Source organism: Pseudomonas sivasensis (assembly GCF_021391435.1).
Lineage (GTDB): Bacteria > Pseudomonadota > Gammaproteobacteria > Pseudomonadales > Pseudomonadaceae > Aquipseudomonas > Aquipseudomonas sivasensis.
Genome location: NZ_CP090029.1, coordinates 6,017,771 through 6,101,651, shown reverse-complemented (window position 1 = coordinate 6,101,651; position 83,881 = coordinate 6,017,771). Strand labels below are relative to the sequence as shown.

Below are 83,881 nucleotides of genomic sequence, written 5' to 3'. Positions count from 1 at the left end.
CAGAATTCAGGGAGTCGTTGTTCAAAAGGGCGGGCATTTTAACAGGCTGGCAAGATTCTGCTGCTCTGGATCGACGGTGTGACGTACCACTCGATCTAAATTTGCCGGTTTTGCTACTTTGCCGCAGGATGTCGAGGCTTTTTGCGGTTAAAACAGCGACAAATGCTTACACCTGCGTATTTGATAACCCCTATCATTGGTCATTATCAGGCCGCACGTCATAATGCCCGCCGCCAACGAAACTTTGCAGAGTCTAGGGAGCTAGCTTGTCTACGCCTGTCGAACCCTTGCGTTTGCTGCTACTGGCCGATACGCCTGAGTGGGCAGCGTTGTTGCGCGAGTGCCTGGCGCCGATGGGCGATGGGGCTGTGCTGATCAGCGCGCCAAACTGGGACTCGGTAAGTCGTCTGTTCGAAGATGACACCAGCGCCGTGCTGTTGACCACGCCCAGCCTGCAACCCGGCCCTGGCCGTTGCAGCTTGTCGTGCGTGGTGTTGTTGGAGCAGGAACCGTTGGTTTCTCCGCTTGGCGTGAGTGATTGGCTGATCCGTGATGCATTGGACGCCGACACACTGCGCCGCTGCCTGCGCCATGTTCGTGAGCGCGGCTTGCTGGAAAACACCCTGCAACGCCTGGCCGAACAAGATCCGCTTACCGGTATCGCCAACCGCCAGGGCTTCCAGACCCTGCTGGCGGCGCGGCTGGCCGAGAACGAGGGCCGTGGCCTGGCCCTCGGTCACCTGGACCTCGACAACTTCCGCCACGCCAACGATGCCCTCGGCCACCAGGCTGGCGACCGTTTGATCCTGCAAGTGGTCTCGCGGCTCAAGAGCCAGCTCGAAATCGGCGACCAATTGGCACGCCTGGGCAGCGACGAGTTCGCTTTGCTGATTGATACCCGCCGCGCACCCCAGCGTGCAGAGTGGATGGCCGAGCGCATCACCGAAGCCATGGCCGAACCGTATTGGGTGGATGGCGAAAGCCTGCTGATCGGTTGCAGCCTGGGCGTGGCCCATGCCCGCGCCCGCGCTGGCGCCGACCCATTGATGTGGCACGCCCATATCGCCATGCAGCAAGCCAAGAGCACTCAAGGCTGCACCTTCCATATCTTCAACGAGCGCATCAACCGCAACGCGCGCAGCCTGGCCGACCTGGAAAGTGAACTGCGCCGCGCCTTGCGCCGGGATGAGTTGGAGCTGCACTACCAGCCGCGCCTGGACCTGGATGACGGCCACATTGTCGGCCTCGAAGCTCTGGTGCGCTGGCGCCACGGCGAGCGCGGCCTATTGCCGCCCAGCGAATTCGTCCCCCTGGCCGAACAGAGCGGTCTGATCGTGCCGTTGGGCTACTGGGTGATCTCCCGCGCCCTACGCGATATGCAGGACCTACGCGAGCGCGGCCTGCCGCCGTTGCACATGGCGGTCAACCTGTCGTTCCGCCAGTTTCAGGACAGTCAGTTGCTCTCTACCCTCAGCCGGCTGATTGCCGAGCGCGGTGTGGAAGCGCAATGGCTGGAGTTCGAGCTGACCGAAACTGCCGTGATGCGCCGCAGCGATCTGGTCAAACAGACCATGGATGCCCTCGGGCGGCTGGGTGTGCGGTTTTCTTTGGATGACTTCGGCACCGGTTTCTCGTCGTTCGTGCACCTCAACAGCTTGCCGATTGCCTTGTTGAAAATCGATAAGAGCTTTGTCGGTGGCATGGAAGAGCGCGAAGAGAATCGCAAGCTGGTGCACGCGATGATCAACCTGGCGCACAACCTGAATCTGGAAGTGGTGGCTGAGGGCGTGGAGACTCCGGAGCAGTTGGCGCTGCTGAGGCTGTTTGGCTGCGATCAGGCTCAGGGTTACTTGATCAGCAAGCCGCTGCCGTTGCCGGAGTTGGTGGAATACCTGACATTCGGCAAGGGCCAGCAGACGCTCGCTGGCGAAGTGTTCTAATCCGGCTGAGTGGCCCGGAACCCTTGGCGGGTTTCGGGTACTGCACCTTCCAGACCAATCATGCGCTTCATCTTCGCTTCAAACGCCCAAGTCAGGCTTACAGCCGCACACGCCAGCCCCAGCGCCAATCCCCACCACACGCCGGTCGGCCCCCAGCCTAGGGTGAAAGCCATCAACCACGCCGAAGGCGCGCCGATTAACCAGTAGCAACCCAGGCCCACCAGGAAGGTGGTCTTGGCATCCTTGAGCCCACGGATGCAGCCCATGGCGATGGTCTGGACGCCATCAAACAGCTCGAACCAGGCCGCGACGGCCAGCAGGCTGACGGCAAGCACGATCACCTCGTGGAATGCCGGGTCGTCATGGTCGAGGAACAGGCCGATCAGCGGGTCGGAAAACAGCCACAACACTAAGGCAAATCCCAACATCACCGCCGCGCCAAAACTGATGCCGACACGACCGGCCATGCGCGCTTGCAGCAACTGCCCGGCGCCATAGTGCTGGCCGATGCGCATGGTCACTGCATAGGACATGCCCGCCGGCACCATGAACGCCACCGAGACGATTTGCAGGGCAATCTGATGCGCCGCCAATTGCGTACTCCCCATGGTGCCCATGCACAGCGCGGCAAAGGCAAACAGCCCGACTTCTACTGCATAGGTGCCGCCAATCGGCAGGCCCAGACGCCACAACTCGCGCAAGTACTGGGTGTTGAGGCGCAGCAGGCCGGCGCTCAGCGGGTAAGCGGCGTAAGCGCGGTTGCTGCGGATGTACCACATCAGCGTCAGGGCCATGCCATTGGCGACGATGGCAGTGACCAAGCCAATGCCCATCAATCCGAGCTTCGGCAGGCCGAACATACCTTCGATCAAGGCGTGGTTGAGCAGGTAGTTCAGCACCGTGCCGCCGAGGCTGATCACCATCACCGGAGTGGCTTTGCCAATGGCGCTGGTGAATCCGCGCAAGGCCATGAAACTCAGGTAGCCGGGCAGGGCGAACGGCAGCATGGTCAGGAATTGCCCCGCCGACTGCACGTTGGTATCGGTCTGGCCGAACATCAGCAGCACCGGCTTCAAGTTCCATAACAGCAGTGCCGCCGCCAAGGCCATCAGCCAGGCGAGCCAGAGCCCGGCCTGGGTTAGGCGAGTGGCACCTTCGATGTCGCCAGCGCCGTGACGGATTGCCACCAAGGTGCCCACGGCGGCAATCACTCCGATGCAGAAGATCGACACGAACGAATAGCTCGCTGCGCCCAGGCCACCACCGGCCAGCGCTTCAGGGCTCAGGCGAGCCATCATCAAAGTGTCGGTCAGCACCATCAGCATGTGCGCCAACTGTGAGGCAATCAACGGCCCAGACAGCCGCAGAATGGCCCAGAGTTCGTTACGCGCTGGATGCTGCATGATCATCACACTCAGAAAGTCAGAGGGTTGGAGAGGGTTGGATTCTCGGCCCTCTCAGCTCATTGCACAAAGGGATAAAAGCGATCATCTACATGATTAAAACTCATGCCTGACTGATTCTGGTACGGTTTCGGCATCCTGCTGTCGGAGCTTTCCTCATGTCTCGTCGTCTTCCTCCTCTTTATGCCTTGCGTGCATTTGAAGCGGCCTCCCGGCATAACTCCTTTACCCGCGCCGCCGAGGAACTGTCGATTACCCAAAGTGCGGTGAGCCGACATATCCGCACGCTGGAAGAGCATTTCGCCTGTCGCCTCTTCCAGCGCAGCGGCCGTAACCTACAGCTCACGGAAGCGGCGCGCCTGCTGTTGCCCGGTGTGCGCGAGGGGTTCGCGGCGCTGGAGCGGGCCTGCCATACCCTGAACGCCGAAGATGACATCCTGCGCATGAAAGCGCCGTCGACCCTGACTATGCGGTGGTTGTTGGCGCGCCTCAGTCGCTTCCGCGCATTACAGCCAGGCAATGAAGTGCAATTGACCAGCGCCTGGATGAATGTGGATGAAGTGGATTTCAACCAGGAGCCGTTCGACTGTGCGGTGCTGTTGAGCTACGGGCACTTTCCGGCGGATTGGGAGGCCAGCTATTTGTTTCCTGAGCTGTTGATACCGGTGGGCGCGCCGAATCTGTTGGACGATGGCCCATGGGATGTAAATCGACTCGCCGGTGCCGAGTTGCTGCACCCCACGCCCGACCGCAGGGACTGGCGCAATTGGCTGGAGCGCATGGGGCTTTCGAATCAGGTTTCGCTCAAGGGTGGGCAGGTGTTCGATACCCTGGAGCTGGGCATGATCGCCGCCGCTCGCGGTTATGGCGTCTCCATGGGCGATCTGCTGATGGTGGCCGAGGATGTGGCGCAGGGACGTTTAAGCTTGCCGTTGCCGACGGCGGTAGCGAGCAGGGAAAATTACTATTTGGTGTGGCCGAAAACCCGTCCGGGCGGCGAGCGCTTGCGACGCTTGGCGGATTTCCTCCAGAGCGAAGTGCAGGCCATGGTTTTGCCCGATGTCGAACGGCTTGATTGAATAATTCTGGCTCTATCACGCAACCGTTTGCGTGATACCCCTGCGATTCGCTCAAGTATTGCAAAGCGCCGCCGAAGTAGGGGTGTTGGAACCATCGTGCACCAACGTTTCCCACCAGATAATTTGCCGAGCAGCGCTATGAGATCAGGATGATCCTGGCCTCGGCCAGGAGCTTTCATGTCTCAACCTCGCGCCCGGATCGCCTCGCAGTTAGGTCTTGCATTAGCCGTGATTTTGGCTGTCGTCATCAGCGGCAGTACTGTTTTCGCCTTGCGTTCCCTTGACTCCGCCAACCTCGATACCCGCGAGGAACACTTGGCCAGCGAGGCACGACTGCTGGCCGACCAACTCAATACCTTCCACAGCACGCTGCGCGAGAGCACCCAGCGTCTGACCGGATTGTTTGAAAAGCGCTTCAGCGCCGGGTTGCGTGTGCAGGCTGATCAAATGGTCGCGGTGGCTGGGGTCCAGACGCCGAGCCTGTTGCTGGGCAGCGAAGTGCTCAACAACAACTTCACTGAAGTCGATGAGTTCAAGCAGATGTCCGGCGGCGTGGCCACGGTGTTCGTGCGCAGCGGCGACGACTTTGTTCGCGTCAGCACTTCCCTGACCAAGCAGGACGGCAGCCGCGCCATCGGCACCGTGCTTGACCGCCAGGGTCCGGCTTACCAGCGCGTGCTCGGTGGTCAGGCGTATATCGGCCGCGCGGTGTTGTTCGATCGCTCCTACATGACCCAGTACAGCCCCGTACGAGACAGCAGCGGCAAAGTGATCGCTGTGTTGTTCATCGGCTTTGACTACACCGACGCCCAGGCCGCGCAGTTTGAGAACCTCAAGCGCTTCCGCATCGGTCAGACCGGCTCCTTGGCGTTGCTCGACGAGCAGAAGCGTTGGCTGGTACCGCCCGCGGGTGTGCAGGCCTTGGACCAGTCGGTTGCGGTGATGCTGGACCTGGCCAAGACCCCAGGCAAAGGCCGCTTCTGGAGCGATAAGAACGAAGACTTCTACAGTGTTTCGGTACCGTTCGACGGCGGTCCTTGGGCCGTCGTCGCGAGCATGCCGAAAGCTGAAATCCGTGCAGTGACCTGGGCGGTCGGTATTCGCCTGGTGATCGGCAGCATACTGGCGATGTTGCTGGCGGTAGGCGCCACGGTCTGGTTGCTGCGCAGCAAACTGCAGCCGCTGAGTGATCTGGTGCGCCAGGCCGAAGCCTTGGGCGCGGGGGACTTGAGTGCGCGCCTCAACGTGTCCAGCCATGATGAAATCGGCCAACTAGCCCGTAGCTTCAACCAGATGGGTGAAGCGCTTTCGACCATGGTTTCCCATATCCGCAAGGCGGCCGAAGAGGTCAACAGCCGTGCACAGGCACTGTCCGGGTTATCCGGCGGGGCCTATGACGGCATGGAGCAGCAGTCTGGCGAAATCACCAGCATGGCTGGTGCGGTGGAAGAGTTCAGCGCCACTTCGCTGAATATCGCCGACAACATGGGCAACACCGAGCGTCTGGCTCAAGAGAATGCCCAGCAAACCCGCATCGGCCGCACCTCGATGCAGGAGGCGTCGTCGTCGCTGGAACATATCGCGACCGCGCTGAATAGCACGGCCACGGTGATCAATACCCTGGGCCAGCGCTCTCAGGAAATCGGCGGCATCGTCGGTGTGATCACCTCCATCGCCGAACAGACCAACCTGCTGGCGCTGAACGCCGCCATCGAGGCTGCTCGCGCAGGTGAACAGGGCCGTGGGTTTGCCGTGGTTGCTGACGAAGTGCGTAACCTGGCCTCGCGTACCCGCGAAGCCACCGATGAAATTTCCGGGATGATCCAGAGCATTCAGCGGGAAACCGGCAACGCCATCAGCACCATGGAGCACGGCAACACGTTGATGCAGGAAGGCCTGTCGCGCAACGCCGACGTGGCGTCGGCCCTGGCACGTATCGACGAGCAGAGCCGTTCGGCCGGTCAGCAGTTCGCGGCGATTACCACGGCGACTCAGGAGCAGAGCAGCACCGCGACATTGCTCAGCAGCAACTTGCAGAGCATCGCACTGGCCAACAGCGAGCAGCGGGAAGTGGTGTCGAACCTGGCGATTACGGCTAAGGAGCTCGAGACGTTGGCGGCGGGCTTGCGTCATGAGGTGGATCGCTTTCGCTGAGGCTCAATTGAGGGAGGCCGGGCGGTACTGCAAGGCCTCCTTCAAGTGGTCCCGCGTGATGGCATCCACCTGATCCAGGTCCGCCAACGTGCGTGACACTTTGAGCAGCCGATGAGCCGCACGCAGCGACAATGTCAGTCGCTCGCAGGCGCTTTCCAGCCAGCCTTCGTCGGCTTTCAAAAGTTGGCAGTGCTCACGCAGCCTCGGCAGATCAAGAAAGGCGTTGGCACAGCCTTGGCGCTGTTGCTGGCGCTCCCGAGCCTCGGCCACCTGGGCTGAGGCCGTTGCCGTCGTATCTCCAACCTGCTGGGTTGGATTCAGCGCAGTTGTTTCCCGCGCCACGGTGAGGTGCAAGTCAATCCGATCCAGTAACGGTCCAGACAGTTTATTGCGATACCGCTGGACCTGCTCCGGTGTACAGCGACAACGCCCAGTGGGTTCGCCCATATACCCGCAAGGGCAGGGGTTCATCGCTGCCACCAGTTGAAAACGCGCTGGGAAACTCACACGGTCGCGGGCGCGGGAAATCACGATATGCCCTGACTCCAATGGCTCACGCAAAACCTCCAGCACCTTGCGATCAAACTCCGGTAACTCATCCAGGAAAAGCACGCCATGATGAGCCATGGTGATTTCCCCAGGCTGCGGTTTCGATCCACCACCCACCAACGCGGGCCCTGACGCAGAGTGGTGCGGCTGGCGAAACGGCCGGTGCGGCCAATGGCTCAGCGGTGCGAGGCTGACCACCGACTGAATTGCCGCCACTTCCAGGGCCTCCTGCTCGCTCAGCGGAGGCAGCAAACCGGGCAAGCGGCTGGCAAGCAAGGTCTTGCCGGTGCCCGGTGGCCCGCTGAACAGAAGGTTATGTGCGCCCGCTGCTGCAATCAACAACGCCCGCTTGGCGGAGAGTTGGCCTTGCACTTCGCTCAAATCCGGGTAGGGCTTGTTCAGGTACAACAAACCATCGGATTTATAGGGCTCAATCGGCACTTGTCCGTTGAGGTGCGCCACGACCTGCAGCAAGTGATCCACGGCAATCACCTTCAGCCCCGACGCCAGGCAAGCTTCCTCTGCATTCGCCCGCGGCACTATCACGGTGCGCCCAGCCTTGCGCGCCGCCAAAGCGGCTGGCAACACACCTTTGACCGCACGCACTTCGCCGGACAACGCCAACTCACCCAGGCATTCAATGTCATCGAGCATCAACGCTGGCACCTGCACACTGGCGGCGAGGATCCCTAAGGCAATCGCCAAATCAAAACGCCCGCCGTCCTTGGGCAGGTCGGCGGGCGCGAGGTTGAGCGTGATGCGGCGGGAGGGGTATTGCAGGGCGGAGTTGAGGATGGCGCTGCGTACTCGGTCCTTGCTTTCCTTGACGGCGGTTTCGGGAAGGCCCACCAGCGTGAGGGACGGGAGACCGTTGGCCATGTGCACTTCGACGGTGACGGCTGGGGCTTCTACGCCGATCTGGGCGCGGCTGTGGACGATGGCGAGGGACATGCTCGTTCCTTGAAAGAGAGGCCGCTTCCTGCGGGTTTTTCAAGGGTAGACGAGCGGTGGGGCTAGCGAGGGAGGGAGGTTTTACAGAACGTATCCAGAGAACGACGCAGAACAAATGTGGGAGGGGGCTTGCCCCCGATAGCAGTGGGTCAGTTGATAAATATGTCACTGACCCATCGCCATCGGGAGCAAGCCCCCTCCCACATTTTGGCCTCGTTGCGTCAGTTACTCGGCCGTTGGGGTTAGCCGCGCTTCCAGTTCAGCCACCTTCGCCTCCAGGCTCTCCAGCCGCGCACGCGTGCGGGCCAGCACCACCATTTGGCTATCAAACTCTTCCCGGCTCACCAGGTCGAGCTTGCTGAAACCGCTTTGCAGCAAGGCCTTGAACTGGCTTTCGATTTCATTGCGGGGCAGAGGGGTTTCGCCGCTGAACAGGCGAGAGGCGTGGCCGCTCAGGGCGTCGAGTAGGTCTTTGGGCGCGAGCATGGGAAATATTCCGGAAACTGTTGGCGGGCAGTGTATCACGCAGCGTCTATAGTCTTTTTCGCGGCCTGCAGCGCACGCTTTTCGCGCATCGGGCTGTGCGACGGCGCACTGTTTTCGTGCGCATTGCAGCTGCCAAATAGTCCTGTGGGTGAGGTTAAGTGGGCAAAGGACTGATTTCAGTGATTTTTACGGAGCTGGCAAGGTTTCTGCTTAGACGATCATGACCCATGCACTGATGCAGTCGCTGTGACGAATGCAGTGCGCCGACGGATCAGGGGTACAGGTTTCGTCACCAGTGGTTCGCTGGCGTCGCGAAGGCAACTGCCCTTGCGACGATGCGTTACAAAGCCAGGCACTGCGCTTAGACTTGAGACGGGTTTGTTTTCCTGGGGCAAGTCCACCAATTCGGGAGAGAGTTTTCATGAAGCTAGTCACTGCCATCATCAAGCCGTTCAAGTTGGACGATGTACGCGAGTCGCTGTCCGAGATCGGCGTGCAGGGCATTACCGTTACTGAGGTCAAGGGCTTCGGTCGGCAGAAGGGTCACACCGAGCTGTATCGCGGCGCGGAATACGTAGTCGATTTCCTGCCGAAGGTGAAGATTGATGTCGCCATTGACGACAAGGATCTTGACCGGGTTATCGAAGCGATAACCAAGGCCGCCAACACCGGCAAGATCGGTGACGGCAAGATCTTCGTGGTCAATCTGGAACAGGCTATTCGCATCCGTACCGGCGAAACCGATACCGACGCAATCTAAGCCGCCAAACCCCAACGCCCCAGGAGAAAACAATATGACTCTGCGTAAATTCGCAGGGCTCGGAGCCCTGTTGTCCATCGTAATGCCAAGCCTGGCCATGGCGGCAGACGAAGTGGCTGCTCCAGTCCTCAACTCTGGCGACACCGCCTGGATGCTGACCGCCACCGCACTGGTGCTGTTCATGACCATTCCCGGCCTGGCGCTGTTCTACGGCGGCATGGTCCGCTCCAAAAATATTCTGTCGGTGATGATGCAGTGCTTCGCCATCACTGGCCTGATCAGCATCCTGTGGGTCGTCTACGGCTACAGCATTGCGTTCGATACCACCGGTATGGAACAGGGTGTGGTCAACTTCAATTCCTTCTTCGGCGGCATGGGCAAGGCGTTCCTGGCGGGTGTGACCCCAGCCAGCATCACCGGGCCTGCGGCGTTGTTCCCGGAAGCGGTGTTCATCACCTTCCAGATGACCTTCGCCATCATCACCCCGGCGCTGATCGTCGGTGCCTTCGCTGAGCGTATGAAGTTCTCTGCGATGCTGATCTTCATGGGCATCTGGTTCACCCTGGTTTATGCGCCAATCGCGCACATGGTCTGGAGCGGCAACGGCGGCCTGATGTGGGACTGGGGCGTGCTGGACTTTGCCGGCGGCACCGTGGTGCACATCAACGCCGGTGTGGCTGGGCTGGTGGCGTGCATCGTGCTCGGCAAGCGTAAAGGCTTCCCTACCACCCCGATGGCACCGCACAACTTGGGTTACACCCTGGTGGGCGCGGCAATGCTGTGGATCGGTTGGTTCGGCTTCAACGCCGGCTCCGCTGCTGCGGCCAACGGCACTGCTGGCATGGCGATGCTGGTCACTCAGATCGCTACCGCTGCTGCGGCGTTGGGCTGGATGTTCGCCGAGTGGATCACTCACGGCAAGCCAAGTGCACTGGGCATCGCCTCGGGCGTAGTCGCTGGTCTGGTAGCTGTAACACCAGCCGCCGGCACCGTTGGCCCGATGGGCGCTCTGGTAATCGGCCTGGTGGCCGGTGTGGTCTGCTTCTTCTGCGCGACCAGCCTCAAGCGTAAGCTGGGCTACGACGACTCCCTGGACGCATTCGGCGTGCACGGTATCGGCGGCATCGTCGGTGCGATCCTCACAGGTGTATTCGCAGCCCCTGCTTTGGGCGGCTTCGGCACCGTCACTGACATCGCGGCTCAAGTCTGGATCCAGTGCAAGGGTGTTGGCTTCACCGTGATCTACACGGCGATCGTCACCTACGTCATCCTCAAGGTGCTCGATATGGTCATTGGCCTGCGTGTTACCGAAGAGGAAGAGGCTGTCGGCCTCGACCTGGCGCAACACAACGAACGCGGCTACAACTTGTAAGTGCGCGTAAAAAAAATGCCCGGCTTGCCGGGCATTTTTTTGCCTGGCGTTTGTCAGTCGTAAGACGCTGTGCCGGTTTTTGCGCAAAGTTTGTGATCGGCCGCACACGGCACTTTTCAGTGTGCGAATGTCTTACAGGCACGTAGGCGTATTCGGCACTTTGTTTTTTCCCAGAGCGCGCTAGAATGCGCGCCGATGGGCGGAGAACTCTATGTGGCAACAGACCCTGATTACCCTGCGGGCCAAGCCCCGGGGCTTTCACTTGGTGACCGATGAGTTGCTTGCCGGCTTGCCTGAATTGAAGGCGTGTCGTGTGGGCCTGTTACACCTGTGGTTGCAGCACACCTCGGCTTCTCTGACCGTCAACGAGAATGCCGATCCGGCGGTTCGCCGTGACTTCGAACGTTTTTTCAACTTGCTGGTGCCGCAAGGCCGTGCCGGGTTCGAACACAATGACGAAGGTCCGGATGATCTGCCGGCGCACTTCAAGGCCAGTCTCCTGGGCTGCCAGCTGAGTTTGCCGGTCAAGGCCGGCCGCTTGGCGATGGGTACCTGGCAAGGTGTTTATCTGGGCGAGCACCGTGATCATGGCGGTGCTCGTAAAGTCCTCGCCACCTTGCACGGTGACGGGGCGTAAGCCACTGGTTATCCAGTGGATGTTGATTTTTCCCTGGCGACCTCGACAGAGGGCGAAGCTGGGCTATAACTAATCTGCTTTTCGCAAGTCATGAGGTAGAACATGAGCGACGATGATCTGGAAAACGACGAACTCGAAGTAGGTGACGAAGACGACACCGAAGAAGGTCTTGAAGCAGCAGCGGAAGACGTTGCGGACGACGATGGTGGCGATGATGCGCCTGCCCCTGCGGCCAAAGGCAAAGCCAAGGCAGCTGTTTCGGTAGATGAATTGCCGAGCGTTGAGGCCAAGAACAAAGAGCGCGATGCTCTGGCCCGTGCGATGGAAGAATTCCTCGCTAAAGGCGGCAGAGTGCAGGAAGTCGAGGCTAACGTGGTGGCAGACCCACCCAAGAAGCCGGATAACAAGTACGGCAGCCGACCTATCTGAGGTCAGTCACCTGCTTGTAAGAAAAAGCCCGCCGTCGCTGCGGGCTTTTTCATGCTTGCTGATTTATTTGAGCTTCGTGGTGATCCCCATATTGGGATCTCTAGTACTACTGCCACTTGCGGAGTAATTCCGGCAGCTCCGTAAGGCTACGAATCTCCGCGTCGGGGCGTTTATCCCCCTCCCACACCTTGGCGCTGGGGTTAAACCACACGGCCCGCAGCCCCGCCTGCTGCGCCCCCGCAATGTCGTCCCCGGGATGGTCGCCAACATGCACCGCTGCGCTGGCATCCACTCCGCCGCGTTGCAGCGCTTCCTGGAACAGCCGCGCATCTGGCTTGGCAATACCAATATCTTCAGCGCGCAGCGCAAAGTGAAAGTAGTCAGCCAGGCCCACACGCTGCACATCGGCATTGCCATTGGTGATCACGCCCAGCAGAAAGTGCTGGCGCAGCGCTTGCAACATCGGCTCGGCTTCAGGGAAGGGCGTGAGCTGATGACGGGCGTGAATGAACGCGTCGAAGCACACGTCTGCCATTTCCGTGGCTTGCGGCTGTGGATATCCGGCCTCCTCGAAGGCGTGCATCAGCACCCGGTGGCGCAACACGCTGATGCGGTGTTTGAGCTCCGGATGACGCTGCAGCACCTGTTGGCGCAGGCTGGCGAAATGCTCCAGTGGCAGGTCGCCGACGTTGGGGGCATGCACGACCAGCCATTCGCGCATCGACGCCTCGGCGCTGATGATGACGGGTACGTTGTCCCAGAGTGTGTCGTCCAGGTCGAAGGTGATCAGCTTGATACTCATGAGTCGCCGCCCTTGATGCGTTTGGCCCGTGGATGGGCGCTGTCGTACACCGTTGCCAGGTGTTGGAAGTCCAGATGGGTGTAGATCTGCGTGGTCTTGATATCGGAGTGGCCCAGCAACTCCTGCACGGCGCGCAGATCCTGGGACGATTCCAGCATATGGCTGGCAAAGGAGTGCCGCAGCATATGCGGGTGCAGGTTTTGACCCAGTTCGCGCTCCCCGGCGGCTTTGACCCGCACCTGAATAGCCCGCGGCCCCAGTCGCCGGCCTTGCTGGCTGATAAACACGGCGTCGTCCGCCGGGTTGGCCAACGCCCGCAGCGGAAGCCAGAGTTGCAGGGCTTCGCGGGCCTTCCTGCCCACCGGCAGCACGCGGGTTTTGCTGCCCTTGCCGAGTACTTGCACCAGGCCGTCTGCCAGGTCCAATTGGTCTAGGTTCAGGCCAGTGAGTTCCGACAGGCGCAGGCCCGAGGAATAGAACAGCTCCAGGATCGCCTGGTCGCGGTGGGCCAGGAAGTCATCCTCTACGGCGCCATCAAGCAATTGCAAAGCGCGGTCGGTATCCAGGGTCTTGGGCAGGCGCCGTTCGCCCTTGGGCGGAGACAGGCCGTTGGCTGGGTCGTGGTCGCACAGGCCTTCGCGGTTGAGGTAGTGATAGAGCCCGCGCACAGCCGACAGCAGGCGAGCCAGGCTGCGCGAGGATTGGCCCGTCTGGTGCAAGCGCGCGATCAGGCTGCGCAGGCTTTGGATATCCAAGGCCTTCCAACTGGTGACCTGCTGTTTTTCGCAGTAGGCCAGGACCTTGTTCAAGTCCCGCCGGTAGGCTTCCAGTGTGTGGGGCGACACCTGGCGCTCGTTGCGCAGGTGAGCGCAGTAAGCGTCCAGTTGCCGTTCCATGGCTAGCGCACCGCGCGCAGGGCAGTGGTGAAGCGCGGCAGGACGCGGCCCAACACTTCGGCGATATAGGTCAGGAACAGCGTGCCCACCGAGCTTTTGTAGTGCGCAGGATCACGGCTGGCGATAGCCAGCACGCCATGCAAGCCTTGATGGCTGAGGGCGACCACGGCTGTGGAGCCGATCTCCTTGAGCTGTTCGGGACCAAACAGGAAGTCCAGCTCATGCTCGCGCAAGGTGCCGCTGATGGTCTTGCCCTCGGACAACAGGCCGCCAATCGCGGTCTGTGCGTCGCTGCCGCTGACCCAACGGCCTACAGGCATCGGGTTATCGCTGAATAGGATCAGGCTGACAAATGGCACTTGGAAGTCCTGGCGCAGGCTGTCTTCCACGGCGATCACGGTTTCTTCCAGGCTGGTGGCGTCCATCAGCGCAAGGATCAGGCGACGGGTTTTGTCGAACAGGCGGTCGTTGTCGCGGGCGACGTCCATCAAGTGCGAGAGCTTATGACGCATCTCGATATTGCGCTCGCGCAGGATCTTCATCTGTCGCTCCACCAGCGACACGGTGTCGCCGCGTTGGTGGGGGATGCGCAGCGCCGGCAGCAGTTCTTCGTGCTCGACGAAGAAATCCGGATTCGCCTCAAGGTACGCCGCGACAGCAGCGGCCTCCAGACTTTCGCTCGGGGTTGCGGGTGCGGGTACTTGAGGCTTATCGGTCATTAGCTTGGCTCACTCATAGACGGACCTGTCCTTCGTATACACGCGAGGCCGGCCCGGTCATTAGCACCGGGTGGCCAGGTCCTGCCCATTCGATGGACAGGCGTCCACCGGGCAGGTCGATCAGCAGCGGCGAATCCATCCACCCCTGGCTGATCGCGGCCACGGCAGCGGCGCAAGCACCGGTGCCGCAGGCCTGGGTTTCGCCGGCGCCGCGTTCCCACACACGCAATTGCGCGCGGGAACGGTCGATCACCTGCAGGAAACCCACGTTGACCCGTGCCGGAAAGCGCGGGTGGTGTTCGATCTTCGGCCCCAGTTCATGTACGGGGGCATTATTGATGTCGTTGACCCGCAACACGGCATGGGGGTTGCCCATGGAGACGGCCGCCAAGTCGACGATCTTGCCGTCGACATCGACTGCGTAGCTGGTGGCCTGCTCGCTGGCCTGGAACGGAATATCCGCTGGCACCAAGCGCGGCGCGCCCATGTTGACGCTGATTTGGCCGTCGCTGCGAATATCCAGCTCGATCACGCCGCTCTTGGTCTCGACGCGGATCTGGCGCTTGGCGGTCAGGCGCTTATCCAGCACGAAACGCGCGAAACAGCGCGCACCGTTGCCGCACTGTTCCACTTCGGAACCGTCGGAGTTGAAGATCCGATAACGGAAATCCACCTCCGGGTTGCTTGGCGCCTCGACGATCAGCAATTGGTCGAAGCCAATCCCTGTATGCCGGTCGCCCCACTGTTTAGCGTGCTTGGGCAGGATGTGCGCGTGCTGGCTGACCAGGTCGAGGACCATGAAATCATTGCCGAGCCCGTGCATCTTGGTAAAACGCAGCAGCATGGCTTACTCCGGCAGCAGGCTTTCGCCAGCATACAACTCGGCTACCGTCTCGCGGCGACGCACTTCAAACGCTTGATCACCGTCCACCAGTACCTCGGCGGTACGGCCGCGGGTGTTGTAGTTGGAACTCATGACAAACCCGTAGGCACCGGCCGAATGCACGGCCAGCAGATCGCCTTCCTCCAGCGCAAGCTGACGATCCTTGGCGAGGAAGTCGCCGGTTTCGCAGATCGGGCCGACGATGTCATAGGCGCGAGCTTCGCTGTCGCGAGGCGTCACAGCGGTGACATTCATCCAGGCCTGGTACAGCGCCGGGCGGATCAGGTCGTTCATCGCCGCGTCGACGATGGCGAAATCCTTGTGCTCGGTGTGCTTGAGGTACTCGACCTGGGTCAGCAGCACGCCGGCGTTGGCGACGATGTAGCGGCCCGGCTCGAACATCAGCGTCAGGTCGCGGCCTTCGATGCGCTCGCGCACGGCCTGGATATAGTCGGCAATCAGCGGCGGCTCTTCATCGCGATACCGCACGCCCACGCCGCCACCGAGGTCGATGTGGTGCAGGTAGATGCCGCATTCGCCCAGGCGATCAATCAGCGCCAGCAGGCGGTCGAGGGCATCTAGGAACGGCGGCAGAGTGGTCAGTTGCGAACCGATGTGGCAGTCGACGCCCAGCACTTCCAGGTTCGGCAACTGCGCGGCGCGGATATACACGTCCTCGGCGTCAGCAATGGCGATGCCGAACTTGTTCTCTTTGAGACCGGTGGAAATGTACGGGTGGGTGCCAGCATCGACGTCCGGGTTGACGCGCAGGGAGATCGGCGCGCGTACGCCCATTTCGGCGGCTACGACCTGCAGGCGCTCCAGCTCGTCGGTGGATTCGATGTTGAAGCAATGCACACCGACTTCCAGGGCACGGCGCATGTCTTCGCGGCTCTTGCCGACGCCGGAGAACACGATCTTGTCAGCCTGGCCACCAGCTGCCAGTACTCGCTCCAGCTCGCCACGGGAGACGATGTCAAAACCAGCGCCCATACGCGCCAGGACATTCAGTACACCCAGATTGGAGTTTGCCTTGACCGCGTAGCACACCAAGTGCGGTACGCCGTCCAGTGCGTCGGTGAAGGAGCGGTATTGAGCTTCGATGTGAGCGCGTGAGTACACGTACGTCGGGGTACCAAAGCGCTGGGCAATCGCGGACAGCGCCACGCCTTCCGCGAACAGCTCGCCGTCCCGGTAGTTAAAAGCGTCCATGGAGCTCCCTTATTCGTAGGTGTCGTGCTTATGCGCTTTGGATGGCTTTTGCGACGATTGCGCCTGTTCATTCGGGTCTTTGCTGTCATCGGGCAGGTACAGCGGGCCTTTTTGACCACAGGCACTAACGAGGCAAGCGACCGCGACGAGCGCAGCAAGGGAAGAGATCAGGCGCTTCATGGCGAAATCCTTGAATATGCATTAATTGCGCCCGAGTATACCGACCACCCGCCAGCTTGCCTATGCGCCGAAATACCCGTCCGGCGGGGGTTTGCCGACATGAAGGTGAAGCGGGCTACGCTGGCAGAGGATATTTCATACCGTCATCGGTAATGAAATCGGTATCCTTTGCAATCGGCGAGGCTCGCCCGTATCGTGCGGCGCTTGAGCAAAACCAGACACTTTTGAGGTTGCCACAATGAGTTTGACCGAAGCCCGTTTTCACGACCTGGTGGATGCGACCCAGCAGGCGCTGGAAGATATTTTTGACGACAGCGGCCTGGATGTGGACCTGGAAAACTCGGCCGGCGTGCTGACCGTCAAGTTCGAGAGTGGCCAGCAACTGATCTTCAGTCGCCAGGAACCCCTGCGTCAGCTGTGGCTGGCGGCGCGCTCCGGTGGCGTTCACTTCGACTACGACGAAGAAAGCTGCAAATGGCAGTGCGATAAGAGTGAAGAGTTGTTGGGCGAGATGCTCACGCGCCTGGTCCACGAATATACCGGCGCCGAGCTGGATTTCGACGAGATTTGACCGTGACTCAGCCTGCGCCCGTACGTCCGCCAAAGCCGCTGTTCAGTAATGTCAGCCCGGCGGTGCCGTCACCTTGTATCAGTTTGTGTCGTCTGGACGAGCAAAAAGTCTGCCTCGGCTGCTTTCGTCACGTTGAAGACATCCGCGAATGGCGCTCCGCCGACGATGCCCGGCGCAGGGTGATCTGCGCCGAGGCCGAGCAGCGCAGGGCGCACGCCTGAGGCTGTCTTGTTTATTTGTGACGCTGTGGTAGTGTCCGGGTACGCCTCAACTCATCGAGGCCCGCGAGAACCCCGCCTTTTTTTGGCGGGGTTTTGCTTTTTTGTGCAGAAAAAAGGAGTCTGCCTGAATCATGACCACCGCACCGTCCATCATCCTCACCCGTCTTGACGTGCAGCGTCTGGAGCAACTGATCGACCGCTTGGGCGACGAAACTCCCGGCGTCGAAGCGTTGCAAGCCGAACTCGATCGCGCCGAAGAAGTGGTTGGCCACGATGAAGTGCCTGCGGGTGTCGTGACCATGAACTCCAGCGTACATTGCCGTGAGCAAGGCAGCGGCAAGGACTACCACCTGACGCTGGTCTATCCGAAAGATGCCAATGCAGACGCCGGCAAGATCTCGATCCTGGCACCCGTGGGCAGCGCGTTGTTAGGCCTGAAAGTGGGCCAGCATATCGACTGGCCGGCACCTGGCGGCAAGACCCTCAAGCTTGAATTGCTCAGTGTTGAAGGCCAGCCAAAAGACGGCGGCGCCTTCACTCTCTAAATCTGGCTCAGCGCCTCGTTGAGCGACAGCTCCAGCTCGGCCTTGTAACGCAGGTAAAGGTTGCTCGGGCTCTGCACATCACCGAGCAGGCCCGATAGATCCAGGTCGGTGATGTAGCAACGGTAGCGCTCGGTTTCCCGGCGCTGTCCAACGATCTCCTGGGCGACCACGGCAAATAGCTGGTCGCCGAATTCCAATTCGGAAAACTCCCGCTGATTGCAGTACAGGGTAATGCCCACCTTGCCGTGTGCTGCTTTGCCGATAATCGCCTGCACGTCGTAAAACGGTTTGTTCGTTGGATTGTGCGGCGCCGGCCGAGGTTCGATCCCGCGGGCGCGTCCGCTTCCTGTCGGCAATAGTTGGTAATACAAGGTCTGCACCGCGCCCAGGGGTTGTTGCGTGTCCAGCGGCGACAACGCATCCCGCCGATAGATGATGGATTGCAGAAAGCGCTGCAAAGGCGCCAGCAGGCTCTGCTCATCATGAAACGGCAGGCGCTGCTGCCAGAACGCGTTGAACTCATCCAGCACATACAGCTCGGCGAAATCCTCATTGACCCGGTAGAACACTTGCACGCAATAAGCCATGCCCATGGGCAGCAGCAGCGCCAGGTCGTGGTCTTCCAGGGCCATCGTGTCCAGATGCAGCGGGCTGTAGCTGGCCAGCTCTTCGCTGAGGTAGGCGATCAGCGCGTCCTGGGTTGCCAGTGACACATGGGTGGCTTGGCCCGGCATCAACTCCATTACGTGGTAGTGCTGCTGAACTTGCAGCAAGTAGCGGTGGTTGGACTGACCCAGCAGCAGGTTCTGCGCGGTGTCGAAGATTTCCTCCACGCGTTGGGCAATGAACTGCGCACGGTTATGACAGAAGCAGCGTACCCGCAGACGCGGCAGGCGGTCCGATGGCAGTTGGTTGAGGTAGTCGCGCAGGCAATCGAGCAAAGCGTGCGGGCCGTCGTAACGGCTGACCATCACCTCGTTCCAGCTGTTGAGCGTGACTTGGTCCAGGGTCAGCACCAGGTTATCGCGAACACCGGCATAACTCAGGGAGTCGGTGCGCTCGGTGGTCATCAGGATGTTCAGGTCGCGGTGATGCTTGAGCGGGTCGACGCCGACGTTGATCAGCAGCAACACTTCCTCGGGCACCGCCGATCGCAGCAGGCTTATTTCATCGACGCTGGTCAGGGGCAGGGCGACCGTTTGTTGCAGGCTGCCCAGCAGGTTGAACAACTCGAATTCGGTCATGTCGCTGGTGCCGGGGTGCAGCGCCAGGCGCGTGCTGCTGTCGATTACACCGTTGCGATGGCACCACGTCAGCATTTCCAGCAGGTCGCGGCTGCGCTTGATGGGCGCAAAGTGTTCCCACTCCAGGGCTGTGAGGTTGCCGTTGTACAACCCCCAGTGATGCTGGCCCGGTTCCTTGCGGTTGGGCGACTGCACCAGGGTCAAGGTGTCTTCAGCCAGGTCCGGTGCGATGCCGGGGTTGATGAATTCGACCTTGCCGGCCTTGCGCTCAAAAGCGGCATACAGGCGCCGGCCCAGCACGTTAAGGTCGCGCTTGTTGATCAGGCTGACGGTTTGTTCGGTCCGGGCAAACTGGGTCAGGAAGCGATAGCTGTAGTTCAGCTCGCTGACCAGGGCGCGGCGTTCGGAGGCCACCTGACGCACTTTCCACTGGCTGCGGCTGTCCAGCAGGGCGAGTTGACGCTGGTCCCAGCTCCATTCGCGTGCCAGGCGCTCCAGCAACAGTCGCTGCCAACTGCTGGTGCGTTGGCCGGCGGTGAGCTTGCGATTGACCTTCAGGTACAGCGCGCGGCGTACCAATTCCAGGCGTTCGGGCTCGTTGCGTGCCTTGAGGTATTCCTCGATGCGGCGGTACACCACGATGTACGGGTCCAGCTCATCCAGGTCCATCTGGTTCGCGAACACCGCGCGCTTGAAGCGCAGGCTCAGGCAATGCACGTTAGGGTGTTCGCTGGCGTAGACCTCAGTCAGCAGCAGTTTGAGCACCGATTTGTAAGGTGACTCGATGCCTTTGAACAACTGCCATAGACCGGCTCCGATGAATTCGCCGGGTGGAATATGTGCCAGGTGGCCGAGGTCAAGGGTTTCATCGGCGCGGATAAACCGCTTGGAGAGCAGTGTGTGGGTGAATTCGGCGTAACGGGTCTCTTCGTATACCGGCACCAGCCACCAAATCGGCGTGCGCCCGGCCAACCAGATGGCTGTGCGGTAGAACTCGTCCAGCAGCAGGTAATGCTGGGTGGTACCGCAGTCGTCGGAGCTCAGTTGGGTGTCGCGCTCGCCGAGTACGAAGCGCGTTGGCTCGATCAGGAAGAAGTGTGCCTCGGCACCCATGGTGAGGGCCCAGGCTTCTAGCAGTTGGCATTTCTTGCGCAGTTCGGCCAGCTCGTTTTCGCCCAGGTCGGGGGCGTGGCACACCCATACGTCCATATCGCTCTGATCCGCTTGGGCGAGGGTGCCAAGGCTGCCCATCAGAAATAGGCCATGGATAGGCTTGGGCTGATTGACCGGGCGCGGCTTGTAAGAGAACGAGCGGGTCAGGCGTTGGGCTTCGGCCAAGGCCTGAGCGTCGGGCTCGAAATTCGAAAGCCCGGCTGGCGTGCTGCCCGAAACATAACCGGGCAACAGCGGATGATTAACGTGAAAAAACAGTGGCAGGAGGGTCAGCACGCTTTGCTGGCGCGGCGTCAGCCCCTCGACGGCACGCGCCATGCGCCCCTCATTGAGGGCCATGAAGCGCGCGCGCAATTGGGCCAGCACCTTGCGGTCGATGCCTTCGTCCAAGTCAGGGCGGATTTCATGGGTGCGGGTCATGTCGAACTCGGTGGCTCGCAGGGCCCGACGTGGGCGGCCGTGTAGGAGTTTACAGCCAGTGGCGTAGGAGGTTTAGGGGGAAATGGTCTTTGACGCCAGAATTTTAACTGGCCCACAGCAACGCCCTTGGAATCCGCAGTGAGCGGACTCCATGGGCGGTATCGGGTATCAGGCTGCTTCTTTGGTGCTGGCAGTGGTCAGAATAGTCAGCAGGGTTTGGGCCTGCTCTGCGGCGTCCCGACCGAGGCTGGTCAGATAGCCCCCGTCTGGCTGGTCGATAAGTCCTTTGGCATGGAGGCGCTTGGCAGCGGCGATGGCAGTAGGAGCGGCGGTCTGATGGACCTTCAGACCTTCCTTGGTGCTGTCCAAGGGGAAGAGTACAAGGATTTCCAGTTCGGCAACCAATTCAGGGGTATACGACATAAGGACTCCAGACTTTCTAAAATTTATTAGAGGCTAGCAGGCCATAAGGTGAACGCACTTTGCCGAACTGTCCAGCGTGTTGCTGCGTGCCGGGATTATTCCTTTTCAGGCGGCAACTCAGGCAACGCCCGCAGCGCGGTTTCATACCATTCGGTATTGAAGGCGCGGTCCTCGTCCAGCATCGCGTCGATCTCGAACGCCAGCACGTGGGCCATAAGATTCAGGATGTCTTCGCGTTCATAACCCACCAGGGTCAGTTTGTTGAAGGTCGCTTTGGCGGCGGGGGGATTGTCGCTTTCGATCTGGTTCTCGATCGCTTCGATCAGGGTGTTTTCGGTGAATTCTTCTTCGTCACTGTCGATATCGGTCGGCTCGCTCATGGCAGGCTCCTCAAGGAAAGGGCGCCAGTCTACCTCCATTCAGGCAGGTGATGCTGCTGGTCAGGCTGGGCGCCAAGATCTATAACTCTTGCAGCCAACCCCGCACACGGCCTGGAGGCTTTGCGATGCTCAAGCTCTACGGATTTTCGGTCAGCAACTACTACAACATGGTGAAACTGGCGCTGTTGGAGAAAGGGCTCCTGTTTGAAGAGGTACCTTTCTATGCCGGTCAAACCCCGGAAGCCCTGGCAATCAGTCCGCGCGGCAAGGTACCGGCGCTTGGCGTAAAGCAGGGGTTTATCAACGAAACCAGCGTGATACTCGAATACATCGAGCAAACCCAGGAAGGCCCTTCGCTGTTGCCGGCAGACCCATTCCAGCGTGCCCAAGTGCTGGCGCTGTGCCGGGAAATCGAGCTGTACATCGAATTGCCCGCCCGCGCGTGTTTTGCCGAGGCGTTTTTCGGTATGCCGGTGCCGGAGGCGATCAAGGAAAAATCCAAGGCTGAGTTGCTGCTGGGGATCGGTTCTTTAGGTCGGCACGGCAAGTTCGCGCCTTACGTGGCGGGGGAGAGTTTTACGATTGCGGATCTGTATTTCATGTACAGCGTGAACCTCGCCTATGGCGTGGGCGAGAAGCTGTTTGGATTGGATTTGCTGGCTGAGTTGCCAAAGGCGAAAGCGTTGTTGGAGCGATTGCATGCCATGCCCAACGCCCAAAAGGTGGCAGCGGACCGGGAGGCGGCGATGCCTGCGTTTATGGCGATGATTGCGGCCAAAAAGTGATCAAGTGTGGGAGGGGGCAAGCCCCTCCCACATTTTTTAGCGGCTGGCGAGCAACGCCTGGCCGCGTACGACCGCTGCCTTCACCTGCGCGGGCGCAGTGCCGCCGATGTGATTACGCGCATTCACCGAACCTTCCAGGGTCAGTACGGCGAACACATCCTGCTCGATCTGGTCGCTGAACTGGCGCAGTTCTTCCAGACTCATTTCTGCCAGGTCTTTGCCGGTTTCCACGCCGTATTTCACTGCGTGGCCGACGATTTCGTGGCAGTCACGGAACGGCAGGCCACGGCGTACCAGGTAGTCCGCCAGGTCCGTTGCCGTGGAGAAACCGCGCAAGGCCGCTTCACGCATGATCGCGTGTTTTGGCTTGATCGCCGGGATCATGTCGGCAAAGGCACGCAGCGAGTCGCGCAGGGTGTCGGCGGCGTCGAACAGCGGTTCCTTGTCTTCCTGATTGTCCTTGTTGTAGGCCAACGGCTGGCCTTTCATCAGGGTCAGCAGGCCCATCAGTGCGCCGAATACGCGGCCGCTCTTGCCGCGGACCAGCTCTGGCACGTCGGGGTTTTTCTTTTGCGGCATGATCGAGCTGCCGGTGCAGAAGCGATCCGGCAGGTCGATGAACTGGAATTGCGCGCTGGTCCACAGCACCAACTCTTCGGAGAAGCGTGACAGGTGCATCATCGCAATGCTGGCGGCGGCGCAGAATTCGATGGCGAAGTCACGGTCCGAGACGCCGTCCAGGGAGTTGCCGCCCACAGCGTCGAAGCCCAGCAGTTGTGCGGTGTACTCGCGGTCGATCGGGTAAGTGGTGCCAGCCAGCGCGGCGCTACCCAATGGCATACGGTTGGCGCGCTTGCGGCAATCGACCAGGCGCTCGTAGTCGCGGCTGAGCATTTCGAACCAGGCCAGCAGGTGGTGACCGAACGTCACAGGCTGGGCGGTTTGCAGGTGAGTGAAGCCGGGCATGATGGTGTCCGATTCGCGTTCGGCCTGCTCCAGCAGGCCTTTTTGCAGGCGAGTTATTTCGGACAGGATCAGGTCGATTTCATCGCGCAGCCACAGGCGGATATCGGTGGCCACTTGGTCGTTACGGCTACGACCGGTGTGCAGTTTCTTGCCGGTCACACCGATACGGTCGGTGAGGCGGGCCTCGATATTCATGTGCACGTCTTCCAGGTCGACGCGCCAGTCGAACGTACCGGCTTCGATCTCACCGCGGATGGTGGTCAGGCCGTCAATGATGCTGTCGCGCTCGGCGTCGGTCAGCACGCCGACTTTGGCCAGCATCGTCGCGTGGGCGATGGAGCCCATGATGTCGTGGCGGTACAGGCGCTGGTCGAAGGTGACGGAGGCGGTGAAGCGGGCGACGAAGGCGTCGACGGGTTCACTGAAGCGGCCGCCCCAGGACTGGTTGGTCTTGTCGGTGCTCATGGATTCGCTCGTGGTCTGCTTAATAAAGAGGCGTGGAAGTCTGCCGGCGATAATAACAGGGTTGCCCGTGGAGGCGGTGCTGCGGGTCGTCGGCATTTTTATTTGTGCAAAGGATGGCTAAGTGCCTTGCCGCCGAACGCGTCCGGGAAGAGACTGGAGGTAGATGTTTATCGAAACGATATTTGACGATTGCGCAATATCGTTCCGGTGAGCGTCTACAGTTGGACTGATAGTGTGTGAATGCACCAAAGTCGGGTATTGCGGTCAGAGCCTGACTATCCATTTAAAAGGGGGGTATTCGGATTGTGTATCAGCAAACCCTACGACGATGCCCGATGGCAGCAGGTCTTGGGCGCTATTGAACAGGTCCGGGTAAATATGGGTGCCGCTGTCAGGGCACTTTTTGCCGCTCGCGCTAGTCTTAGCGTGGATCGCTGTGACGCAAGTCACCGCACCTGTCTACGCTATCCTTGTGCGAGACTCACGCAGGAATCCAGCGCTATATGAATGTCCTGATCGTTGATGACGAACCCCAAGCCCGCGAGCGACTGACCCGCTTGGTCAGTGAACTTGAGGGTTATACAGTCCTTGAGCCGAGTGCCACCAACGGGGAGGAGGCGTTGACGCTGATCGACAGCCTCAAGCCCGACCTGGTGTTGCTCGATATCCGCATGCCGGGCCTTGATGGCCTGCAAGTCGCCGCCCGGCTGAGCGAGCGAGAATCGCCACCCGCCCTGGTGTTATGCGCCGCGCAAGAAGAGTTTGCTGAGCAGACGCTGGAAGCCAGTGGCGTCAGCTTTGTGATTAAACCAGTGACTGCCGAAGCCTTGCTCAAGGCCATGAAGAAAGCCGAGCGCCCCAACCGCGCCCAACTGGCAGCCTTGACCCAGCCTGCCGCCCAAAGTGGTAACGGGCCGCGCAGCCACATCAGCGCACGTACGCGCAAAGGGATTGAGCTGATCCCACTGAGCCAGGTTGTTTATTTTATTGCCGATCACAAGTACGTGACCCTGCGACATGAGGCTGGCGAAGTGTTGCTCGATGAGCCGCTCAAGGCCCTTGAGGATGAGTTCGGCGAACGCTTCGTGCGTATCCACCGCAATGCGTTGGTGGCCCGCGAGCGGATCGAACGTCTTCAACGCACACCTCTGGGACACTTCCAGTTGTTCCTTAAAGGGCTTAACGGCGATGCTTTGATCGTCAGTCGACGCCATGTCGCGGGCGTGCGCAAAATGATGCAGCAGCTTTAGTTCGAGGGCTGTAGCGAGGCCTGAATTCCTTATCCCGGTGCGACGTGGCCAGGGAGGCCCCGCACTTGCTGATTCAAATCAAAGCGCATTTGCCTGAGCTGTTATTATCTGCCGTATCTATTCAGTACGGATTGATCCATGTCCTCTCGCGAAATCCGCATCGCCACCCGTAAAAGTGCTCTGGCCTTATGGCAGGCCGAATACGTCAAAGCACGCCTTGAACAGGCCCATCCCGGCCTCACGGTGTCCCTGGTGCCCATGGTCAGTCGCGGCGACAAGCTGCTTGACTCGCCACTGTCGAAAATCGGGGGCAAGGGCCTGTTCGTCAAGGAACTGGAAACTGCGCTGCTGGAAAACGAAGCCGACATCGCCGTGCACTCGATGAAAGACGTGCCCATGGACTTTCCCGAAGGCCTGGGCCTTTTTTGCATCTGCGAGCGCGAAGACCCGCGTGATGCCTTCGTTTCCAACACCTATGCATCCCTGGATGAGCTGCCGCTGGGCAGCATCGTCGGCACCTCCAGCTTACGTCGTCAGGCCCAGCTGCTGACCCGCCGTCCAGACCTGCAGATCCGCTTTCTACGTGGCAACGTCAACACTCGCCTGGCTAAGCTGGATGCTGGCGAATATGACGCGATCATCCTGGCTGCCGCTGGTTTGATCCGTCTGGGTTTCGAAGATCGCATCACCTCCGCCATCAGCGTCGAAGACAGCTTGCCAGCGGGTGGGCAGGGCGCCGTGGGCATCGAATGTCGCACCGCCGACAGCCAAATCCACGAACTTCTCAAGCCGCTCGATCACCACGATACCGAAGTGCGTGTCACAGCCGAGCGAGCTCTGAACAAGCACCTCAATGGCGGCTGCCAAGTGCCGATTGCTTGCTACGCCGTGCTCGAAGGTGAAGACCTGTGGCTGCGTGGCCTGGTCGGCGACCCTGACGGCGGCACTTTGTTGACGGCAGAAGTGCGCGGGCCGCAGCGTGATGCCACGGCGTTGGGTATCCAGGTCGCTGAAGAGCTACTGGATAAAGGCGCTGGTGCCATTCTGCAAAAAGTCTACGGTGAGGCCGGTCCGCAGTGAGTGGGTGGCGAGTGCTGCTGACGCGGCCTGCAGAGGAATCGACCGCCCTGGCGGCGTCGTTATCTGAAGCCGGCATTTTCAGCAGCAGTTTGCCCCTGCTGGACACTGAGCCTTTACCCATCACGCCCGAGCAACAGGCTGTCTTCCGTGACCTGCATCGCTATTGCGCGGTGATCGTGGTGAGCAAGCCCGCTGCGCGCCTTGCCCTGCAGCAGTTGGCTCATCATCCCAAGCCACAAATGCCTTGGTTCAGCGTCGGCGCGGCAACAGCGCAGGTACTGTCCGATCAGGGCCTGAACATTCATTATCCCCAAAGCGGCGACGACAGCGAGGCCTTGCTTCAATTACCGGCGTTGCGCGAGGCTATCGCGTGCCGCGATTCGCGGGTGTTGATTCTGCGTGGCGAGGGCGGTCGAGAGTTGCTGGCGGAGCGTTTGCGCGAGCAAGGTGCTAGTGTCGACTATCTGGAGTTGTACCGCCGTTTCCTGCCGACCTATGACGCCGGTGTGCTGGTGCAACGCATCCAGTTGGAACGCTTGAACGGCCTGGTGGTCAGCAGTGGGCAGGGTTTTTTGCACCTGCAAGCCTTGGCCGGCCCCGATTGGCCACAGGTGGCACAGCTGCCGTTGTTCGTGCCCAGCCCACGAGTCGCCGAGATGGCACGGACTGCTGGCGCAGAAAAAGTTGTGGATTGTCGCGGCGCGAGTGCCGCGGCTTTGTTAGTGGCGTTACGGAGTCATCCCGTTCCCACTCTCTGATACGCAAAGGACGGATACGTGAGCGAAACAGCCTTGCCTAAAGATGAAACCCAACCCGCACTCGATGCGCCGGTTGAGTCACCGGTCACCACGCCGCGCCGTGGCAATGGCCTGGCAGTTGTCGCCTTGCTGCTTGGCGCCGTGGGTGTTGCTGCCGGAGGTTGGGGGATCTGGCAGGTCCGCGCCCTGCAAGCCAGCAGCCAGCAGCAGCTGGGTCAGGTGCAGACCCTGGATGACCAATCCCAGTCCCTCAAGCAAAGTCAGCAGCAACTGGCTGCGCGCTTGGCCCAGTTGCCGGGCGCTGACGAGTTGGAAGAGCGCCGCCGTCTGGTCGCCCAGTTGCAAGGTGATCAGCAGCGCCTTAACCAGCGTCTGGAAACCGTGCTGGGGGCCAGCCGTAAAGACTGGCGCCTGGCCGAGGCCGAGCACCTGATCCGTCTGGCGAGTTTGCGGCTGTCCGCCCTGCAAGATATCAACAGTGCCCAGGCGCTGGTGCAGGGTGCCGACGAGATTCTTCGCGAGCAGAGCGATCCAGGTTCCTACGCTGCGCGAGAACAATTGGCCAAGAGCCTGGCCGCGTTGCGCAGTACCGAGCAGCCGGACCGTACCGGGCTCTATCTGCAATTGGCAGCCTTGCGTGACCAGGTTGTGCAGTTGGCAGCCATTGCCCCTGAATATCAACTCACCGAGCCCTCTGGGCAGGGGCGTCCAAGCACTGATACGGATAGCCGCTGGAGACAGTGGTGGGAGCAGATTTCCCGTTACTTCCGCATCGACTTCAATCCCGACGATAACATTCGACCACTGCTCGCCGGTCAGGGGCTGAACCAAGTTCGCCTGGCCCTGAGCCTGGCGCTGGAGCAGGCGCAATGGGCGGCGCTCAATGGAGAGTCGGCGGTGTACAGCCGTTCGCTGGGCGAGGCGCGCAGCGTGTTGCAGGACAACTTCAACCAGGACAATCCGCAGAGCAAGGCGATGCTGGCGCGTATCGCCGAGCTTGAGCCAAAAGCCGTGTCGGTAGTGACACCGGACCTAGCGGCGAGTCTGGCTGCGGTGCAGGCGTACCTAGAACGTCGTCATGTGTCTGCTGACGAAGCTAAGGCGGCGGCTGGCAAGCCGGCGATCCAGGAGTAGAGCCGATGAAGCGTTTCTATGTGATCCTGGTGCTGGTGGTTGCGATCGCCCTGGCACTCGCTGTGGGCATTTCGAAACACACCGGCTATGTGCTGATTACCTATCCTCATGTGCTGCATTACGAGTCGAGCCTATGGGCGACCGTGGTAGCAGTGTTTGCCATCGGCCTCGCCATTTACCTGATTCGCGTGTTGCTGAGCCTGTTGACCACCTCCGGTGGCGTGGTCAACCCGTGGTCTCGGCGTAACCGCAGTCGCCGTGTGCAGATCGCCATCGAACAGGGCCAGATGGACCTCGCTGAGGGCCGCTGGGCCAGCGCTGAGCGTCATCTGCATCGTGCAGCTGAAGCTGAGCGCCAGCCTTTGTTGTACTACCTGGGCGCGGCCCGTGCGGCGAATGAGCAGGGCCGTTATGAGGAGTCCGACGGTTTGCTGGCGCGTGCGCTGGAGCGTCAGCCCCAAGCGGAGTTGGCGGTCGCGTTGAGCCATGCGCAATTGCAGTTGGACCGTGGTGATACTGACGGCGCGTTGACGACCTTGCAGGTCATGCACGAGCGTCATCCCCATAACGCCCAGGTATTGCGCCAATTGCAGCGTTTGCACCAGCAGCGAGGCGACTGGTCTTCGGTCATTCGACTGCTGCCGGAGCTGCGCAAGGACAAAGTGCTGCCTGCCAGCGAACTGGCCGAGTTGGAGCGCCGTGCCTGGGGCGAGAACCTGAGCCTGGCTGCTCAGCGCGAAGAGCAGGGCGAAGCAGGTTTGCAGTCCCTTGAGCGGGCCTGGCAGCAACTCACTTCGGCTCAGCGTCAGGAGCCTCAGTTGGTGCTGGCTTACGCCGAGCAACTGCGCCAGCTGGGCGCCGATGCCAAGGCGGAGGAGGCGTTGCGCGGTGCTATCAAACGCGGCTATGACAGCCACCTGATTCGTCTGTACGGCCTGCTGCGCGGCGGTGACCAGGCCCGGCAATTGAAGTTTGCCGAGGGGTGGCTCAAGGATCATCCGGGTGATGCCAGCCTGCTGCTGACGTTGGGTCGTCTGTGCTTGCAAAACAGCCTATGGGGCAAGGCACGGGATTATCTGGAAAGTAGCCTTCAAGTGCAGCGTAATCCTGAGGCGTGTGCCGAGCTGGCGCGGTTATTGGCCCAGTTGGGTGATACCGAGCGCAGCAACCAACTGTTCCAAGAAGGTTTGGGTCTGCTGGATAACCGCTTACTGGCCTCTCCGCTGCCAGTTCCTACCCGGTCTTGATGTAGGAAAGGAATGGAGGGTTTGCTCAGATACGTCTGAGAGTTAGCCCTTCAATGCCCAGCAGATGCTGGGTTTTAAGCGCTCTACTGCAAACTCCTACACTGGGATGCTCGAAGTCTTTCATGCTTATGCGGGATATCCCTGCGATCTCACAGAACTGTCTGCTCTGTCGCGTATTGAAAGGGGTCGGGCCTTTCCTCTACCGTAACGACCTATCTCTCGCTGTGCGGATAAAGCATGTCTTTGGCCCCTTCACGCTCCTTGTTTTTTCTTGCGTTCATGGCGGGTGCGCTGACGTTGGGCGCGTCCTTCTATCTTGAGTTCGGTGCATCGTTACGCCCGTGCTTCCTGTGCCAGATACAACGGGCCTTTCTGGCCGCATTCACGCTCATCAATCTGCTTGCCGCTATCCATTCATCCAGTCGATCCACTTACTACCTGTACGGGCTGACGAGCATGGGATGTGCATTGTTGGGTGCCGTTACCGCTGTGCGTCAGGTGCTGCTGCAAAATGCCGCACCGGATCAGGCCGCCGATTGCTGGCCCAGCCTGAGCCACATGATCGATAACCTCTCGGTGTGGCAGGCCTTACGATTGGTGGTCGAGGGTACCGTCGATTGTGTGGAAATAAGCTGGACGCTGTTCGACTTGAGCCTTCCCGAATGGAGCCTGTTGTTCTTCCTGGGCATGCTAGTCCTCGGTGTCATACAGTTTTCACGGCTGTATTTGAGCCGTCCCCTGCGTCCGGTAGGGCGCTGAACGAAGGTCGCGGTTTGTAGGATGGGATTAAACACTTGTATGAACTTTCTCTCCTGCGTACCTTGAAGCCATAGTCGTGCGGGCATAATCTGGCCCGCACGCGTTATTAAAACCGTTTGCTTGTCAGATGCGGCCTTGTCCCGCTGCGGCTTACTCCTTGAAGTGTTGCGCGGGCATCAGGCGGCAGCGCCCCTATAGGGAAGAGAGATCATCATGCTGGAAAGTTGTCAGAATGCTCAGGAACGCTGGGGTGGGGTGCACAAGCTGATCGACAGCTGGTTGAAGGCACGTCACGAACTGGTTCGGGCCTTTGATGCTCTCGGCGCCAAGCCTGAGGCACTGGGTGAGAATCGCGAGCCGTTGCAGGATTTCTGTGGTGTCTTGGTGGACTACGTGTCGGCCGGCCACTTCGGCGTCTACGAGCAGCTGACCAAGGAGGCCGAAGCCTTCGACGATCAACGTGGTCTCGACTTGGCCGAAACCATTTACCCACGCATTGATGTCATCACCGAGAAGCTGCTGGCGTTCACCGACCTGTGTGATGCCGGAAACTGCGTTGCCGAAAAATTCAAGGAGTTGGGCGCGCTGTTGCATGAGCGCTTCGAACTGGAAGATTGCTTGATCGAAGTGCTGCACAATGCCCACAAGGATGAGCCAGCCACTCAGGCTTGATCCTCAACGGTGATTTAAAAAAACGGTGCGCATGGCGCACCGTTTTTTATTGGATCATTGGCGAGTGCCGAGTAACTCGATCTCGAATACCAGTGGCGTGTAAGGCGGGATCAACTCGCCCGCGCCGTCGGCACCGTAAGCTTGGGCTGATGGAATCACCAGGCGCCATTTCGCTCCCACCGGCATCTGTTGTAACGCACTGCTCCAGCCGCTGATCACACTGTCCAGGCGAAACCACTGGGGCTGTGTGCTCTGATCGAAGACTGTGCCATCGGGTAACCGCCCAATGTATTTCACTTGAACCTGATCATTAGCTCCAGGTTTGCTGCCGCTGCCGGGTGTCAGTTCCGTGAGCAGGATTCCGTCAGCTAATTCGCGCACCCCTTTTGCCGTTTTTTCCTTGGCTAGAAACTGCTGTTCAGCTGCGAGCGACTTTTCACTTTTGGGTGCTTGGGCGTCGGCTTCGGCCTGCGCTTCATGCTGGGCAAGAATCTGTTCGATGCGCTTGTTATCCAACGCCAGCGGCTTGCCTTGATAGGCTTGATTGAGGCCCTCGATCAACGCCTGGATCTGCAGGTCCGGCACTTCCTGGCGCAGGCGTTCACCGAGGCTGGCGCCCAGGCTGTAGGCAAGGTCGTGCTGCTCTTGGTCTGCCGTTTTGGAGGGTGATTGCTCGCCCGCATTGGCTACGGAAATTGCCAAGCCCAGAACAAGAAAAAGGTAACGCGACATGGGCATTCTCCCGCCGAAAGTGCGACGGATTATGCCAGTGTGAAAGGGTAAAAAGTGTCGCGTGTTTTCGATATATCGATAAGAATTTTCGTACCGTGCAACGCAAGGCAAACGATACTGTCAACATGCCCTAGCGGCGGTAAGAGCAGAGGGCTAGTATGAGCCGCACCCACGTCAGCCAGGAGGTAAACCATGTCGGCCAAACAGAAGCCTGTTAATACCCCGTTGCACTTACTCCAACAACTGTCGAGCAGCCTGCTCGAACATCTGGAAAGCGCGTGTTCCCAAGCGTTGGCCGATGCAGAAAAACTGCTCGCCAAGTTGGAAAAACAACGCGGTAAGGCGCAAGAAAAGCTGCATAAATCCCGTACCAAACTGCAAGACGCCGCCACCGCCGGCAAGGCCAAGGCACAAGCCAAAGCCAAAGACGCTGTCAAAGAACTTGAGGACCTGCTGGACGCCCTCAAGGATCGCCAAGCTGAAACGCGCGCGTACATTTCCCAACTCAAGAAAGATGCTCAGGAAAGCCTGAAATTGGCCCAGGGCGTTGGTCGTGTTAAAGAAGCCGTGGCGAAAGTGCTGGGCGCTCGTACACCTGCAAAAGCAGTTGCAGCGAAGGCACCCGCCAAAGCCGCCGCCAAGCCAGCTGCTAAGGCTGCTGCTGCAAAACCAGCCGCTAAGCCAGCTGCTAAGACTGCTGCTGCAAAACCAGCCGCCAAGCCAGCTGCTAAGACCGCTGCTGCAAAACCAGCCGCCAAGCCAGCTGCTAAGACTGCTGCAAAACCAGCCGCCAAGCCAGCTGCTAAGACTGCTGCTGCAAAACCAGCCGCCAAGCCAGTTGCTAAGACTGCTGCTGCAAAACCAGCCGCCAAGCCAGCTGCTAAGACTGCTGCTGCAAAACCAGCCGCCAAGCCAGTTGCTAAGACTGCTGCTGCAAAACCAGCCGCCAAGCCAGCTGCTAAGACTGCTGCTGCAAAGCCAGCCGCCAAGCCAGTTGCTAAGACTGCTGCTGCAAAACCAGCCGCCAAGCCAGTTGCTAAGACTGCTGCTGCAAAACCAGCCGCCAAGCCAGCTGCCAAGACTGCTGCTGCAAAACCAGCCGCCAAGCCAGCTGCCAAGACTGCTGCTGCAAAGCCAGCCGCCAAACCAGCTGCTAAGCCTGCCGCTGCAAAACCAGCTGCAAAACCAGCTGTTAACCCTGCTGCTGCAAAACCAGCAACAACTGCAACCGCCCCGACAGCCTCCACCGCTCCAACAGCACCGGCCAGCAGCACTCCTGCACCGGCAGCATCGAACACCACCCCAACCAGCGCTTCCTAAGTGCCGGTGGCCACGGCGCGCAAGTGTTGCAGCGCGTCGTGGTCAAGGTTGTTGGCCGCCTCAGCCCCCAGTCCTTCAAGCCATTTCTGACCCCCGCTCACCTCTGCGCTCATCCAGTTCTGCGCCAGCGCCTCCAGGCGTGTCAGTAGCCCGCGCTCCGCCTCCAACTCCAGGGCTTTGACCCGCTCCCGTAACGCCGCCAGCTGTTCGTCCTGCTGTGCCAACGTCCGCCATTGCACGCGCACTTGTCGCAAGGGCTCGATGACTTGCTTCTGCCACGGCCCGGCTATCTGTGTTAACGCTTGAATGCGCTCGCAGGTCAGCGCCACGCCACGATGTTCCAGCCATGCCCCACACAGCAGCAGGCACACATCCGCTCCTTGTTCCTGCAAGCGCAGACAAGCGGCTTCCACGCCCGGACGGGCGTAAGTCGAGAGGGCAAAGCTCCACAGGTCAGCGCACATATTCACACCCAAGCCAGCGGGCAACGAAGCTGGTAGACTCCGCCGCCATTATGATCCGACTTCAAAGCCTAACATTACAGCGTGGCCCGCAACGTCTTCTCGAAGACGCCGAGCTGACCCTGCACGCCGGTCACAAAGCCGGCCTGATCGGTGCCAACGGCGCCGGCAAATCCACGTTGTTTGCCCTGTTGCTGGGTGAGCTGACCCCGGATTCCGGGGACTGCTTGCTGCCCGCCGACTGGCGCATCGCCCATATGCGCCAGGAGATCGACACCCTGGACCGCATCGCGATCGACTACGTGCTCGATGGCGACCTGCGTCTGCGCCAGGTGCAACACGACCTGGCCGAGGCCGAGAAAGCCCAGGATGGCGCCGCACAGGCCCGCCTGCACGCGGAACTCGACAGCGCCGACGGCTACACCGCCGACGCCCGCGCCCGCAAGATGCTTGCCGGCCTTGGCTTCACCAACGAGCAGATGGACCGGCCGGTCGCCGACTTTTCCGGTGGCTGGCGCATGCGCCTTAACTTGGCCCAGGCGCTGATGTGCCCCTCGGACCTGTTGCTGCTCGACGAACCAACCAACCACTTGGACCTCGATGCGATCCTGTGGCTGGAAGACTTCCTCAAGAGCTACCAGGGCACCTTGCTGCTGATTTCCCACGACCGGGATTTCCTCGATGCTGTGGTCGACAACATCGCCCACGTCGAACAGAAGAAGATCACCCTCTACCGTGGCGGCTACACCGCGTTCGAACGTGCGCGTGCCGAGCGCCTGGCCCAGCAGCAGCAGGCGTTCGAGAAACAGCAGGCGCAGCGTGCGCACATGGAAAGCTACATCGCACGGTTCAAGGCCCAGGCCACCAAGGCCCGTCAGGCCCAAAGCCGGATCAAGGCGTTGGAGCGCATGGAAGAACTGTCGGCGGCCCACGTCGATTCGCCATTCGACTTTGTGTTCCGCGAGTCGGTGAAGATCTCCAGTCCCTTGTTGGACCTCTCGGATGCTCGCCTGGGTTATGGCGAAAAAACCATCCTGGAAAAGGTCAAACTGCAGCTCACGCCAGGCGCGCGCATCGGTTTGCTCGGCCCCAACGGCGCGGGCAAGTCGACCCTGATCAAGAACCTCTCGGGCGAGCTGCAACCTTTGGCCGGCCGCCTGACTCGTGGTGAGAACCTGGTGGTGGGCTACTTCGCCCAGCATCAGCTGGACTCTCTCGATTCCAAGGCAAGTCCGTTGCTGCACCTGCAACGCCTGGCGCCGACCGAGCGCGAGCAAACCCTGCGTGATTTCCTAGGTGGTTTCGACTTCCGTGGCGCGCGTATCGATGAGCCGGTGCTGAACTTCTCCGGTGGCGAAAAAGCCCGCCTGGCCTTGGCGCTGATCGCCTGGGACCGCCCAAACCTGCTGCTGCTCGATGAACCCACCAACCACCTGGACCTGGAAATGCGCCTGGCGCTGACCATGGCCCTGCAGGAGTTCAGCGGTGCGGTACTGGTGGTGTCTCACGATCGCCACTTGCTCAAGAGCACCACCGATAACTTCCTGCTGGTCGCAGATGGCAAAGTCGAAGAGTTCGACGGCGACCTCGATGACTACGCACGCTGGCTGACGGATTACCGTCTGCGCAACGCACCGGTCAGCAACACACCGGTTAACCCGGATAAGACTGACAAGAAGGCTCAACGTCAGGCTGCTGCTGCATTGCGCCAACAGTTGGCGCCGCATAAGCGCGAAGCCGACAAGCTCGAAGCCGAGCTGGGCAAGGTTCACGAGCGCCTGGCCAAGATCGAAGCCAGTTTGGGCGACAGCGCTGTATACGAGGCGGCCCGCAAGGACGAGCTGCGTGACCTGCTGGCCGAGCAGGCCAAGCTCAAGGTCCGTGAAGGGCAGTTGGAGGAAACCTGGATGGAAGCCCTCGAACTGCTTGAAACCCTGCAAGCGGAGCTGGAGGCGCTGTCCTGATGGAGGCGTTGCAGTTGCCGATACCCACGCAATGGGTCGAGCCCGCGTGGATCGGCGTACAAATCCTGCTGATCCTGCTGGGCGCATACCTCGCCCAGCGTTTCGTTGCCAAAGGCCTGACCCGTTTGGGTGAGCGCTACCCGTTTCCGCCGCAACTGTTGATGCCGCTGCGCGGTGGCTTGCGCTGGCTGATCATGGGCAGTGCGCTGATCTTCGTGCTGGGTCGCCTGGGCGTGTCCGCCACGGTGTTGTGGACGGCGCTGTCGGGGTTTGTTGCGGTTGCCGCCGTAGCGTTCTTCGCGATGTGGTCGGTGCTGTCGAACCTGCTGTGCGCGATCTTGATCTTCACCGTTGGGCCGTTCCGCATTGGTGACATCGTCGAGCTGGTGGATACGGTCGACAAGCCGGGGGTGAAAGGCCGTGTGGTGGCAATCAATCTGCTCTACACCACGCTGATCGAAGTGGCGGAAGCCGGCACCGACAGCGCGATGGTGCAGGTCCCAAACAGCCTATTCTTCCAACGCTCCGTACGCCGCTGGCCAGGCACCCATGTGTTTCCTGGTGACCGCTAGCATTCACCGCGCGTAAAAATCTATAGCCAGCCTCTGGTCGGCGGAGTTAGCTTTAGGCACAACAATCGCTGACTCTCTCCCGAGGTGTGCAATGGCACTCGATACGTGGCTGGCTTTTTTCCTGGCCAGTTGGATCATCTCCCTTTCCCCTGGCGCCGGTGCCATCGCTTCGATGTCCAGCGGCCTGCAATATGGTTTCGTGCGCGGTTATTGGAACGCCATTGGCCTGCAATTGGGCCTGGCGATGCAGATTGCTGTGGTGGCGGGCGGCTTGGGTGCCATTCTGGCGGCGTCGTCGACCGCGTTCTATGCGATCAAATGGTTTGGTGTGGCGTACCTGGTGTACCTGGCTATCAAGCAATGGCGCGCCTTGCCCATGGACATGACCGATGACGCGGCGCCACGCCCGATCGGCAAGCCGATGGCGATGATGTTCCGTGGCTTTCTGGTCAACGCCAGCAATCCAAAAGCCCTAGTGTTTATGTTGGCGGTACTGCCGCAGTTCGTGAACCCGCAGGCGCCTTTGCTGATCCAGTATCTGATCCTGGGCGCGACGATGATCAGCGTCGATATGATCGTGATGGCGGGATATACGGGATTGGCGTCAAAAGTGCTGCGGCTGTTGCGTACGCCTAAGCAGCAAAAACGTGTTAACCGCACGTTTGCCGGATTGTTCGTTGGGGCTGCGGGTTTCCTGGCCAGCTTGCACCGCGCCACGGCATAACTGAAGAAACGGGGTCAAAAGTGTGGGAGGGGGCTTGCTCTCGATGGCGGTGTCTCAGCTACAGCTAAACTGACTGAGACACTGCTATCGGGAGCAAGCCCCCTCTCACATTGGGTTTGTGTCGCCCAGAGGATCACCGCTCTGCGCAAAGTCTCCGGCGCTTCATTCCTAGGCACGTTATTACGCAACACCGGTAGGTTGGGCGCTTGATGCCCACCACCCAATTGCTCCACATCCTCTCCGAGTGCCTTTGCCACTTCTTTCATCCCATTCGGGCGGTTCAGGCTAACGCGCACATTGCGGCTGTTCACCAGTTTGGTGTCCTGGCCTTCACCGTGGTGGTAAATGCTGAGGTGATCTCAAAGGTGCGTGTGTTGACCGGCTGAAATCCTCCACCAGCGTCAGGCCCAGTACGGTTGAGTGGCTGTGGGAGTTCTCCAGAGCATGGCCAGATCCTCGCGAAATCGTCCCTACCGGTTAATAGCTGTTACCTGTTTGAGTGAACCGATTTGGAGCCCATATGGGTAAGCCATGCCGAAGTGCCACTATTCGACTGCAAAAATCCAGGGTCCTTATCCGCACCCCATCACTTACACCTTGAGTCAAACCGGATAAGCCTTAACAATGTGTTACTTCGTATTTCCCTTTGAGATTCGTTCATGACTGCCCCCTTCCGTTTTCTCGCCTGGCTGATGTTGCCGGCGTTGATGTCGTGCAGCTCCAACCTGTTGGCGGCAACTGCCGAAGGCGCGCCACAAGCCCTGCATTTGCTGGACTACATTGGCGCTGACTACCCGCCGACGGTGGAGGCGGGCAAGGTGGTGGATGATTCGGAATTTCGCGAGCAGGTGGAGTTTCTCGGGGTGTTGCAGGGGTTGGTGGCGGACTTGCCGCAAAGACCTGAGCGCGCCGAGCTGGTAAAGGGCGTTGATGAATTACTGTCAGCTGTCAACGCGCATGAGGACGGCGCGACCGTCGCCCGGCAGGCCCGTCAGTTGGGCGCCAAGTTGGCCGTCGCGTATGAAGTCAGTCAGGCCCCGGCCATCACGCCCGACCCGACGCGCGGTGCACCGCTCTATGCCCAGCATTGCTCGGTGTGCCACGGCACTGCCGGCGCGGGTGATGGCCCGGCGGGCGTGGGCCTCACACCGCCGCCTGCCAACCTGCGGGATGCCGCGCGCCTGGATCGTCTGAGCCTCTACGCGATCTATAACACCCTGGGTCTGGGCGTCGAAGGCACCGATATGCCGTCCTTTGCCGATCAGTTGGACGACCGTCAGCGCTGGGACCTGGCGACCTACATCGCTGGCTTCACCGCTGACCCGGCTGCGGCAAAAAGTGAGCAGCCCTTCAACCTCGCCGATCTGGCTCGCCGAACCCCCAACGAAGTGTTGGCCGCAGACGGCCCGGCCGCTGCCGCAACCTTCCGCGCCCAGCGTGCGCAACCACCGCAGGTCAAGCGTGGCCCGGCCCAGTTGCTCGACTACACCGCAACGACCTTGGACAAGAGCCTCGCCGCGTTCCGTAATGGCGACCACGAACAAGCCTACGACCTGTCCGTAGCGGCTTATCTGGAAGGTTTCGAGCTGGTGGAAAGCTCCCTGGATAACGTCGATGCTAACGTGCGCAAAGATACCGAGAAGGCCCTGATGGCCTACCGTCAGTCGTTGCAGGATGGTTTGCCGATTGAGCAGGTGCAGCAGCGCCTGGACGTGGCCAAGGGCAAGCTCACCGAATCCGCCGGTTTGCTGGGCAGCGACGGTTTGAGTTGGTCGTTGAGCTACATCTCAGGCCTGCTGATCCTGCTGCGCGAAGGCCTGGAAGCAATTTTGGTGCTGGCAGCGATCCTTGCCTTCCTGCGTAACACCGGCCAGCAATCGGCGGTGCGTAGCGTTAACGTCGGCTGGGGCCTGGCGTTGCTGGCGGGCTTGGCCACCTGGGCATTGGCGGCGTATGTCATTGATGTCAGTGGGGCCCAGCGCGAATTGCTTGAAGGCTGCACGGCCCTGTTCGCCAGTGTCATGGTGCTGTGGCTGGGCGTCTGGATGCATGATCGCCGCCATGCAGCGGCGTGGCAGGACTACATCAAGAGCAGCTTGGTGGGCGGCGGTGGGCGTTTTGGTTTCGCGGTGCTGGCGTTCTTCTCGGTATACCGCGAGTTGTTCGAAGTAATCCTGTTCTACGAAACCCTGTGGCTTCAAGCCGGCCCGGCCGGGCACAACGCTGTGCTGGCGGGCGGTGCAACGGCGCTGGTGCTGCTGGTGGGCCTGGCTTGGGTAATCCTGCGCGGTTCGGCGAGGTTGCCGCTGGCGCTGTTCTTCGGCATCAACGCGGCGCTACTGTGCGCGCTGTCGGTGGTGTTCGCCGGACATGGCGTCAAGGCGTTGCAGGAAGCCGGCATCTTCGGCACGCGGCCAGTGGCATTCTTTGATTTCGACTGGCTGGGTATCCACGCCGACGCGTATTCGTTGAGCGCCCAGGCCTTAGCGATCCTGGCGATTGTGGTGCTGTATGGTCGCAGTCGTTTGGCCGAAAAACGCCGCGTGACGGCTTGACTATGCGGGTATGGATTGACGCCGATGCCTGCCCTCGGGCGGCCAAGGACCAAGTGGTGAAGTTTGCCCTCAAACGCCAGTTCGAGGTGGTGCTGGTGGCTGGGCAGAGCCAGATCAAACCGAGCTTTGCCTGCGTGAAGCTGATCGTGGTGCCCAGTGGTCCGGACGCGGCGGATGATTACTTGGTAGAGCACGCCGTGCCAGGCGAACTGGTGATCTGCAGCGATGTGCCGTTGGCTGACCGTCTTGTGAAAAAGGGTGTCACGGCGCTCGACCCGCGGGGCAAGGAGTTCAGCCCCGCGAACATGAGTGAGCGGTTGGCGGTGCGTAACCTGTTTACCGATCTGCGTGAGCAAGGCCAGATGGGCGGTGGGCCGCCGCCCCATAGCGAGAAGGATAAGCAGGCGTTCGCCAACTCGCTCGACCGCATCCTCACCCAGTTGATGCGCCCCGCCTGACTTCCGTACCTCGCCCGGGGCAAGCCCGCTCACCACAATCTAGTGTTGTGTGAGCGGATCAGTCGTTTTCGTGGGTCAGCTCCAACACCCGATCCACCAGCTTGTTGATGCCTGAAGCCACCTCGCTGATGTTCTTGCCGAGCATATAGGCCGGCGTACTCACGAGCTTGCGCGCCGTGTCTTCGGCGATATCTTCAACCGCGCACTCCTGATGGGAGGCGCCCATTTTGTCCAGGGCTGCGACGGTGTCGGTGTCGTTGCCGATGGTGCAGGTCACCCCTGGGCCGTAGATTTTTGCGGCCAGGGCCGGTGAGATGCAGATCAGCCCGACCGGCTTTCCGGCTTCGGCAAAGGCTTCAGCCAGTGCCAATACTTGTGGATTAACGCTGCACTCTGCGCCTTTCACAGCAAAGTCCGACAGGTTCTTCGCCGCACCAAACCCGCCGGGCACGATCAACGCATCGAACTCTTCGGCATTGGCCTCTTTGATGTCCTTCACCTCGCCTCGGGCAATGCGCGCCGACTCCACCAGCACATTACGTGACTCAGGCATCTCTTCACCGGTGAGATGGTTGACTACGTGCAGCTGTGGAATGTCGGGGGCAAAGCATTGGACCTGAGCGCCGCGCTGGTCCAGGCGCAGCAGGGTGATCACGCTTTCTTGGATCTCTGCGCCGTCATACACGCCGCAGCCGGAAAGGATCACTGCAATCTTTTTGCTCATGGGCATTTCTCCTGGGGTCTTGGCGTTAAATGTCTACTAATTTGTAACCTGTTGCCAATGGGATCTCGCGTCGCTGCACCTAATCTTGATGCCACAACAATAGACCGGACTAGCTCATGGACTTCGTGCCTTACGCGGTACCGTTTTTCATCGCCCTGATCGTGGTGGAATTGCTCGCTGACCGTTGGCGCGGTCAGCGCAACTACCGGGTCGCGGACGCCATCAACAGCCTCAGCACCGGCGTGCTGTCCACCACCACGGGGTTGTTGACCAAGGGCGTCGGGCTGCTGACCTACGCATTCGCCCTCAAGCACTTGGCGCTGATCGAACTGCCTGCCCAGAGTGTCTGGACCTGGGTCTTCGCCTTTGTGCTCTACGACTTCTGCTACTACTGGCTGCACCGGATGGGGCACGAGCGCAATATCCTGTGGGCCGCGCACTCGGTGCATCATCAGAGCGAGGACTACAACCTCAGCACCGCCCTGCGCCAGACCAGCACCGGGTTTCTGCTGAGCTGGATTTTCTACCTGCCCCTGGCCGTGCTCGGTGTGCCGTTGGTGGTATTCATCAGCGTCGCCTCGCTCAACCTGCTCTATCAATTCTGGGTGCACACCCGTCATGTGCCCAAGCTCGGCTGGTTCGAGTGGTTCTTCGTCACGCCATCCAATCATCGGGCCCACCATGCACAGAACGCTCTTTACATGGATCGCAACTACGGCGGGGTGTTCATTCTTTGGGACCGGCTGTTCGGCACCTTCCAGGAAGAAGACGACAACGAACCGGTGGTTTTTGGTGTGACGACCCCCTTGGCGAGTTGGAACCCGCTGTGGGCCAACTTGCAGTTTTATGCGCAGCTTTGGAGCGATGCACGGCGTACCGAGAGTAAGTGGGACAAGCTGCGCATCTGGTTCATGCGCACCGGCTGGCGCCCTGCGGACGTGAAGGCCAAATACCCCCTGGCCAAGCCTGATTTGAGCCAGTTCCGCAAATTCGACGTGCCGCTGGACGCGCGCCAACAGGTGTACATCGCCCTGCAGTTTGCCGCGTATGTGGGGTTTGGCAGCTATTTGATGAATTTCGGCGAGGGTTTGCCCGCCACCGCGCTGATTGTGGGCTGGGGTGCGATGGCGTTTGGGTTGTTTACGTTGGGCGTGGCTCTGGAGAATCGCCCGTGGACCTTGAAGGCTGAGCTGGTACGGCTGGCATTGAATGTACCGCTGGTGTGGCTGGCACCGCAGGTGGGGCTGTGGCCGGCCAGCCACTTGGGCTGGCTTGGGCTGCTGAGTTATAGCCTGCTCAGCGTGATCGGCCTCTACTGCTGTAGAAGCCGGCTTACTCGACTGGTGTCTTAGGCGCTTCGATCGAGGCAGGCTCGGCCGCGAGCCGGGCCTTGGCATCTGCACAGGCCTGGCGGGCGATTCGAGCGTTCTTGAAGCGGCGCCGCAGCCACAGGCCAAAGCCTAGTAACAACAACGCGCCGAGCACCCACAATTCGTACTTTTTGACGCTGCCGAGCATGCCTTCCAGTACTGCGCCGAAGTGATAAGCCGCCGCACCCAAAGCCGCTGCCCAGATGGCAGCACCGATCCCGTTGAGGATCAGGTAGCGCAGTGGCGGGTAGCCCGACAGACCAATCGCGACCGGCATCACCGTGCGCAATCCGTAGACGAAGCGGAAACTCAGCACCCAGATATCCGGGTGTTTGCGGATGTGTTCCAGTGCTTTGTCGCCCATCAGTTGCCAGCGCGGCTTGCGTGCCAGCAGTTTGCGGCCGTGCTTGCGCCCCATGTAATACCAAAGCTGGTCGCCGGCGTAGCTGCCAAAGAAGGCAACGACCACCACCAGGTTGATATCCATGTAGCCACGGAACGCCAGGAAGCCTGCGAGCACCAGAATGGTCTCGCCTTCAAAGAACGTCCCGAGGAAGAGGGCAAAGTAGCCGAAGTCATGCAGAAATTGTTGAAGCATGGTCTGGGTGCTGGCGAAATGAACGCGCAGCCTACGCCTTCGTGAACATTCATGAAAGTATCGAGATGTGTCACGAAGTGAACAATTCCTACATAAACGACGAATGCGACTACAGGTCGCATCGATAAGCACAACTGTCATACCTTCGTCATAATGGCCGCTTATAACTGCAACGCTCGCCCGTAAACCCGGGCTCAGGAGTCTGTCGTGAGCTTTACCCCTGCCAATCGCCTGTTCCCAGCCACTCGTCTGCGTCGCAATCGCCGTGATGATTTTTCTCGCCGTCTGGTTCGTGAAAACGTACTGACGACGAATGATCTGATCCTGCCGGTGTTTGTGCTCGATGGCGAAAATCGTCGAGAAGCCGTTGCGTCGATGCCGGGGGTGGAGCGTCTGACCATTGATCTGCTGCTGGAAGAGGCGGCGGGTTGGGTCGAACTGGGGATTCCGGCGTTGGCGCTGTTCCCGGTCACGCCGGCTGAACTCAAGTCCCTCGATGCGGCCGAAGCCTGGAACCCGCAAGGGATCGCCCAGCGCGCAACACGTGCTCTGCGCGAGCGTTTCCCTGAGTTGGGGGTGATCACCGACGTGGCGTTGGACCCGTTCACCACCCACGGTCAGGATGGCATCCTGGACGAAGACGGCTATGTTCAGAACGACATCACCGTCGATGCGTTGGTCAGGCAGGCGTTGTCGCACGCCGCGGCAGGCGCCCAGGTGGTCGCACCTTCGGACATGATGGACGGCCGCATCCAGGCGATTCGCGAAGCCCTGGAGCTGGCCGGCCACGTCAATGTGCGAATCATGGCCTATTCAGCGAAGTACGCCAGCGCCTACTACGGCCCGTTCCGGGACGCGGTGGGCTCGGCACTGAATTTGGGCAAGGCCAACAAGGCCTCTTACCAGATGGATCCTGCCAATAGCCATGAAGCCTTGCACGAAGTGGCGGCCGATCTGGCCGAAGGCGCTGACATGGTGATGGTCAAGCCGGGGATGCCGTACCTGGACATCCTTTGGCGGGTCAAAGATGAATTCAAGGTGCCGACCTTTGTCTATCAGGTCAGCGGCGAATACGCCATGCACATGGCTGCAATACAGAATGGATGGTTGAGTGAAGGGGTGATTCTGGAATCCCTGACGGCCTTTAAACGTGCCGGAGCTGATGGCATTCTGACCTACTTTGCCGCCCGCGCCGCCCAATTGCTTAGAGAGCAACAATAGCCCTCACAGGAACACTCGATGAATACCGAAGGACTCTCCGAAGTTGCAGTAAAAGACGCTCACCCGGTGGTTGAACAAGTCGCCGAGACCCCGCCGGAGCTGGAACCGGCTCCGCCTGCCGTGGTGGCCGAAGTACCAGCGCCGGCGCCAGTGCCGATGGTGACCAACCTGGATGACAGCAGCCTTTACATCCACCGCGAGCTGTCGCAACTGCAATTCAACATCCGCGTGCTGGAACAGGCGCTGGATGAGTCCTACCCGTTGCTGGAGCGGCTGAAATTCCTGCTGATTTTCTCCAGCAACCTGGACGAGTTCTTCGAGATCCGTGTTGCCGGCCTCAAAAAGCAGATCACCTTCGCCCGCGAACAAGCCGGCGCCGACGGCCTGCAACCGCACCAGGCGTTGGCGCGCATCAGCGAGCTGGTGCACGGCCATGTGGACCGCCAATACGCGATCCTCAACGACATCCTGCTGCCGGAGCTGGAAAAACATCAGGTCCGCTTCATCCGTCGCCGTCACTGGACCACCAAGATCAAAACGTGGGTGCGTCGCTATTTCCGTGACGAGATCGCGCCAATCATCACGCCGATCGGCCTCGACCCGACGCACCCGTTCCCGTTGCTGGTGAACAAGAGCCTCAACTTCATCGTTGAGCTGGAAGGTATCGACGCCTTCGGTCGCGATTCCGGCCTGGCGATCATCCCGGCGCCGCGTTTGCTGCCACGGATCATCAAGGTGCCGGAAGAGGTGGGGGGCGCTGGCGACAACTATGTATTCCTGTCCTCGATGATCCACGCCCACGCCGATGATCTGTTCCAAGGCATGAAGGTCAAGGGCTGCTACCAGTTCCGCCTGACCCGTAACGCCGACCTGGCGCTCGACTCCGAAGACGTCGAAGACTTGGCCCGTGCCCTGCGCGGCGAGCTGTTCTCGCGGCGCTACGGCGATGCGGTTCGCCTGGAAGTGGCCGACACCTGCCCGAAACACCTGTCGGACTACCTGCTCAAGCAGTTCAACCTGGGCGAGACCGAGTTGTATCAGGTCAACGGTCCGGTGAACCTTACGCGTCTGTTCAGCATCACCGGCCTGGACAGCCACCCGGAGCTGCAATACACGCCGTTCACGCCGCAGATCCCGAAACTGCTGCAAAACAGCGAGAACATCTTCAGCGTTGTGAGCAAGCAGGACATCCTGCTGCTGCACCCGTTCGAGTCCTTCACTCCGGTGGTCGACCTGCTGCGCCAGGCCGCCAAGGACCCGCACGTGTTGGCCGTACGCCAGACCCTGTACCGCAGCGGCGCCAACTCGGAAATCGTCGATGCCCTGGTGGACGCTGCGCGCAACGGCAAGGAAGTCACCGCGGTGATTGAGTTGCGTGCGCGGTTCGACGAAGAGTCCAACCTGCAACTGGCCAGTCGTCTGCAAGCGGCCGGCGCGGTGGTGATCTACGGCGTGGTTGGCTTCAAGACACACGCCAAGATGATGCTGATCCTGCGCCGCGAAGCGGGTGAGATCGTGCGCTACGCCCACTTGGGTACCGGCAACTACCACGCTGGCAACGCCAAGCTCTATACCGACTACAGCCTGCTGACTTCCGACGACGCCTTGTGTGAAGACGTCGGCAAGTTGTTCAGCCAGTTAATCGGCATGGGCAAGACCTTGCGCATGAAGAAGCTGCTGCACGCGCCGTTCACCCTGAAGAAGGGCATGCTCGACATGATTGCCCGCGAAACCCAGTTCGCCCTCGACGGCAAACCGGCGCACATCATTGCTAAGTTCAACTCGCTGACCGATCCGAAGATCATCCGCGCGCTGTACAAGGCCAGCCAGTCCGGCGTGCGTATCGACTTGGTGGTGCGTGGCATGTGCTGCCTGCGTCCGGGCATTGTTGGCGTGTCGCACAATATCCATGTGCGTTCGATCATTGGGCGCTTCCTAGAGCACACGCGGGTGTTCTACTTCCTCAACGGCGGCGAAGAGCAGATGTTCCTGTCCAGTGCCGACTGGATGGAGCGCAACCTGGATAAGCGTGTGGAGACCTGCTTCCCAGTAGAGGGCAAGAAGCTGATCATGCGGGTCAAGAAAGAGCTGGAAAGCTACCTGACCGACAACACCCACAGCTGGAGCCTGCAATCCGACGGCCGTTACGTGCGCAACACGCCGACCGGCAACCAGAATCCACGCAGTGCGCAGGCGACGTTGCTGGAGAAGTTGGGCAGTCCGATTCTGTCGGTGAACTAAGCACCGACGCGGTCTGAAAATGTGGGAGGGGGCTTGCTCCCGATGAGGGAGTGTCAGTCAACAGATTCATTGACTGGTCCACCGCCATCGGGAGCAAGCCCCCTCCCACAGTTGTTTCCGGTGTTCTCTAACGCAGGTTCAGGCTGAACCCCACTCGTGTAAGCCACTCCGCTTCCTGGGCGAAGTCCGCCTGGGTCAGTTGGTTCTCATCCAGCCAGCCTTTCGGGAACACGACATCCAGGCTCTCGCCATTGGCGCGCAGGCTCACCTGGGGCATTTCCTGGGTGCCGCGAATGTGGTGGAACAGGATCGCGAAGCGCAGCAGTACGCACAGGCGGATCAGCTTGATGCCTTCATCACCGAACTCGGCAAACTTATCCTTGGGAATATTGCGACGATGGCCGCGCACCAGCAGTGCGAGCATCTGCTGGTCTTCCCGGGAGAACCCGGCCAGGTCGGAGTGCTCGATCAGGTAGGCGCCGTGCTTGTGGTAGTGGTAGTGGGCGATATCCAGGCCTACCTCATGCACCTTGGCGGCCCAGCCCAGCAGCTCTCGCCATACGCCGTCTTCCAGGTCCCAGTCCTCGGCCACTTGGTCGAACGCGTGCAAGGCTTTGCGTTCCACACGGGCGGCTTGTTCCAGGTCGACGTGATAACGCTCCATCAGCGAGCTGAGCGTGCGCTCACGTACGTCCTCGTGGTGATGGCGGCCCAGCAGGTCGTAGAGCACACCTTCGCGCAGGGCGCCGTCACAGTGGTCCATGCGTTGCAGTTCGAGGGCGTCGAAGATGGCTTCGAGAATCGCCAGGCCGGCCGGGAAAATGGTGCGACGGTCGGGCTTGATGCCGTCGAAGTCGATTTTCTCGGCGTCCCCCAGTTTGAATAGCTTGCGCTTGAGCCACGCCAGGCCTTCGGCGTTGACCTCACCCGTGCCATGGCCGCCGGCTTTGAGTGCCAGGCCGATAGCACGGATGGTGCCAGACGAGCCGATGGCCTCATCCCAGGTCAGGCGGTGCAGGGCGTGTTCGATACTCATGATTTCCAGCCGCGCTGCGGTGTAGGCCTGGGCGTAGCGCGCCGGAGTGATCTTGCCGTCCTTAAAGTAACGTTGGGTATAGCTGACGCAACCCATCTGCAGGCTTTCGCGCAGCAGCGGTTCGAAACGCTGGCCAATGATGAACTCGGTACTGCCGCCGCCGATGTCCGCCACCAGACGCTTGCCGGGGGTGTCGGCCAAGGTGTGGGACACGCCTAGATAGATCAGGCGCGCTTCTTCACGGCCGGAGATGACTTCTACCGGGTGGCCGAGGATTTCCTCGGCGCGGCGGATGAATTCGCCGCGATTGCGCGCTTCGCGCAGGGCATTAGTGCCGACAATCCGCACCGCGCCCAGGGGCATACCGTTAATCAGCTGCGCAAAACGCTTGAGGCAATCGAGCCCGCGCTGCATGGATTCTTCATTGAGCTGGCGGGCGTCGTCGATCCCGGCAGCCAGTTGCACTTTCTCGCCGAGCCGTTCAAGGATGCGGATTTCGCCGTTCTGGGCCTTGGCCACGACCATGTGAAAGCTATTGGAACCCAGGTCTATGGCGGCGATCAGGGACAGATTCTTGGCTTGGGATTGCGGCATGGTTTGGGGGTCTCGGTCGATAACCTGACCATCGTGCCACGATCGACCGCTGGCGCCAACGCGTAGCGCCATAGGATTTCCAATCAGGGCTTCAGCGGAAATTGCCGATGCGGGTTGTAGGAGATTTTCATGACGATTGCATTACAAAGTTAACAGATGCCGTAGTCCTTGATTTCTGGGGCTTTATTTATGGGGTTGGTAACTAATTCCTACATGCTTCTGTATTAGTCCTCCAAGTTGTTGTTTTGATTCGCACAACGAATATTCCAGTGTGGAATGGCTGCCGCTGAGTACTCTTACAATCATTGATATTTTTTCCGGTTTAATTGAAGGGGTGGAGTGTTAATACTTCGGTCCGGCGATTTTGCCTAGGTGTTATTTATTTATAGTTGAGCGTTCGGTGTGGGCAGCTTTTAAATGTGGGCTTGTAAGATTGGCTTTTAGATAGTTTGAGTTTTTAGTTGTACGCGGATAAATGATCTTTGATAGTAAGGTGGACTGTATATGAAAAATAAAAGTGCTTTGCTTGGGGGCGTGTTCCTTGCAGTTGCTTGCCTGAGCGTTCAAGCTGCGGACTTACGTGTCAAAGGCTCCATTGCACCTTCCAGTTGCAGTTTTACACTCACAAATTCGACCATTGATTATGGCAAAATCAATCCGAGCTCTTTAAGCGCCACCCAATATAATCCGTTACCAAACAAAAGCACTCCGTTCGTCATAAAGTGTGCTGCACAAGCTCGGGTCGCTATAAGTGCAACGGATAATCGTGCGGCAAGTAAAGTGGGTGGCATAACACTTCAATATGGCTCGCAGTACAATGATAGCTATAACTACGGGCTTGGTAATACCGGTAATGGTGAACATATCGGCGGTTATATTTTATACATGAGAAGTTCGGTGGCTGATGGCAAGGCTGTCAATATTATGCAGTCATTCGACAATGGTGGCGTTTGGCGCGGTATCGCCGGTGCCATGGCGCAAACTCCTGTATTGACCAGCTGGTGGTCGGGTGACCTTACACCGCTGAAGTTTTCCACGCTGTCCGGTACGCTAAACGTTCGGGCCATTCTTAATAAGACATCCGCTCTCAGCCTCAGTAATGAAATCAAGCTGGACGGTCATGCCACGCTGGAACTGAAGTACATCTGAACATAACTACCCTAATGGTCAACTGGGGCTGATTGCTTTTCGGCGGGGCGACGGCGCTCTGCAGTGAATTTTTTCAGTGCCAGGCCTATGGGCGAGTTTTATCTGTGGCTATCCATTTTTTTGTTAAAGGTGATAAGTTTGAAAAATAAAATTATTGTAATGATGGGTGTATGTTTGGCTGCGACGGGGCTCAATGCCCAAGCAGCGGATGTCCGTGTTAAAGGAACCATCGCGCCCGCAAGCTGCAGCTTTACGATAGTCAACTCGGTATTTGATTACGGTATGATTCGACCGAGTTCGCTAAGTGCCACCCATTACACAAAGTTGGATAAAAAAAGCACGCCCTTTACCGTCAAATGCGATGCACCTACTTTGGTAAGCATCAAGACACAGGACAATCGTGCAAGCAGTAAAGTGCCTGGTATGATGCGAAGTGCATTTAATCAGACCTATGTTGACACCTTTAACTATGGGCTAGGCACGTCATCCAAAGGTGAGAAAGTTGGCGGTTACGTTATGTTCATGGCCAATACCGTTGCTGACGGTAAAACGGTCAGGGTTAATGGTTCGAACAATAACGGCGTTACTTGGTCCGTCGGCGACGGGGCCCTGGCACAGCCTCCGCATTTGACAAGCTGGGCGTCTGGGACCACTACGCCGATTAAGCTTTCAGTGGTTTCCGGAAACTTGCAAGTGCAAGGGGTTATCAACAAGACCTCTGCTTTCTCCGTCGGTGAGGGTATCAATCTGGATGGCCATGCCACCTTAGAGTTACGTTACTTGTAAGCAATGTTGAGTCGGTCAGCACACGTTGAAACTTTAGGTGTTTGAAGTTTTAACGTGTTCTGACTGTTTTGCTGTGTTCGAAGTAAAGGAAACGTCGGATGTGTATCGTCTCCAAGTCGAAGTTCTTTTTAGCGTTTAGCGTGTGCGTTAACTTTCTTTTATGCGGTGTGGCGTACGCCGATGGCATGGAGCCTGAAACCACTGTCATTGTGCTAAATGAGTCCGATAGCGAGGCCAGTATTAACGTCAAAAATACTGACGTCGGGCCTGCGCTACTCCATTCGGCTATTGAAGATGTTCCGGAAGACCTGGAACCCTTGGTGGTTGTCACTCCCCCGGTTGCAAGGGTGGATGGTGGCCAACTGCAAATGGTGAGGTTCATGTTGATTGGCAAGGAACCGCTCAAGACTCAGCGTTTGAAGCGTGTCACCTTCGAGGGTATCCCACAAACCCAGCCAGGCTCGGGTGCGACGATCGGTATCAGCCTGCGACAAAACCTGCCGCTGATTCTCCATCCCAAGGGCCTGCCACAGCACAATGCGCCTTGGGAGTTACTGACCTGGCGCCTGCAGGGCAAAACGTTGAGCGTGCATAACGACAGTCCCTATGTCGTTCGTTTGGCCGCCGAGGTGCAACTGAACCCGCAAAAAGCCAAAGCCTATCTTTCACGCACCTATATCTTGCCGGGTGAGGTGCTGAGCGCTGAATTTTCAAGCGCTCACCCTGATGCCACGTCAGTCACCATCATGCCTGCCACTGTTTATGGATTTACCGTAGACAACTACGATGCCTTGCTCCTAGCCAACATGCCTTGACCTCGTATGGGAAAAATAAACGAGGTTACCGGCGCTGTTGGTAAAAAACGGTGTGGGGGTAAAAAGGCCGCAGCGCCTTTTAAGTTCAACCGAGTCAGTCTCTCAGCCTGCGTAGCGATGTTTTCTGGCGCCGCAGGACACGTTTACGCCGGGCCCGGGGCGCACCCGCTGGAATTCGATCTGACTATCTTGCAGCATCGCGGACTCGATCCTTCGGTTGCCCGCTATTTTCGAGACGCGCCACGATTCACTGAAGGTGTTCGGGTTGTTGATCTGACGGTCAATGGTGATCGCGTTGGATTGACCGATGCGCGGTTCAACCATGAAGGGGCGTTGTGCTTTACCCGTGGCTTGCTGGACCGAGCAGGGCTGCGTGTACCTGCTTCAGTGATAGATAAACAGGTTTCTGCTGACCAGGCCTGTCATGACTTCCTTACCGAGTTTCCCAGCACGGAATTGAACCTGCGTCCGGGCAACGAGGAGGTAGCGATCGTCGTTCCCACCCAGGCGATCCGTGAGCCGCAACGAGCCACTGGCCATTTCGCTCGAGGTGGAGCGGCGGGCTTGCTCAACTATGACGTGCAAGGCATCAACAGTCATTCGCGCGATGCCAGGGGCCGTTTTCTATCGGCGTCCACGGAGGTGGGGTTTAATGTAGGCGATTGGATTGCGCGCAGCCGTCAGCTCTATATCTCTACCGATGGTCGGTCTGGGGCCGAGCACCTGTACGCCTATGCGCAACGGGATATTGCGCGGTTGGCGTCGACCCTCCAGGTGGGGCAGATATCCGGTAACAGCCCGGTGTTCGGCGGGGTGCAACTGACCGGTTTCCAACTGTCTCCAGACGGTGTCGACGGCGGTGCCGGCGGTAATGGAGTAGTGGTCGAAGGCCAGGCCCTTAGTCAGTCTCGGATAGAGGTACGCCAGTCGGGCGCACTGATCTACACAACAGTCGTGCCAGAAGGGCCGTTTGCATTGAGCAACCTGCCGTTGCTCAACGGCACGAGTCACCTTGATGTACGGGTCATTGAGACCCGTGGCGGACAGCGTAGCTTTGTAGTGCCGGCCGCTTCGTTTCGCGATGCGATGCCGGTGAAGTCTGGGTATACCGCGGCCGTCGGCAAGATACGGGATGTGGAACGTAGCGGTGCCGATGAGCCTATGCTGGCCGTGGCAAGCGGGACCTGGGCGCTCACCCCCGCCACGGCCCTCAGTTCGGGTGTGCAGGTTACCGATCATTACAATTCGGTGGGGCTTGCGCTGGACAGCAGTTTCGCGCAGCGATTCTCTGTTGGTCTGCGTAACAACCTCTCACGGGACGACAAGAACAACGTACGGGGTGTGCGTAATAGCGTTTCGTTGGGCAGCGTGCTGCCGGGTGACGTGCAGATGACCCTGAGCGCTACGACCCAGACACCTGGCTATCGTGATGTGCTCGATAGTGTGCGCGCTGACAGTGGTGAGTTGGCGAACTCGCGGTTCAAAAACCAATACACGGCAGGTCTCAGCTGGGCGGACCCGCAATTGGGTGTGTTCACGATTGGATACACCCGTGCTGCAAACTTCAACAGTAGCGCCTCTCAGTATGTCCATGGGGCCTGGAACAAGCAGTTCAGGTACGCCAATGTCGGGTTGAGCGTGGACTCGCAAGTTGGCACTTCTGGCACTAACAAGAACAACAACGATGGGCTAGGCGTGCGTTTGCAAGTCAGTGTTCCCTTGGGGGGTGATCGTTCGCTCACTTCTACCGCCAGGCACCAGGGGCGTCGATCGAGTATTGGCGCAGCCTTCAACGAACGCGTCGACGACACACTCAATTATGAACTGCGCGCTGACAGCGACCTTGGTACGGCCGCCCGGCATGCGCAGGGCGGTTTGCTGAACATGACGTCCCGTTATGCTCAGTTGGGCCTGGGCATCAACCGGGACTCGACCAACACCAGCTATAGCGGTCAGTTGCAAGGCGCGGTCGTGGCTCATGAACGGGGGCTGACGCTGTCTCCGTACAGGGTCGAGGATACGTTTGGGATTGCGTCGGTCGGCGATGTGTCGGGCGCGCGTATCACTACACCCCAGGGGCCTGTATGGACCGATCGGTGGGGAATGGCGGTGATACCGGGATTGCCCGCTTATCAGAGCAGCCTTGTCGAGGTGGAAGGCAAATCCCTGCCACGGCAGGTAGATATCAAGAACGGCACCCAATCCCTGGAAGTTGGACGAGGCTCATTCAGCAAGGTCGACTTTGAAGTGGTTAAGGTCAGGAGGGTGCTGTTGCGTGCCGTCGATCAAAGTGGCCAAGCGTTACCCAAAGGTGCTTCGGTGCTTACGGCAGACAATTCATTCCTGACCTCCGTCGTCGGAGACGGCCTGATTTTCCTGAATAACATCGACGCGCCACAAACCTTGACCGTGTCATCGCCGAACGCGACCTCCTGCAAACTGCAACTCGAACTGTCGGAACAAATCGATGAAAGCCAACTTTATGAAAATACAGCGGCGGTCTGCAGCTAAAAGTGCTTTGACGTCAGGGATGCTCGCGGCGGTGGTGAGCCTATTGACGGTTTTTGAGGCGTCGGCTTCTGAGTGCCACCTGTCAGTGAGCCAACCGCAAATTGATTACGGGCTTCTGCGCGCCGTTTCAAAGCCTGATGCTCGCGGGGTTTTCCTGGGTAAACGCATGGTGCGTGTGAGCGTGGTGTGCGCTGATGCTAGGGTTATAGCCCTGCGTTTTATGGGCGTGCCTGCCGACGGTCAAGGTTTCAGGTTTGGTCGGGAGGGGCGGTTCGACCTGACTCTGCAGCAGCCAGTGCTCGATGGCCAGGCGATAGAGTTGGCGCCGATGCACAACCGGGCGGAGCGCGGTGGTCACCTGAGGCCTGACCAAGCGCTGGTGCTGTTGAAGGCAGGGCAGCCTGTCAGCGGGCGGGTGTTTTCAGCGCAGGTGCAGATTGACACCTATCTCTCGAACGCCGCCGCCTCAGTACGCGATAAAACGTTGTTGGAGGGCGGCGGGCGCTTCGAGTTGGTACCTGGCGGCTAATCGATCAGGCGTGGGCTTCTGTTGTACCGATGAAGTTTGCCAACTCAGCGGTCTGGGGATTGGCAAACAGCAGTTTTGGATCGCCGACTTCATGCACCTTGCCCTGGTGCATGAATACCAGCTTGTCACCGACTTCCCGGGCGAAGCGCATTTCGTGCGTCACCATGATCAAGGTCATACCGTCCTTGGCCAGCTGGCGCACCACGCTGAGCACTTCGTTGACCAACTCCGGGTCCAGGGCTGAGGTGATTTCATCGCACAGCAGCACTTTGGGTGACATAGCCAGGGCCCGGGCAATGGCGACGCGCTGTTGCTGGCCGCCGGACAAGCGATCTGGGAAAGCGTCGAATTTCTCTCCCAGCCCAACGCGTTCCAGCATCTGCTTGGCCAACTGTGCCGCTTTGGCCTTGGGTACTTTCTGCACCACTTGTGGCGCGAGCATGACGTTTTCACCCACCGTCAGGTGCGGGAACAGGTTGAACTGTTGGAACACCATGCCGACTTTCTGCCGCAGGCTGCGCAAATCAGCACGGGCGGCATCAAGGTATTCGCCGTCGACCTCGATCACTCCATCGTTAATCGACTCCAGGCCATTGAGGGTGCGTAGCAGGGTGGATTTACCCGAGCCGCTGCGCCCGATGATCGCCACCACTTGGCCTTCTTCAACCGTCAGGTCGATGCCCTTGAGGACGTGGTGATCGCCGTAATACTTATGCAGGGCGGAAATTCTAAGCAGAGGCATGCAGTCTCCTTTCCAGGTAGCGAGCACTGAGGGACAAGGGGTAGCAAAGCAGGAAGTAACCGAGGGCCACCAGGCCGTAGACCATGAAGGGCTCGAAGGTCGCGTTGGCGAGCATGCCGCCGGTCTTGGTCAATTCGGTGAAGCCGATGATGGAGGTCACGGCGGTGCCTTTGACCACCTGCACCGAGAACCCCACCGTTGGCGCCACGGCGATCCGCAGGGCCTGGGGCAGGATCACGTAGCGCAGTTGTTCAAGCGGATTCAGCGCCAGGCTGGCCGAGGCTTCCCACTGCCCGTGGGCGATGGAGTCGACACAACCGCGCCAGATCTCAGCGAGGTAGGCGCTGGTAAACAATGTCAGGGCAATCGCCGCTGCCAGCCACGGTGAAATATCCACCCCCAGCAGGGCGATGCCGAAGAACACCAGGAACAGCTGCATCAACAACGGCGTGCCCTGGAACAGCTCGATGTAGGTGCGCGCAAGATTGCGCGCGAACGCCTTGCTGCTGATGCGCATGGTCATCACCAGCAAGCCGATCAGGCCGCCGCCGATGAACGCCACCAGCGACAGCAACAGCGTCCACTGAAGGCCCGTAAGCAGATTGCGTACGATGTCCCAGAAGGAAAAATCACTCATCGGCTATTCCTCATCACAAAGCGGCGGCCGATCCAGTTGAGCAACTGGCGAATCATTAACGCCATGCACAGGTACACCAGGGTGGTCAGGGCATAGGTTTCAAACGCGCGAAAATTACGCGACTGAATAAAGTTGGCGGCGAAGCTCAGCTCTTCGGTGGCGATCTGTGAACACACCGCCGAACCGAGCATCACGATGATGATCTGGCTGCTCAGTGCCGGCCACACTTTGCCCAGCGCCGGCAGCAACACCACATGGCGGAACGCTTCGAAACGCGTCATCGCCAGCGCGGCGGCGGCTTCCAGTTGCCCGCGCGGGATGGCCTGGATGCCGGCGCGAATGATCTCCGTGGAGTAGGCCCCCAGGTTGATCACCATCGCCAATACGGCGGCTTGCCACTCGGTAATCTTTAGCCCCAGGGACGGCAGGCCAAAGAAGATGAAGAACAGTTGCACCAGGAACGGCGTGTTGCGGATCAACTCGACATAGACGCCGAAGAACCAGGCAAACGGCTGGATCTTCCACGCCCGCACCACCGCGCCGACGGTGCCCAGGGCCACCCCCAGGATCGCACCGATGGCTGTCAGCTCAAGGGTGAACAACGCGCCGCGCAACAGCAGATCGGTATTGGCCAGCACCGGCACAAAGTCAAATTGATACGCCATGAGTCAGCTCCGTCGTATCAAAGATCGGCGGGCAGCGGCTCTTTCAGCCATTGCATCGCGTTCTTTTCCAGGCTGCCATCGGCCTTGGCCGCGACCAGGATCTGGTTGACCTTCTCCAGCAGCGCCGGCTCGTTTTTGTTCACGCCGACGTACACCGGCGAATCTTTGAGTTTCACTTTCAGCGCTGGCACGCGTTTCGGGTTGCGCTCGCTGATCGCCACCATCACCACGTTGCCGCTGGCGATCAGGTCGACCTGGCCTGCCAGGTAGGCGGCGATGGTGGAGTTATTGTCTTCGAAGCGCTTGATGGTCGCTTCCTTGGGCGCTACTGCGGTCAGCTCGATGTCTTCGATGGCGCCACGGGTCACGCTGATGGTCTTGCCCTTAAGGTCGTCGGTGCTGCTGATGGCGGCATCAGGTGGGCCGAATACGGCCAGGTAGAACGGCGCGTAAGCCTTGGAGAAGTCGATGACTTTTTCTCGCTCCGGGTTTTTGCCCAGGCTGGAGATCACCAGATCAACCTTGCCGGTGGTGAGGAACGGGATGCGGTTGGTGCTGTTGACCGGGGTCAGCTCCAGCTTGACCTTGAGTTGGTCGGCCAGCAGCTTGGCAGTATCGATGTCCAGGCCGCGCGGCTTCATGTCGGGGCCGACCGAGCCAAACGGCGGGAAGTCCTGGGGCACGGCTACCTTAAGGGTGCCACGGGCGACGATATCGTCCAGCCCATTGGCCTGGGCGGGTGCCTGGCTCAGCATCAGGCTGGCAAACAGGGCAGTGAGCAGGGCGCTGTAGCGCTTAGTCATGGCAACTCTCCGAAAAGGGCGAAAGGATTTTCTGGATTTGGCTTGCTTGCGTGATTGCACAGCCCATGCCAGTAGGCTCGAAATCGTCTGTAAGGCTGGGATTTGTTGAGCTTCATTGGTCTTACTGGTCTGAACAGTGGCATAGCCTTTCGCACCCTTTTCGAGCGCCGGCAAAAACCTGCGAGCCCCTTTGGGGCGTGGCTTGCCGCCGGCCGCGAATAGCTTTACAACTAGCCGCTCTGCTGACTGAAACCTTGAGTTTTTTATGAATTCCATCGCCCAAGCCGTACCGGAAGCGGCCCTGCAGGCCATTCGCAAACTGATCAAGGAGCAGGGCTTCGGGCCAGGCGACGCGTTGCCGTCCCAACGCGACCTGGCGGTGCAGTTGGGCGTGAGCCGAGCGTCGTTGCGTGAGGCGTTATCGTCCCTGAGTGCGTTGGGCGTGGTCAGCGTGCTGCCGGGCAAAGGCGTATTCGTGCAGGCGGCGGAGGACGCGCCGGGCTTTGCCTGGCCTTTCGCGGCCCAGGCCACGCCGTTGGATATCTTCCAATTGCGCTATGCGCTGGAGGGGTTTGCGGCGGGGCTGGCAGCGGTCACGCTGACCATCGATGAGCTGGACAGTCTTGAGGACAACGTTGAGGCGATGCGCAAGGTGCTCAAGGCCGGCGACTTCGACGCCGCGGCGCGGCTGGACTTCGAGTTTCACCAGCGCATCCTGTTGGCCAGCGGCAACCAAGCGATGGTGAGTATTCTCAGTGCCAGCGCCGAGGTGTTCCTGGAAAGTCAGAAATTACCGTTCATCCGGCCAGAGCGGGCCATGGAAACCTGGCAGGAACATCGCAAAATTTTGCGTGCCTTGGCCCGGCGTGCGAGTGCGACAGCGCAGAAAACCATGCAGGAACACGTACGTAATGCAGCGTTACGCACCGGCATTACCTTTGTGAGTCCCGTCGCGTCTTGAATTGGGCTATACCCAAACTCATGCATCACCATAGCAAGACTCAATCAGAGGCGGCTTCCTGAACGGGGGAAGGGCGGCTATGATGGGCAACGTTTTTTTTGCTTACAATCCGGAGACATCCATGAGCAACGATCTTATCAAGCACGTCACCGACGCGACCTTTGAGGCCGAAGTACTCAAGGCTGCTGGCCCGGTGCTGGTTGACTACTGGGCTGAATGGTGCGGCCCTTGCAAAATGATCGCTCCGGTCCTGGACGACATTGCAACTACTTACGAAGGCAAGCTGACCATTGCCAAGCTGAACATCGACGACAATCAGGAAACCCCGGCCAAGCACGGTGTGCGCGGTATTCCTACGCTGATGCTGTTCAAGAACGGCAACGTTGAAGCCACCAAAGTAGGTGCGCTGTCGAAGTCCCAGCTGCAAGCTTTCCTCGACGCCAACATCTAAGCGTCGTCAAAAAGGCCCCGCAAATTGCGGGGCTTTTTCGTTAAACAGGGCTAGACGCTCCGAAATTCAGGTGGTACATTCGGCCCCGCACTGGTTTCTCCACTGCCCCCTGCAAGCCGTCGCCGACGCATTCCTTTTCGATTAGTACGCGATCCTGTCGCCTTCTCTGCGGCGCGGCCTCATTAAGCCAAAAGCTTAATTTCCCCCCCTCCATAAATGATTACGTCATTCCTATATGAATCTGACTGAACTCAAGCAAAAGCCGATTACCGACCTGCTCCAATTGGCCGAAGAAATGGGCATAGAAAATATGGCCCGTTCGCGCAAGCAGGACGTGATTTTCTCCCTGCTCAAGAAGCACGCGAAAAGCGGCGAGGAAATCTCCGGTGATGGCGTGCTGGAGATTCTCCAGGACGGCTTCGGCTTCCTCCGCTCTGCAGACGCTTCCTATCTCGCCGGCCCAGACGATATCTACGTCTCGCCGAGCCAGATCCGTCGCTTCAACTTGCGCACCGGTGACACCATCGTTGGCAAGATCCGTCCACCGAAGGAAGGCGAGCGTTACTTCGCCCTGCTCAAGGTCGACACGATCAACTTCGATCGTCCAGAGAACGCGAAAAACAAGATTCTCTTCGAGAACTTGACCCCGCTGTTCCCGACTGTGCGCATGAAGATGGAAGCCGGTAACGGTTCCACCGAAGACTTGACCGGTCGCGTGATCGACCTGTGCGCTCCGATCGGCAAAGGCCAGCGTGGCCTGATCGTCGCACCGCCGAAAGCCGGTAAGACCATCATGCTGCAGAACATTGCAGCGAACATCGCGCGTAACAACCCTGAAGTTCACCTGATCGTATTGCTGATCGATGAACGTCCGGAAGAAGTGACCGAAATGCAGCGCACCGTGCGCGGCGAAGTGGTTGCCTCGACGTTCGATGAGCCGCCAACCCGCCACGTGCAGGTTGCTGAAATGGTGATCGAGAAGGCCAAGCGCCTGGTCGAACACAAGAAGGACGTGGTGATCCTGCTCGACTCCATCACCCGTCTGGCCCGTGCTTACAACACCGTGATCCCGAGCTCCGGCAAGGTATTGACCGGTGGTGTCGATGCCCACGCCCTGGAGAAGCCGAAGCGTTTCTTCGGCGCCGCGCGGAACATCGAAGAAGGCGGCTCGCTGACCATTATCGCCACCGCGCTGGTTGAAACCGGCTCGAAGATGGACGAAGTGATCTACGAAGAGTTCAAGGGTACCGGCAACATGGAACTGCCTTTGGACCGTCGCATCGCGGAAAAACGCGTGTTCCCGGCAATCAACATCAACCGTTCCGGCACCCGCCGGGAAGAGTTGCTGACTGCCGACGACGAACTGCAGCGTATGTGGATCCTTCGCAAGCTGCTGCACCCGATGGACGAAGTTGCAGCCATCGAGTTCCTTATCGACAAGCTGAAAACCACCAAGACCAACGACGAGTTCTTCCTGTCGATGAAGCGTAAGTAATACGACGTTTCAGGTCCGAAAGAATGGCGCCCCCAGGGGCGCCATTTTTTTTTGCGCGTTTTTTAAGCACGTTCGGCAGTCAAATGCACCGCGATAAGCTGCCAGCCAGCCTCAGAGCAGGTAGGATGTACGCCTATTTTACGGGTGGCATGGTTAATGAAATTCAAGGATCTTCGGGATTTCGTGCAGCAACTTGAGCAGCGCGGAGAGTTGAAACGTATCCAGGTGCCGGTTTCCCCAGTGCTGGAAATGACTGAGATTTGCGACCGTACCCTGCGTAGCAAGGGCCCGGCGCTGCTGTTCGAAAACCCGACCGGCTTTGATATTCCGGTGCTCGGCAACCTGTTCGGCACGCCCGATCGCGTGGCGTTCGGCATGGGCGCCGAGTCGGTCAGCGAACTGCGCGAGATCGGCAAACTACTGGCCTTCCTCAAGGAGCCCGAGCCCCCCAAGGGTCTGAAGGACGCCTGGTCGAAGCTGCCGATCTTCCGCAAAATCATTGCCATGGCCCCCAAAGTGGTCAAGGACGCGGTGTGCCAGGAAGTGGTCATCGAAGGCGATGACGTCGACCTGGCCATGCTCCCGGTGCAAACCTGCTGGCCCGGCGACGTCGGCCCGCTGATCACCTGGGGCCTGACCGTCACCAAAGGCCCGAACAAAGACCGTCAGAACCTCGGTATCTACCGTCAGCAAGTGATCGGCCGCAACAAGGTGATCATGCGTTGGCTGAGTCACCGTGGCGGTGCGCTGGACTTCCGTGAGTGGTGCGAAAAACACCCTGGCCAGCCGTTCCCGGTTTCCGTGGCCTTGGGTGCAGACCCCGCCACCATCCTGGGCGCTGTGACCCCTGTGCCGGACAGCCTGTCCGAATACGCCTTCGCGGGCCTATTGCGTGGCAACCGTACCGAGCTGGTCAAATGCCGTGGCAACGACCTGCAAGTGCCGGCCACTGCTGAAATCATCCTCGAAGGCGTGATCCACCCTGGCGAGATGGCCGACGAAGGTCCTTACGGCGACCACACCGGCTATTACAACGAAGTCGACAGCTTCCCGGTATTCACCGTCGAACGCATCACCCACCGGATCAAGCCGATCTACCACAGCACCTACACCGGCCGTCCGCCGGATGAGCCGGCCATTCTCGGCGTGGCGCTCAACGAAGTGTTCGTGCCTATCCTGCAAAAGCAATTCCCGGAAATCACCGACTTCTACCTGCCGCCGGAAGGCTGTTCGTACCGCATGGCCATCGTGACCATGAAGAAGTCGTACCCTGGCCATGCCAAGCGCGTCATGTTGGGTGTGTGGTCGTTTTTGCGACAGTTCATGTACACCAAGTTCGTTATTGTCACCGACGACGACATCAACGCCCGCGACTGGAACGACGTGATCTGGGCCATCACCACGCGCATGGACCCCAAGCGCGACACGGTGATGATCGACAATACGCCGATCGACTACCTCGACTTCGCGTCGCCGGTATCGGGCCTTGGCTCTAAGATGGGCCTGGATGCTACCCACAAATGGCCGGGTGAAACTACCCGCGAGTGGGGTCGGGTGATCGTCAAGGATGAAGCCGTGACCGCGCGCGTCGATGCGATGTGGAAAGAATTGGGAATAGATTGATGCGTGTAACCCTGCAACCTTCCGGCGCCGTGCTGGAGCTGGTCCCCGGCGAGCGAATCCTCGAAGGGGCGCGCCGCCTGGGCTACGAATGCCCGCAGGCCTGTCGCAATGGCGTCTGCCACGTGTGTGCCGCGCTGCTGGTGGAAGGCCGGGTGCAGCAAGCAGGTGAGGTGCGCGACCACGGTGAGTTCTACACCTGCATCGCCGAACCGTTGGAAGATTGCATTGTGTTGTGGGATGGCGTGTTGGCGCCGGGAGAGTTGCCGTTGCGCAAGTTGTCGTGCCAATTGAGTGAATGCGTAGAGGTCGGTGGTGATGTGTGGCGCGTGCGCCTGCTGGCCCCGGCCGGCAAGGCGGTGCGCTACCACGCCGGGCAATACCTGATGATCGAACGGGAAAATGGCGAAAAATCCGCATTCTCCCTAGCGTCGGCGCCTCACTCCGGGCGCGAGCTGGAACTGCATGTGCTGGCCCGCGAGGACAGCGCGCGCGCCCTGCTGGAACAGCTGCAACGCAATCAGATGGCCCGTGTGGAGTTGCCGTTTGGCGATACCCATTTGGCTGAACTGCCGGACGGTCCGCTGGTATTGATCGCCGCCGGCACCGGTATGGCACAGATGCATAGCCTGATCGAACATTGCCGCGCCTCCGGCTTCAAGCACCCGGTGCACCTGTACTGGGGCGTGCGACGCCCGGAAGACTTCTACCAGATCGAACACTGGGACCAATGGCTGCAACTGCCAAACTTGTTCCTGCACAAAGTCGTCAGTGATCTGTGCGGTTGGGAAGGACGCTGCGGTTTGCTCCATGAGGCGGTGTGCGAGGACATCGCCGACCTCAAGGCCGTGCACGTCTACGCCAGCGGCTCACCGGCGATGATCTACGGCACGCTGGATGCGCTGGTCGACGCCGGCATGGATGCGCATCAGATGCGCGCCGACGTATTCGCCTACGCGCCGCGCTGATCCATTCCAAGAGCCGCCGGCTTTTTGTGGTGAGCGGGCAAGCCTGCTCATCACAAAAGCCCCGCTCAGTGCTCGCTTAGAAGCGCACGCCGGTCGTCACCATCGCCGCATTGAACCCCAACAACACCAACTCCGCCGCTACCGGCCCGTAATGGGTGCCTACCGACGGAATAATCACCGGCGCCACACCGAAACGGTTCAATGGGATCTTGTCGCGGTACTTGCCGCGATAGCCCTGGATCGCCCCGCCCGTGACCTTCAGGTACACCGGATAGTCGGTCATGTCATAGCGCTTGCCCGCGTAGGCGTAGTACGAGCGCTGGCGGAACGAGTTGCGAAAGGTTGCCCCGCCATACACCAACCCTGAGGCTTCATTGCGCTCCAGGCCAATCAGGTCTTGGTTGTTGTTGTGGTCCTTGTCCGGCGCGAAGTGCCGAGTGTAGACGCTGGTCTGCGCGTACCAGAAGCCCTTGTCGTCTTCGGTGACGGGCGATTCGCCAGCTAGCGCGGTGGTGGCCTGGGCCAGCAATAACAGGCCAGGCAGTCGAAAATTCTTCATGGGTGCGACCTCGGTAGTCGGTTTGATGGGCGGCTAAGTGGGTCGTGATGTGCACCCTATTTTGACGGCTTGGCGCGTGCCCAGGCTGAACCGGGGCTGAAAGTAACGGGATCGCTACGGATAATCCTGACGGAGGGGCCTCTGGGCTTATGCATTCTCTTATTCCTTAAAGGTATTTAATTTGTTACATGAATATCTTTAAGCTATATCGCAACGGACTACCGATTTTCTGCCAATCACCAACAACTGACCGCCACCGCCCGCCAGCCGGATCGATCGTATGAGCTCAGAGCACTGACGTTCTGATGTTTGATTACTGATTCATAAGGGAAAGGGGAGCGGTATGGGGAGCTACAAGAAACACGCGCTGTACTCGGCGATTTTGTCGGCCAATTTGCTGACCGCTGTGAGCTTCAATCCAGTCTTTGCGGCCGAAACGTCCGCCACCGATGCACCCAAACTCGACACCGTGATTGTCACCGGCACCCGCGCTCAGGAGCGTACGGCCAGTGCTTCACTGTCACCCATCGATGTGATTTCCGGTGACAGTCTGCGCAGCACCGGCTCCGATGAGCTGGGCGCAGTGCTGGCGCGCCTTATTCCATCAATCAATTTCCCACGCCCAAGCCTGGTGGACGGCGCCGAATTGGTGCGGCCTGCACAGTTGCGCGGCCTGTCACCTGATCAGGTGCTGGTGCTGGTCAACGGCAAGCGCCGCCACACCAGTGCCTTCGTCAACCTGGGCGGCGCAGTGGGCCGTGGGTCGGCACCGGCGGACCTGAATGCGATCCCGCTGTCGGCGGTGGACCATATCGAAGTGCTGCGAGACGGTGCTTCCGCGCGCTACGGCTCGGATGCGATTGCCGGGGTGATCAACGTGATCCTCAAGCACGCTGACCATGGCGGCTCGATCTCCACCAAGTTCGGCGAATACAAGAAGGGCGACGGCATCCAGCGCAATGTCAGCGGCAACACCGGCCTGGCATTGGGCGACAACGGCTTTATCAACCTGTCGGCCGAAGGGGCTGACAACGACTACACCAACCGCGCCGGTGATGACTACCGCACCGGAAGCGTCGGCTCTACCACCTATGGCCAGCGCGTGTTCCGCCAAGGTGAGCCGGCCACCAATGAAGGCAAGTTCCAGTTCAACTCCGAATATTCCTTCAACGACGCGGCCGAGTTCTACACCTTCGGCGGTTACAGCAAGCGGCGTGGCGAGACGGCGGCGTTCTACCGCGCGAGCAATGCGTCCAACAACATCCCGGCGCTCAACCCCAACGGTTACCTGCCGCTGATCAAGGGCAACCTTGAAGACACGTCGTTGGTGGTAGGCCTGCGTGGCTTGCTGGCGTACGACTGGCATTACGACCTGTCGGCCAACTACGGCAAGAACCAGTACGCACTCAGCACTGAAACCATCAACACCTCTCTGGGCCTGGCGACACCGCGCAAGTTCGACAACGGCACCCTGAGCAACGACCAGAAGCAAGTCAGCCTGGACCTGTCCCGCGAGTTCGACGTGGGCTGGCTGCCTTACCCGGTGTCCGTGGCGTTCGGCGGTGAATACCTGCATCAGGGTTATGAAATCGAGGCGGGCGAGCCAGCGTCCTACTTCCAGACCGGCAGCTCTGGGCTGGGCGGCTTCCGGGATGCCGACGCGGGCACCAGCTCTCGTCACAATTGGGCGCAGTATCTGGACCTGGAAACCAACTTCACCGAAAAACTCAGCGCCTCGGCCGCCGTGCGCCATGAGGACTACAGTGACTTTGGCTCCAATGTGAGCGGCTCGCTGTCAGCCCGTTATGACTTCACCCCGCAAGTGGCCTTGCGCGGCAGTGTATCCAACGGTTTCCGCGCGCCGTCCCTGGCCCAGCAGAACTTTGCCTACACCTCATCGCAGCTGATCGGCAGCACCATCCAGGAAGCCGGTACCTTCCCGGCCAACAGCCAGGTTGCGCGCTTGCTCGGTGCTGAAGACCTCAAGGCCGAGAAGTCGCGCAACTACAGCCTTGGTCTGGTACTGGAGCCGGCCGATGACCTGACGGTGACGGTGGATGTGTACCGTATCGACATTCGCGACCGTATCAGCCTGTCCTCCAACCTCGGCATAAACGCGGCGACGCGTGCCTACCTGCAGGCCAACGGCGTGGGCAACATTGATTACACCACCGCCCGCTACTTCACCAACGCCACCGACACCAGCACCGACGGCGTCGATCTGGTAGCCAACTATCGCTACCAATTCGATAGCGGTATCCGCTGGAACAGCACCGTGGGCTACAACTACAACCACACCAAAGTGACCGATGTGAAACCCAACCCGGCCATCCTCGATAGCCTTGGGGCGAACCTGGTGAGGGTGGACCGTCGCGAGCGCATCGGTTTGCTCGGCGATACCACGCCCCAGCACAAGCTGAGCCTGGGTAACGACTTCACCTACGGCAATTGGGCACTGCACAGCAATTTGGTGCGCTATGGTGAGTTCACCAGCTACCAGGCGGACAAGGTCAACGACCAGACTTTCAAGGCCGCCTGGGTGCTGGATTTATCGGCTGACTACAAGCTGAAGAACTGGACCTTCACCTTGGGCGGCGACAACGTCACCGATAAATACCCAGAGAAGGTCAACGCCTTCGCCAGCAGTGGTGGCAATTTGGCCTATAGCACTTTTTCGCCGTACGGTTACAGCGGCGCGTTTTATTACGGTAAAGTTGCTTACAACTGGTAACACTCAGGAGGCGTACCGCTTTTCGCCATGACCGCCATAGAAACCGATCTTCAGCAGTTGGCTTACCCTCCGCGGCTCGATCTGGGGCCGCAACTCACTCACGAACAGTTAATGAGCTCGATGCAGGCCACCATGGGCCGGCATAAAGGTGGGCCGGTCTGGCTATTTGCGTACGGTTCGCTGATCTGGCGTCCTGAATGCTCGTCCTCCGAGCGGGTGCGGGCACGGGTCCACGGCTATCACCGCGGCCTGTACCTGTGGTCCCACGAGCATCGGGGCACGCCGGAAACGCCAGGGTTGGTGTTTGGGTTGGATCGCGGTGGCTCTTGCAGCGGGTTCGCTTACCGCTTGCCCGAAGATCAGTTGGAGGCCTCGCTTTACGCCTTGTGGCAGCGCGAGATGCCTTACCCGTCCTACCGGCCGCACTGGCTCAGCTGCCGTCTTGAGGATGGCAGTCAGGTGCAGGCGTTGGGGTTTGTCCTGGAGAGGCACTTGCCCAGCTATGCTGGCAACTTGCCGGATATCGTGCTCAACCATGTGCTGCAAAGCGCTTGCGGGCGTTACGGCACTACTCGCGATTATGTCGAGCAGACCGTAAACGCCCTGCGTAGCCACGCCATGCCAGATAAGAATCTGGAGGCGCGGCTCAAGCGTTGTGCAAAGGGTTGCTCTGGCGATTAACGCGCCGAGCTGACGCTGTTGGTGTGCCACAGCGTTGGGATCAGGAACGCGATAGCCAGCAGGCACGCACCGATCAGCAGTACGAAACCACCGTCCCAGCCGAAGTGGTCCACGGTGTAGCCCATTGCCGCACTGGCTGCCACCGAACCGCCCAGATAACCGAACAGACCGGTGAAGCCCGCGGCCGTACCGGCGGCTTTCTTGGGTGCCAACTCCAGGGCCTGCAGGCCGATCAGCATCACCGGGCCGTAGATCAGGAAACCGATGGAGAACAGCGCAATCATGTCGACCATCGGGTTGCCCGGCGGATTGAGCCAGTACACCAGGGTTGCCACGGTCACCAGCGCCATGAACACCACGCCCGTCAGGCCACGGTTGCCACGGAAGATCTTGTCCGACATCCAGCCGCACAGCAGCGTGCCTGGAATGCCTGCCCACTCGTAGAAGAAATACGCCCAGGACGTTTTATCCACGTCGAAGTGCTTGGCTTCCTTCAGATAAGTTGGCGCCCAGTCCAGCACGCCGTAGCGCAACAGGTAGACGAACACGTTGGCGAAGGCGATGTACCACAGCATTTTGTTGCGCAGCACGTATTTGACGAAGATTTCCTTGGCGCTGAATTCTTCCTCATGGCTGGCGTCGTAGCCTTCGGGATAGTCGTTCTTGTATTTCTCGATGGGCGGCAGGCCAACCGATTGCGGTGTGTCGCGCATGGTGATGAAGGCAAAGGCCGCTACCGCCAAGGCCACAGTGGCCGGCACATAGAAAGCTGCGTGCCAGTCGTTGAACCACGCCATGCCCAGCAGGAACAGCGGACCGATCAGGCCGCCACCGACGTTGTGCGCCACGTTCCACACCGACACTACACCGCCGCGCTCTTTCTGCGACCACCAGTGCACCATCGTCCGCCCACTTGGCGGCCAGCCCATGCCCTGGGCCCAGCCGTTGATGAACAGCAGAATGAACATCATGGTCACGCTGGACGTTGCCCAAGGTGCGAACCCGAAAATGAACATCACACCCGCCGATATCAGCAGGCCGAAAGGCAGGAAGTAGCGTGGGTTGGAACGGTCGGACACCAGGCCCATGAGGAACTTGGACAGGCCGTAGGCAATGGCGATGGCCGACATCGCCAAGCCCAGTTGACCACGGGTGTAACCCTCGTCGATCAGGTAGGGCATGGCCAGGGAGAAGTTTTTACGCAGCAGGTAATAACCGGCGTAACCGAAGAAAATACCGGCGAAGATCTGCCAGCGCAGTCGTCGGTAGGTACTGTCTATTTTTTCTTCAGGCAGGGGCGCCTGATGCGCGGCAGGACGAAAGAAAGCAAACATTCAAGAGCTCCAAATTTCTTGTTTTGACTGCGGATGCGAATGTTACAGTTTCGTTACCGAAAATAGCATCGCTTCTCATGCACAAACACAGGAAATGGGAGCAATTGCATGTTCTTTTACGAACATGTCGTAAATGGATAAGTGTGGGTCGTTATCGATTTTATGATCGCAGGAGATCAAATGTGGGGGGGCTTGCCCCCGATAGCGGTAGGTCAGCCAGCTAATCTGAAGCTGACCCACTGCCATCGGGGGCAAGCCCCCTCCCACATTTGATTGCATTTCAGGTCGGTTAGCGGGTCTGGACGACGACCTTGCCGACAGCCTTGCGCTGGCCGAGGTCATTGATCGCCTGGGCGGCTTGGTCCAGTGGATACACCTGCGACACCAACGGCTTGAGCTTGCCCTCACCGTACCAAGTGAACAGTTGCTGGAAGTTCGCCGCATTGTCCTGCGGCTGGCGCTGGGCAAACGAGCCCCAGAACACCCCGACCACCGCTGCGCCCTTGAGCAAAGCCAGGTTCACCGGCAGCTCTGGAATACGCCCGCTGGCGAACCCAACCACCAGCAAACGCCCGTTCCAGGCGATGGCGCGGATGGCCTGGTCAAACAGGTCACCGCCCACCGGGTCGTAGATCACATCGGCGCCGTTGCCGTCGGTGAGGCGCTTGATCTCTTCTTTGAGGCTGGTTTCGCTGTAGTTGATCAGCTCATCGGCACCCGCGGCCTTGGCCACGGCGAGCTTGTCGGCGCTGCTGGCTGCGGCGATCACACGGGCGCCCATGGCCTTGCCGATTTCCACCGCGGCCAGGCCTACGCCGCCGGACGCACCCAGCACCAGCAAGGTTTCGCCAGGTTGCAGGTTGGCGCGTTGTTTGAGCGCATGCATCGAGGTGCCGTAGGTCATGCTGAAGGCGGCAGCGGTGTTGAAGTCCATGCTCGGCGGGATCGGTAGCACGTTATAGCCCGGCACCGCGACCTGCTCGGCAAAGCTGCCCCAGCCGGTGAGTGCCATGACCCGGTCGCCGACTTTCAAATGGCTGATCTTCTCACCCACTTCGCTGACCACGCCCGACGCCTCGCCACCCGGCGAAAACGGAAAGGGCGGCTTGAACTGGTACTTTCCCTCGATGATCAGGGTGTCCGGGAAGTTCACCCCCGCCGCGTGTACGTCCAGCAGGATTTCGTTCTTCTTGATCGCCGGGCTGGCGATTTCTTCCAGCACCAGGGTTTCGGCGGGGCCGAAGGCTTTGCACAGCACAGCTTTCATCGGGCTATTCCTTTTGGTGTCGTGGCCGATAAGTGTAGGAGGGTAGGCCCGTGGGTCAACGAGCATGCCCGGCCCTGATAAGCCGCCATAAGCTTGTGCTCTGCCTTGCTAGCGTTATGCTACCCGGCAACCGAATGTGAGGAATGAACTGTGAAAGCGTGGATCCTGTTGATGCTGGCCCTGACCTTGCCCATGGCTGCCCAGGCCGAAGAAGCCAAAGAAGGCGAGGCGCCGAAGGTCAGCTATATCAGCCTGAGCCCGCCGTTCGTGGGTAACTACGGCCTGGACGGCACGGCGAAACTCAAGGTGTTCAAGGCTGACATCGCCCTGCGCGTGACCGGTACCGAAGCCGCTGCTGCTGTCAAAGCCAACGATGCGTTGATTCGTAACCAGTTGGTGGCGCTGTTTACCCAGCAGACCAACGAGGCCATGAGCACCGTCGAAGGCAAGGAAAAACTGCGCCAGGAAGCCCTCAAGCAAACCCAGCAAGTGATGAACGACGAGACCGGCAAGCCGGTGGTGGAAGACCTGTTGTTCAACAACCTGATCATTCAGTAATCAGCCTGGCTGGCGGTTCAGGAAGCCAAACTCTTCCTGAACCGCACCAACGCCACCGAAAAAAACAACAATCCAATTGCCGCCAGCGCCAGCAAGTCCGGCCATACCACACTGACGCCCGCGTCCCGAAACAGGATCGCTGCACTCAGGCTCACAAAGTGCGTCGACGGCGAGCCCTGCATCACCCACTGCAACCACTCGGGCATGCTGTCCAGTGGCGTACTGCCGCCGGATAGCAACAGCATTGGGATAATCACCGGGATTGCCAGCAAGCCGAACTGCGGCGTCGAGCGGGCGAGGGTGGCGAGGAAGATTCCCAGTGCGGTGCTGGCAAACAGGTACAGCGCGGTCACGAATAGAAACAGGCCCATCGATCCCGCCAGGGGCACGTCGAGCAAGCCTTTGACCACCACCTCCAGCGACACCCAAGTACACACCACCACCACCAACATGTTGCTCCAGATTTTTGCCAGCATGATTTCCAGCGCGGTCAGCGGCAGCACCAGCAGATGGTCGAGGGTGCCGTGCTCTCGCTCACGCAACAGCGCGGTGCCGGTCAATACGATGGCGAGAATGGTGATGTTGTTGACGATCTGGATCACCGCCAGGAACCAGCCACCTTCCAGGTTGGTATTGAACAGTGCTCGTGTGGTCAGCAGCGCCGGGGATTTGCTGGCGGTATCGGTTTGGCCGCTGTAGCTCAGCAACTCCCGTTGGAAAATCCTGCCGATATAGCCCGCGCCCATGAACGCCTGGCTCATTGCCGTGGCATCGACGTTCACCTGCACGCCGGGCTGGCGACCCGCGAGCAGATCAGCCTGGAAGTTGGCCGGCACGTTGATCACGAAGGTGTACTGGCCGCTGTCCATCACCTTGTCCAATTGGTCGTAGGCCAGCGGCGCAGGCGCCTGGAATTCCGGCGGTTGCAGCGCCTCTGCCATCTGCCTGGAGAGCGCGCTGTGATCCTCGTCCACAAAGGCGACGCTGGCGTTGTGTACGCCAATTACCGATCCGGCGGCAGGCATATAGATGGCGACAGTGAAGGCGTAGAACAGGAACAGCAGCAATACGCTGTCGTGGCGCAGGCTGGTGAGTTCCTTGATGCCCAGGCGCAGGATATGAGTGAGCGTGTGCATCAGGCCTCCTGCTTCTTGAGCATGATCAGGCTTAGCCCGGTGAATCCGATGAAGAACCCGAACAGCGCCAGGCATTGCGGCCACAACTGGCGTAGGTCCAAAGCTTTGGTGAACGTGCCGACTGCGATATCCAGGAAGTGCCCGGCTGGAAACAGCGTGCCCATCAGTGCCGCCGCGCCTTCCAGAGAGGAGCGCGGCACGATCAGCCCGGAAAACTGGATGGTCGGCAGGCTGGTGATGATCATGGTGCCGAGGATCGCCGCGATTTGAGTACGGGTGAACGCGGAAATCAGCAGGCCCATGCTGGTGGTGGCCAGCACGTAAAGCAGTCCGCCAAAGGCCAACGTCAGGCCGCTGCCCTTGAACGGTACGCCAAACAGCCAGCGATTCATGGCCACCAGCAGCGCCAGGTTGATCAGGCTCGCGGCGATGTAGGGCGCCTGCTTGCCCAGCAGGAACTCCAGGCGCGTCAGTGGTGTGGCATAGAAGTTGGTGATCGAGCCCAGTTCTTTCTCGCGCACGATTCCCAGAGCCGTGAGCATCGCTGGGATAAACGCCAGGATCAGCGCCATCACCCCTGGGCCGATGGCATTCACGCTGACCACGTCCTGGTTATAGCGAAAGCGGGTTTCCAGCTTGGCGGCGGCCTGGGTGGTCTGCGGCAGGCTGCTCAGTTCGGCCAGTTGTTGCAGGTTGCCCTGGTGTACCGCTTCTACATAGTTGCGGCTGGTTTCCGCGCGAAACGGCATGCCGCCGTCGAGCCAGGCGGCGACTGTGGGTTGGCGGCCAGCGTAGAGGTCACGGCCAAACCCTGGCGGGATCTCCAGGGCCAGTTTGATTTCCGAGCGCTGCAGGCGCCGGTGCAACTCACTGGAATCCTGGATGGGCGCCTGTTCGGCGAAGTAGCGCGAGCTGCGGAAGGCTTCCAGATAGGCTCGGCTTTGGGGGCTTTGGTCCTGGTCGTAGACGGCAAAGGCGAGGTTTTCCACGTCCAGGGAAATGCCGTAGCCGAAGATCACCATCATGAACATCGCGCCGAGGAGGGCGAAGGCCATGCGCACTTTGTCGCGCAGTAGTTCTTTGCCTTCACGGCTGGCCACGGCCAACAGGCGAGAAAGGCTGAAGCCGCGTTTGCTCACGGGCGGCGCACTGATTTCGCTGACGGTTTTGGCCGGTGCGGCGGGTTCGGGTTCGCCTTGGGCCTGTTCCAGGCAGGTGACGAACGCGGCTTCCAGGGTGTCGCCGTGGAACTGCTGTTGCAGTGCCTCCGGTGTGTCGCAGGCCAGCACTTTGCCGGCGTGCATCAAGGAAATGCGGTCGCAGCGCTGGGCTTCGTTCATGAAGTGGGTGGACAGGAAGATGGTTACGCCTTGCTCCCGAGACAACTCGACCAGCAGCCGCCAGAAATCATCCCGAGCTGCCGGGTCGACGCCGGAAGTGGGTTCATCGAGGATCAGCACTTCCGGGCGATGCAGCACGGCCACTGCCAAAGACAAGCGCTGGCGCAGACCGAGGGGTAATTCGCCGGAGGGTTGCTCGGCTATCTTGCTCAGGTCAAAGCGTTGGATCAATTCATCGATGCGCGGCCCACTGTCTGCCTTGGGCAGGTCGAACAGTTGCGCGTGCAGCACCAGGTTCTGGCGCACGCTGAGCTCGCCGTACAGCGAGAAACTCTGGGACATGAAACCCACGCGCTTGCGGGTGGCCAGGTCCTTGGCGTTCACAGGGTTGCCCAGCAGTGTCGCGCTGCCTTCGGTGGCCGGCATCAGCCCGGTGAGGACCTTCATGGTGGTGGTCTTGCCGCAACCGTTGGAACCAAGGAAGCCGAAAATCTCGCCGCGACCAATAGCAAAGCTAACCTTGTTCACCGCCGTGAAATCACCGAAACGCAGGGTCAACTCGTGCGCTTCGATGGCGATATCGGCGTTGGCGTTTTCCCTTGGCGGGATCACCAGCGGCTGGTTGTCATGGGCGCCATCGCCCTGGAAGTGGGTGAAGGCCTCATCCAGTTTGCCGCTCGGCGTCGCTGCCGCCAGTTCGCGACTGAGACCGTCGGCGATCAGTTTGCCGCGGTCGAGCATCATGCAATGTTCGAACTGCTCGGCTTCCTCCATGTAGGCCGTGGCTACCAGCAGCGTCAGTTGCGGGCGTTCGCTGCGTACGGTTTCTACCAGCTCCCAGAAGCGTCGACGGGACAGCGGATCGACGCCGGTGGTGGGCTCATCAAGGATAAGCAGGTCCGGGTCGTGGATCAGCGCGCAGCACAGGCCGAGCTTCTGCTTCATGCCGCCGGAAAGTTTGCCGGCTGGGCGCTCGGCGAAGCGAGCCAGGTCGGTGGCCAGCAGCAGGTTGTGCATGCGCTGGTCGCAGTCGGCTTTGGACAGGCCGAACAGGGTGGCGAAGAAGCGGATGTTCTCGCTGATGGACAGCTCGGGGTACAGGTTGCCACCCAAACCCTGAGGCATGAAGGCAATGCGCGGGTACAGGCTGTTGCGGTGACGGCGATCCTGAATGGAGCCGCCGAGTACCTCCAATTGGCCGGCCTGGAGTTTCTTAACGCCGGCGATCAACCCCAACAAACTCGATTTTCCCGCACCATCCGGGCCGATCAGCCCGCAGCGTGTACCGGCGGGCAGGCTGAAGGCGATGTCGATCAGCGCCTGTTGTTTGCCGTAATGGTGGTTGATGCCTTTGGCGTGCAGCGCCAGGCCGGTCATTGCAGATTGGCCGGCCAGTCGATATCAGCTGTGCGCACATAGCCGGAGCCGGGCATGCCCGGTTTGGCTTGGGGCACGGCGCTCGGTTGAGTCAGGTGCAATTTGACGCGGAATACCAGTTTCTGGCGTTCGTCGCGAGTCTCCACTTCCTTGGGGGTGAACTGCGACTTGGCGGCGACAAAACTGATCTTGGCCGGCAACGGCTGCTGGGGCAGGGCGTCGAGCAGAATCCGCGCGTCACTGCCGACGGTCAGGCGTCCGGTCACGGAGGCGGGTAGATAGAGGTTCATGTACTGATCATTGGGGTCGATCAGCAGCAACACGCGCCCGCCCGCGCCAAGCACTTCACCCGGTTCGGCCAGGCGCAGTTGGATAATGCCGTCGATAGGCGCGCGCAGGCTGCTGTCGTCGATTTCACTGGTGAGCTGCGCGACCTGGGCTTGTGCGGCACCGATGGTGGCTTTTGCCGAATTGACCTGGGCCTGGGCGGCGGTCACGGCGGCGTTGCCGGTGTTCTGGCGGGCTTGCTGCTGGTCGATCAACTGGCCGCTGGCGAAGCCGCGTTTGTACAGCTCCTGGGTACGCTTGAGTTCCTGGTTGGCCAGCAGTTGTTCGCTCTGGCGCAGTTGCACGTTGGCCTCGGCGGCGGCGAAGTTCTCCTTGGCCCGCAGCACTTCGGCTTCGGCCTGGGCGCGCTGGGCTTCCAGCGTGCGGGTGTCCATGCGCGCCAGCAGTTGGCCCTTGAGGACCTTGTCGCCTTCGTCGACCCGCACTTCGGCCAGGCGCCCTGGGATCTTGGCGGCGATCTGCACTTCGGTGGATTCCAGGCGGCCATTGCCCATGCCCAGACCTTCGGGCAGACGGTCCTGGGTGGAGCGCCAGTAACCGAAGCCGCCGGCACCGAGCAACAACGCGATCAAGAGAACGGCAAACAGGTGGGAAGAGCGGGGTGTGGTCGACATGGGTGCATCCTGCGGCTTTAGCATCCTAGTTTGATCGGTGCTGCCCAAGGGGCGTTGATACCGATCAAATGAAGCGCAAGCCTAACCCGGTTAAGGGGCAGATGCATGCGTCGAGCGCGTGACCGCAGGGTTCTCGTCAGCGCAGCGCCAGCACCGTCGCCCATTGCTCGGCGGTGACCGGCATCACCGACAGGCGGCTGCCTTTTTGCACCAGAGGCAATTCGGCGAGGGCGGTTTGCTGTTTCAGGTAGCCGAGCCCCAGCACCTTGGGGAAGGTTTGGACGTGCGCGACGTTGATCGCAGTCCACGGGTTTTTCTCCGGGGTGGCTTTGGCGTCGAAATAGTGGCTGTCCGGTTCCAGTGCGGTCGGATCCGGGTAGGCCGCTTCGACAATTTTGCCGATACCCGCAATGCCTGGCTCTGGGCAACTGGAGTGATAGAAGAAAAACTCATCGCCCACGGCCATGGCGCGTAGGAAGTTGCGCGCCTGGTAGTTGCGTACGCCGTCCCAGCGCGCTTCGCCAAGCTTTTCCAGGCCGTTGATGGACAGTTCGTCGGGCTCGGATTTCATCAGCCAGTAGGCCATTTTTGGGCTCCTGAAAAAGGCAGTGGGCAAGTTGTCAGGCAATTTGATGACAAACCGACAGTCGGTTGGCGCCAAGGTTTGCGTGTTGGTTCACGTTACCGCAAAATGCCGGCCTTTAAGCTTGACGCAGCTGCAACGGACTACTTTGGAACGTTGTTGTCATCGTGTACGAGATGCCTGAAGGGGGGCAATCGATGCAACGTAAACCGGATTTACTATGGATTTTGGTGATTTTGTTTGGTCTGGGCGTCGTGACCACCGGGTATGCCCAAAGCTTGTGGTCGAACAAGACCGATGCTCCCGTTGAACTGGCTCAACAGCAGCCGCAACCGTTCAAGCGTTAACCCTTCTTCAAGACGCCGCTGCTTCAAGCGGCGTTTTTGCGACATACCACTGCTTATCAGTGACGGTGCCAGCCAATGGCACATCCCAACTGGCTTGTGCCAATCGATCGACCTTCTGACATTCATGGGCCAGGCCTAGCAGCGTCGGCTTGCGCCAGCTTTGACGGCGTGCCAGATACGCCAGGCTGCGGTCGTAGAAACCGCCGCCCATGCCCAGGCGGCCACCCGCGTCATCGAACCCCACCAACGGCAGCAACACCAGGTCCAGCGCCCACACCTTGCGTTGGCGCTTGGCATTGACCCTTGGTTCCAGAATCCGAAAGCGGTTGGGCAGCAGCTTGTCCCCAGGCTTCACGCGCTGGAACACCATCTTGGTACGCGGCCAAGCGCTGAGCACCGGCAGATAGGTGGCCTTGCCCCGGCGCTGAGCGGCGCGCAGCAGCAGGCGCGGATCGATTTCACCGTCCGTCGGTAGATACAAGGAAATATGTTTGGCCCGGCGAAACAGCGGGTGCTGTGCCAGTTGCCGATACAGGCCGTGGGCGGCTTGGCGCTGCTCGCTCGGCGTAAGGGCGCGGCGGGCGTTGCGTAACATGCGTCGAAGTTGCGGACGGGAAAGCGGCGCAGGTTCGGTCATGGTTTTTCGGCTCATAAAACAATGCCAGTCCTTAAGACTGGCATTGAGTTTGGAATTCAGGCTCCCCGACAGAACCGCTGTCGACTAAGCCCTTGAACCCGAAAGTTCAAGGTGGAAGAAGCAGTAGGCTTTAAGGCTTTCCGTCTAGCGGACATGCACACCAGCCCAACGTGCAACTTCCAGGGTAGTGCGAATCGGCTCCGGGACATCGCCGACTGGCAAGCACGCCAGGGAGTGGGGCGAGTATACCTTAAACAGTCGCGGGGATCAGCCCTTGGGTTGCTCTGTGTCGCTGGAAAGCACCAGATCAACACGTTCGAGCAGATCGCGAACCTGCTCGCGGGTCGAGCCGCTGGCCTGCACGTCAGGGCGTTCCTGCTTATGCAGCAGATCGTGGGTGATGTTCAGCGCGGCCATCACGGCGATACGGTCGGCGCCGATCACTTTGCCGCTGCTGCGGATTTCACGCATTTTGCCATCCAGGTAACGGGCGGCGCTCACCAGGTTGTTGCGCTCTTCCTGGGGACAGATGATCGAATATTCTTTGTCGAGGATCTGCACGGTGACGCTATTGCTTGAACTCATGAGTCTTGCTCCAGGGCCTTCAGGCGCGAAATCATCGATTCGACCTTACGCCGGGCGATTTCGTTTTTTTCAATGAGGTGAGCGCGTTCCTCGCGCCAGGTCTTTTCCTGAGCTAATAGGAGTCCGTTTTGACTCTTAAGTTGCTCGACCCGAGTAATTAGCAATTCGAGTCTGGCCATCAGCGCTTGCAGGTCGGTGTCTTCCATTGGGTTCCACTGGATTTTGTCTGATGAATGGCAACTGCAGGATAAACGATCTGACGCCCTTGATAGTCTTGGTACGTCTGCCGGTGCTAGGATACAGCGCTCCATTCTAGACATTGCGCCGTCTGGCGCCTAGCTCACCATGCCCACTAAGAACTCTCCGTACGACGCTTTTTCCACACTGCTGAGCACCAGCGGTCACCCATGTTCGCCTGCCGAACTGCACGGCGTGCTGTTGGGTCGCAGCTGCACCGGTGTTGGCTTTGATGCCGACAACTGGTTGGCCGATGTCGCCGAGCTGTTGGAAACCGAACCGACCGACAACGTGCGTAACGCGCTGATCGGCCTGCAAGAGATGGTCAAGGGCGAACTGACCGGTGATGACGTCACCGTAGTCCTGTTGCTACCGACCGACGACGCTCCGCTCACCGAACGCGCCGCCGCATTGGGCCAATGGTGCCAGGGTTTCCTCCACGGTTTCGGCGTGAACGCCGGCGGCCTGGAGCTGAGCACCGACGCCAAGGAAGTGCTGCAGGACCTCGCCGCGATCTCCCAAGTGCAAGATGCGCTGGAAGAGTCCGAAGACGGCGAAGGCGACTACATGGAAGTCATGGAATACCTGCGCGTCGCGCCGTTGCTGCTGTTCACCGAGACCAAGAAGTCCGCTGAGCCTGCTGCACCCAAGCCGTCGCTGCACTAAGAAAGGAAGCCCATCTGCCCATGATCCATATCCCCAAAGCGGAATACACCCGCCGCCGCAAGGCGCTCATGGCGCAGATGGAACCCAACAGCATCGCGATTCTGCCGGCCGCCGCCGTGGCCATCCGCAATCGCGATGTCGAGCACGTTTACCGCCAGGACAGCGACTTCCAGTACCTGAGCGGTTTCCCCGAACCGGAAGCTGTGATCGTGCTGATGCCCGGTCGCCAGCATGGCGAGTACGTGCTGTTCTGCCGCGAACGCAATGCCGAGCGTGAACTGTGGGACGGCCTGCGTGCCGGTACCGAAGGCGCAATCCGTGAGTTTGGCGCCGACGATGCCTTCCCTATCACCGATATCGACGACATCCTGCCCGGCCTGATCGAAGGCCGTGACCGGGTGTATTCGGCCATGGGCAGCAACGCTGAATTTGACCGGCACGTGATGGAGTGGATCAACGTGATCCGCTCTAAAGCGCACCTCGGCGCCCAGCCCCCGAACGAATTTGTTGCCTTGGATCATCTGCTCCACGACATGCGCCTGTATAAATCGGCGGCAGAAGTGAGGGTGATGCGCGAGGCCGCGCGGATTTCCTGCGCTGCCCACGTCAAGGCGATGCAGGCCAGCCGCGCTGGGTTGCATGAGTTCAGCCTGGAAGCCGAGCTGGATTACGAATTCCGCAAAGGCGGCGCGAAGATGCCGGCTTACGGCTCCATCGTCGCCGCCGGGCGCAACAGCTGCATCCTGCATTACCAGCAGAATGACGCGCTGCTCAAGGATGGAGACCTGGTGCTGATCGACGCCGGTTGCGAGATCGACTGCTACGCCAGCGACATTACCCGCACCTGGCCGGTCAACGGAAAGTTTTCACCTGAGCAAAAAGCGATCTACGAGATTGTGCTGGCCTCCCAGGAAGCCGCCTTTGCCGAGATCGCGCCTAATAAACATTGGAACCAGGCCCATGAGGCGACCGTGCAGGTCATCACCGCTGGGCTGGTTAAGTTGGGACTGCTGCAAGGTGACGTTGACGAACTGATCGCCAGCGAAGCCTATAAACCTTTCTATATGCACCGCGCCGGCCATTGGCTGGGCATGGATGTGCACGATGTGGGCGAGTACAAGGTGGGCGGTGAATGGCGGGTGCTGGAAGTCGGCATGGCGTTGACCGTGGAGCCGGGGATCTATATTTCGCCGGACAACCAGAACGTGGCGAAGAAATGGCGTGGCATTGGCGTACGCATCGAGGACGACGTGGTAGTGACCAAGCAAGGCTGTGAAATCCTGACCGGCGGCGTTCCCAAGACCGTCGTCGAGATCGAAGCGCTGATGGCGGCCTCCCGATGAGCCGGGTCAATCTCGCGATTATCGGCGGTGGCCTGGTGGGCGCCAGCCTGGCGCTGGCGTTGCAGGCCGGGGCCAAGGCGCGGGGCTGGAAGATCATGCTGATCGAACCCTTCGCTCCGGGCGACAGCTACCAGCCGAGCTACGATGCACGATCGTCGGCACTGTCGTTTGGCGCGCGCCAGATTTATCAGCGGCTGGGTATCTGGCAGGAGGTTTCCCGCCGAGCCGAGCCGATCAAGCAGATTCACGTGTCGGACCGTGGGCGTTTCTCCACCGCACGTTTGTCCGCCATGGAGGAGGGCGTGCCAGCACTCGGCTACGTAGTGGAAAACGCCTGGCTCGGCCAATGCCTGTGGCAAGGCCTGGACAAAGACGTGGTCAGTTGGCGCTGCCCGGCGGAAGTCACCCGCATGGAGCCGCTGCCCGACGGCTATCGCCTGACGCTCAACGATGAAACCGTGTTGGAATGCGACCTCGCCGTGCTCGCCGATGGCGGCCGATCCGGCTTGCGCGAGCAATTGGGCATTGGCGTGAAGACCCGTCCGTACAACCAGAGTGCGCTGATTGCCAACATCACTCCCAGCGAAGCCCATAACGGCGAAGCCTTCGAGCGCTTCACCGACGAAGGCCCGATGGCCTTGCTGCCGCTGCCAGACAACCGCTGCGCGCTGGTGTGGACGCGCATCGGTATGGACGCCCAGCGCCTGGCCGCCCTCGACGAACGCAGTTTCCTCAGCGAATTACAGAGCGTGTTCGGCTACCGTCTGGGCACCTTGAGGCAAGTCGGCGCGCGCCATCTGTATCCGCTGACCCTGGTGGAGGCCGAAGAGCAGGTACGTTCCCACCTGGTGATTCTTGGCAACGCCGCCCACAGCCTGCACCCAATTGCAGGGCAGGGCTTCAACCTTTCCCTGCGCGATGCGAGTGCCTTGGCCGAGGCCCTGCTCGCCGGGCCAGCGGTGCCCGGTGACCTGGCGACGTTACAGGCGTACCGCGAGCGCCAGCGTATGGACCAGAAGTTGACTGTCGGTTTCTCCGATCAGGTCACGCGCCTGTTTGGCAGTGCACAACCGCTGGTAGCGCTGGGCCGCAATATGGGCCTGCTGGGCCTGGATTTGTTGCCGCCGGCCAAACGCTGGTTCGCCCGTCAGGCCATGGGCTTGGGGACGCGTCCCGATGCGTAAGTGGCTGGTGGCGCGGTTGGGCAAGGCGCGCTTGCTGCGTTGGATCATGACCCTGTACCCGCCATACCTGGGCGCTGGCGTCAGCGTGCAGCATATGAGCGCGGATTTTCGTCACGTCAAAGTGCGCATGGGGCTGGGTTGGTACAACCGTAATTACGTCGGCACGCAGTTCGGCGGTAGCCTGTATTCGATGGTCGACCCGTTCTACATGCTGATGCTGATGGAAAATCTGGGCCGCGACTACATTGTCTGGGACAAGGCCGCGAGCATCGACTTTATCTCGCCGGGCAAAGGCCCGGTGTACGCCGAATTTTTCATCGACGAGGCCTTGCTTGACGAGGTGCGCCGACAGACCGAAGGCGGCGAGAAATACCTGCCTCACCTCACGGTCCAGATTCATGACGGCTCCGGCACCCTGGTGGCGCGGGTCGACAAAACCCTTTACGTGCGGCGCAAGCCGCAAGCGAGACAGGCTTAAACCATGGACATGCGCGCAGATGTGCTGATTGTCGGGGCCGGAATGGTCGGAAGCGCGCTGGCGCTGGCGTTGCAGGGCAGTGGCCTGCAAGTGCTGCTGCTCGATGGCAGCCCGCTGAGCGTCAAACCGTTCGACCGTGACGCGGCCTTCGAACCCCGCGTGAGCGCCTTATCGGCCGCCAGCCAGCGCATCCTGGAGCGCTTGGGCGTGTGGGACGGCATTGTGTCGCGCCGGGCCAGCCCTTACGGCGAGATGCAGGTGTGGGATGGCAGCGGCACTGGGCAGATCCACTTTTCGGCGGCCAGCGTGCACGCCGAGGTGCTCGGGCATATCGTCGAAAACCGTGTGGTGCAGGATGCTTTGCTTGATCGCCTGCACGACTGCGACCTGGGCCTGCTGGCCAACGCGCGGTTGGAGCAGATGCGCCGCTCCGGCGATGACTGGCTGCTGACCCTGGCCGATGGCCGCACCTTGCGCGCGCCGTTGGTGGTCGCCGCCGATGGCGCCAACTCCGCCGTGCGTCGCCTGACCGGCACCGCCACCCGTGAATGGGATTACTTGCATAACGCCATCGTCACCAGCGTACGTAGCAGTCAGCCGCACCAGCGTACGGCGTGGCAACGCTTTACCGACACCGGCCCGTTGGCGTTTTTGCCGTTGGTACGCGATGGGCAGGAAGATTGGTGTTCGATCGTATGGTCCACCACACCGGCTGAGTCCGAGCGCCTAATGGCCTTGGATGATGAAAGTTTTTGCCGTGAGCTGGAGCGCGCCTTTGAAGGGCGGCTTGGCACTGTGGTCAGTGCTGATCCACGGGTTTGCGTACCGTTGCGCCAGCGTCACGCCAAACGCTACGTGGCCGAGGGCCTGGCGTTGATCGGCGATGCGGCTCATGTGATCCACCCGTTGGCCGGGCAGGGCGTCAACCTGGGTTTCCTTGATGCTGCGGTGCTGGCCGAAGTGTTGCTGTCGGCTACTGAACGCGGCGAGCGTCTGGCGGATGTGAAAGTGCTGAGCCGTTATGAACGTCGTCGGATGCCCCACAACTTGGCGCTGATGGCCGCAATGGAAGGTTTTGAGCGGTTGTTCCAGGCCGATCAACTGCCGTTACGTTGGTTGCGTAACGCCGGGCTGAAGATGGTCGACCAGATGCCCGAAGCCAAAGCGGTATTTGTGCGCCAGGCCTTGGGCTTGACGGGCGATCTGCCAACACTCGCGAAACCCTGAGGCATCTGTGCAACATCTGGTAACGCCTCCACCGAGCGTTACCAAATGTGAGTCCCTATCATTTGCGCTCACTTTGCAAATGAGAGACCGCACCCATGTTGGCACCCAAGCGCCTACTGACTGCCCTGGCACTCACCCTGATCGGCAGCACGACTGTGCAGGCAGCCGACGAAGTGGTGGTCTACTCCTCGCGCATCGACGAACTGATCAAACCCGTGTTCGATGCCTACACCAAAAAGACTGGCGTCCAGGTGAAGTTCATCACCGACAAGGAAGCCCCGCTGATGCAGCGCATCAAGGCCGAGGGCGAAAACGCTACCGCCGACCTGTTGCTCACCGTGGATGCCGGCAACCTCTGGCAGGCCGAGCAAATGGGCATCCTGCAACCCTTCACCTCGCCCGTGATCGACAAGAACATTCCTCTGCAATACCGCTCATCCGCCCACGCTTGGACTGGCTTGAGCCTGCGTGCGCGGACCATCGCCTATTCCACTGACCGGGTAAAACCGGGTGACTTGACCACCTACGAAGCCCTGGCCGACAAACAGTGGGAAGGTCGTCTGTGCCTGCGCACGGCGAAAAAGGTCTACAACCAGTCGCTCACCGCGACCCTGATCGAAACCCACGGCGCGGCCAAGACCGAAGAAATCGTCAAGGGCTGGGTGAATAACCTCTCTACTGACGTGTTCTCTGATGACATCGCCGTGCTGGAGGCGATCAACGCCGGGCAGTGCGACGTGGGTATCGTCAACACCTACTACTACGGCCGCCTGCACAAGCAGAAGCCGGACCTGGCTGTGAAGCTGTTCTGGCCGAACCAGGGCGACCGTGGTGTGCATGTGAACCTGTCGGGTATCGGCTTGACCAAGCACGCGCCACACCCGGAAGCCGCCAAGGCTCTGGTGGAATGGATGACCACACCTGAAGCGCAGAAGATCTTTGCCGATGTGAATCAGGAGTTCCCGGCCAACCCGGCTGTACCGCCGTCGGCCGAAGTGGCGACCTGGGGCAAGTTCGTTGCGGACACCTTGCCGGTGGAAGTGGCGGGTAAGCGCCAGGCTGAAGCCATTCGCTTGATGGATCGCGCCGGCTGGAACTAAGTACAATTTGTAGGACGCCGCAGATCCAAATGTGGGAGGGGGCTTGCCCCGATGGCGGAGGATCAGTCACCGATGAGTCGACTGACATTCCGACATCGGGGGCAAGCCCCCTTCCACATTGGGTTGTGGTGATTTCAAGATCTTCATTATCGAGAACCCACCTTTGGCCCACCCCGCCCAACGCCGCTGGTACCTGCCGGTTTTCACCGTCGCTGCCCTGGTGCTGCTGCCGCTGAGCGTGCTGTTGCTGTCCTGGCAAAGCATCGATGCGCAAATCTGGTCCCATCTGTGGGAAACCCAGATGCCTCGCCTGCTGGGCAATACCCTGACCCTGGTGGTTGGGGTGGGTTTGGGCGTGACCCTCTTGGGCGTAAGCCTGGCTTGGCTCACTAGCCTCTGCGAATTCCCCGGCCGGCGCTGGCTTGACTGGGCGTTGATGCTCCCCTTCGCCATCCCCGCCTACGTGCTTGCCTTCGTCTTTGTTGGCCTGCTGGATTTCGCAGGCCCAGTGCAGACCCTGCTGCGAGAGTGGTTCGGCACCGGTCTGCGCCTGCCTCGCGTGCGTTCCACCAGTGGCGTGATCATCGTGTTGGTGCTGGTGTTCTACCCCTACGTCTACCTGCTGGCGCGCACTGCATTCCTGGCCCAGGGCAAAGGCCTGATGGAAGCCGCGCGAGTGTTGGGGCAATCGCCGTGGCAAGCGTTCTGGCGCGTGGCGCTACCCATGGCGCGGCCGGCGATTGGCGCCGGGGTCGCCCTGGCGTTGATGGAAACCCTGGCGGATTTCGGTGCGGTCTCGGTGTTCAACTTCGATACCTTTACCACCGCGATCTATAAAACCTGGTACGGCTTTTTCAGTCTTTCCAGCGCAGCCCAACTGGCCAGCCTGTTATTGCTGGTGGTGATGCTGGTGCTGTACGGCGAACGGCGTGCCCGTGGCGCGAGCCGTCCCAGCAATGAGCGGCCTCGGGGCAAGGCGCTCTACCACCTGCGTGGGTTCAAAGCGTTAGCCGCCAGTGCCTGGTGTGGGCTGGTGTTTGCGTGCGCCTTTGTCATTCCGGTGCTGCAGTTGATCGCGTGGTTCTGGCAGCGCGGCCGGTTCGACCTGGATGAGCGGTATTCGGGTCTGATCGTCCATACCCTCTATCTCGGTGGTATCGCGGCATTGATCACGGTCAGCGTGGCGTTGGTACTTGCCTTCGCCAACCGCCTGTCGCCGACCCGGGCGATTCGCTCCGGTATCAGCCTGGCCAATGTTGGCTATGCATTGCCGGGTTCGGTGCTGGCGGTGTCGATCATGTTGGCGTTCAGTTATCTGGACCGCGAACTGGTGGTGCCGCTGTCCGGCTGGCTCGGTGGTGCGGGCAAACCGCTGTTGCTGGGCAGCCTGTCGGCGCTGGTGCTGGCGTATCTGGTGCGTTTTCTGGCGGTGGCCTACGGGCCGCTGGAAAATAGCCTGGCGCGCATCCGGCCTTCGTTGCCGGAAGCAGCGCGTAGTTTGGGCGTGAGTGGGCCGCGACTGTTTTGCAAAGTGTATCTTCCGCTGTTGCTACCCGGCACCCTGAGTGCTGCGCTGCTGGTGTTCGTGGATGTGCTCAAGGAAATGCCCGCAACCTTGCTGATGCGCCCGTTCGGCTGGGACACCCTGGCGGTGCGGATCTTTGAAATGACCAGCGAAGGCGAGTGGGCACGGGCTTCGCTGCCGGCACTGACACTGGTACTGGTGGGCCTGCTGCCGGTGATCGGGCTGATCCGACGCTCTGCCCGACCAATCGGTTAGGTGTCAGTCCTACGGCTTGAGGCTACAATGCGCGGCATTCGGTGCGCTCCGCCTTTCGGATCGGGTCGTTGTACGTGGCTGCAGCCCTTGTAATTCAAGGTCTTCAGCACGAACAGCAACGCTGCGCACCTTCGCCAAGCCCGGAAGGAGAAACCCATGGGACAGCGTACGCCTCTGTATGACCTGCATCTCGCCCTCGGCGCGAAAATGGTCGATTTTGGCGGTTGGGATATGCCTTTGCATTACGGCTCGCAAGTTGAAGAGCACCATCAGGTGCGACGCGACTGCGGGGTGTTCGATGTATCTCATATGACCGTGATCGATATCAGCGGCCCCCAGGCCAAGGAATGGCTCCAGCACCTGCTGGCCAATGATGTCGAACGTTTGCATGGCTGTGGCCGTGCGTTGTACAGCGCCATGCTCAACGAGCAGGGCGGCGTGGTGGACGACATGATTGTCTATCGCACTGATGCCGGGTACCGGTTGGTGGTCAACGCCGCCACTCGTGACCAGGACATCGCC

81 protein-coding genes, 1 other RNA gene and 2 pseudogenes (1 of these 84 only partly in view) are annotated in these 83,881 nt (G+C 60.0%); 50 read left to right on the top strand and 34 right to left on the bottom strand.

Annotation, left to right across the window (positions count from 1 at the left end):
- Positions 1 to 266 precede the first annotated feature (266 nt).
- Positions 267 to 1,940: a putative bifunctional diguanylate cyclase/phosphodiesterase gene (locus tag LRO94_RS27860; protein WP_032884377.1), complete on the top strand. Its 1,674-nt coding sequence runs from the start codon at positions 267 to 269 to the stop codon at positions 1,938 to 1,940.
- On the opposite strand, the gene LRO94_RS27855 is transcribed toward LRO94_RS27860, so the two are convergent.
- Positions 1,937 to 3,349, bottom strand: a complete 1,413-nt coding sequence (locus tag LRO94_RS27855; RefSeq protein WP_179179749.1) for a NorM family multidrug efflux MATE transporter — start codon at positions 3,347 to 3,349, stop codon at positions 1,937 to 1,939. The two genes, LRO94_RS27860 and LRO94_RS27855, sit on opposite strands and share 4 nt — an antisense overlap.
- 152 nt (positions 3,350 to 3,501) lie before the next feature.
- Here LRO94_RS27855 and LRO94_RS27850 point away from each other — a divergent pair, with 152 nt between their 5' ends.
- Complete coding sequence (locus tag LRO94_RS27850; RefSeq protein ID WP_032884375.1) at positions 3,502 to 4,422, top strand: LysR substrate-binding domain-containing protein; 921 nt, start codon at positions 3,502 to 3,504, stop codon at positions 4,420 to 4,422.
- A 177-nt stretch (positions 4,423 to 4,599) separates the two neighbouring features.
- A complete protein-coding gene (locus LRO94_RS27845; RefSeq protein WP_099601749.1) occupies positions 4,600 to 6,576 on the top strand; it encodes a methyl-accepting chemotaxis protein in 1,977 nt (658 codons plus the stop codon).
- Between the two features lie 3 nt (positions 6,577 to 6,579).
- On the opposite strand, the gene LRO94_RS27840 is transcribed toward LRO94_RS27845, so the two are convergent.
- The gene (locus LRO94_RS27840) at positions 6,580 to 8,076 is read right to left on the bottom strand and encodes a YifB family Mg chelatase-like AAA ATPase (protein ID WP_032884371.1); all 1,497 of its coding nucleotides are present in this window, start codon (positions 8,074 to 8,076) and stop codon (positions 6,580 to 6,582) included.
- A 225-nt stretch (positions 8,077 to 8,301) separates the two neighbouring features.
- On the bottom strand, positions 8,302 to 8,562 hold the full coding sequence (locus LRO94_RS27835) for an accessory factor UbiK family protein (protein ID WP_095185195.1): 261 nt from the start codon (positions 8,560 to 8,562) through the stop codon (positions 8,302 to 8,304).
- Between the two features lie 421 nt (positions 8,563 to 8,983).
- Here LRO94_RS27835 and glnK point away from each other — a divergent pair, with 421 nt between their 5' ends.
- The 4 genes from glnK (at position 8,984) to sutA (ending at position 11,760) form a co-directional block, all read left to right on the top strand.
- Positions 8,984 to 9,322, top strand: coding sequence for a P-II family nitrogen regulator (glnK, locus tag LRO94_RS27830; RefSeq protein ID WP_002555808.1), 339 nt, complete (start codon positions 8,984 to 8,986; stop codon positions 9,320 to 9,322).
- Positions 9,323 to 9,356: 34 nt separating this feature from the next.
- A complete protein-coding gene (locus LRO94_RS27825) occupies positions 9,357 to 10,694 on the top strand; it encodes an ammonium transporter (protein WP_032884369.1) in 1,338 nt (445 codons plus the stop codon).
- Between the two features lie 211 nt (positions 10,695 to 10,905).
- Positions 10,906 to 11,331, top strand: coding sequence for a secondary thiamine-phosphate synthase enzyme YjbQ (locus tag LRO94_RS27820; RefSeq protein ID WP_032884368.1), 426 nt, complete (start codon positions 10,906 to 10,908; stop codon positions 11,329 to 11,331).
- 102 nt (positions 11,332 to 11,433) lie between these two features.
- Positions 11,434 to 11,760 carry a transcriptional regulator SutA gene (gene sutA, locus LRO94_RS27815; protein ID WP_032884367.1) on the top strand — a complete coding sequence of 109 codons (327 nt, stop codon included), beginning with the start codon at positions 11,434 to 11,436 and terminating at the stop codon, positions 11,758 to 11,760.
- 106 nt (positions 11,761 to 11,866) lie between these two features.
- Here sutA and LRO94_RS27810 read toward each other — a convergent pair whose 3' ends face one another.
- From LRO94_RS27810 to lptM, 6 genes are read right to left on the bottom strand one after another with little or no spacing between them, the layout of a single operon-like run.
- Positions 11,867 to 12,562: an HAD family hydrolase gene (locus LRO94_RS27810; RefSeq protein WP_179179750.1), complete on the bottom strand. Its 696-nt coding sequence runs from the start codon at positions 12,560 to 12,562 to the stop codon at positions 11,867 to 11,869.
- Positions 12,559 to 13,458 carry a tyrosine recombinase XerC gene (gene xerC / locus LRO94_RS27805; protein WP_032884365.1) on the bottom strand — a complete coding sequence of 300 codons (900 nt, stop codon included), beginning with the start codon at positions 13,456 to 13,458 and terminating at the stop codon, positions 12,559 to 12,561. The genes LRO94_RS27810 and xerC overlap by 4 nt, the downstream gene beginning before the upstream one ends.
- A 2-nt stretch (positions 13,459 to 13,460) precedes the next feature.
- On the bottom strand, positions 13,461 to 14,177 hold the full coding sequence (locus tag LRO94_RS27800) for a DUF484 family protein (protein WP_032884363.1): 717 nt from the start codon (positions 14,175 to 14,177) through the stop codon (positions 13,461 to 13,463).
- Between the two features lie 13 nt (positions 14,178 to 14,190).
- On the bottom strand, positions 14,191 to 15,021 hold the full coding sequence (gene dapF / locus LRO94_RS27795; protein WP_032884362.1) for a diaminopimelate epimerase: 831 nt from the start codon (positions 15,019 to 15,021) through the stop codon (positions 14,191 to 14,193).
- A gap of 3 nt (positions 15,022 to 15,024) precedes the next feature.
- A complete protein-coding gene (gene lysA / locus LRO94_RS27790; protein ID WP_032884361.1) occupies positions 15,025 to 16,272 on the bottom strand; it encodes a diaminopimelate decarboxylase in 1,248 nt (415 codons plus the stop codon).
- 9 nt (positions 16,273 to 16,281) lie between these two features.
- On the bottom strand, positions 16,282 to 16,452 hold the full coding sequence (lptM, locus tag LRO94_RS27785; protein WP_010207449.1) for an LPS translocon maturation chaperone LptM: 171 nt from the start codon (positions 16,450 to 16,452) through the stop codon (positions 16,282 to 16,284).
- A gap of 238 nt (positions 16,453 to 16,690) precedes the next feature.
- Here lptM and cyaY point away from each other — a divergent pair, with 238 nt between their 5' ends.
- The 3 genes from cyaY (at position 16,691) to rnk (ending at position 17,789) form a co-directional block, all read left to right on the top strand.
- Entirely contained in the window at positions 16,691 to 17,023 is a 333-nt protein-coding gene (gene cyaY / locus LRO94_RS27780) for an iron donor protein CyaY (protein ID WP_179179751.1), read from the top strand.
- Between the two features lie 2 nt (positions 17,024 to 17,025).
- Positions 17,026 to 17,244, top strand: a complete 219-nt coding sequence (locus tag LRO94_RS27775; RefSeq protein WP_015886498.1) for a DUF1289 domain-containing protein — start codon at positions 17,026 to 17,028, stop codon at positions 17,242 to 17,244.
- A 131-nt stretch (positions 17,245 to 17,375) separates the two neighbouring features.
- Positions 17,376 to 17,789, top strand: coding sequence for a nucleoside diphosphate kinase regulator (gene rnk / locus LRO94_RS27770; RefSeq protein ID WP_032884359.1), 414 nt, complete (start codon positions 17,376 to 17,378; stop codon positions 17,787 to 17,789).
- Here the strand turns inward: rnk and LRO94_RS27765 are convergent.
- The 3 genes from LRO94_RS27765 to LRO94_RS27755 all read right to left on the bottom strand — a co-directional run bounded on the left by LRO94_RS27765 (position 17,786) and on the right by LRO94_RS27755 (position 21,429).
- On the bottom strand, positions 17,786 to 20,626 hold the full coding sequence (locus LRO94_RS27765; RefSeq protein ID WP_179179752.1) for a class I adenylate cyclase: 2,841 nt from the start codon (positions 20,624 to 20,626) through the stop codon (positions 17,786 to 17,788). The two genes, rnk and LRO94_RS27765, sit on opposite strands and share 4 nt — an antisense overlap.
- 168 nt (positions 20,627 to 20,794) lie before the next feature.
- Positions 20,795 to 21,049: a TIGR02647 family protein gene (locus tag LRO94_RS27760; protein ID WP_003195403.1), complete on the bottom strand. Its 255-nt coding sequence runs from the start codon at positions 21,047 to 21,049 to the stop codon at positions 20,795 to 20,797.
- Between the two features lie 95 nt (positions 21,050 to 21,144).
- Positions 21,145 to 21,429 carry a hypothetical protein gene (locus tag LRO94_RS27755; protein WP_032884356.1) on the bottom strand — a complete coding sequence of 95 codons (285 nt, stop codon included), beginning with the start codon at positions 21,427 to 21,429 and terminating at the stop codon, positions 21,145 to 21,147.
- 125 nt (positions 21,430 to 21,554) lie between these two features.
- Between LRO94_RS27755 and LRO94_RS27750 the strand changes: the two genes are divergently transcribed.
- The gene (locus LRO94_RS27750; RefSeq protein WP_032884524.1) at positions 21,555 to 22,214 is read left to right on the top strand and encodes a glutathione S-transferase family protein; all 660 of its coding nucleotides are present in this window, start codon (positions 21,555 to 21,557) and stop codon (positions 22,212 to 22,214) included.
- Positions 22,215 to 22,250: 36 nt separating this feature from the next.
- Here the strand turns inward: LRO94_RS27750 and argH are convergent, their stop codons facing one another.
- Positions 22,251 to 23,645: an argininosuccinate lyase gene (argH, locus tag LRO94_RS27745; RefSeq protein WP_032884354.1), complete on the bottom strand. Its 1,395-nt coding sequence runs from the start codon at positions 23,643 to 23,645 to the stop codon at positions 22,251 to 22,253.
- A gap of 390 nt (positions 23,646 to 24,035) precedes the next feature.
- On the opposite strand from argH, the pseudogene LRO94_RS28165 reads away from it, so the two are divergent.
- The 8 genes and pseudogenes from LRO94_RS28165 to rsd all read left to right on the top strand — a co-directional run.
- Positions 24,036 to 24,152, top strand: a pseudogene (locus LRO94_RS28165) (sensor histidine kinase); the annotation flags it as partial.
- Positions 24,149 to 24,895, top strand: a complete 747-nt coding sequence (locus tag LRO94_RS27740) for a LytR/AlgR family response regulator transcription factor (protein ID WP_032884353.1) — start codon at positions 24,149 to 24,151, stop codon at positions 24,893 to 24,895. The pseudogene LRO94_RS28165 and the gene LRO94_RS27740, both read left to right, overlap by 4 nt.
- Before the next feature lie 138 nt (positions 24,896 to 25,033).
- On the top strand, positions 25,034 to 25,975 hold the full coding sequence (gene hemC, locus LRO94_RS27735) for a hydroxymethylbilane synthase (protein ID WP_032884352.1): 942 nt from the start codon (positions 25,034 to 25,036) through the stop codon (positions 25,973 to 25,975).
- Complete coding sequence (locus tag LRO94_RS27730) at positions 25,972 to 26,733, top strand: uroporphyrinogen-III synthase (RefSeq protein ID WP_032884351.1); 762 nt, start codon at positions 25,972 to 25,974, stop codon at positions 26,731 to 26,733. The genes hemC and LRO94_RS27730 overlap by 4 nt, the downstream gene beginning before the upstream one ends.
- Positions 26,734 to 26,751: 18 nt before the next feature.
- The gene (locus tag LRO94_RS27725) at positions 26,752 to 27,867 is read left to right on the top strand and encodes a uroporphyrinogen-III C-methyltransferase (protein ID WP_032884350.1); all 1,116 of its coding nucleotides are present in this window, start codon (positions 26,752 to 26,754) and stop codon (positions 27,865 to 27,867) included.
- A 5-nt stretch (positions 27,868 to 27,872) separates the two neighbouring features.
- The gene (locus tag LRO94_RS27720; protein WP_032884349.1) at positions 27,873 to 29,114 is read left to right on the top strand and encodes a heme biosynthesis protein HemY; all 1,242 of its coding nucleotides are present in this window, start codon (positions 27,873 to 27,875) and stop codon (positions 29,112 to 29,114) included.
- 237 nt (positions 29,115 to 29,351) lie between these two features.
- Positions 29,352 to 29,873, top strand: a complete 522-nt coding sequence (locus tag LRO94_RS27715) for a disulfide bond formation protein B (protein WP_032884348.1) — start codon at positions 29,352 to 29,354, stop codon at positions 29,871 to 29,873.
- Positions 29,874 to 30,086: 213 nt separating this feature from the next.
- On the top strand, positions 30,087 to 30,545 hold the full coding sequence (rsd, locus tag LRO94_RS27710; RefSeq protein ID WP_179179753.1) for a sigma D regulator: 459 nt from the start codon (positions 30,087 to 30,089) through the stop codon (positions 30,543 to 30,545).
- A 54-nt stretch (positions 30,546 to 30,599) separates the two neighbouring features.
- On the opposite strand, the gene LRO94_RS27705 is transcribed toward rsd, so the two are convergent.
- A complete protein-coding gene (locus LRO94_RS27705; protein ID WP_179179754.1) occupies positions 30,600 to 31,277 on the bottom strand; it encodes an FKBP-type peptidyl-prolyl cis-trans isomerase in 678 nt (225 codons plus the stop codon).
- A gap of 192 nt (positions 31,278 to 31,469) precedes the next feature.
- On the opposite strand from LRO94_RS27705, the gene LRO94_RS27700 reads away from it, so the two are divergent.
- Positions 31,470 to 32,597, top strand: coding sequence for an AlgP family protein (locus LRO94_RS27700; RefSeq protein ID WP_179179755.1), 1,128 nt, complete (start codon positions 31,470 to 31,472; stop codon positions 32,595 to 32,597).
- Here the strand turns inward: LRO94_RS27700 and LRO94_RS27695 are convergent.
- Positions 32,594 to 33,061 (bottom strand): TIGR02444 family protein, encoded by a 468-nt coding sequence (locus LRO94_RS27695; protein ID WP_095185185.1) that lies wholly within the window; start codon positions 33,059 to 33,061, stop codon positions 32,594 to 32,596. The two genes, LRO94_RS27700 and LRO94_RS27695, sit on opposite strands and share 4 nt — an antisense overlap.
- Before the next feature lie 50 nt (positions 33,062 to 33,111).
- On the opposite strand from LRO94_RS27695, the gene LRO94_RS27690 reads away from it, so the two are divergent.
- The 3 genes from LRO94_RS27690 (at position 33,112) to LRO94_RS27680 (ending at position 36,318) form a co-directional block, all read left to right on the top strand.
- The gene (locus LRO94_RS27690; protein WP_032884341.1) at positions 33,112 to 35,022 is read left to right on the top strand and encodes an ATP-binding cassette domain-containing protein; all 1,911 of its coding nucleotides are present in this window, start codon (positions 33,112 to 33,114) and stop codon (positions 35,020 to 35,022) included.
- Positions 35,022 to 35,594, top strand: a complete 573-nt coding sequence (locus tag LRO94_RS27685) for a mechanosensitive ion channel family protein (protein WP_032884339.1) — start codon at positions 35,022 to 35,024, stop codon at positions 35,592 to 35,594. The genes LRO94_RS27690 and LRO94_RS27685 overlap by 1 nt, the downstream gene beginning before the upstream one ends.
- Positions 35,595 to 35,685: 91 nt before the next feature.
- Positions 35,686 to 36,318, top strand: a complete 633-nt coding sequence (locus LRO94_RS27680; protein ID WP_032884337.1) for a LysE family transporter — start codon at positions 35,686 to 35,688, stop codon at positions 36,316 to 36,318.
- A 143-nt stretch (positions 36,319 to 36,461) separates the two neighbouring features.
- On the opposite strand, the pseudogene LRO94_RS27675 reads toward LRO94_RS27680, so the two are convergent.
- Positions 36,462 to 36,759, bottom strand: a pseudogene (locus LRO94_RS27675) (penicillin-binding protein activator LpoB); the annotation flags it as partial.
- Between the two features lie 218 nt (positions 36,760 to 36,977).
- Between LRO94_RS27675 and LRO94_RS27670 the strand changes: the two are divergent.
- Together LRO94_RS27670 and LRO94_RS27665 are read left to right on the top strand one after the other, a co-directional pair.
- Complete coding sequence (locus LRO94_RS27670) at positions 36,978 to 38,873, top strand: cytochrome c/FTR1 family iron permease (RefSeq protein WP_032884334.1); 1,896 nt, start codon at positions 36,978 to 36,980, stop codon at positions 38,871 to 38,873.
- A gap of 2 nt (positions 38,874 to 38,875) precedes the next feature.
- Entirely contained in the window at positions 38,876 to 39,331 is a 456-nt protein-coding gene (locus tag LRO94_RS27665; protein WP_032884331.1) for a YaiI/YqxD family protein, read from the top strand.
- 58 nt (positions 39,332 to 39,389) lie between these two features.
- Here LRO94_RS27665 and elbB read toward each other — a convergent pair whose 3' ends face one another.
- A complete protein-coding gene (gene elbB / locus LRO94_RS27660; protein ID WP_032884330.1) occupies positions 39,390 to 40,055 on the bottom strand; it encodes an isoprenoid biosynthesis glyoxalase ElbB in 666 nt (221 codons plus the stop codon).
- Positions 40,056 to 40,171: 116 nt separating this feature from the next.
- On the opposite strand from elbB, the gene LRO94_RS27655 reads away from it, so the two are divergent.
- Positions 40,172 to 41,407 carry a sterol desaturase family protein gene (locus LRO94_RS27655; RefSeq protein WP_032884328.1) on the top strand — a complete coding sequence of 412 codons (1,236 nt, stop codon included), beginning with the start codon at positions 40,172 to 40,174 and terminating at the stop codon, positions 41,405 to 41,407.
- Here the strand turns inward: LRO94_RS27655 and LRO94_RS27650 are convergent.
- Positions 41,388 to 42,023, bottom strand: coding sequence for a DedA family protein (locus tag LRO94_RS27650; RefSeq protein ID WP_032884326.1), 636 nt, complete (start codon positions 42,021 to 42,023; stop codon positions 41,388 to 41,390). The genes LRO94_RS27655 and LRO94_RS27650 overlap by 20 nt on opposite strands.
- Before the next feature lie 207 nt (positions 42,024 to 42,230).
- On the opposite strand from LRO94_RS27650, the gene hemB reads away from it, so the two are divergent.
- Complete coding sequence (gene hemB / locus LRO94_RS27645) at positions 42,231 to 43,244, top strand: porphobilinogen synthase (protein ID WP_032884324.1); 1,014 nt, start codon at positions 42,231 to 42,233, stop codon at positions 43,242 to 43,244.
- A gap of 18 nt (positions 43,245 to 43,262) precedes the next feature.
- A complete protein-coding gene (gene ppk1 / locus LRO94_RS27640; protein ID WP_032884322.1) occupies positions 43,263 to 45,485 on the top strand; it encodes a polyphosphate kinase 1 in 2,223 nt (740 codons plus the stop codon).
- 127 nt (positions 45,486 to 45,612) lie between these two features.
- On the opposite strand, the gene ppx is transcribed toward ppk1, so the two are convergent.
- Positions 45,613 to 47,115 carry an exopolyphosphatase gene (gene ppx / locus LRO94_RS27635; protein ID WP_032884523.1) on the bottom strand — a complete coding sequence of 501 codons (1,503 nt, stop codon included), beginning with the start codon at positions 47,113 to 47,115 and terminating at the stop codon, positions 45,613 to 45,615.
- A gap of 504 nt (positions 47,116 to 47,619) precedes the next feature.
- Here ppx and LRO94_RS27630 point away from each other — a divergent pair.
- The 5 genes from LRO94_RS27630 to LRO94_RS27610 all read left to right on the top strand — a co-directional run bounded on the left by LRO94_RS27630 (position 47,620) and on the right by LRO94_RS27610 (position 52,905).
- Positions 47,620 to 48,264: a DUF1120 domain-containing protein gene (locus LRO94_RS27630; protein WP_179179756.1), complete on the top strand. Its 645-nt coding sequence runs from the start codon at positions 47,620 to 47,622 to the stop codon at positions 48,262 to 48,264.
- Between the two features lie 63 nt (positions 48,265 to 48,327).
- A complete protein-coding gene (locus tag LRO94_RS27625; RefSeq protein WP_155989931.1) occupies positions 48,328 to 49,050 on the top strand; it encodes a DUF1120 domain-containing protein in 723 nt (240 codons plus the stop codon).
- 98 nt (positions 49,051 to 49,148) lie between these two features.
- Complete coding sequence (locus LRO94_RS27620; protein WP_179179757.1) at positions 49,149 to 49,865, top strand: fimbria/pilus chaperone family protein; 717 nt, start codon at positions 49,149 to 49,151, stop codon at positions 49,863 to 49,865.
- A gap of 6 nt (positions 49,866 to 49,871) precedes the next feature.
- Entirely contained in the window at positions 49,872 to 52,376 is a 2,505-nt protein-coding gene (locus LRO94_RS27615; RefSeq protein WP_233896920.1) for a fimbria/pilus outer membrane usher protein, read from the top strand.
- Positions 52,333 to 52,905: a DUF1120 domain-containing protein gene (locus LRO94_RS27610; RefSeq protein ID WP_233896914.1), complete on the top strand. Its 573-nt coding sequence runs from the start codon at positions 52,333 to 52,335 to the stop codon at positions 52,903 to 52,905. Before LRO94_RS27615 ends, LRO94_RS27610 begins: the two co-directional genes overlap by 44 nt.
- Positions 52,906 to 52,909: 4 nt before the next feature.
- Here the strand turns inward: LRO94_RS27610 and LRO94_RS27605 are convergent, their stop codons facing one another.
- The 4 genes from LRO94_RS27605 to LRO94_RS27590 are packed head-to-tail and all read right to left on the bottom strand — an operon-like array spanning position 52,910 to position 55,752.
- Positions 52,910 to 53,647 carry an amino acid ABC transporter ATP-binding protein gene (locus LRO94_RS27605; RefSeq protein WP_032884313.1) on the bottom strand — a complete coding sequence of 246 codons (738 nt, stop codon included), beginning with the start codon at positions 53,645 to 53,647 and terminating at the stop codon, positions 52,910 to 52,912.
- Positions 53,634 to 54,284: an amino acid ABC transporter permease gene (locus tag LRO94_RS27600; protein ID WP_095185177.1), complete on the bottom strand. Its 651-nt coding sequence runs from the start codon at positions 54,282 to 54,284 to the stop codon at positions 53,634 to 53,636. Before LRO94_RS27600 ends, LRO94_RS27605 begins: the two co-directional genes overlap by 14 nt.
- A complete protein-coding gene (locus tag LRO94_RS27595; protein ID WP_017736949.1) occupies positions 54,281 to 54,949 on the bottom strand; it encodes an amino acid ABC transporter permease in 669 nt (222 codons plus the stop codon). The genes LRO94_RS27600 and LRO94_RS27595 overlap by 4 nt, the downstream gene beginning before the upstream one ends.
- A gap of 17 nt (positions 54,950 to 54,966) precedes the next feature.
- Positions 54,967 to 55,752, bottom strand: coding sequence for a transporter substrate-binding domain-containing protein (locus LRO94_RS27590; protein WP_017530859.1), 786 nt, complete (start codon positions 55,750 to 55,752; stop codon positions 54,967 to 54,969).
- A gap of 265 nt (positions 55,753 to 56,017) precedes the next feature.
- Between LRO94_RS27590 and LRO94_RS27585 the strand changes: the two genes are divergently transcribed.
- The 5 genes from LRO94_RS27585 (at position 56,018) to LRO94_RS27565 (ending at position 61,247) form a co-directional block, all read left to right on the top strand.
- Positions 56,018 to 56,713 carry a FadR/GntR family transcriptional regulator gene (locus LRO94_RS27585; protein WP_032884308.1) on the top strand — a complete coding sequence of 232 codons (696 nt, stop codon included), beginning with the start codon at positions 56,018 to 56,020 and terminating at the stop codon, positions 56,711 to 56,713.
- Positions 56,714 to 56,834: 121 nt separating this feature from the next.
- Complete coding sequence (trxA, locus tag LRO94_RS27580; protein WP_015886460.1) at positions 56,835 to 57,164, top strand: thioredoxin TrxA; 330 nt, start codon at positions 56,835 to 56,837, stop codon at positions 57,162 to 57,164.
- Positions 57,165 to 57,399: 235 nt separating this feature from the next.
- Positions 57,400 to 58,659 (top strand): transcription termination factor Rho, encoded by a 1,260-nt coding sequence (gene rho, locus LRO94_RS27575; protein ID WP_003176825.1) that lies wholly within the window; start codon positions 57,400 to 57,402, stop codon positions 58,657 to 58,659.
- A 156-nt stretch (positions 58,660 to 58,815) separates the two neighbouring features.
- Positions 58,816 to 60,282 carry a 4-hydroxy-3-polyprenylbenzoate decarboxylase gene (gene ubiD, locus LRO94_RS27570; protein WP_032884305.1) on the top strand — a complete coding sequence of 489 codons (1,467 nt, stop codon included), beginning with the start codon at positions 58,816 to 58,818 and terminating at the stop codon, positions 60,280 to 60,282.
- Positions 60,282 to 61,247, top strand: coding sequence for a CDP-6-deoxy-delta-3,4-glucoseen reductase (locus tag LRO94_RS27565; RefSeq protein WP_032884304.1), 966 nt, complete (start codon positions 60,282 to 60,284; stop codon positions 61,245 to 61,247). The genes ubiD and LRO94_RS27565 overlap by 1 nt, the downstream gene beginning before the upstream one ends.
- Positions 61,248 to 61,323: 76 nt before the next feature.
- Here the strand turns inward: LRO94_RS27565 and LRO94_RS27560 are convergent, their stop codons facing one another.
- Positions 61,324 to 61,806: a hypothetical protein gene (locus LRO94_RS27560; RefSeq protein ID WP_032884303.1), complete on the bottom strand. Its 483-nt coding sequence runs from the start codon at positions 61,804 to 61,806 to the stop codon at positions 61,324 to 61,326.
- Between the two features lie 343 nt (positions 61,807 to 62,149).
- Here LRO94_RS27560 and LRO94_RS27555 point away from each other — a divergent pair, with 343 nt between their 5' ends.
- Entirely contained in the window at positions 62,150 to 64,537 is a 2,388-nt protein-coding gene (locus LRO94_RS27555; RefSeq protein ID WP_032884301.1) for a TonB-dependent receptor plug domain-containing protein, read from the top strand.
- Positions 64,538 to 64,564: 27 nt separating this feature from the next.
- Positions 64,565 to 65,218: a gamma-glutamylcyclotransferase gene (locus tag LRO94_RS27550; protein ID WP_032884300.1), complete on the top strand. Its 654-nt coding sequence runs from the start codon at positions 64,565 to 64,567 to the stop codon at positions 65,216 to 65,218.
- On the opposite strand, the gene glpT is transcribed toward LRO94_RS27550, so the two are convergent.
- Together glpT and LRO94_RS27540 are read right to left on the bottom strand one after the other, a co-directional pair.
- On the bottom strand, positions 65,215 to 66,552 hold the full coding sequence (gene glpT, locus LRO94_RS27545) for a glycerol-3-phosphate transporter (RefSeq protein ID WP_032884299.1): 1,338 nt from the start codon (positions 66,550 to 66,552) through the stop codon (positions 65,215 to 65,217). The genes LRO94_RS27550 and glpT overlap by 4 nt on opposite strands.
- Positions 66,553 to 66,841: 289 nt before the next feature.
- On the bottom strand, positions 66,842 to 67,819 hold the full coding sequence (locus tag LRO94_RS27540) for an NADPH:quinone oxidoreductase family protein (RefSeq protein WP_122681940.1): 978 nt from the start codon (positions 67,817 to 67,819) through the stop codon (positions 66,842 to 66,844).
- 150 nt (positions 67,820 to 67,969) lie between these two features.
- On the opposite strand from LRO94_RS27540, the gene LRO94_RS27535 reads away from it, so the two are divergent.
- The gene (locus tag LRO94_RS27535) at positions 67,970 to 68,377 is read left to right on the top strand and encodes a flagellar basal body-associated protein FliL (RefSeq protein ID WP_032884296.1); all 408 of its coding nucleotides are present in this window, start codon (positions 67,970 to 67,972) and stop codon (positions 68,375 to 68,377) included.
- A gap of 17 nt (positions 68,378 to 68,394) precedes the next feature.
- On the opposite strand, the gene LRO94_RS27530 is transcribed toward LRO94_RS27535, so the two are convergent.
- The 4 genes from LRO94_RS27530 to LRO94_RS27515 all read right to left on the bottom strand — a co-directional run bounded on the left by LRO94_RS27530 (position 68,395) and on the right by LRO94_RS27515 (position 73,778).
- Positions 68,395 to 69,513, bottom strand: coding sequence for an ABC transporter permease (locus LRO94_RS27530; RefSeq protein WP_179179758.1), 1,119 nt, complete (start codon positions 69,511 to 69,513; stop codon positions 68,395 to 68,397).
- Positions 69,513 to 72,230, bottom strand: a complete 2,718-nt coding sequence (rbbA, locus tag LRO94_RS27525; protein WP_179179759.1) for a ribosome-associated ATPase/putative transporter RbbA — start codon at positions 72,228 to 72,230, stop codon at positions 69,513 to 69,515. The genes LRO94_RS27530 and rbbA overlap by 1 nt, the downstream gene beginning before the upstream one ends.
- Positions 72,227 to 73,192, bottom strand: a complete 966-nt coding sequence (locus LRO94_RS27520; RefSeq protein WP_095185174.1) for an HlyD family secretion protein — start codon at positions 73,190 to 73,192, stop codon at positions 72,227 to 72,229. The genes rbbA and LRO94_RS27520 overlap by 4 nt, the downstream gene beginning before the upstream one ends.
- A 136-nt stretch (positions 73,193 to 73,328) precedes the next feature.
- Positions 73,329 to 73,778, bottom strand: coding sequence for an EVE domain-containing protein (locus LRO94_RS27515; RefSeq protein WP_032884287.1), 450 nt, complete (start codon positions 73,776 to 73,778; stop codon positions 73,329 to 73,331).
- A gap of 194 nt (positions 73,779 to 73,972) precedes the next feature.
- On the opposite strand from LRO94_RS27515, the gene LRO94_RS27510 reads away from it, so the two are divergent.
- Positions 73,973 to 74,122 (top strand): hypothetical protein, encoded by a 150-nt coding sequence (locus LRO94_RS27510; RefSeq protein WP_010207387.1) that lies wholly within the window; start codon positions 73,973 to 73,975, stop codon positions 74,120 to 74,122.
- Between the two features lie 7 nt (positions 74,123 to 74,129).
- Here the strand turns inward: LRO94_RS27510 and LRO94_RS27505 are convergent, their stop codons facing one another.
- The 4 genes from LRO94_RS27505 to LRO94_RS27490 all read right to left on the bottom strand — a co-directional run bounded on the left by LRO94_RS27505 (position 74,130) and on the right by LRO94_RS27490 (position 75,550).
- Complete coding sequence (locus LRO94_RS27505; RefSeq protein ID WP_032884520.1) at positions 74,130 to 74,759, bottom strand: 5-formyltetrahydrofolate cyclo-ligase; 630 nt, start codon at positions 74,757 to 74,759, stop codon at positions 74,130 to 74,132.
- A gap of 58 nt (positions 74,760 to 74,817) precedes the next feature.
- Positions 74,818 to 74,996, bottom strand: a non-coding RNA gene (gene ssrS, locus LRO94_RS27500) — 6S RNA.
- Between the two features lie 30 nt (positions 74,997 to 75,026).
- Complete coding sequence (locus LRO94_RS27495; protein ID WP_027608375.1) at positions 75,027 to 75,344, bottom strand: cell division protein ZapA; 318 nt, start codon at positions 75,342 to 75,344, stop codon at positions 75,027 to 75,029.
- The gene (locus tag LRO94_RS27490) at positions 75,341 to 75,550 is read right to left on the bottom strand and encodes a TIGR02449 family protein (RefSeq protein ID WP_007982902.1); all 210 of its coding nucleotides are present in this window, start codon (positions 75,548 to 75,550) and stop codon (positions 75,341 to 75,343) included. The genes LRO94_RS27495 and LRO94_RS27490 overlap by 4 nt, the downstream gene beginning before the upstream one ends.
- Positions 75,551 to 75,689: 139 nt before the next feature.
- On the opposite strand from LRO94_RS27490, the gene LRO94_RS27485 reads away from it, so the two are divergent.
- The 8 genes from LRO94_RS27485 to gcvT form a co-directional block, all read left to right on the top strand.
- Positions 75,690 to 76,247 carry a YecA/YgfB family protein gene (locus tag LRO94_RS27485; RefSeq protein ID WP_032884286.1) on the top strand — a complete coding sequence of 186 codons (558 nt, stop codon included), beginning with the start codon at positions 75,690 to 75,692 and terminating at the stop codon, positions 76,245 to 76,247.
- A gap of 20 nt (positions 76,248 to 76,267) precedes the next feature.
- A complete protein-coding gene (gene pepP, locus LRO94_RS27480) occupies positions 76,268 to 77,590 on the top strand; it encodes a Xaa-Pro aminopeptidase (RefSeq protein WP_032884285.1) in 1,323 nt (440 codons plus the stop codon).
- Positions 77,587 to 78,774: a 2-octaprenyl-6-methoxyphenyl hydroxylase gene (gene ubiH, locus LRO94_RS27475; protein ID WP_032884284.1), complete on the top strand. Its 1,188-nt coding sequence runs from the start codon at positions 77,587 to 77,589 to the stop codon at positions 78,772 to 78,774. The genes pepP and ubiH overlap by 4 nt, the downstream gene beginning before the upstream one ends.
- Positions 78,767 to 79,252: a DUF4442 domain-containing protein gene (locus LRO94_RS27470; RefSeq protein WP_032884283.1), complete on the top strand. Its 486-nt coding sequence runs from the start codon at positions 78,767 to 78,769 to the stop codon at positions 79,250 to 79,252. The genes ubiH and LRO94_RS27470 overlap by 8 nt, the downstream gene beginning before the upstream one ends.
- Positions 79,253 to 79,261: 9 nt before the next feature.
- On the top strand, positions 79,262 to 80,479 hold the full coding sequence (locus LRO94_RS27465) for a 2-octaprenyl-3-methyl-6-methoxy-1,4-benzoquinol hydroxylase (protein ID WP_163033280.1): 1,218 nt from the start codon (positions 79,262 to 79,264) through the stop codon (positions 80,477 to 80,479).
- Between the two features lie 95 nt (positions 80,480 to 80,574).
- Positions 80,575 to 81,579: an extracellular solute-binding protein gene (locus LRO94_RS27460; protein WP_032884279.1), complete on the top strand. Its 1,005-nt coding sequence runs from the start codon at positions 80,575 to 80,577 to the stop codon at positions 81,577 to 81,579.
- A 163-nt stretch (positions 81,580 to 81,742) separates the two neighbouring features.
- Positions 81,743 to 83,359, top strand: a complete 1,617-nt coding sequence (locus LRO94_RS27455; protein WP_122754214.1) for an ABC transporter permease — start codon at positions 81,743 to 81,745, stop codon at positions 83,357 to 83,359.
- A gap of 156 nt (positions 83,360 to 83,515) precedes the next feature.
- A protein-coding gene (gene gcvT, locus LRO94_RS27450) for a glycine cleavage system aminomethyltransferase GcvT (RefSeq protein ID WP_032884277.1) crosses the window boundary here: on the top strand, positions 83,516 to 83,881 show its beginning. Its footprint extends 717 nt past the window's final position; only the first 366 of its 1,083 coding nucleotides appear in the window; its start codon is at positions 83,516 to 83,518; its stop codon lies off the right edge, out of view.

Excerpts from the sequence above, each read along its gene's own strand:
- LRO94_RS27665 (WP_032884331.1), top strand. The coding sequence starts at position 38,876 with ATGCGGGTATGGATTGACGCCGATGCCTGCCCTCGGGCGGCCAAGGAC.
- LRO94_RS27460 (WP_032884279.1), top strand. The coding sequence starts at position 80,575 with ATGTTGGCACCCAAGCGCCTACTGACTGCCCTGGCACTCACCCTGATC.
- LRO94_RS27685 (WP_032884339.1), top strand. The coding sequence starts at position 35,022 with ATGGAGGCGTTGCAGTTGCCGATACCCACGCAATGGGTCGAGCCCGCG.
- LRO94_RS27505 (WP_032884520.1), bottom strand. The coding sequence starts at position 74,759 with ATGACCGAACCTGCGCCGCTTTCCCGTCCGCAACTTCGACGCATGTTA.
- LRO94_RS27490 (WP_007982902.1), bottom strand. The coding sequence starts at position 75,550 with ATGGAAGACACCGACCTGCAAGCGCTGATGGCCAGACTCGAATTGCTA.
- LRO94_RS27840 (WP_032884371.1), bottom strand. The coding sequence starts at position 8,076 with ATGTCCCTCGCCATCGTCCACAGCCGCGCCCAGATCGGCGTAGAAGCC.
- dapF (WP_032884362.1), bottom strand. The coding sequence starts at position 15,021 with ATGCTGCTGCGTTTTACCAAGATGCACGGGCTCGGCAATGATTTCATG.
- LRO94_RS27845 (WP_099601749.1), top strand. The coding sequence starts at position 4,600 with ATGTCTCAACCTCGCGCCCGGATCGCCTCGCAGTTAGGTCTTGCATTA.
- ubiD (WP_032884305.1), top strand. The coding sequence starts at position 58,816 with ATGAAATTCAAGGATCTTCGGGATTTCGTGCAGCAACTTGAGCAGCGC.
- LRO94_RS27825 (WP_032884369.1), top strand. The coding sequence starts at position 9,357 with ATGACTCTGCGTAAATTCGCAGGGCTCGGAGCCCTGTTGTCCATCGTA.
- LRO94_RS27555 (WP_032884301.1), top strand. The coding sequence starts at position 62,150 with ATGGGGAGCTACAAGAAACACGCGCTGTACTCGGCGATTTTGTCGGCC.
- sutA (WP_032884367.1), top strand. The coding sequence starts at position 11,434 with ATGAGCGACGATGATCTGGAAAACGACGAACTCGAAGTAGGTGACGAA.
- rsd (WP_179179753.1), top strand. The coding sequence starts at position 30,087 with ATGCTGGAAAGTTGTCAGAATGCTCAGGAACGCTGGGGTGGGGTGCAC.
- LRO94_RS27700 (WP_179179755.1), top strand. The coding sequence starts at position 31,470 with ATGTCGGCCAAACAGAAGCCTGTTAATACCCCGTTGCACTTACTCCAA.
- LRO94_RS27565 (WP_032884304.1), top strand. The coding sequence starts at position 60,282 with ATGCGTGTAACCCTGCAACCTTCCGGCGCCGTGCTGGAGCTGGTCCCC.
- trxA (WP_015886460.1), top strand. The coding sequence starts at position 56,835 with ATGAGCAACGATCTTATCAAGCACGTCACCGACGCGACCTTTGAGGCC.
- LRO94_RS27655 (WP_032884328.1), top strand. The coding sequence starts at position 40,172 with ATGGACTTCGTGCCTTACGCGGTACCGTTTTTCATCGCCCTGATCGTG.
- LRO94_RS27750 (WP_032884524.1), top strand. The coding sequence starts at position 21,555 with ATGCTCAAGCTCTACGGATTTTCGGTCAGCAACTACTACAACATGGTG.
- LRO94_RS27550 (WP_032884300.1), top strand. The coding sequence starts at position 64,565 with ATGACCGCCATAGAAACCGATCTTCAGCAGTTGGCTTACCCTCCGCGG.
- LRO94_RS27620 (WP_179179757.1), top strand. The coding sequence starts at position 49,149 with ATGTGTATCGTCTCCAAGTCGAAGTTCTTTTTAGCGTTTAGCGTGTGC.
- argH (WP_032884354.1), bottom strand. The coding sequence starts at position 23,645 with ATGAGCACCGACAAGACCAACCAGTCCTGGGGCGGCCGCTTCAGTGAA.
- LRO94_RS27715 (WP_032884348.1), top strand. The coding sequence starts at position 29,352 with ATGTCTTTGGCCCCTTCACGCTCCTTGTTTTTTCTTGCGTTCATGGCG.
- hemC (WP_032884352.1), top strand. The coding sequence starts at position 25,034 with ATGTCCTCTCGCGAAATCCGCATCGCCACCCGTAAAAGTGCTCTGGCC.
- LRO94_RS27485 (WP_032884286.1), top strand. The coding sequence starts at position 75,690 with ATGCCCACTAAGAACTCTCCGTACGACGCTTTTTCCACACTGCTGAGC.
- LRO94_RS27820 (WP_032884368.1), top strand. The coding sequence starts at position 10,906 with ATGTGGCAACAGACCCTGATTACCCTGCGGGCCAAGCCCCGGGGCTTT.
- LRO94_RS27590 (WP_017530859.1), bottom strand. The coding sequence starts at position 55,752 with ATGACTAAGCGCTACAGCGCCCTGCTCACTGCCCTGTTTGCCAGCCTG.
- LRO94_RS27720 (WP_032884349.1), top strand. The coding sequence starts at position 27,873 with ATGAAGCGTTTCTATGTGATCCTGGTGCTGGTGGTTGCGATCGCCCTG.
- lptM (WP_010207449.1), bottom strand. The coding sequence starts at position 16,452 with ATGAAGCGCCTGATCTCTTCCCTTGCTGCGCTCGTCGCGGTCGCTTGC.
- LRO94_RS27680 (WP_032884337.1), top strand. The coding sequence starts at position 35,686 with ATGGCACTCGATACGTGGCTGGCTTTTTTCCTGGCCAGTTGGATCATC.
- LRO94_RS27470 (WP_032884283.1), top strand. The coding sequence starts at position 78,767 with ATGCGTAAGTGGCTGGTGGCGCGGTTGGGCAAGGCGCGCTTGCTGCGT.
- lysA (WP_032884361.1), bottom strand. The coding sequence starts at position 16,272 with ATGGACGCTTTTAACTACCGGGACGGCGAGCTGTTCGCGGAAGGCGTG.
- glnK (WP_002555808.1), top strand. The coding sequence starts at position 8,984 with ATGAAGCTAGTCACTGCCATCATCAAGCCGTTCAAGTTGGACGATGTA.
- rnk (WP_032884359.1), top strand. The coding sequence starts at position 17,376 with ATGACCACCGCACCGTCCATCATCCTCACCCGTCTTGACGTGCAGCGT.
- LRO94_RS27515 (WP_032884287.1), bottom strand. The coding sequence starts at position 73,778 with ATGGCCTACTGGCTGATGAAATCCGAGCCCGACGAACTGTCCATCAAC.
- LRO94_RS27610 (WP_233896914.1), top strand. The coding sequence starts at position 52,333 with ATGAAAGCCAACTTTATGAAAATACAGCGGCGGTCTGCAGCTAAAAGT.
- LRO94_RS27650 (WP_032884326.1), bottom strand. The coding sequence starts at position 42,023 with ATGCTTCAACAATTTCTGCATGACTTCGGCTACTTTGCCCTCTTCCTC.
- pepP (WP_032884285.1), top strand. The coding sequence starts at position 76,268 with ATGATCCATATCCCCAAAGCGGAATACACCCGCCGCCGCAAGGCGCTC.
- ppx (WP_032884523.1), bottom strand. The coding sequence starts at position 47,115 with ATGCCGCAATCCCAAGCCAAGAATCTGTCCCTGATCGCCGCCATAGAC.
- LRO94_RS27520 (WP_095185174.1), bottom strand. The coding sequence starts at position 73,192 with ATGTCGACCACACCCCGCTCTTCCCACCTGTTTGCCGTTCTCTTGATC.
- LRO94_RS27705 (WP_179179754.1), bottom strand. The coding sequence starts at position 31,277 with ATGTCGCGTTACCTTTTTCTTGTTCTGGGCTTGGCAATTTCCGTAGCC.
- LRO94_RS27670 (WP_032884334.1), top strand. The coding sequence starts at position 36,978 with ATGACTGCCCCCTTCCGTTTTCTCGCCTGGCTGATGTTGCCGGCGTTG.
- LRO94_RS27600 (WP_095185177.1), bottom strand. The coding sequence starts at position 54,284 with ATGAGTGATTTTTCCTTCTGGGACATCGTACGCAATCTGCTTACGGGC.
- LRO94_RS27560 (WP_032884303.1), bottom strand. The coding sequence starts at position 61,806 with ATGAAGAATTTTCGACTGCCTGGCCTGTTATTGCTGGCCCAGGCCACC.
- LRO94_RS27855 (WP_179179749.1), bottom strand. The coding sequence starts at position 3,349 with ATGATCATGCAGCATCCAGCGCGTAACGAACTCTGGGCCATTCTGCGG.
- glpT (WP_032884299.1), bottom strand. The coding sequence starts at position 66,552 with ATGTTTGCTTTCTTTCGTCCTGCCGCGCATCAGGCGCCCCTGCCTGAA.
- LRO94_RS27595 (WP_017736949.1), bottom strand. The coding sequence starts at position 54,949 with ATGGCGTATCAATTTGACTTTGTGCCGGTGCTGGCCAATACCGATCTG.
- LRO94_RS27755 (WP_032884356.1), bottom strand. The coding sequence starts at position 21,429 with ATGAGCGAGCCGACCGATATCGACAGTGACGAAGAAGAATTCACCGAA.
- xerC (WP_032884365.1), bottom strand. The coding sequence starts at position 13,458 with ATGGAACGGCAACTGGACGCTTACTGCGCTCACCTGCGCAACGAGCGC.
- LRO94_RS27835 (WP_095185195.1), bottom strand. The coding sequence starts at position 8,562 with ATGCTCGCGCCCAAAGACCTACTCGACGCCCTGAGCGGCCACGCCTCT.
- LRO94_RS27585 (WP_032884308.1), top strand. The coding sequence starts at position 56,018 with ATGAATTCCATCGCCCAAGCCGTACCGGAAGCGGCCCTGCAGGCCATT.
- LRO94_RS27810 (WP_179179750.1), bottom strand. The coding sequence starts at position 12,562 with ATGAGTATCAAGCTGATCACCTTCGACCTGGACGACACACTCTGGGAC.
- LRO94_RS27740 (WP_032884353.1), top strand. The coding sequence starts at position 24,149 with ATGAATGTCCTGATCGTTGATGACGAACCCCAAGCCCGCGAGCGACTG.
- LRO94_RS27465 (WP_163033280.1), top strand. The coding sequence starts at position 79,262 with ATGCGCGCAGATGTGCTGATTGTCGGGGCCGGAATGGTCGGAAGCGCG.
- LRO94_RS27760 (WP_003195403.1), bottom strand. The coding sequence starts at position 21,049 with ATGTCGTATACCCCTGAATTGGTTGCCGAACTGGAAATCCTTGTACTC.
- rbbA (WP_179179759.1), bottom strand. The coding sequence starts at position 72,230 with ATGACCGGCCTGGCGCTGCACGCCAAAGGCATCAACCACCATTACGGC.
- LRO94_RS27850 (WP_032884375.1), top strand. The coding sequence starts at position 3,502 with ATGTCTCGTCGTCTTCCTCCTCTTTATGCCTTGCGTGCATTTGAAGCG.
- LRO94_RS27630 (WP_179179756.1), top strand. The coding sequence starts at position 47,620 with ATGAAAAATAAAAGTGCTTTGCTTGGGGGCGTGTTCCTTGCAGTTGCT.
- LRO94_RS27495 (WP_027608375.1), bottom strand. The coding sequence starts at position 75,344 with ATGAGTTCAAGCAATAGCGTCACCGTGCAGATCCTCGACAAAGAATAT.
- LRO94_RS27530 (WP_179179758.1), bottom strand. The coding sequence starts at position 69,513 with ATGCACACGCTCACTCATATCCTGCGCCTGGGCATCAAGGAACTCACC.
- LRO94_RS27800 (WP_032884363.1), bottom strand. The coding sequence starts at position 14,177 with ATGACCGATAAGCCTCAAGTACCCGCACCCGCAACCCCGAGCGAAAGT.
- LRO94_RS27510 (WP_010207387.1), top strand. The coding sequence starts at position 73,973 with ATGCAACGTAAACCGGATTTACTATGGATTTTGGTGATTTTGTTTGGT.
- ubiH (WP_032884284.1), top strand. The coding sequence starts at position 77,587 with ATGAGCCGGGTCAATCTCGCGATTATCGGCGGTGGCCTGGTGGGCGCC.
- LRO94_RS27765 (WP_179179752.1), bottom strand. The coding sequence starts at position 20,626 with ATGACCCGCACCCATGAAATCCGCCCTGACTTGGACGAAGGCATCGAC.
- LRO94_RS27615 (WP_233896920.1), top strand. The coding sequence starts at position 49,872 with ATGGGAAAAATAAACGAGGTTACCGGCGCTGTTGGTAAAAAACGGTGT.
- LRO94_RS27695 (WP_095185185.1), bottom strand. The coding sequence starts at position 33,061 with ATGTGCGCTGACCTGTGGAGCTTTGCCCTCTCGACTTACGCCCGTCCG.
- LRO94_RS27540 (WP_122681940.1), bottom strand. The coding sequence starts at position 67,819 with ATGAAAGCTGTGCTGTGCAAAGCCTTCGGCCCCGCCGAAACCCTGGTG.
- cyaY (WP_179179751.1), top strand. The coding sequence starts at position 16,691 with ATGAGTTTGACCGAAGCCCGTTTTCACGACCTGGTGGATGCGACCCAG.
- ppk1 (WP_032884322.1), top strand. The coding sequence starts at position 43,263 with ATGAATACCGAAGGACTCTCCGAAGTTGCAGTAAAAGACGCTCACCCG.
- elbB (WP_032884330.1), bottom strand. The coding sequence starts at position 40,055 with ATGAGCAAAAAGATTGCAGTGATCCTTTCCGGCTGCGGCGTGTATGAC.
- LRO94_RS27605 (WP_032884313.1), bottom strand. The coding sequence starts at position 53,647 with ATGCCTCTGCTTAGAATTTCCGCCCTGCATAAGTATTACGGCGATCAC.
- rho (WP_003176825.1), top strand. The coding sequence starts at position 57,400 with ATGAATCTGACTGAACTCAAGCAAAAGCCGATTACCGACCTGCTCCAA.
- LRO94_RS27690 (WP_032884341.1), top strand. The coding sequence starts at position 33,112 with ATGATCCGACTTCAAAGCCTAACATTACAGCGTGGCCCGCAACGTCTT.